This window comes from uncultured Microbulbifer sp., assembly GCF_947504145.1.
GTDB lineage: Bacteria > Pseudomonadota > Gammaproteobacteria > Pseudomonadales > Cellvibrionaceae > Microbulbifer.
The window spans coordinates 460,065-575,407 of sequence record NZ_CANNGQ010000002.1; the positions used below are offsets into that span (position 1 = coordinate 460,065).

Annotated in this window: 93 protein-coding genes (1 of these 93 only partly in view); 51 read left to right on the top strand and 42 right to left on the bottom strand. The window is 57.7% G+C overall.

Annotated features, from left to right (window positions below; translation table 11 throughout):
- Nucleotides 1–140: 140 nt before the first annotated feature.
- A complete protein-coding gene (gene acs, locus Q1A74_RS08525) occupies nt 141–2,078 on the top strand; it encodes an acetate--CoA ligase (protein WP_299594663.1) in 1,938 nt (645 codons plus the stop codon).
- Between the two features lie 79 nt (nt 2,079–2,157).
- Here acs and Q1A74_RS08530 read toward each other — a convergent pair whose 3' ends face one another.
- Nucleotides 2,158–4,707 carry a TonB-dependent receptor gene (locus tag Q1A74_RS08530; RefSeq protein ID WP_299594665.1) on the bottom strand — a complete coding sequence of 850 codons (2,550 nt, stop codon included), beginning with the start codon at nt 4,705–4,707 and terminating at the stop codon, nt 2,158–2,160.
- A 252-nt stretch (nt 4,708–4,959) separates the two neighbouring features.
- On the opposite strand from Q1A74_RS08530, the gene Q1A74_RS08535 reads away from it, so the two are divergent.
- The 6 genes from Q1A74_RS08535 to Q1A74_RS08560 all read left to right on the top strand — a co-directional run bounded on the left by Q1A74_RS08535 (nt 4,960) and on the right by Q1A74_RS08560 (nt 10,468).
- Nucleotides 4,960–5,811: a universal stress protein gene (locus Q1A74_RS08535; RefSeq protein ID WP_299594666.1), complete on the top strand. Its 852-nt coding sequence runs from the start codon at nt 4,960–4,962 to the stop codon at nt 5,809–5,811.
- Nucleotides 5,812–5,863: 52 nt separating this feature from the next.
- On the top strand, nt 5,864–6,331 hold the full coding sequence (locus Q1A74_RS08540; protein ID WP_299594668.1) for a YciI family protein: 468 nt from the start codon (nt 5,864–5,866) through the stop codon (nt 6,329–6,331).
- Between the two features lie 61 nt (nt 6,332–6,392).
- A complete protein-coding gene (locus tag Q1A74_RS08545; RefSeq protein ID WP_299594670.1) occupies nt 6,393–6,809 on the top strand; it encodes a hypothetical protein in 417 nt (138 codons plus the stop codon).
- 72 nt (nt 6,810–6,881) lie between these two features.
- Nucleotides 6,882–7,256 carry a VOC family protein gene (locus tag Q1A74_RS08550; protein WP_299594672.1) on the top strand — a complete coding sequence of 125 codons (375 nt, stop codon included), beginning with the start codon at nt 6,882–6,884 and terminating at the stop codon, nt 7,254–7,256.
- 161 nt (nt 7,257–7,417) lie between these two features.
- Nucleotides 7,418–9,466, top strand: a complete 2,049-nt coding sequence (locus tag Q1A74_RS08555; RefSeq protein ID WP_299594674.1) for a TonB-dependent receptor — start codon at nt 7,418–7,420, stop codon at nt 9,464–9,466.
- A gap of 15 nt (nt 9,467–9,481) precedes the next feature.
- Entirely contained in the window at nt 9,482–10,468 is a 987-nt protein-coding gene (locus tag Q1A74_RS08560; RefSeq protein ID WP_299594677.1) for a TIGR00341 family protein, read from the top strand.
- On the opposite strand, the gene Q1A74_RS08565 is transcribed toward Q1A74_RS08560, so the two are convergent.
- Nucleotides 10,462–11,004 carry a PadR family transcriptional regulator gene (locus Q1A74_RS08565; protein ID WP_299594679.1) on the bottom strand — a complete coding sequence of 181 codons (543 nt, stop codon included), beginning with the start codon at nt 11,002–11,004 and terminating at the stop codon, nt 10,462–10,464. The genes Q1A74_RS08560 and Q1A74_RS08565 overlap by 7 nt on opposite strands.
- 452 nt (nt 11,005–11,456) lie before the next feature.
- Here Q1A74_RS08565 and alaE point away from each other — a divergent pair, with 452 nt between their 5' ends.
- The 4 genes from alaE to Q1A74_RS08585 all read left to right on the top strand — a co-directional run bounded on the left by alaE (nt 11,457) and on the right by Q1A74_RS08585 (nt 14,912).
- Nucleotides 11,457–12,029: an L-alanine exporter AlaE gene (gene alaE, locus Q1A74_RS08570; RefSeq protein WP_299594681.1), complete on the top strand. Its 573-nt coding sequence runs from the start codon at nt 11,457–11,459 to the stop codon at nt 12,027–12,029.
- Between the two features lie 53 nt (nt 12,030–12,082).
- Nucleotides 12,083–12,790 carry an aspartate/glutamate racemase family protein gene (locus Q1A74_RS08575; RefSeq protein WP_299594683.1) on the top strand — a complete coding sequence of 236 codons (708 nt, stop codon included), beginning with the start codon at nt 12,083–12,085 and terminating at the stop codon, nt 12,788–12,790.
- 248 nt (nt 12,791–13,038) lie between these two features.
- Nucleotides 13,039–14,445, top strand: coding sequence for a response regulator (locus Q1A74_RS08580; protein WP_299594685.1), 1,407 nt, complete (start codon nt 13,039–13,041; stop codon nt 14,443–14,445).
- A 113-nt stretch (nt 14,446–14,558) separates the two neighbouring features.
- Nucleotides 14,559–14,912 carry a hypothetical protein gene (locus Q1A74_RS08585; RefSeq protein WP_299594687.1) on the top strand — a complete coding sequence of 118 codons (354 nt, stop codon included), beginning with the start codon at nt 14,559–14,561 and terminating at the stop codon, nt 14,910–14,912.
- A gap of 124 nt (nt 14,913–15,036) precedes the next feature.
- Here the strand turns inward: Q1A74_RS08585 and Q1A74_RS08590 are convergent, their stop codons facing one another.
- The 8 genes from Q1A74_RS08590 to Q1A74_RS08625 all read right to left on the bottom strand — a co-directional run bounded on the left by Q1A74_RS08590 (nt 15,037) and on the right by Q1A74_RS08625 (nt 26,259).
- A complete protein-coding gene (locus Q1A74_RS08590; protein ID WP_299594689.1) occupies nt 15,037–16,296 on the bottom strand; it encodes a DUF945 family protein in 1,260 nt (419 codons plus the stop codon).
- A gap of 77 nt (nt 16,297–16,373) precedes the next feature.
- Nucleotides 16,374–17,294, bottom strand: coding sequence for a hydroxymethylglutaryl-CoA lyase (locus tag Q1A74_RS08595; protein ID WP_299594691.1), 921 nt, complete (start codon nt 17,292–17,294; stop codon nt 16,374–16,376).
- Nucleotides 17,295–17,311: 17 nt separating this feature from the next.
- The gene (locus tag Q1A74_RS08600; protein WP_299594693.1) at nt 17,312–19,315 is read right to left on the bottom strand and encodes an acetyl/propionyl/methylcrotonyl-CoA carboxylase subunit alpha; all 2,004 of its coding nucleotides are present in this window, start codon (nt 19,313–19,315) and stop codon (nt 17,312–17,314) included.
- A gap of 290 nt (nt 19,316–19,605) precedes the next feature.
- A complete protein-coding gene (locus tag Q1A74_RS08605) occupies nt 19,606–20,403 on the bottom strand; it encodes an enoyl-CoA hydratase/isomerase family protein (protein ID WP_299594695.1) in 798 nt (265 codons plus the stop codon).
- 179 nt (nt 20,404–20,582) lie between these two features.
- Entirely contained in the window at nt 20,583–22,190 is a 1,608-nt protein-coding gene (locus Q1A74_RS08610; RefSeq protein WP_299594697.1) for a carboxyl transferase domain-containing protein, read from the bottom strand.
- Between the two features lie 198 nt (nt 22,191–22,388).
- Nucleotides 22,389–23,558 carry an isovaleryl-CoA dehydrogenase gene (locus tag Q1A74_RS08615; RefSeq protein ID WP_299594699.1) on the bottom strand — a complete coding sequence of 390 codons (1,170 nt, stop codon included), beginning with the start codon at nt 23,556–23,558 and terminating at the stop codon, nt 22,389–22,391.
- Nucleotides 23,559–23,611: 53 nt separating this feature from the next.
- The gene (locus Q1A74_RS08620; RefSeq protein ID WP_299594701.1) at nt 23,612–24,004 is read right to left on the bottom strand and encodes a MerR family DNA-binding transcriptional regulator; all 393 of its coding nucleotides are present in this window, start codon (nt 24,002–24,004) and stop codon (nt 23,612–23,614) included.
- A gap of 170 nt (nt 24,005–24,174) precedes the next feature.
- Nucleotides 24,175–26,259 carry a S9 family peptidase gene (locus tag Q1A74_RS08625; RefSeq protein WP_299594703.1) on the bottom strand — a complete coding sequence of 695 codons (2,085 nt, stop codon included), beginning with the start codon at nt 26,257–26,259 and terminating at the stop codon, nt 24,175–24,177.
- Between the two features lie 220 nt (nt 26,260–26,479).
- Here Q1A74_RS08625 and Q1A74_RS08630 point away from each other — a divergent pair, with 220 nt between their 5' ends.
- From Q1A74_RS08630 to Q1A74_RS08640, 3 genes are all read left to right on the top strand, one after another.
- Complete coding sequence (locus Q1A74_RS08630; RefSeq protein WP_299594705.1) at nt 26,480–26,977, top strand: RNA polymerase sigma factor; 498 nt, start codon at nt 26,480–26,482, stop codon at nt 26,975–26,977.
- A gap of 8 nt (nt 26,978–26,985) precedes the next feature.
- On the top strand, nt 26,986–27,618 hold the full coding sequence (locus Q1A74_RS08635) for a hypothetical protein (RefSeq protein WP_299594707.1): 633 nt from the start codon (nt 26,986–26,988) through the stop codon (nt 27,616–27,618).
- Between the two features lie 88 nt (nt 27,619–27,706).
- Nucleotides 27,707–27,994 (top strand): superinfection immunity protein, encoded by a 288-nt coding sequence (locus Q1A74_RS08640; protein WP_299594709.1) that lies wholly within the window; start codon nt 27,707–27,709, stop codon nt 27,992–27,994.
- A 126-nt stretch (nt 27,995–28,120) separates the two neighbouring features.
- Here the strand turns inward: Q1A74_RS08640 and hutH are convergent, their stop codons facing one another.
- The 3 genes from hutH to hutC form a co-directional block, all read right to left on the bottom strand.
- Nucleotides 28,121–29,671, bottom strand: coding sequence for a histidine ammonia-lyase (gene hutH, locus Q1A74_RS08645; RefSeq protein ID WP_299594711.1), 1,551 nt, complete (start codon nt 29,669–29,671; stop codon nt 28,121–28,123).
- An 88-nt stretch (nt 29,672–29,759) separates the two neighbouring features.
- A complete protein-coding gene (gene hutU, locus Q1A74_RS08650; protein ID WP_299594713.1) occupies nt 29,760–31,433 on the bottom strand; it encodes a urocanate hydratase in 1,674 nt (557 codons plus the stop codon).
- Nucleotides 31,434–31,684: 251 nt separating this feature from the next.
- Nucleotides 31,685–32,422 carry a histidine utilization repressor gene (gene hutC / locus Q1A74_RS08655; RefSeq protein WP_299594715.1) on the bottom strand — a complete coding sequence of 246 codons (738 nt, stop codon included), beginning with the start codon at nt 32,420–32,422 and terminating at the stop codon, nt 31,685–31,687.
- A gap of 241 nt (nt 32,423–32,663) precedes the next feature.
- Between hutC and hutI the strand changes: the two genes are divergently transcribed.
- From hutI to Q1A74_RS08670, 3 genes are all read left to right on the top strand, one after another.
- Complete coding sequence (gene hutI / locus Q1A74_RS08660; RefSeq protein ID WP_299594717.1) at nt 32,664–33,893, top strand: imidazolonepropionase; 1,230 nt, start codon at nt 32,664–32,666, stop codon at nt 33,891–33,893.
- Nucleotides 33,877–34,830: a formimidoylglutamase gene (gene hutG, locus Q1A74_RS08665; RefSeq protein ID WP_299594719.1), complete on the top strand. Its 954-nt coding sequence runs from the start codon at nt 33,877–33,879 to the stop codon at nt 34,828–34,830. Before hutI ends, hutG begins: the two co-directional genes overlap by 17 nt.
- Before the next feature lie 318 nt (nt 34,831–35,148).
- Entirely contained in the window at nt 35,149–37,596 is a 2,448-nt protein-coding gene (locus Q1A74_RS08670) for a TonB-dependent receptor (RefSeq protein WP_299594721.1), read from the top strand.
- A 96-nt stretch (nt 37,597–37,692) separates the two neighbouring features.
- Here the strand turns inward: Q1A74_RS08670 and Q1A74_RS08675 are convergent, their stop codons facing one another.
- Nucleotides 37,693–38,277, bottom strand: coding sequence for an NUDIX domain-containing protein (locus tag Q1A74_RS08675; RefSeq protein WP_299594723.1), 585 nt, complete (start codon nt 38,275–38,277; stop codon nt 37,693–37,695).
- A 186-nt stretch (nt 38,278–38,463) separates the two neighbouring features.
- Between Q1A74_RS08675 and ampC the strand changes: the two genes are divergently transcribed.
- From ampC to Q1A74_RS08700, 5 genes are all read left to right on the top strand, one after another.
- Nucleotides 38,464–39,702 carry a class C beta-lactamase gene (gene ampC, locus Q1A74_RS08680; RefSeq protein WP_299594725.1) on the top strand — a complete coding sequence of 413 codons (1,239 nt, stop codon included), beginning with the start codon at nt 38,464–38,466 and terminating at the stop codon, nt 39,700–39,702.
- Nucleotides 39,692–40,423: a 4'-phosphopantetheinyl transferase gene (locus Q1A74_RS08685; RefSeq protein WP_299594727.1), complete on the top strand. Its 732-nt coding sequence runs from the start codon at nt 39,692–39,694 to the stop codon at nt 40,421–40,423. Before ampC ends, Q1A74_RS08685 begins: the two co-directional genes overlap by 11 nt.
- Before the next feature lie 343 nt (nt 40,424–40,766).
- Nucleotides 40,767–41,456: a TetR/AcrR family transcriptional regulator gene (locus Q1A74_RS08690; protein WP_299594729.1), complete on the top strand. Its 690-nt coding sequence runs from the start codon at nt 40,767–40,769 to the stop codon at nt 41,454–41,456.
- An 89-nt stretch (nt 41,457–41,545) separates the two neighbouring features.
- Nucleotides 41,546–42,709, top strand: a complete 1,164-nt coding sequence (locus Q1A74_RS08695; protein ID WP_299594731.1) for an iron-containing alcohol dehydrogenase — start codon at nt 41,546–41,548, stop codon at nt 42,707–42,709.
- 47 nt (nt 42,710–42,756) lie between these two features.
- The gene (locus Q1A74_RS08700) at nt 42,757–43,188 is read left to right on the top strand and encodes a thioesterase family protein (protein WP_299594733.1); all 432 of its coding nucleotides are present in this window, start codon (nt 42,757–42,759) and stop codon (nt 43,186–43,188) included.
- A 77-nt stretch (nt 43,189–43,265) separates the two neighbouring features.
- Here Q1A74_RS08700 and Q1A74_RS08705 read toward each other — a convergent pair whose 3' ends face one another.
- Genes Q1A74_RS08705 through Q1A74_RS08715 form a run of 3 tightly spaced genes read right to left on the bottom strand, consistent with a single transcriptional unit; the run spans nt 43,266 to nt 44,510 of the window.
- Nucleotides 43,266–43,520 carry a DUF2164 domain-containing protein gene (locus Q1A74_RS08705; RefSeq protein WP_299594735.1) on the bottom strand — a complete coding sequence of 85 codons (255 nt, stop codon included), beginning with the start codon at nt 43,518–43,520 and terminating at the stop codon, nt 43,266–43,268.
- Entirely contained in the window at nt 43,517–44,311 is a 795-nt protein-coding gene (gene map, locus Q1A74_RS08710) for a type I methionyl aminopeptidase (RefSeq protein ID WP_299594737.1), read from the bottom strand. Before map ends, Q1A74_RS08705 begins: the two co-directional genes overlap by 4 nt.
- On the bottom strand, nt 44,304–44,510 hold the full coding sequence (locus Q1A74_RS08715; RefSeq protein WP_299594739.1) for a ParD-like family protein: 207 nt from the start codon (nt 44,508–44,510) through the stop codon (nt 44,304–44,306). The genes map and Q1A74_RS08715 overlap by 8 nt, the downstream gene beginning before the upstream one ends.
- Nucleotides 44,511–44,673: 163 nt before the next feature.
- On the opposite strand from Q1A74_RS08715, the gene Q1A74_RS08720 reads away from it, so the two are divergent.
- Nucleotides 44,674–45,348 carry a pseudouridine synthase gene (locus Q1A74_RS08720; protein WP_367275372.1) on the top strand — a complete coding sequence of 225 codons (675 nt, stop codon included), beginning with the start codon at nt 44,674–44,676 and terminating at the stop codon, nt 45,346–45,348.
- Between the two features lie 73 nt (nt 45,349–45,421).
- Here Q1A74_RS08720 and Q1A74_RS08725 read toward each other — a convergent pair whose 3' ends face one another.
- From Q1A74_RS08725 to Q1A74_RS08745, 5 genes are read right to left on the bottom strand one after another with little or no spacing between them, the layout of a single operon-like run.
- Nucleotides 45,422–47,494 carry a TonB-dependent siderophore receptor gene (locus Q1A74_RS08725; RefSeq protein ID WP_299594741.1) on the bottom strand — a complete coding sequence of 691 codons (2,073 nt, stop codon included), beginning with the start codon at nt 47,492–47,494 and terminating at the stop codon, nt 45,422–45,424.
- 30 nt (nt 47,495–47,524) lie between these two features.
- Nucleotides 47,525–49,795 (bottom strand): TonB-dependent siderophore receptor, encoded by a 2,271-nt coding sequence (locus tag Q1A74_RS08730; protein ID WP_299594743.1) that lies wholly within the window; start codon nt 49,793–49,795, stop codon nt 47,525–47,527.
- Nucleotides 49,796–49,832: 37 nt separating this feature from the next.
- Nucleotides 49,833–51,068 (bottom strand): MFS transporter, encoded by a 1,236-nt coding sequence (locus Q1A74_RS08735; RefSeq protein WP_299594745.1) that lies wholly within the window; start codon nt 51,066–51,068, stop codon nt 49,833–49,835.
- 2 nt (nt 51,069–51,070) lie between these two features.
- A complete protein-coding gene (locus Q1A74_RS08740; protein WP_299594747.1) occupies nt 51,071–51,892 on the bottom strand; it encodes a DUF364 domain-containing protein in 822 nt (273 codons plus the stop codon).
- A 3-nt stretch (nt 51,893–51,895) separates the two neighbouring features.
- Nucleotides 51,896–53,164, bottom strand: a complete 1,269-nt coding sequence (locus Q1A74_RS08745; protein WP_299594749.1) for an ATP-grasp domain-containing protein — start codon at nt 53,162–53,164, stop codon at nt 51,896–51,898.
- Between the two features lie 128 nt (nt 53,165–53,292).
- On the opposite strand from Q1A74_RS08745, the gene Q1A74_RS08750 reads away from it, so the two are divergent.
- The 3 genes from Q1A74_RS08750 to Q1A74_RS08760 are packed head-to-tail and all read left to right on the top strand — an operon-like array spanning nt 53,293 to nt 56,527.
- Complete coding sequence (locus tag Q1A74_RS08750) at nt 53,293–54,237, top strand: hypothetical protein (protein WP_299594751.1); 945 nt, start codon at nt 53,293–53,295, stop codon at nt 54,235–54,237.
- On the top strand, nt 54,234–55,298 hold the full coding sequence (locus Q1A74_RS08755; protein ID WP_299594753.1) for a pyridoxal-phosphate dependent enzyme: 1,065 nt from the start codon (nt 54,234–54,236) through the stop codon (nt 55,296–55,298). The genes Q1A74_RS08750 and Q1A74_RS08755 overlap by 4 nt, the downstream gene beginning before the upstream one ends.
- A 2-nt stretch (nt 55,299–55,300) precedes the next feature.
- Nucleotides 55,301–56,527 (top strand): DUF418 domain-containing protein, encoded by a 1,227-nt coding sequence (locus tag Q1A74_RS08760; protein WP_299594755.1) that lies wholly within the window; start codon nt 55,301–55,303, stop codon nt 56,525–56,527.
- A gap of 110 nt (nt 56,528–56,637) precedes the next feature.
- On the opposite strand, the gene Q1A74_RS08765 is transcribed toward Q1A74_RS08760, so the two are convergent.
- Entirely contained in the window at nt 56,638–58,992 is a 2,355-nt protein-coding gene (locus Q1A74_RS08765) for a Tex family protein (protein WP_299594757.1), read from the bottom strand.
- 279 nt (nt 58,993–59,271) lie between these two features.
- Here Q1A74_RS08765 and Q1A74_RS08770 point away from each other — a divergent pair, with 279 nt between their 5' ends.
- The 5 genes from Q1A74_RS08770 to Q1A74_RS08790 all read left to right on the top strand — a co-directional run bounded on the left by Q1A74_RS08770 (nt 59,272) and on the right by Q1A74_RS08790 (nt 65,920).
- Complete coding sequence (locus tag Q1A74_RS08770; RefSeq protein WP_299594758.1) at nt 59,272–60,534, top strand: efflux RND transporter periplasmic adaptor subunit; 1,263 nt, start codon at nt 59,272–59,274, stop codon at nt 60,532–60,534.
- Between the two features lie 2 nt (nt 60,535–60,536).
- Entirely contained in the window at nt 60,537–63,701 is a 3,165-nt protein-coding gene (locus Q1A74_RS08775) for an efflux RND transporter permease subunit (protein WP_299594760.1), read from the top strand.
- Nucleotides 63,702–64,085: 384 nt separating this feature from the next.
- Nucleotides 64,086–64,838, top strand: a complete 753-nt coding sequence (locus Q1A74_RS08780; RefSeq protein ID WP_299594762.1) for a 16S rRNA (uracil(1498)-N(3))-methyltransferase — start codon at nt 64,086–64,088, stop codon at nt 64,836–64,838.
- A 23-nt stretch (nt 64,839–64,861) separates the two neighbouring features.
- Entirely contained in the window at nt 64,862–65,224 is a 363-nt protein-coding gene (locus Q1A74_RS08785; RefSeq protein ID WP_299594765.1) for a hypothetical protein, read from the top strand.
- Nucleotides 65,225–65,260: 36 nt separating this feature from the next.
- Complete coding sequence (locus tag Q1A74_RS08790) at nt 65,261–65,920, top strand: HAD family phosphatase (RefSeq protein WP_299594767.1); 660 nt, start codon at nt 65,261–65,263, stop codon at nt 65,918–65,920.
- A gap of 17 nt (nt 65,921–65,937) precedes the next feature.
- Here the strand turns inward: Q1A74_RS08790 and Q1A74_RS08795 are convergent, their stop codons facing one another.
- Nucleotides 65,938–66,690: a hypothetical protein gene (locus tag Q1A74_RS08795; protein WP_299594769.1), complete on the bottom strand. Its 753-nt coding sequence runs from the start codon at nt 66,688–66,690 to the stop codon at nt 65,938–65,940.
- A gap of 215 nt (nt 66,691–66,905) precedes the next feature.
- Between Q1A74_RS08795 and Q1A74_RS08800 the strand changes: the two genes are divergently transcribed.
- A complete protein-coding gene (locus Q1A74_RS08800) occupies nt 66,906–67,553 on the top strand; it encodes an OmpA family protein (protein ID WP_299594771.1) in 648 nt (215 codons plus the stop codon).
- Nucleotides 67,554–67,612: 59 nt separating this feature from the next.
- On the opposite strand, the gene metF is transcribed toward Q1A74_RS08800, so the two are convergent.
- The 4 genes from metF to Q1A74_RS08820 form a co-directional block, all read right to left on the bottom strand.
- Entirely contained in the window at nt 67,613–68,446 is an 834-nt protein-coding gene (gene metF, locus Q1A74_RS08805; RefSeq protein WP_299594773.1) for a methylenetetrahydrofolate reductase [NAD(P)H], read from the bottom strand.
- 100 nt (nt 68,447–68,546) lie between these two features.
- Complete coding sequence (gene ahcY / locus Q1A74_RS08810; protein ID WP_299594775.1) at nt 68,547–69,923, bottom strand: adenosylhomocysteinase; 1,377 nt, start codon at nt 69,921–69,923, stop codon at nt 68,547–68,549.
- Nucleotides 69,924–70,051: 128 nt separating this feature from the next.
- A complete protein-coding gene (gene metK / locus Q1A74_RS08815) occupies nt 70,052–71,272 on the bottom strand; it encodes a methionine adenosyltransferase (protein ID WP_299594777.1) in 1,221 nt (406 codons plus the stop codon).
- A 50-nt stretch (nt 71,273–71,322) separates the two neighbouring features.
- Complete coding sequence (locus tag Q1A74_RS08820; protein ID WP_299594781.1) at nt 71,323–72,288, bottom strand: metalloregulator ArsR/SmtB family transcription factor; 966 nt, start codon at nt 72,286–72,288, stop codon at nt 71,323–71,325.
- 322 nt (nt 72,289–72,610) lie between these two features.
- Here Q1A74_RS08820 and tkt point away from each other — a divergent pair, with 322 nt between their 5' ends.
- From tkt to Q1A74_RS08840, 4 genes are all read left to right on the top strand, one after another.
- A complete protein-coding gene (gene tkt / locus Q1A74_RS08825) occupies nt 72,611–74,611 on the top strand; it encodes a transketolase (protein WP_299594783.1) in 2,001 nt (666 codons plus the stop codon).
- 218 nt (nt 74,612–74,829) lie between these two features.
- Complete coding sequence (gene gap / locus Q1A74_RS08830) at nt 74,830–75,846, top strand: type I glyceraldehyde-3-phosphate dehydrogenase (protein WP_299594785.1); 1,017 nt, start codon at nt 74,830–74,832, stop codon at nt 75,844–75,846.
- A 165-nt stretch (nt 75,847–76,011) separates the two neighbouring features.
- Nucleotides 76,012–77,586 (top strand): hypothetical protein, encoded by a 1,575-nt coding sequence (locus Q1A74_RS08835; RefSeq protein ID WP_367275380.1) that lies wholly within the window; start codon nt 76,012–76,014, stop codon nt 77,584–77,586.
- 60 nt (nt 77,587–77,646) lie between these two features.
- Entirely contained in the window at nt 77,647–78,168 is a 522-nt protein-coding gene (locus Q1A74_RS08840) for a DTW domain-containing protein (protein WP_299594790.1), read from the top strand.
- Between the two features lie 29 nt (nt 78,169–78,197).
- Here the strand turns inward: Q1A74_RS08840 and Q1A74_RS08845 are convergent, their stop codons facing one another.
- Nucleotides 78,198–79,547 (bottom strand): hypothetical protein, encoded by a 1,350-nt coding sequence (locus Q1A74_RS08845; RefSeq protein ID WP_299594793.1) that lies wholly within the window; start codon nt 79,545–79,547, stop codon nt 78,198–78,200.
- Between the two features lie 221 nt (nt 79,548–79,768).
- On the opposite strand from Q1A74_RS08845, the gene Q1A74_RS08850 reads away from it, so the two are divergent.
- Complete coding sequence (locus tag Q1A74_RS08850) at nt 79,769–80,287, top strand: peroxiredoxin (RefSeq protein ID WP_299594796.1); 519 nt, start codon at nt 79,769–79,771, stop codon at nt 80,285–80,287.
- Nucleotides 80,288–80,411: 124 nt separating this feature from the next.
- Here the strand turns inward: Q1A74_RS08850 and Q1A74_RS08855 are convergent, their stop codons facing one another.
- The gene (locus tag Q1A74_RS08855) at nt 80,412–81,239 is read right to left on the bottom strand and encodes a DUF2884 family protein (protein ID WP_299594799.1); all 828 of its coding nucleotides are present in this window, start codon (nt 81,237–81,239) and stop codon (nt 80,412–80,414) included.
- A 285-nt stretch (nt 81,240–81,524) separates the two neighbouring features.
- Here Q1A74_RS08855 and Q1A74_RS08860 point away from each other — a divergent pair, with 285 nt between their 5' ends.
- Nucleotides 81,525–84,059, top strand: a complete 2,535-nt coding sequence (locus tag Q1A74_RS08860) for a TonB-dependent siderophore receptor (protein WP_299594801.1) — start codon at nt 81,525–81,527, stop codon at nt 84,057–84,059.
- A 137-nt stretch (nt 84,060–84,196) separates the two neighbouring features.
- On the opposite strand, the gene Q1A74_RS08865 is transcribed toward Q1A74_RS08860, so the two are convergent.
- Both Q1A74_RS08865 and Q1A74_RS08870 read right to left on the bottom strand, forming a co-directional pair.
- Complete coding sequence (locus Q1A74_RS08865) at nt 84,197–85,345, bottom strand: histidinol-phosphate transaminase (RefSeq protein WP_299594805.1); 1,149 nt, start codon at nt 85,343–85,345, stop codon at nt 84,197–84,199.
- A 99-nt stretch (nt 85,346–85,444) separates the two neighbouring features.
- Nucleotides 85,445–86,263, bottom strand: a complete 819-nt coding sequence (locus Q1A74_RS08870) for a sulfite exporter TauE/SafE family protein (protein WP_299594808.1) — start codon at nt 86,261–86,263, stop codon at nt 85,445–85,447.
- 281 nt (nt 86,264–86,544) lie between these two features.
- Here Q1A74_RS08870 and Q1A74_RS08875 point away from each other — a divergent pair, with 281 nt between their 5' ends.
- The gene (locus Q1A74_RS08875; protein WP_299594811.1) at nt 86,545–88,935 is read left to right on the top strand and encodes a zinc-dependent metalloprotease; all 2,391 of its coding nucleotides are present in this window, start codon (nt 86,545–86,547) and stop codon (nt 88,933–88,935) included.
- Nucleotides 88,936–89,003: 68 nt separating this feature from the next.
- Here Q1A74_RS08875 and Q1A74_RS08880 read toward each other — a convergent pair whose 3' ends face one another.
- The 4 genes from Q1A74_RS08880 to Q1A74_RS08895 form a co-directional block, all read right to left on the bottom strand.
- Nucleotides 89,004–91,115: a S8 family serine peptidase gene (locus Q1A74_RS08880; protein ID WP_299594813.1), complete on the bottom strand. Its 2,112-nt coding sequence runs from the start codon at nt 91,113–91,115 to the stop codon at nt 89,004–89,006.
- A gap of 211 nt (nt 91,116–91,326) precedes the next feature.
- The gene (locus tag Q1A74_RS08885) at nt 91,327–92,505 is read right to left on the bottom strand and encodes a GGDEF domain-containing protein (RefSeq protein WP_299594817.1); all 1,179 of its coding nucleotides are present in this window, start codon (nt 92,503–92,505) and stop codon (nt 91,327–91,329) included.
- A gap of 62 nt (nt 92,506–92,567) precedes the next feature.
- Nucleotides 92,568–93,383 (bottom strand): transglutaminase domain-containing protein, encoded by an 816-nt coding sequence (locus Q1A74_RS08890; protein WP_299594819.1) that lies wholly within the window; start codon nt 93,381–93,383, stop codon nt 92,568–92,570.
- A 10-nt stretch (nt 93,384–93,393) separates the two neighbouring features.
- A complete protein-coding gene (locus Q1A74_RS08895; RefSeq protein ID WP_299594821.1) occupies nt 93,394–93,624 on the bottom strand; it encodes a DUF350 domain-containing protein in 231 nt (76 codons plus the stop codon).
- Nucleotides 93,625–94,086: 462 nt separating this feature from the next.
- Here Q1A74_RS08895 and Q1A74_RS08900 point away from each other — a divergent pair, with 462 nt between their 5' ends.
- Complete coding sequence (locus tag Q1A74_RS08900; RefSeq protein WP_299594823.1) at nt 94,087–94,473, top strand: hypothetical protein; 387 nt, start codon at nt 94,087–94,089, stop codon at nt 94,471–94,473.
- 331 nt (nt 94,474–94,804) lie between these two features.
- Here the strand turns inward: Q1A74_RS08900 and Q1A74_RS08905 are convergent, their stop codons facing one another.
- Nucleotides 94,805–95,002: a CPXCG motif-containing cysteine-rich protein gene (locus Q1A74_RS08905; RefSeq protein WP_299594825.1), complete on the bottom strand. Its 198-nt coding sequence runs from the start codon at nt 95,000–95,002 to the stop codon at nt 94,805–94,807.
- A 415-nt stretch (nt 95,003–95,417) separates the two neighbouring features.
- Between Q1A74_RS08905 and Q1A74_RS08910 the strand changes: the two genes are divergently transcribed.
- The 3 genes from Q1A74_RS08910 to Q1A74_RS08920 all read left to right on the top strand — a co-directional run bounded on the left by Q1A74_RS08910 (nt 95,418) and on the right by Q1A74_RS08920 (nt 98,903).
- A complete protein-coding gene (locus Q1A74_RS08910) occupies nt 95,418–96,581 on the top strand; it encodes a phosphoglycerate kinase (RefSeq protein ID WP_299594827.1) in 1,164 nt (387 codons plus the stop codon).
- 192 nt (nt 96,582–96,773) lie between these two features.
- Nucleotides 96,774–97,838 (top strand): class II fructose-bisphosphate aldolase, encoded by a 1,065-nt coding sequence (gene fba, locus Q1A74_RS08915; protein WP_299594829.1) that lies wholly within the window; start codon nt 96,774–96,776, stop codon nt 97,836–97,838.
- A gap of 84 nt (nt 97,839–97,922) precedes the next feature.
- Nucleotides 97,923–98,903: an alpha/beta hydrolase gene (locus tag Q1A74_RS08920; RefSeq protein ID WP_299594831.1), complete on the top strand. Its 981-nt coding sequence runs from the start codon at nt 97,923–97,925 to the stop codon at nt 98,901–98,903.
- A gap of 35 nt (nt 98,904–98,938) precedes the next feature.
- Here the strand turns inward: Q1A74_RS08920 and rarD are convergent, their stop codons facing one another.
- Entirely contained in the window at nt 98,939–99,865 is a 927-nt protein-coding gene (rarD, locus tag Q1A74_RS08925; RefSeq protein ID WP_299594833.1) for an EamA family transporter RarD, read from the bottom strand.
- A gap of 137 nt (nt 99,866–100,002) precedes the next feature.
- Nucleotides 100,003–101,235 carry a phosphoglycerate dehydrogenase gene (gene serA / locus Q1A74_RS08930; protein WP_299594835.1) on the bottom strand — a complete coding sequence of 411 codons (1,233 nt, stop codon included), beginning with the start codon at nt 101,233–101,235 and terminating at the stop codon, nt 100,003–100,005.
- A 155-nt stretch (nt 101,236–101,390) separates the two neighbouring features.
- Here serA and Q1A74_RS08935 point away from each other — a divergent pair, with 155 nt between their 5' ends.
- The 6 genes from Q1A74_RS08935 to Q1A74_RS08960 all read left to right on the top strand — a co-directional run bounded on the left by Q1A74_RS08935 (nt 101,391) and on the right by Q1A74_RS08960 (nt 106,243).
- On the top strand, nt 101,391–102,053 hold the full coding sequence (locus tag Q1A74_RS08935; protein WP_299594837.1) for a fumarylacetoacetate hydrolase family protein: 663 nt from the start codon (nt 101,391–101,393) through the stop codon (nt 102,051–102,053).
- 112 nt (nt 102,054–102,165) lie between these two features.
- On the top strand, nt 102,166–102,690 hold the full coding sequence (locus tag Q1A74_RS08940; protein ID WP_299594839.1) for an asparaginase: 525 nt from the start codon (nt 102,166–102,168) through the stop codon (nt 102,688–102,690).
- 125 nt (nt 102,691–102,815) lie between these two features.
- Nucleotides 102,816–104,333, top strand: a complete 1,518-nt coding sequence (locus tag Q1A74_RS08945; protein ID WP_299594841.1) for an aldehyde dehydrogenase — start codon at nt 102,816–102,818, stop codon at nt 104,331–104,333.
- 196 nt (nt 104,334–104,529) lie between these two features.
- On the top strand, nt 104,530–104,838 hold the full coding sequence (locus tag Q1A74_RS08950) for a hypothetical protein (protein ID WP_299594843.1): 309 nt from the start codon (nt 104,530–104,532) through the stop codon (nt 104,836–104,838).
- Between the two features lie 172 nt (nt 104,839–105,010).
- Entirely contained in the window at nt 105,011–105,400 is a 390-nt protein-coding gene (locus Q1A74_RS08955; protein ID WP_299594845.1) for an STAS/SEC14 domain-containing protein, read from the top strand.
- Between the two features lie 99 nt (nt 105,401–105,499).
- Nucleotides 105,500–106,243 carry a TerC family protein gene (locus Q1A74_RS08960; protein ID WP_299594847.1) on the top strand — a complete coding sequence of 248 codons (744 nt, stop codon included), beginning with the start codon at nt 105,500–105,502 and terminating at the stop codon, nt 106,241–106,243.
- 72 nt (nt 106,244–106,315) lie between these two features.
- On the opposite strand, the gene Q1A74_RS08965 is transcribed toward Q1A74_RS08960, so the two are convergent.
- Together Q1A74_RS08965 and Q1A74_RS08970 are read right to left on the bottom strand one after the other, a co-directional pair.
- Nucleotides 106,316–108,829, bottom strand: a complete 2,514-nt coding sequence (locus Q1A74_RS08965) for a choice-of-anchor D domain-containing protein (protein WP_299594849.1) — start codon at nt 108,827–108,829, stop codon at nt 106,316–106,318.
- A gap of 242 nt (nt 108,830–109,071) precedes the next feature.
- Nucleotides 109,072–111,321, bottom strand: a complete 2,250-nt coding sequence (locus Q1A74_RS08970) for a hypothetical protein (protein ID WP_299594851.1) — start codon at nt 111,319–111,321, stop codon at nt 109,072–109,074.
- Between the two features lie 262 nt (nt 111,322–111,583).
- Here Q1A74_RS08970 and Q1A74_RS08975 point away from each other — a divergent pair, with 262 nt between their 5' ends.
- Complete coding sequence (locus tag Q1A74_RS08975; protein ID WP_299594853.1) at nt 111,584–113,833, top strand: transporter substrate-binding domain-containing protein; 2,250 nt, start codon at nt 111,584–111,586, stop codon at nt 113,831–113,833.
- A gap of 52 nt (nt 113,834–113,885) precedes the next feature.
- Here the strand turns inward: Q1A74_RS08975 and Q1A74_RS08980 are convergent, their stop codons facing one another.
- Nucleotides 113,886–114,263, bottom strand: coding sequence for a RidA family protein (locus Q1A74_RS08980; RefSeq protein WP_299594855.1), 378 nt, complete (start codon nt 114,261–114,263; stop codon nt 113,886–113,888).
- 436 nt (nt 114,264–114,699) lie between these two features.
- Between Q1A74_RS08980 and Q1A74_RS08985 the strand changes: the two genes are divergently transcribed.
- Nucleotides 114,700–115,343: the 5' portion of a hypothetical protein gene (locus tag Q1A74_RS08985; RefSeq protein ID WP_299594857.1), read on the top strand. Its footprint extends 2,221 nt past the window's final position; 644 of the gene's 2,865 nt are visible here — the first part of the coding sequence; the start codon lies at nt 114,700–114,702; its stop codon lies beyond the right edge, outside the window.

The following is a 115,343-nucleotide window of genomic DNA, read 5'->3' on the forward strand; positions in this document are numbered from 1 at the left end:
CCGGGATCGCTCTCCAGAGCACTTTCCGGTAAGCCCGGCCCGGGGCGTAATAGCGATGACCGCGTCAAAGTGACTGCCCACTAACCGCAGCACTCAAAGGAAGACGCAGCAGCCCGATAATACTAATAAGGGAGAAAACGATGTCTGAAGTGCACACCTACCCGGTGCCCGAAGCCTTTGCCGCTAACACCCTCGTCACGAGTGACGACTACCAGCGCATGTACCAGCAGTCCGTGGAAGACCCACAGGCCTTCTGGTCGCAACAAGCCAACGATTTCCTGCAGTGGAGCAAGCCTTTCACCAAAGTGGTGGAAGAGGATCTGACCAAAGGCCACGCGGCCTGGTTTGCCGACGGCGAGCTGAATGTTTCCGTCAACTGTATCGATCGCCATCTTCCCGCGCGCGCCGACCAGACTGCATTTATCTGGGAAGGGGACGACCCCGCCGACAGCAAAAAAATCACCTACAGCGAACTGCACGAACAGGTCTGCCGGCTGGCCAACCTGCTTAAGGCGCGCGGTGTGAACAAGGGCGATCGCGTTTGTATCTACATGCCGATGATCCCCGAAGCCGCCTATGCCATGCTCGCCTGTGCCCGTATCGGCGCTGTGCACTCCGTGGTCTTCGGCGGCTTTTCGCCAGACTCTCTGAAAGACCGCATTCTCAATTCCGATTGCCGTCTTGTAATCACCGCCGACGAAGGCGTGCGCGGCGGTCGCAAGGTGCCGCTGAAAGCCAATGTCGATAAGGCTCTGGCCAGCTGCCCTGATGTACACACCGCCATCGTGGTCAAGCGCACCGGCGCCAATGTGGACTGGGACAGCAAGCGCGACATCTGGTACGAAGAGTCTGTCGCCGAGCAAAGCACCGAGTGCGAACCCGAAGCGATGAACGCGGAAGACCCGCTGTTTATCCTCTATACCTCCGGCTCCACCGGCAAACCCAAAGGGGTGCTGCACACCACCGCCGGCTATCTGCTGATGTCCACCATGACCTTCAAATATGCCTTCGATTACAAGGAAGGCGATGTGTTCTGGTGCACCGCGGATGTGGGCTGGATTACCGGCCACAGCTATATCGTTTATGGCCCGCTGGCGGCCGGTGCCATCTCGCTGATGTTTGAAGGCGTGCCGACCTATCCCGATGCCTCGCGCTGCTGGCAGGTGGTCGAAAAGCACAAGGTAAACACTTTTTACACCGCGCCTACTGCCATTCGTGCACTGATGGGCGCGGGCGATGATTTCGTCACCAAGTGCGACCGCAGCTCCCTGAAACTGCTCGGCACCGTCGGCGAGCCGATCAACCCGGAAGCCTGGGAGTGGTATAACGATGTGGTGGGCGAGAAGCGCTGCCCGATCGTGGATACCTGGTGGCAGACCGAAACCGGTGCCCACCTGATCACCCCGCTGCCCGGCGCCACTGCGCTCAAGCCCGGCTCCGCCACCAAGCCCTTTTTCGGTGTGCAACCGGCACTACTGGATGAAAAAGGCCAGGAGATCGAAGGCGAGGGCGAGGGTGCGCTGGTGATGAAGGCCAGCTGGCCGAGCATGATCCGCAGTGTGTATGGCGATCACCAGCGCATGATCGACACCTACTTCTCCACCTTCCCCGGTACTTACTTTACCGGCGACGGCGCGCGCCGCGACGCGGACGGTTACTACTGGATTACCGGGCGCATCGACGATGTGCTGAACGTCTCCGGCCACCGTCTGGGTACCGCGGAAATCGAAAGTGCCATCGTGCTGCACGAGGACACCGCCGAGGCTGCGGTGGTGGGCTACCCCCACGACATCAAGGGGCAGGGCATTTATTGCTACGTCACCCTGAAAAACGGTCGCGAGCCATCCGAGGAGTTGCGTAAGGAGCTGATCAACCTGTGCGTGCAGGAAATCGGCCCCATTGCCAAACCCGACATCATCCAGTGGGCCCCGGGGCTGCCGAAAACCCGTTCCGGCAAAATCATGCGGCGTATCCTGCGCAAGATCGCCAGTAACGAGCTGGATTCCCTGGGGGATACCTCGACCCTGGCCGATCCTTCCGTAGTGGATGAGCTGGTGGACCACCGGGCTAACCGTTAATAGCCAAGTGCACGTTCACTGAGCGCTGAAACGAAAAACGCCGGGCATTGCCCGGCGTTTTTGTTCCACCTGCTTTTTATCAGTAGGTGTAGCTGAAGCCCAGTTCGTAAGTGGATCCGTACTCATCGTACTGGGACAGACGGCTCTCATTGCCGAAGTAGTAGAACTCCGGGCGGTCGTTGAGGTTCATGGCGGCCGCATTGATGGTCAGGTTGTCATTGACTTCGTACTTGGCGGTCAGGTCAACCTGCATGAAGTCACTGGTGTAGCGATCGGTCAGTGCGCTGTCGCCGAGCTCATCCAGGTACTTGTCGCGGTAGTTGGCCGCCAGGCGGACATCCCAGGCACCCTTGTCGTAGCCGACCGCCAGGTTGGCGGTATTGCGCGCCTGCTTCACGTAGGGTGTGCTGCGGTCGCCGTAGGCGGAATCCGCGGGAAGGTCGGTCTCACCATCGGCAAAGGTGTAGTTGATCATCGCCAGCATGCCGTTGTCCCAGGCGTGCTGCAGAGCCAGTTCCGCACCCCAGATGCGGCTGTCGTCGGCATTGATGGTGGTTTCCATGCGGTCCCACACCTGGCCGCGCAGTTCGGCGTCGCTTGCGCTGACTTCGACGATCGCGTCCTGGATGTCCTTGTAGAACAGGCCGGCGCCGATAAAGGTGCCTTCGCCTACGTAGTACTCGTAGCTGACGTCCAGGTTCCACGCGGTGGTCGGATCCAGGTAGGGGTTGCCGCCCTCGATCTCGTTGTCTTCCAGATCGATTTTCGCTCCGGCGCTGGCCTCACCAAAGCCCGGGCGCACCAGGGAGCGGAATGCGCCGAGGCGCAGAATCTGGTCGTCGGCAAGTTGCAGTTGCACGTTCAGCGAGGGCGCGAGGAAGCCGTAGTCGTTGTCGTAAGCAACGTCGCCGGCGTAGGCATCGCCATCGAACTGCTTGCCGCGATAGGTTGCGCGGGTGTCTTCGTAGCGCAGGCCGTAGACGTAGGTGGCGAAGTCGGTGGTGGTGGTGGCCATCAGGTAGCCGGCGAAAATATTTTCTTCGGCATACCAGTCGGCGGCGATGGACTCCTCCTCCTCGTCACCGCTCATTTCGTACAGATCGCCGGGCGCCCGGCAGCTAGTGCCGTCGGACAGGGCAAAGCTGCCATTGCCCAGGGTCGGAATCAGGTCGCGCACGCCGTCATAGGTAGGCGAGGGGCCGTGGTTGTTGCCGAAGTAATCGCCGATCACACGGTTGTCGTGTTCCGCCAGGGTGACATCGTCAATGGGCTCGTAGCCGCAGAAGTCGAATTCGTTGTCCTTATCCCGCTGGCGATACTTGATGCCGTATTGCAGTTCGGTGACGTCGTTCAGTTCCAGGTTCATATCCACCCGCAGGCCGAAGTCCTGGTCGGTAGACAGGGCCGTTTCACTTTCCAGCGCCTTGAGGAAATAGTTCTGCGGATCGTACAGCTCCGGCGCGTAGTTCAGCACCGGCTTTTTCGGATCGCTGTTGTCGTAGGTCATCGGCGTGTCGAGCTCGATGCTGCGGTAGATGGCGTTCCACTTGTTGGTGTCGTCCTGCTCCGCTTGCGAGCCGAAAATTTCTGCCTTCAGGCTGCTGCGCTCGCTCAGCTGGAACTCACCGCCGAACTGGGCAGAGCTGATGCTGCGCACTTCGACCCGCGGGCGGGATTCGGTATCCATACGCTGGGTGGGGTAGGTGGCGATGTCGCCTTCGATAATGGCGTCATCCTCCAGTGAGCGGGTTTCCCACTTGGCGCGATCTTCGGTATCGGTGTATTCGTTGTGGAAGAAACGCGCGAAGTAGCTGTTGCCGCTGTCGGCCTGGTAATCGAAATTCAGTACAACACCCTGGCGCTCGCGCTCCAGGTCGTAGTGGCGCATTTCAAAATCGGAATCGATGGCCTCGTCGGACCAGCCGCCGGTTTCATTGTTGCGCGCGACGATGCGACGGCTCTGGTCGCTCACCACCATGGCCACACCGAGCTCGCCGTCCTGCATGCGGAAGCGGTTGGTGGCAGTCACCGCCAGTTTGGGGTTGTTCGCGTCTTTGGTCAGCTCGTTGTAGGACGTCTGGGCTTTTACCTTGCTGTGGAAGCCGTCGTATTTGAAGGCGCTGATGGTTTCCAGATCAATGGCGCCGCCGATGGTGTCTGCGTCGAGGTTCGGGGTCAGGGTCTTGTACACGGTCATGGAGTCGAGCATGTCCGAGGGAACACCGTCCAGCATCACGCCGCGGCGATTCTCCGGCGAGGCGGTGCTCACACCGTTGATGGTCATGGCGTTCAGGTCGGTGTTCATACCGCGCACCGAGACGTAGCGGCCTTCACCCTGGTCGTTTTCCACCATGATGCCGGGAAGGCGGCGCAGGGACTCGGAGACGTTGGTGTCGGCGAAGTTGCCCATGGCGTCAGAATCGACAACGCTGGATACTTTGTCGGATGCGCGCTGTTTTTCCAGTGCGTTGGCCAGTGCTGCACGGGAGCCGCCGTACACTTCGACCTCCTCCATGCTTTCGCCACTCTCTTGGGCCATGGTGGCGCCGGAGACGGCAACCCCAATCACCAGTGCGAGCAGTTTTTGCTCGCCGAAAAATTTCCGATTATTGTGTGTGTTCTGGCGCATGGGGGCTCCTTAGTCTGTTTCCCTGAGCAGTCGATACTGGTGTACAACGTTGATTTACAGGCCGGGGAGACTAGGGCGTTTTTGTTGCAGTGCGGTGAACGTACTGTGACATTGGCGTGCTGATTGTGAATTGAGGCTCGCGTTGGTTGGTGGTGCGGCTGAGTATTGAGGGAAGAAATCGGGTTGCTCTCTGCACTAAACTGGGTTTTGTCGGACGACAGAAATTCAGGAATCCCTCGAACTGGAGACGTTATGTACAAGATTCTCGTTATTCTCGATAAACCAAAGCACGAGCAGGTCGCTTTGCAGCGGGCGCTGGACCTGGCGAAAAATGCGGGAGCAATGTTGCATCTGGTGAGCTTTGTGTACGAGCCGGTGGTCTCCATTCCCCTGTTGTCCGGTTCCATTCTCAATATCAGCGACCAGATCCAGCAGGAGCGCGCCACGTGGTTGCAAACCCTGCAAAGCGAGCAGTCCCTGCCCGAAGGTTCCACCGCTGAAGTCATCTGGCACCACGACATCCCCAACTGGACGCTGGAATACCTCAGCCAGAACCGCGTCGACCTGGTGGTGAAAACCGCGCAGAAACAATTTGGCCGCGGTGGCTTTGGCTCCATCGACTGGCGTCTGATCGAACACCTGACCAAACCGCTGTGGCTTGCGGTCGAGACCCACTGGATAAAGCACGACCGTGTTGTTGCCGCGCTGGATCCGGCCGTCGAAAATACCCTGCACGTGCAGCTCAACCAGCGTGTGCTCGCTTTGGGCGCGGAAATGAGTGAACATCTGGGCGTGGACCTGGAAGCCGTGGCCTGTGTGCCGGCCTCGCAAGAAGTCGCCGATCTGGACGAATTCCGCGAACACACCGGTGCCCTGCTGGATGCCGTGGATCAAGTCATTGCCGATAGCGGCGTGACCTGCAATAAAACCCATTTCGTCACCGGTAAACCCGCCGCAGAAGTTAATCGTGTGGTGGACAGAAACAAGGCGCGAGCCATTCTGGTAGGGCGCGGTGTGCGCAAGGGGCCGAAGGGCTTCCTGCTGGGGAATACCGCCGAACGTATTCTCGGCCGTGCCAATACTGATGTGGTGGTTGTGCCCTAAGCGTGAAGCGAACATTCAAACCCGCAGGCAAATAACAATAAGCGAGAACCTCATGACACTGCGTCTCTGGACAACTTTCACATACATTGCACTGCTGGCTTTTTCCGCTCAGGCGGATACCCAGCAGGAGCAGCCTGGTTACGATGGGCAGTTGGCCGCGGAGCTTGGCGCGGACAACTACGGTATGCACCGCTACGTGATGGCGCTGCTTAAAGCCGGCCCCAATCGGGACCTGGACAAGAAAGCCGCCGCAGAATTACAGCGTGCGCATATGGCGAATATCCAGCGCCTTGCGGAAGAGGGCGTTCTGGTGCTGGCCGGGCCGTTTCTGGACGGCGGTGCGCTGCGCGGAATCTATGTGTTTGATGTGGACACCGTGGAGGAAGCAAAAAAACTCACCGAAACCGACCCCGCAGTAAAAGCCGGCAGCCTGGTGATGGAACTGCATCCCTGGTACGGTTCCGCCGCCATAAAATCCATCAACGACCTGCACAAACGCATCGCCAAACAGGCGCCGTAACTTCGCAGTACGCTAAAAAAACATTGCCGGAACTGTATTGCCGGAGGAAAAGGAATTACCTGTGAACGAGCAGCAGTACCTCTGTGACCACTACCGTTTTAATGCCGAACAGCGCCTCAAAGCATTTAATTTCTTCGTGGTGCTTTCCATGTTTGCCGACGGTGGTGTTTTTACCGCGGTAGAGAAGAGTTTTGACCCTCTGATTCTGGTGCTGTTGGGTGGGTTTGTGGTGATTGTCTCCGGTGTGTTCTGGGTGATGGACCTGCGCAGCCGCGAGCTGCTGAATCTGGCCATACCGGGATTGCGCGCCATCGAACAGGAGCTTCCGGAAGCGGCGCGGGTATTCAGCCGAGATCTGGATACCCAGCATCGGTTTATCCGCTACACCTTCGCGATTCGCGCGCTGATCCTGGGGCAGTTCCTGTTTGGTGCCGCGGTGGTTGTGTACGGCACCCTCGCTTTTTTCGGACTGATCTGATCTCCAGCGGGCCTTCTATACTGATTTTCCGGATACGGGAATCAGGACTCACTTTGGAAGGGAGAACGAAACATGCTGGACCATATCGGTCTGATCGTGCACGACTACCAGCGCAGCAAAGGGTTTTATCAACTGGCACTCTCCCCCCTCGGCTATGAGCTGGTCTCGGAAATGGCCGGTTGGGCGGGCTTTGGCTGGGGCGGTAAACCGCAACTGTTGATCAAGGGCGGCTCCAGTACCACACCCGCCGTGCATATCGCGTTCAGTGCCGAAGACCGCGAAACGGTGCAGGCATTTTACGACAGAGCGCTGGAAGCCGGTGGCAAAGACAATGGCGCCCCGGGGTTGCGCCCGGAATATCACGAGCACTACTTCGGTGCCTACGTGCTGGATCCGGATGGCAACAATATCGAAGTGGTCTGTCACATTCCCGCCGATGCATTTTAGGGCATTAACTTTATCTCGCTGCCTGCGTCATTTGACGCAGGATTGATCCCGCCTGTTCTGGCAGTGTAACCAACCTCGACTATCTTGAAGCTTGACCGGGCAATCCTGTCGTGGAGCCATCTGCCCTGTGCGCAATAATTGATAAAGAAAATGAGGTCTCAATGTCTGTTGCCCTGCTTGTGGTACTGGCTGCCAATGGTGCGATTGAATCTTCCGCGGTGAACCGCGTTGCAGCAAACAGTGAAGCGGTGGAGGAAGTCTCCGTCCTCGGCCGCCAACTGAACCTGAACGGCGAGGCCATCTCTGCCTCCCAGGGAGAAGTGGGGCCGACGGAAATTGGCGCCTGGCCGTTGATCCGCACCGGTGACCTGATGGAGTTTGTTCCCGGCATGGTGGCCACCCAGCACTCCGGCAGCGGCAAAGCCAACCAGTATTTTCTGCGTGGTTTCAATCTCGACCACGGCACCGACTTCGCCACCTTCGTGGACGGTATGCCGGTCAACCTGCGCACCCACGGCCATGGGCAAGGCTATACAGATCTCAATTTCGTCATTCCGGAAACCGTTGAGCGCCTGCGCTATCGCAAAGGGCCCTACCACGCGGATGTCGGGGACTTTTCCTCGGCGGGTTCTGCCCGATTCGTAATCGCGGAAACGCTCAATCGCGGCATTGCCGAACTGGCGTTCGGTGAGCATGGCTATCGCCGCGGCGTGGTGGCGGACTCGGTGCAGACCGGCAGCAGCGACCTGTTATTCGCTGCCGAGTGGCAGACCTACGATGGCCCCTGGAGCGATATCAGTGAAGACGTCAACAAAGTAAACCTGCTCGGCAAGGTCGCCAGCGACCTGGCCGGTGGCCGTGCGCACCTCACGTTGATGGGGTATGACAACCAGTGGAATTCCCCGGACCAGATTCCCGCGCGTGCGGTGGCGCAGGGCATCATTGACCCATACGGATCTCTGGACCCGAGCCTCGGCGGCGACACCCGTCGCTACAGTCTGTCCGGGGGCTGGACCGGCGCCTTCGTCGGCGGCGAACTCTCTGTCAGTGCCCATGCCATCGATTACGACTTCAACCTCTGGTCCAACTTCACCTACCAGCTGGAGCACCCGGATAGCGGCGATCAGTTCCAGCAGCGGGATGACCGTCGCATCTACGGTTTTGCAGTGGCACAGCAGTGGCAGCGCGAAGCCGCCAGCTGGCAACTGGGCGTGCAGGGGCGTCGGGATGATATCGATCAGGTGGGGCTGTACCACACTGCCGGGCGCGAGGTGCTGGGCACGGTGCGCGAGGATCGGGTGATGGAAGACAGCCTGGCGCTGTTCGCCATAAACCAGTACCAGTGGAGCGACACTCTGCGCTCCTATGTAGGGTTGCGTTACGACCACTACGAGTTCGATGTAAACGCGGGACTGGCGCAAAACAGCGGTCAGCGCAGCGACGCTAAATCCTCGCTCAAGGCGAGCCTCGCCTGGCAACCCTGGCCAGTATCCGAGTTTTACCTTAGCTACGGCCAGGGGCTCCATTCCAACGACGCCCGTGGCACCGTTATTCAGGTGGACCCGGTGTCTGGCGAGCCGGTTGCAGCGGTCGATCCACTGGTGGAGTCCCGCGGCTACGAGCTGGGATCACGACTATTTGTTACCGATCAGCTGCACGCCACCCTGGCCCTGTGGGAACTGGATCTGGATTCCGAGCTGCTGTTTGTGGGAGACGCGGGCAATACCGAGGCCAGCCGTCCCAGCGAGCGCCGTGGCGCAGAGTTGGGGGTCTACTGGTTTGCCTCCGAGCGCATCAGCGCGGAGCTGGAAGTGTCTTATACCGATGCACAGTTTGCCGACCGCGATGCCGCGGGCAACGAGGTCCCCGGCTCGATTCCGCTGGTGGCCAGTGCCGCGCTCAATTACCAGGGCGATCGTGGCTGGTTCGCCTCCGTGCACCTGCGTCACTTCGGCGCTTATCCCCTGATTGAGGATCGTAGTGTGCAGTCTGAGGGTTCCTCTCTGGTGAATGTGCGAATGGGACGGGACTTCGACAACAGCTGGCGCCTGCAACTGGACCTGTTGAATGCCCTGGATTCCGGTGACCACGATGTGGACTACTTCTACGCCTCGCGTCTGCCGGGTGAGGGGGCCGAGGGCGTGGAGGATATCCACTATCACATTTTCGAGCCGCGCACCCTGCGTGCGTCGCTCCGCTACAGCTTCTGAGTTGCCGGGCGCCCCATGAAACTGTTGTCGATCCTCGCCGATGCCCGGGATGCCGAGCGCATAGCCGGTATTGCCGAAACCTGTGCAGCCGAGGAATTCCGTCTGGATGCGCATGTACCCAGTGGGCACCAGAGCATGCGTATGCTGGTGAGCGACGACAAGGTGCAGTCGGTGCTGGACCTGCTGGCGCCCCTGGTAGAGCGCGTGGCCGGTGCGCGTGTGCTGGTGATTCCGGTGGAGGTGTCGCTTCCCCAGCAGAGTGAAGAAGAGCGGAAGAAAGAAGACACCGCATTGGCGGCGCGCGAGGCGCTTTATGCCAGTGCGGAAAAAAGCGCACGCCTGGACCGGGATTACCTGATCCTGGTCGTACTCTCCACCATTGTGGCCGCGATCGGCCTGCTGGAAGACAACGTAGCGGTGATCATCGGCGCCATGGTGATCGCACCACTACTGGGGCCGAACATGGCATTTGGCCTGGGAACGGCCCTCGGGGACACCGGGCTGATGCGCAGCGCCCTGGCGTCTCTGTCGGTGGGCGTTCTGGTTGCGGCGGGGATTTCCGTGGTGATCGGGCTGGTATGGCCCTGGAATGAATACAGTGTGGAAGTGCTGGCGCGCACCAATGTGGGTTGGGACTCGGTGGCGCTGGCGTTGGCTTCCGGTGCCGCGGCGGCTCTTTCGATGACCACGGGATTGTCCAGTGTGCTGGTAGGCGTGATGGTGGCGGTGGCACTGCTGCCACCGGCGGCTACCTTCGGCATGATGATCGGCGCGGGCAGGTGGCAGCTGGCGGCGGGTGCGGGTCTGTTACTGGCGGTCAATATCGTGTGCGTGAACCTCGCCTGCAAGCTGGTATTTCTGGCCAAGGGCATAGAGCCGCGCACCTGGTGGCAGAAAAAATCCGCGCACCGCTCTATGATCATCTACATCAGTGTGTGGGTGGTGACCCTGCTGCTGCTCTCCCTGGCCATTCATCTGCGCAACCAGTTCAATCTTCAGTGATTGGACGCATCCAGTTTTTCCAGTAATTCTTCTGCCCAACGTATCCAGGTTTTCTCGGTCTCGATGCCCAGCAGCAACGGCTGGTGGGCGAGCCACAGGCGCTGTTGCTGCTCTTGCGGGCGGCGGTAAAACCGCTGGTTTTGGGCTTCGTAGGTAGCGAGCATCGCCCGGTGCTCGTGTAAGTGCCGCTCCAGCTCCGCGCGCAACTGCGCGCTGCTCAGATGGTGGCCGGCAAACAACTGGATCAGGAAGGGCTCGCGGATTTTCTGTGCCGCGGCAGGCCTGGCTGCCCATTCCGCCAGCGCCATGCGCCCGGCCCCGGTAAGCGAATAGATTTTCTTGTCTGGCCTCCCTTCCTGGGGCTGCTCTGTGCAGTCCAGTAATCCCTCTCCGTGCAACTTGTGCAGCTCGCGGTACATCTGTTGGTGGCTTGCGCTCCAGAAGTAACTGACGCTGCGCTCAAAGCGGCGTTTCAGGTCGTAACCGCTGCCGGGCTCGATATCCAGCAGGGTCAGTACGGCAAATCTCAGTGACATATCAGTGACATCGTTGGCGTGCTTGGTGTTGGTGTACTTGGTGTTGGGGTGCGTGGGGTGGCAGTGTTTGGGCCGTGTGGCCCGGATACCGGTACTTCATTACGCTTTGTCGCTATGCAAGTAGTTGCATAATCCTCTGTCGAATAGGGCAGTGTAATCGCTGGTGGCCACCCGGGCACGGACTGAATCCTCGAAGCCGGGGTAGTGAGGGTGTGCAACCGTCCGTCCCGGTGGACAAATCTCTACCTGAATAAATGGTCATAGTTGTTGCATTTCGGAAAACCGGAATATTTAGGATGCACATGTAGGGAATGGTGGAAAGTTAACTTGCGGGGCCTAGTAATTAGATTTTCTGTAGATATAATCGCCGGCGCCACCAAAAGTGGCTGAATAATGTCCAATCGCAATTCCGGCGGGTTACCCCCTGCCGTATATCGGATCCGTTTGTCGCCATGTCACCGCAATCCCTGTCTCAGGCCACTGAAGCCATCCCCGTCTCCCCACCGGTCATGGTGCTGGAAGACGAGCAGCCGGTAGAGACCAGCCAGTCCACCAATACTGAACACAATGCGCGACAGAATCGCCGGACTCGCCGGGACGAATGGTTGCTGGATGTGTTCGCCATGAACAGTTTTTCCTGGGCGATTGCCATCCCTATCGAGCTGGTACTGGCGGGCATGAGTTGGCGGGAACATCTGCAGGTACGCCTGCTGGCGGTAGTGTTCAACACGGTGATTGCGCGCCCGTTCAGTCTCTATCGCAACTGGGTAGTGGCACGTTTTGGTCGCGGCAGTGGCCTGCACAACTACGCGGTGGACACCTTCGTCTTTCTCAGTTTCCAGCTGCCTCTGTACACCCTCAACATGATACTTGGCGGTGCCTCCGTGGCGGAAATCGCCACGGCATGTATCACCTTCGTATTGATTGCCGGCGCACTGGGGCGTCCCTATGGAATGTATCTCGACTGCCTGCGACGGCTGTGGCTGAATAGGCGGCCGGGAGCGAATAGCGTCTCTGCCGGCTGACACTTTTTCATCAGATATCTCCCGTAAACAGTACGGGGCGGAGTATTCCGGGTATGCAGAATAAACATATAGAAAACAATGGCATACAGAGTGATATGGCGACCATCGGGGTGATTGCCGGTACCGCCACCGATACTCGCTTCGGGCTCGAATTTCTGGCCGCCCGGCAGGTGCCGGGAATGGGCCTCGCGATTTCCTCGTCGCCACAGGCCCAGACTCAGCTGCAGGCGCTCGGCCGCAGCGATCTGACCCGCCAGTTGATCGATGCTATTGCACGGCTGGACGCTGCGGGTGCTGGCGCGGCAATGATCTACTGTAACTCCCTGTCCGGTGCCGTGGATATGGCCGCGGTGCGCTCCGCCGCGGCGATCCCGGTGATTTCGCCGCTGGATGTCTATGCCGAGCTGACTCAGCGCTACCGCAATTTCGGATTGCTGGCGGCCAATTGCCAGAGTTGTGCCAATATCGAGCGCGAAATTCTCTCCGGCAATCCCTCTGCCAAGGTGATTGGTATCGGCAACCTGCAGATCGTGGAAGATATCGAGGACGGTATGCCCGCCGGGGTGATTGTGCGGCAGCACGCGCTGGACGACCTGGCCGCAGCCCTGGTGAAGAGCGGCGTGCAAATTCTTATCCTCGGTTGTACGCATTTCGACTACTTTTATGAAGAACTGCTGTCGTTCTGTGATGGAATCCGCCTGTTTCTGCCTTCTGAGCGAATGCTGGCGATTCTGCAGGAGCGGACGGTTCAGGCAGCTTAATAATTGAGCGAATTAGTTGGTACGGGTGTTTATTTGCGCCTTATGCCACATTTTCACACTGTATTTTCTGCCAAATGGCGTAAAATGATCTTGTTCGTGCCCTGAGTTTGGGGTATCAAACGCGCGAGCAAGCGCACACTAATAAATCGGAATGGCTTCCCGGCGTTACCTGCCGGGGCCTGCAGTCAGCAAGGCAAGCCGTCCGACCGGGTCGCAGGAATGACCCGGCACATAATTGGTTTTCAAGGATGAATACAGCCATGCCCTTCCACGGCTCCGTCAGTCGTTCCCTGTCCAGTATCCCTGCCATCGGTGTATCCGCATACCAGCGGACATTGCCTGTGCTTCTCGTGCCACTGGCCGGTTTCTCTAGCCCCGTATCCGCATTTCCTGGAGAGACGCTGCTCCTGGATACCGAGGTGCCTTTCATCTGGGTGCTTGTCCTGGCGCTTTCAACGGCGGTTTTCGCGTTTGCCTGGATCGTTGCCCGGTCCAAGATCCGCACGGCGCTGGATGCGGGCGCGGCTCAGGCCACGGATTTGCAGGCGGAAAACGCCAAACTGTTTCGGCAAGTACAGTCCCGGGTGCACGAATTGATGACCCGCGACAAGCTGCTCGAGGAAGCAAAGCTCGAAGCGGAACAGATGCGCGAAGAGCACTGCGACTTCCTCTCCATCACCGGCCACCGCATGCGCAAGCCCCTGGAAACCCTGGTGAGCACCATGAACCTGCTCTCCCGCGGTACCGATGGTGAAGTGCGCCAGCTGGCCGAGGCAGCGCTGGGGCAGTGCCGGCAATTGCGCAGTAATATCGAGGACATACAGCGCACCGGGCAAATGTCCGGACAGGTGGTTCCCGCGGCGGCGACCCGGGACAGCGCCCAGCGCGAGCTGGAAGTCCTGCTGATTGAAAACGATACCCACCCTTCGCTGCGCACGCGTCTTGAGGCCCACGGCCACCGTGTGCGCCGGGAGACCAATGGTGTGGATGGCGCGGACGCCGCTCTGCGCGGCAAGTTTGACCTGGTACTGATCGACGTCCGGCTGCCACTGATCGACGGTGTGGAAACGGCGCGTAAAATCCGCGGCGACTTTGGCAACAAAGACCTGCTGATCTTCGGCATGCTGCCGGATCTGCGTAAAGGCGACAAAGAGCGCTACATGGAGCGCGGCCTGAGCGGCATCCTTCCGCTGCCCGCCAGTGACCCGCAATTGCTGCAGCTACTGAGTTGGGTGGAACAGAAAACCCGTGAGACTGCCCCCGCGGCCAAGCCCGCGCGCGCGGCGAAAATGCTGAACCCGACCACGCTCGAGCGCCAGCGCGACACCCTGGGGCACCTGGCCTTTGCCGAGTTGCTGGGTGAGCGTCTCGCCAATATGCCGAAGAAGATCACCTCCTTTACCAGCTCGCTCACCGGCCGCCACTGGCTGGATGCCCAGCACCAGGCCCAGGCCATTGCCGCAGAGGCGGAGAGCGTAGGCCTGGAAGTGGTGGCAAGTCGCCTCAAGGCGCTGTCGGCGCGTCTTTCAATCGACAGCGAGCGGGACTATTGCCGCCATCAGCGCACCGAGATTCTGGGTTTGATGCGCACGTCGATCCAGCAACTGAAGTCCTGGCGGGAGAAAAACGTACATACCGAGTGGGCTCTGAGATAAACACCGTGCTTGCCGCGACAGTGTGTAGCAGAACAGCGTTATCTTCTGCGGGATTTGCCCTTACACTTACGGCTGCATTTTTTAACGGTATTTCCTGAAGGAGCCCAGAGCCTATGTCCGAGCAGTACCCAGCCCCACAGCAGGCCGAGCGCGAGCGCTCGGGCCGCGATATCGCCACGTTGGTGTATCTGATTCAGGCCATCAGTCTGTTTACGGCGGTACCTTTTTTCGTCGGTGTGCTGATCAACTATGTAAAGCGCGGCGACGTGCGCGGGACCCTCGCCGAGTCCCACTTCCGCTGGCAGATCCGCACCTTCTGGTACAGCCTGCTGTGGTTTGTGGTGGGTTGGGCCACGGTATGGATTCTGGTGGGCTTTGTGGTGTGGGGAATCAGCTGGGTGTGGATGGTCTACCGCGTGATTCGCGGCTGGTTGACCCTGTCGGACAACCGCCCCGCCTATGCCTGAGCGCGAAGCGCAGGGTTTAAGGAATTGATGTAATACCAGTAAACGGTGAGAGAAACCGTTGAGCGGCCCAGGTGGCCGCTCTTTTTTTGCCAGTGAAAATGGGCTCGGGTTTTAGGCTCGCGCTCTAGAAGCCGCCCATCAATGCCAGGACAAACAGGTCGGCGGGCAGTTGCTGTCCGTTGACCTCGAGCTTGCCGCGCTCCAGTTGCAGGTGCATCGACAGCTGGCCATTGTTTTCTTTGAGGAATCCGTACTGCTTGAGGGCGCTGGCCTGCATGATCAGCGGAGATTGCATCAGCGCTTGCTCGGCAGCGGAGATATTCGCGGTGCCGTTCAGGCTGTCCAGCCAGAACAGCTTGTCGTTGCCCACTTGCCGGTTTCTCGGCATCCCCTTCCAATCCACATCCATCTGCAGCTGCATGGGGCCATTGGCGCTTTCGATGTCCAGTTGCTGCTGCATCTTCAGCGGTCGGTCGAACACCTGCGGCCAGCTGCGCTGGGCGGATGGAGTCAGCAGGGCGGTGTACAGATAGTGGTGCAGGTCGTCGTAACCGATCGCCGGCAGGTTGATCTGCTGGGTGAGGGCGCGGGCCGGGGTGGAAGACTGGATTTGCGGCAGCTTGATGGCGGTCTGCACATTCAGGGTGCGGGCGGCGACCAGTTTGCCAGTGTAATCGAATTCCACGTCGCGCAGTTCCAGGGGGCCCGAGTCGTTGTTGGTGCGCACCAGGGGCAGCTTGGCGTGCAGGGACCCTGCACCGCCGGGAGAAAGCTCGAAGTTGCCCTTGGCCGACTGCAGGTAGAGGGATTCCCGGTGGCCATCCATGCGTACGAACTCGCCGAGTTCGAAGTGACTGGCCTGCTGTTGCCCCTGGTAGTCTGTCACCATCTGGATACGGGCACCGGCAAACTGGATCTGCTGGTCCGCGACATTGCGGTCGATGGGCAGCAGGTGCAGGGTGTTGGTGACACGGTTGTTAGCGCCGACCAGGGTTTCCACCACGATGGGGCTGTCTGCGAGTGTATCGCCGATAGGCCCGTAGTAGGCCTCCAGCTGGTAGCGCAGAGTCGGCTCCAGCTGTTTGCCGGTCAGCCGGGTCTCCGCATACAGGGCGCCGATACGCGGGCCGCTGCGGGTGAACAGAACCGGGCCGTGCTGGATCTCGGTAAGGGTTTCGGAGACGCCGTCTTTGCCCTTCATTAAGGTCAGAGCTTCGGCGCCAAACCAGCCGCCCCGATAGCCGGTCAGCTCGATATTCGGCTGCTGGGCGAGCTGCTGCTTCAACACCGCTTCCACTTTCGGGCCGATCAGGCCGGGAGCAATCAGGGCCGCCAGCAGGAGAAGAGCGGAGAAGGCAATCAGGATAAAACGTAAAGCTTTCATGTGGTCAAATATCAGGCGTTTGTATCGAAGCGCCCGATGGTAGCAGATCGCGATGAATCCCGTGACCGCAATTCGCCTCAATCCCCCTTGATTACCCCACATTCCCCGGCAATGGCGCGGGCCACTTTGGAGCCGCTTTCCCGGCCCAGGGCGCGGGAAATAAAGTTGCCGGCCTTGGCCAGGCGGCCCAGGTCGATGCCTGTGTGGATTCCGAGCCCGTCCAGCATATACAGCACATCTTCACTGGCCACATTGCCGGAGGCGCCGCGGGCGTAGGGGCAGCCCCCGAGGCCGGCCACTGCCGAATCCACCACCGCGACACCGGTCTGCAGGGCGGCATAGATATTTGCCAGTGCCTGACCGTAGGTATCGTGAAAGTGCACCGCCAGTTTTTCCAGCGGCACCTGCTGTGCCACGGCTTCAATCATGTGCCGGGCCCGGTCCGGGGTTCCGACGCCGATGGTGTCGCCCAGGCTGATCTCGTAGCAGCCCATGTCCAGCAGGGCCCGGCTTACTTCTGCGACCTTTTGCGGATGGATGTCTCCCTCGTAGGGGCACCCGAGTACGCAGGACACGTAGCCGCGCACGGGAATACCGTCGGCGCGCGCCTGCTCGGCCAGCGGGCGGAAGCGTTCCAGGCTCTCCTCGATGGAGCAGTTGATGTTCTTGCGGGTAAAACTCTCGGACGCTGCACCGAATACCGCCACTTCGTCAGCGTTGGCATCCCGCGCGCGCTCGTAGCCCACCATGTTGGGGGTGAGGGCGCTGTAGATGACGCCGGGTTTGCGCGCAATGCCTGCGAGCACCTCTTCACTGGCGGCCATCTGCGGCACCCACTTGGGACTGACGAAGCTGCCGGCTTCGATCGCCTGCAGGCCGCTGTCGCTCAGCAGGTCGATCAGTTGCACGCGCGTCTGCACCGAGATGGGTTCTTTTTCATTCTGCAGGCCGTCGCGTGGGCCCACTTCGACGATTTTTACGCGATCCGGAAGCGTCATCTGTTGTGGCCTCATTTTTAAGCGTCTGCAGTTTCAGCGTTGAAGTCGATCAACAGGCTGCCGCCGTCCACCAGTTCGCCCGCGGCGCAGAAGAACTGATTGACGGTACCGTCCGCCGGCGCGCGCAGGGTGTGCTCCATCTTCATTGCTTCCATCACCAGCAGCGGCTGGTCTTTGCTGACTCTGGCGCCGGGCTCCGCCAGCAGGGTGACGATGGTGCCGTTCATCGGCGCTTCGAGGCCGTGTGCGGCGTCGGTATTTTCACCGGTGTCCGGCGGCAGGATTTTGAAGTCCACCTGTTCGCCGCTGACAAACACCGTGCCTTCGCCGTCGTGGGCGACGCTGGAGTAATTCACCCGGCGTCCGTCCAGTACCGCCACATTCTGGCCGTGGTGCGAGGAGATGGTCCCGCTCTGTGCGTCCACGGCAGAATCGCAACGCCACAGCAGGGCCTCGTCGTTGCCGGAAAAGTGGATTTCGATTTCGCGCCCGTGCACTTCCACTTTTTGGCTGCGCCACACGGTCAGTCCGTTGCGCCAGTTGCTGCCGCTGTGCCAGGGTGAGAACGGATCGGCTTTGGGCGCGCTGCGGTGTTGCGCGCGGGTTTCACTGTGATGCAGGAAGGCGGCGATGGCTGCACACTGCTGCGCACGCAGTTGTTGTTCCTGTTGCAGGATTTCCTGCTCGTGGTCTTCGATAAAGTGTGTGGTGACACGACCGTTTACAAACGCGGTGTGGTTGATCACCCGGCGCAGGAATTCAATATTGTGGCGCAGACCGGCGATCTGATACTGCTGCAGGGCGCGGTCGAGTTTGGCCAGGGCCTCGCGGCGGTTGCGGCCGTGCACGATCAGTTTTGAGATCATCGGGTCGTAGTGCACGCTGATTTCATCGCCGGTCTGCACGCCGGTATCCACGCGCACTGCCTGGTCCTGACGCGGGGGCTGGTGACGCAACAGCTTGCCGGTTGCGGGCAGGAAGTCGTTATCCGGATCTTCAGCGTAGATGCGCACTTCAAAGGCGTGGCCGACGATGTGCAGGTCGTCCTGTTCCAGCGGCAGGGCTTCGCCCGCGCCCACTGCCAGCTGCCAGGCCACCAGGTCCTGGCCGGTGATCATCTCGGTGACGGGGTGCTCTACCTGCAGGCGGGTATTCATTTCCATAAAGTAGAAAGCACCGCTGCCGTCCAGCAGGAATTCCACGGTGCCGGCGCCCACATAGCCGATGGCGTGGGCGGCGCGCAGGGCGGCTTCGCCCATCTTTTTGCGGGTTTCTTCCGGCAGGCCAGGGGCCGGCGCTTCTTCGACCACTTTCTGGTGGCGGCGCTGTACGGAACAGTCGCGCTCGAACAGGTAAACGCCGTTGCCCTGTTTGTCGCAGAACACCTGGATTTCCACGTGGCGCGGGTTCACTACGTAGCGCTCGATCAGCATGATGTCGTCGCTGAAGGCGTTCTGCGATTCTCGCTTGGCGGCATCGAGGGCTGCGTGAAAATCGTCGGCCTTGTCTACCCGACGCATACCTTTACCGCCACCACCGGCGGCGGCTTTGAGCAGCACGGGGTAGCCAATCCGGTTGGCGTGGCCTTCGAGAATCCCTGGGTCTTGATTGGTGCCGTGGTACCCGGGTACCAGCGGCACATTGGCTTCTTCCATGATCCGCTTGGCGGCAGATTTGGAGCCCATGGCTTCGATGGCGCCGGCGGGAGGGCCGACAAAGATGATGCCGGCTTCGTCGCAGGCGCGGCAGAAGCGGGCGTTTTCTGAGAGGAAGCCGTACCCGGGGTGGATGGCGTCTGCGCCGGTGCGTTTGGCGGCGGCGAGGACTTTGTCGACGTCCAGGTAGGATTCTCTGGCCGGTGCGGGGCCGAGGTGCACGGCTTCATCGGCCTGCTGGACGTGCAGGGCGTTGGCATCTGCGTCGGAATACACCGCAACGGTGGCGACGCCGAGGCGGCGCGCGGTGCGGATAATACGACAGGCGATTTCGCCGCGGTTGGCGATCAGCAGTTTGCGAATCATAGCTGGCTCTGTTTGGTCTTTCCCGGGTTCTTGGGGGCTCTGTTCTTCGACGGTGGCGGCCGGTCGTCGGGGGCAGGTTTTCAGGACCGCTGTGAACCCATCCCTGGGCGCTTCGGCGCAAACATCCTGTTTGCGACGATCCTGAAAACCTGCCCCCGACGCCCGCCCTTCAATTTAAACTTCAGTGCTTCGTAAGCTCTGGATTCCGGGGCGAGCCCGGAATGACGAATCCAAAAAATAGTTTGGGGTAATGTCATCCCGGACTTGACCCGGGATCCAGCCAGCGGGGCTCAATCCTCGCTCGAATTCATCCAGCTCGGCGCACGCTTCTCCAGAAACGCACTCAATCCTTCCTGCCCTTCCGGAGATACGCGAACGGCAGCAATTAGAGCACTGGTCTGCCCCTGCAGCTCGTCGTTGACGACGCGGTTGGACATAGACATGGCCAGCTGTTTGGCCATGGTCACCGCATTGGGGCCATTGTCGGTAATGCTGTTCACCAGCTTCTGTACCGTCAGGTCCAGCTCTGCTTCCTGCACTACTTCGGAAACCAGCCCGATTTCTTTTGCGCGTTCCGCGGAGAAGCGCTCGGCGGTGACAAAGTAACGGCGCGCCTGGCGGGTGCCGATGGCGTTGATGACATACGGGCTGATGGTGGCGGGCAGCAGGCCGATTTTGACTTCGCTCAGGCAGAAGCTGGCGCGCTCGGCGGCGACGGCGATGTCGCAGCAGCTGACCAGACCCACCGCGCCGCCAAACGCAGCACCCTGTACGCGGGCGATGGTGGGGGCGGGGAAGTTGTCCAGTTTGTGCAGCATGGCGGCGAGGGTGGCGGCGTCGGTGCGGTTTTGTTCTTCACTGTAATCCGCCATGCGCTTCATCCAGTTGAGGTCGGCGCCGGCGGAGAAGTTTTTGCCGTTGGAGGCGAGAATCAGTGCGCGAACACCGCCGCTGCGAGCGAGGTTATCGAAGGTTTCGCCCAGCTGGCGAATCAGGTCGTCGTCGAAGGCGTTGTGGATTTCCGGACGGTTTAGGGTAACCGTGGCAACGCCTTCGTTGTCGATTTCGCACAGCATTTTTTCGGTCATGGTGATTCCTTGAAATTGGCTATAGCTACGGAGTCGGTAAGGTTCTGATGCCGGTATTGGTTTGCTGGACCTTCAAAAACATGGATGTTTTTGCAGAGCCCCCAGGGATGGGTTTACGGCGTGTCCAGCAAACCAATACCGGCAGCAGGACCCGCACCATACTATCCCCGTGCTCAGAACTACATTCGAAAGACCCCGAACTTGGTCTCTTCAGGTTCCTTGTGAGTGGCCGCAGCCAGACACAGTCCCAACACGGTGCGGGTGTCTTTCGGGTCGATCACCCCGTCATCCCACAGTCGCGCGGAGGCGTAATATGGATGCCCCTGGTGTTCGTAGTCATCGATGATCGGCTGCTTGAACTTGGCGATCTCTTCCTCGCTCCAGTCCTCACCTTTCGCCGCCATTTGATCTTTCTTGACCTGCGCCAGTACACCGGCGGCCTGTTCGCCACCCATCACCGAGATGCGTGCATTTGGCCACATAAACAGGAAGTTGGGATCGTAAGCGCGGCCACACATGCCGTAATTACCCGCACCGAAAGAACCACCGATCAGGATGGTGATTTTGGGCACTTTGGCAGTGGCAACCGCGGTCACCATCTTGGCGCCGTGCTTCGCAATACCGCCAGCCTCGTACTGCTTGCCCACCATAAAACCGGTGATGTTCTGCAGGAATACCAGCGGAATATTGCGCTGGGCACACAGCTCAATAAAGTGCGCGCCTTTTTGGGCGCTCTCGGCAAACAGGATGCCGTTGTTGGCAACAATGCCCACCGGGTAACCGTGAATCCGTGCAAAACCGGTCACCAGCGTAGTGCCGTACATCGCCTTAAATTCATCAAATTCAGAACCGTCCACAACCCGAGCGATAATCTCGCGCACATCAAACGGTTGGCGGGAATCCTTCGGCACAATGCCGTAGATCTCCTCCGGCGGATAAATCGGCTCGATCGGCTTTTGCACATCAAGCCCGGGATTCTTCACCCGGTTCAATCGCGATACGGAATTGCGCGCAATCTGCAGCGCGTGGGTATCGTTATTGGCAAAATGGTCGGAAACCCCGGAAGTCTTACAGTGCACCTCCGCACCACCTAGCTCCTCCGCCGAAACCTCTTCCCCGGTTGCGGCCTTCACCAGCGGCGGTCCCGCCAGGAAAATCGTGGCCTGCTCCTTCACCATAATGGACTCATCCGCCATCGCCGGCACATAAGCACCACCCGCGGTACAGCTGCCCATCACCACAGCAATCTGTGGAATATTCTGCGCAGACAGATTCGCCTGGTTGAAGAAGATACGCCCGAAGTGCTCGCGATCCGGGAATACATCGTCCTGGCGCGGCAGGTTGGCACCGCCGGAATCCACCAGATAAATGCAGGGGAGATTGTTCTGTTCGGCAACGGCCTGCGCGCGCAGGTGCTTCTTCACCGTGAGCGGATAATAGGTGCCGCCTTTTACGGTTGCATCGTTGGCAACAATCACACAGGGCTGGCCCGCAACGGTACCAATGCCGGTAAGAATGCCTGCAGCCGGCACGTCTTCACCGTAAACGTCATAGGCGGCCAGCTGGGAAAACTCCAGAAACGGGCTGCCCGGATCCAGCAGCGTGTCGATACGATCGCGAGGTAGTAGTTTTCCTCGGGAGACATGCTTCTCCCGCGCCCGCTCGCTGCCGCCTTTGGCGATGGTTTCCAGCTTCTCCCGCAGGTCATCGACGATGCTCTGCATCTGTTCACGGTTTTCCGCAAACGCCGGGTCTCGGGAATTAATCTTGCTCTGAATCTGATTCATAAAATCTTACGAAGTTGATTCGTGCTCAGTGCCAAAAGCGAAGGCGCTGATGCCGGTATTGGTTTGCAGGACCTTCTGCGACAGGGATGTCGCGGAAGAGCCCCCATGGATGGGTTCACGGCGTGTCCTGCAAACCAATACCGGCAGCAGGGCCGCCACGGAGCTTGCAACGAAGCTCACGCGAACCTAATTAAGAACTTAGCGAGTCTCGTTAAACAACTCGCGCCCGATCAACATGCGACGGATCTCGGAAGTGCCCGCGCCAATCTCATACAGCTTGGCGTCGCGCAGCAGACGGCCGGTAGCGTACTCATTGATATAACCGTTACCGCCCAGCGTCTGAATAGCCTGCAGGGCCATCTGCGTCGCACGCTCCGCAGTAAACAGGATTACCGCCGCAGAATCCTTGCGCGAATCCTCACCGCGGTCACAGGCCCGCGCCACCGCATACAAATACGCACGGCTCGCATTCAGATCCGCATACATATCCGCAACCTTGCCCTGCATCAGCTGGAACTCACCAATCGCCTTGCCGAACTGCTTGCGCTCGTGCAGGTAGGGCACCACGATATCCAGGCACGCCTGCATAATCCCCACCGGGCCACCGGACAGAATCGTCCGCTCGTAATCCAGACCGCTCATCAGCACCCGAACGCCACCGTTCAGCTGCCCCAGAATATTTTCTTCCGGCACCTCACAGTCCTCAAACACCAGCTCACAAGTGTTGGAACCGCGCATCCCCAGCTTGTCCAGCTTCTGCGCCTGCGAGAAGCCCTTGAAACCGCGCTCAACAATAAACGCCGTAATACCACCAGAGCTGATGCCCGGCTCCGTGCGCGCATAGATCACATACGTGTGTGCATCGGGACCATTGGTGATCCACATCTTGTTGCCGTTCAGGATAAAACGGTCGCCTTTCTTTTCCGCCTTCAACTGCAGGCTCACCACATCGGAGCCGGAGTTCGGCTCACTCATCGCCAGCGCACCAATGTGCTCACCGGAACACAGCTTAGGCAGATACTTCGCCTTCTGCTCCGCAGTGCCGTTCTTGCGAATCTGGTTCAAACACAGGTTCGAGTGGGCACCGTAAGACAGACCGACCGATGCGGACGCGCGGGAAATCTCCTCCATCGCCACCGCATGGGCCAGATAGCCCATATTCGAGCCGCCGTATTCCTCTTCCACGGTCATGCCCAACAGGCCCAGCTCGCCGAACTTCTTCCACATGTCGGCGGGGAAAAGATTGTCTTCATCGATCTGCGCCGCGCGCGGGGCCAGTTCTGCCTGACAGAACTTGTAGACCATATCCCGCAGCATTTCGATGTCTTCACCGAGGCCGAAGTTGAGGGTTGGGTAAGGCGTGTTCATGGGCTGCTCCGCAATGAATCAGTCAGAGTGTGTTTGAAATAAGGTTTTCAGGGTTATTTGCTTTGTTCTTTCAGCGCCGCCCGGGTGCGGGCGCTGGCATCGTCCAGCTGTGCGAGCATCTTTTCGATGTCCCGCTGCTGCTCGCGCAACTGCTGGCGCTTGCTGTCGATGCGGTCGAGGAGACGGTTGAGCTGCTCCACATTGCCGTGGGCCGGGTCGTACATATCGATGATTTCCCGGCTCTCATCCAGCGAGAAGCCCAGACGCTTGCCACGCAGGATCAGCTTCAGGCGCACCCGGTCTTCCGGTGTGTACACACGCGTCTGCCCGCGCCGCTGAGGGGTCAGAAGCCCCTTGTCTTCATAGAAGCGGATCGTGCGGGTGGTGATCCCGAACTCCTGGGCCAGCTCGGAGATGCTGTAGCTGTGGGCGGTGGTAGTGCTCATTCGGCCAGGGTGCTCATGGATAGTCCTCAGATCTGCCGGAAGTCTAGTTGACGTTTACGTTAACGTAAACCTCGATCTTCGCCAATGCATGACTGTTGTTGGATGGTTGGTCAAGGCTGGGTGGGCGTGGAAAGCGGAAAATGGCGCCCATGAAAGGGCGCCAGAAATGATCAGTCTTCTTCTGTCGTGTTGGTAGCAAGGAGCGATTTTTTCGCGACAGCTTCTTTCAGACCAGGTACAAATTCGGCGCCTTGCACCACTTGGATGCTGGAGTCCGAGAGGTCATCACCAATAGGCTGGAAGCGCCCGCCTAAACAATCCGCGAGGAAAGACTCGGCCGCAGCAAAGAACGAAAGGTTGTTTTCTGGCTTCTGGAAGCCGTGGCCTTCGTCCGGATACAGGATATACGTCACCGGTAATTGCTTGGCCTGCATGGCACTCACAATCTGGTCCGACTCGGCTTGTTTAACCCGTGGATCGTTGGCGCCCTGCCCAATCAATAGCGGCTTCTTGATATTGTCGACGAAGTTGAGCGGAGAGCGTTCCTCCAGAAGTTTTCTGCCCACTTCAGTTTCCGGATTGCCGACTGCACTGTGCAGTACTTTCTTGAAGCCTTCCCAATAGGGCGGCACGGACTCAAGCAGGGTATTCAGATTGGATGGGCCGACGATATCCACACCGCAAGCAAAGGTTTCGGGTGTGAAGGTGAGGCCGACCAGCGTTGCGTAGCCACCGTAGCTGCCGCCCATAATGGCCACGGTCTCTTTGGTAGTGACTTTCTTGTCGATAGCCCAATCCACCGCGTCCAGCAGGTCATGGTGCATGGCGGCGGCCCACTCACCGTTTCCCGCATTGACAAAATTTTTGCCGAAGCCGGTGGAAGCGCGAAAGTTGACCTGCAGCACCGCATATCCACGATTGGCGAGCCAGCTGGCGGCGGCGTCGTCGGCAAAGTTGTCGCGGCTCCAGGGGCCTCCGTGCACCAGCAATACCATGGGAACTGGCGAATCGACTTTGCCACCTTTGTCCGCTTCAACCGGCAGTGTCAGATAAGACACCAGATCTAGGCCATCCCGTGATTGGATGGTCTGTGGATAAGTGCGAGGAAGCGCAAACGCATTGAGCTCCGGTTTTCCCGCGAACAGCGGGGTTAGGGTTTGCGTGCTGCGGTCGAAAACTTCGTAGACATCAGATTCGGTATCACGGGAAGAAACGGTCAGCCACTGCATGCCATCGAGTGTGGTACCGAGTATGGTGATATCGCCATTGGCCTGTTTGTTCAGTGCGGCCACATCGTCCTTGACCTTTTCATCCAGCCCTATCCATTCGTGCTTGTGGAAATTGACTGCGTAGGCCATCGGCGTGTGGTTGGTGGGATTCATTACCACGCTGGAAATATCCGCCCTGTTCGACTCGGCCAGCACGGTAAGCTTGCCGGAGGCCAGTGTCAGGTGTGTCAGTGCAGCCTTGTCCCGGCCACGGCTGTCCTGCAAATAGATGCCGCTGTTGTCTTTGTCGAAGCCGAGAATATAAGTGGTGAGCGCATCCTCCCGCGGAATATCGAACAGCTCTACCCAGTCCTGCTCAATTTTTTGTGACACGGTAAATCCACCGTTGGCGGATGGGGTCAGTCCGAGTCTTACCTGCAGGTCGTGGTCGACAATCAGTTCGGCAAAACCGGCATTTTCCACCAGCAATGTACGCTCCGCGGTCTGCAGATCAATCAGGTAGGGGTCATGCCAGCGTGGATCCCGGTCATTGATACCGACGACAACTTGCCCGGGGTGGTCCTCGCTTTGCGCGATCATCGTGGCGGAGATATCTTCGTATGGGGTCAGGTCGGTAATTTCGTCGGTGTGTAGATCAACACTGAACAGGTGCCAGTTTTCATCGCCGTTGTTGTCGCGAATAAACAGCAGGTTTTCGCTGTCTAGCGACCAGAAATGTTGCCGGATACCTCGACCGGTATCTTCGGTGACGGCCCTGGCGGCGTCGAAATTACCCGCAGGTGCCACCCAGACGTTCATCACGCCGTCCAACGGAGCGAGGAAGCTCATCATTTCGCCGTCCGGGCTCAGGCGCCCCTGCCAGCGAGTGGGATTGCCGAATAATAAATCCCGGTCAATCAGCGGAGTGGTTTGTGCTGTTTCAGAGACGATATCGGTTTCTGTGGAAGCATCTTCTTGTTTTGGGGCGCATGCCGCGATCAAACCTACGATGGCGAATACACCAATAACTCTCCTGTATCTGTTCATTGCCAGATTCCTTCGGTGTGAGGGGTTATAGGGGTACATCAATGCAATATCCTGCTCAGAATTACACAGGATGAGACGAGATGATACGGGACCTACTCGAGGTCTTGAGCTCGCCGGCTGCACAATTGGAAAATTTATGTAAGGTTTTGGCGCCTCTGGGTACAGTAGTTGGCTATACCCGCATCAGGCGGCCTCAACCGATGGACAGAAGAAGCATAAATTGGACGCGCGCGAACAACTATTTCAGCAGCTGATCGAGGACTGCGGTGGCGGTATTGCCCGCCTGGCGGGCAGCTATGTGCGCAACCGGGCCGAGCGGGAAGACCTGGTGCAGGAGATCTGGCTGGCCATCTGGCGCGCCCTGCCTGGCTTCCGCGGGGATTCAAGCCTGCGCACCTTCGCCTACCGTATTGCCCACAATCGCAGCGTTACCCAGTTGGCCCGTCGCCGTGATAGTGAAGACAGCGAGGTGCTGGATACGGTCGCCGACGAGCGGCCGGGCCCGGAGGCGCAACTGGTGCAGAGCCGTGACGCCGAGCGGCTGATGCGTGCGGTGTCCCGGTTGCCCCTGGGGATGCGGCAGGTGCTGACCCTGCGCTTCGAAGGTCTGAGTTACAGCGAAATATCCGAGGTGCTGGGGATCAGCGAGTCCAATGTGGCGGTGCGCCTCAATCGCGCGCGCGAACGCCTGAATACAAAACTGAATGAAACGGTGTGAATCAGCACATGAGTAAAAGAGAAAGCGGCCAGCCCGCCGCTGATCAAAACGCAGATGATGGCCTGCAGGAATTCGCGAACCTGTGGCAACAGGCTCCGGTAACCCCGCCGGTAGCCGAGGCCATTCGCGCACAGGTAGGCCGGCAGGAGCGTCGCATGCGCTGGTATGCGTGGTTTGAGTGGCTCGCGTCGCTGGTGGTCGGTGTGGGCGGTATCTATCTGATGCTCAATAGTGAGGCTGGCGATGCGCTCTGGCGCGCGCTGCTGGTGATCGTGCTTTTGGCCTGTGCCATGGCCTTTTCTGTTTCAAACCGCCGTGGCGTGTGGGAGCCACTGGAGGAGTCGGTGCGCGGTTATCTGGATCTGGCGCGACTGCGACTGGTGCGCAAGCGCCGCATGTTGCGTTTTGCCTGGCTATTTTTTATTGCGGAGCTGGGGATTTTTGCAGTGTGGCAGTGGCTGTCGGGCTATGGCTGGCTGGAGCCCATTTTCGCAGGTGACGGTCGCTTTGCTGCTACCTGGATATTGGTGTTTGCACTGGCGATGGGTGGCTGGAGTATCTGGTACTGGCATCGGATTAAAAGTGGTGAGCAGCAGATTGCAAAATGGCAGCGGGAAAATATCGAGGCGACTGAAAAATAAAGTGTAAGAAAACGGATGGCGCTGATACTACACAAGGTGTCGATCGATTCGCTATTAATTCACGCAAATAATCTGAGAGAGTTTCATCATGTTGTCGAACCTTGAACAAAAATTTTCCGGCTTCCTTGATCTGCTTGCACAAATGGGCCCGCTGCAGACTATGGCCTTCGTCATTTTCTTTTTTGCGATCTGGTTTTTACCGAGCCTTCTCGCAATCTTTTTCAACCGTGGGCATCTTGGGAAGATTTTCCTCGCCAATATTCCTGCAGGATTGTCGTGGATCGCCTGGGTGGCACTGTTGGTATGGGCTACAACCGGCAAGATGAGCGGAAAGCTGGCGAAAAATACGGGTCTGACGGTTCGCCGGTGGCGATGAAGGCGGAGAGCTAATCCCGACACATAGGCCCGGTCGCAGTGTTCGAATAGCGCATTGCAGAGCCTTCGCTTGTACCCGTGAAGGGGAGCAAGCGAAGGCGCTTAGTGCCTGGGTTCGGTGCAAGTGTTACTGGTTGCTCGGCAGCATCTCACTTGCCAGGTATTCGCGGTAATACGCACTCGCCAGCAGCTGCTTGGCGTCCTCGATATCCGGCGCGAAGTAGCGGTCCTTATCATAGAAGGGCACACGCTCGCGCAGAGCGGCCTTGGCGCTTTCCAGTTTCCCGGTAGTCTTCAGCGGCGCGCGGAAGTCGAGGCCCTGACAGGCGGCCAGCAGTTCGACGGCGAGGATGCCGCAGGTATTGTCGGCCATATCCCGCAGGCGGCGACCGGCGAAGGTGGCCATGGAGACGTGGTCTTCCTGGTTGGCAGAAGTGGGCAGGGAGTCGACGCAGGCCGGGTGGGCAAAGGTCTTGTTCTCGCTGGCGAGCGCCGCGGAGGTCACCTGGGCGATCATAAAGCCGGAGTTTACTCCGCCGTTGTCTACCAGGAAGGGCGGCAGGCCGGACAGGTTGGAGTCGATCAGCAGCGCCATGCGGCGCTCGGACAGGGAGCCGATTTCGGCGATTGCCAGGGCCAGGTTGTCCGCCACCATCGCCACCGGTTCCGCGTGGAAGTTACCACCGGAAATGATGTCGGAGTTTTCCGGATTTTCCTCATCGGTAAAGACCAGCGGGTTATCCGACACCCCATTGGCTTCCGCCAGTAACACTTCAGATGCAAAACGGATCTGCTGCAGACACGCACCCATCACCTGGGGCTGACAGCGCAGTGAATACGGATCCTGCACTTTCTCGCAGTCTTCATGGGATTCGCCAATCTCACTTTTTTCACCCAACAGATCGCGGTAGCTCGCGGCCACATCGCGCTGGGCGATTTGGCCGCGGGCGGCGTGGATACGATCGTCGAAAGGGCGGCGGGAGCCCTTGGCGGCTTCCAGGGTCAGCGCTCCGGTCACCACCGCGCCGGCGAACAGGTCTTCCGCGCTGAACATTCCCTGCAGGGCAAAGGCGGTGGATGCCTGGGTGCCGTTCAGCAGTGCCAGACCTTCCTTCGGTGCCAGCACCAGCGGGCGCATTTCCGCAAAGCGCAGGCCCTCGGCAGCCGCTTTGCGCTCGCCATTGATAAAGCACTCGCCTTCGCCCAGTAGCACCACGCTCATATGGGCCAGTGGCGCCAGGTCACCGGAGGCGCCTACGGAACCTTTTTCCGGAATGGCCGGATACACGCCGGCGTTGACCAGTTTGATCAGCGCCTGAATCACTTCCAGGCGAATGCCGGAAAAGCCGCGGGCCAGGGAGTTGATCTTCAGCACCATCAGCAGGCGCACGGTGTCTTCACTCATAAAGTTGCCGGTGCCGGCGGCGTGAGAGAGGACGATGGCGCGCTGCAGGGTTTCCAGGTCTTTCTTTTCGATGCGGGTATTCGCCAGCAGACCGAAGCCGGTGTTGATGCCGTACACGGTGCGGCCCTGTTCCAGCACGTCGGCCACGGTTTTGGCGGAGGCTTCGATGGCGGCGTGGGCGGATTTATCCAGGGTCAGCTTGACCGGCTCGCGGGATACGCGGCGTAGTTGCTCCAGGCTCAGTTGGCCGGGGGTGATTTGCAGTTGGTACATAAGTTTTTTACCGAAATCCGAATTTGGGTCTTGCCTGTAGGAGCCTGGAAGCAGGCTCCTGCGGGGTGAAAATGCTCAGGCTGTGGCGTTAATCCTTGAGCATCGGCAGGTCCAGGCCCTGCTCTTTCGCGCACTCTTTGGCGATGTCATAGCCTGCATCCGCGTGGCGCATCACACCGGTGGCCGGGTCGTTCCACAGTACGCGCGCGACACGTTTTTTCGCCGCCTCGGTACCGTCACACACGATCACCACACCACTGTGCTGGGAGAAGCCCATGCCCACGCCGCCGCCGTGGTGCAGGCTCACCCAGGTGGCACCACTTGCGGTATTCAGCAGCGCATTCAGCAGCGGCCAGTCGGAGACGGCGTCACTGCCGTCCTGCATGGATTCGGTTTCGCGGTTGGGGCTGGCGACGGAGCCGGAGTCGAGGTGGTCGCGGCCAATCACAACCGGTGCTTCCAGTTCGCCGTTGGCGACCATTTCGTTAAACGCCAGCGCGAGGCGCGCGCGGTCTTTCAGGCCGACCCAGCAGATACGCGCGGGCAGGCCCTGGAACTGGATGCGCTCGCGGGCCATGTCCAGCCAGTTGTGCAACTGGGGATTATCCGGGATCAGTTCTTTTACCTTGGCATCGGTTTTGTAGATGTCTTCCGGGTTGCCACTGAGTGCCGCCCAGCGGAAGGGGCCTATGCCCTCGCAGAACAGCGGGCGGATATACGCGGGTACGAAGCCGGGGAAGTCGAAGGCGTTTTCCACACCTACTTCAAATGCCATCTGGCGGATGTTGTTGCCGTAGTCGAGGGTGGCGGCGCCGCGCTCCTGCAGGGTGAGCATGGCCTGCACCTGCACACCCATGGATTTTTTCGCTTCTTTGACTACCAGCGCTTCGTCGCGCTTACGCATTTCGGCCGCCTGGTCCATGGTCCAGCCTTGCGGCAGGTAGCCGTTTAGCGGGTCGTGGGCGGAGGTCTGGTCGGTGACGCAGTCGGGGAGAATGTTGCGCTCGACAATTTCCGGGAATACATCGGCGGCGTTGCCGAGCAGGCCTACGGAAATGGCTTCACCTTTTTCCATGGCGTCGTTGATCATCGCCAGAGCTTCGTCGAGGCTGGTGGCTTTTTTGTCGACGTAGCCGGTGCGAAGGCGGAAGTCGATGCGGGTTTCATCGCACTCGACGGCGATCATGCAGAAGCCGGCCATGGTGGCAGCCAGCGGCTGAGCGCCGCCCATGCCGCCGAGGCCGCCGGTGAGTACCCATTTGCCTTTGGCTTCACCGTCGAAGTGTTTGCGGGCCACTGCGGCAAAGGTTTCGTAGGTGCCCTGGACGATGCCCTGGGAGCCGATGTAGATCCAGGAGCCGGCGGTCATCTGGCCGTACATGGCCAGGCCTTTTTTATCCAGCTCGTTGAAGTGTTCCCAGTTGGCCCAGTGGGGGACGAGGTTGGAGTTGGCGATCAATACGCGGGGGGCGTCGGCGTGGGTTCTGAACACGCCGACGGGTTTGCCGGATTGGACCAGTAGTGTTTCGTCGTCCTCTAAACGCTTGAGCACTTCAACGATTTTGTCGTAGCACTCCCAGTCCCGCGCAGCGCGGCCGATGCCACCGTAAACAACGAGATCTTCCGGGCGTTCGGCCACGTCCGGGTGCAGGTTGTTCATCAGCATGCGCAGGGGGGCTTCGGTGAGCCAGCTTTTGGCATTCAGCTTGGTGCCGGTAGGTGCGGCGATTTTGCGGCTGGGGTCGTGGCGTTTATCGGTCATGGTTGCCTCGTTTATTTCCAAATTCTGTGGGTAATTTTGAATCGGATTTTTGGTTGGGCTTTTAGCCCGGTGGTATTGGGTGCTCCGGATTTAAGTCCGGTGGCGGCGGGGTACCGGGTAAGAGTTTTCAGGACCGCTGTGAACCCATCCATGGGCGCTGCGGCGGCGACGTCCCTGTCGCCGACGCTCCTGAAAACTCTTACCCGGCACCCCACCTTAAATTCGAGTTTCTGTGCTTCGTTTCTGACTAGTTAAAACCTTAGTTGTGCGCCCAGTCGGTATCGGTTTCCCGGATGTACCAACCGCGCAAAACTCACCGTGCCCGCACTACTTTTAGTCCGTCGCCAGATCTGCAGGCAGGCGGTGCCCGGCTGGATCTCCAGCGCGCTTCCGACGGTGTCGTCTGCGCCAATGGCCTCAACCGTGGTATCCACCTCCGTCAGCGGCGCCACGCGGGTCAGGTATTCATTGGGTGTAGCCGTGCTGAAGTCCTGTTGCAGGTATTCCGGCACCAGTGTGGGGTTGGTATAGCGTTCTTCGAACTGGATCGGCAGGCCGTTGTCCAGGTGCACGATGATGGAGTGGAAGACAGCGCTGCCTTCGGTCAGGCCGAGGGCGACGGCGACTTCGGTGCTGGCGGTGGTTTGTTCGAGCTTGAGGATGCGGTTGCTATAACTGTGACCGCGGGCGGCGACTTCGTCGGCGATATTGCGGACTTCCAGCAGGGAGCCTGCGGGCACCGGTTCGGCGACGAAGGTGCCGAGGCCCTGGGAGCGGATCAGCACGCCCTCGTCGGTGAGCTCGCTGAGGGCGCGGCGCGCGGTCATGCGGCTGACGTTGAAGTCCTGGGCGAGCTGATTTTCCGAGGGCACGCGGAAGTGGGCGGGCCATTCACCGGATTCGATCTGGGCGCGGATATGCGCCTTGATGGCGGCGTAGCGGGGCTGGCTGCCGTTCTCTGCGCCGGTTGTGGAAAACTGACTGCTCATACTTGTGTGGTCTTTGCTTGCTCGGGTAGAGTGTGTTCCGAGTTGTACATTCTTGTATATACAAGTTTGTTGATGGGGCAACTATGGATTTGATCGGGGTTGCTGTCAATACGTGGGGCGGTTGGTTGCGTTCGCGCAGGTACCCGGCCGCCACGGAACTAGAAAGACCCCAAGTGAGAATCCGCGCCAAACTCCTCCAACAGGGCTATCGTTACAAATAACGCCAATTCAGTGAGTGACTATGACTGAACGCTGTGATCTGCTGATTACCAATGTCCACGCGGCCACCATGGACCCGTCCCTGCCCGGCGCTTATGGCGCGGTGGAGGATGCCGCGGTGGCGGTGACGGGTAACAAAATTGTCTGGATCGGTCCGCGCCGGGAGCTGCCGGAATGCACTGCCGATCTGGTGATCGACGGCGAGGGCCAGTGGCTGACGCCGGGGTTGATCGACTGCCACACCCACCTGGTCTACGGTGGCCATCGCGCCGGCGAGTTTGCCCGGCGCCTCGGTGGCGAGAGTTACGAAGAAGTCGCCCGCGCGGGCGGCGGTATTCTCTCCACCGTGCGTGCCACCCGCGCCGCCAGCGCCGACGATCTCTACCACAAGGCCGAGCCGCGCCTCAAAGCATTGCTGCGCGAAGGCGTTACCACCATTGAAATCAAATCCGGCTATGGTCTGGATCTGGACACCGAGCTTAAACAGCTGCGCGTCGCCCGCCGCCTCGCCCAGCACTACCCGGTGACCATTCTCACTACCTGCCTGGCCGCCCACGCTTTGCCGCCGGAATACGACGGTCGTGCCGACGAATATATCGACCTGGTGTGCAACGAAATCCTGCCCGCCGTGGCCAAAGAGCAGCTCGCCGATGCGGTGGACATGTTTTGCGAAACCATCGCCTTCTCCGTCGAGCAGTGCGAAAGAGTCATCAAGGCCGCGCAACAGCTCGACCTGCCGGTAAAAGTCCACGCCGAACAGCTCGCCGCCACCGGGGCCACCCGCATGGCCGCCCGCGCTGGTGCGCTGTCGGTGGAACATATTGAATACATTACCGATGAAGATGTCGCGGCCATGGCCGACAGCGGCACGGTTGCGGTATTGCTCCCCGGCGCCTTCTATACCCTGAAAGAAACCCGTATACCGCCGGTGGACAAGCTGCGTGCCGCCGGCGTGCCTATGGCGATTTCTACCGACCTGAACCCCGGCAGCTGCCCCATCGCATCATTGCGACTGATGATGAACATGGGCTGCAACCTGTTCGGCCTGACTCCGGCGGAAGCCCTCGCTGGCGTCACCCGTTCCGCGGCCCGCGCCCTCGGCGTGTGCTGCTCTCGTGGCGTGCTGCACGCCGGGCTGCGTGCGGATATGGCCCTGTGGCCGATGGAAACACCGGATCAGCTTGCCTATGAAGTGGGCGCGCTGAAGCCTTCAGAAATTTTTGTTGGGGGGCGCCATGTTACAGCTGGCTGATATGCGTCTGTGGAGCGGGCGGGTGGATGGCGAAGACGGCAAGGCCGGCAAGCGCTGGCATCAGGATATCGTCCCGCTGCACCTCGACAGTCCGCCCGGGCTTGCCATTCTCGGTTTTGCGTCCGATGAAGGGGTGCGCCGCAACAAGGGGCGCGTTGGCGCTGCCAAAGGGCCTCGCATTCTGCGTCTGGCGCTGGCAAACCTGCCTAAAACCTTTAGTGCACCGCTGTATGACGCGGGCAATGTGCGTGTGGAAAAAGACGACCTGGAATCCGGCCAGGCGATGCTCGGCGCGCGGGTTACTGATCTGATGGGTGCCGGTCACTTTCCACTGGTACTCGGCGGTGGCCATGAAATTGCGTACGGCAGTTATCAGGGGATCGCTCGCTGGATGCGTGAGCAGCAGCGCGACAAGACGCTCGGCATCATCAACTTTGATGCCCACCTCGACTTGCGCCTCCCTACGCCGAAAGGTTCTTCCGGCACCCCGTTTTTCCAGATTGCCGAGCAGTGCGACGTCAACGGCCGGCCATTCAATTACCTGTGTGTCGGCGCCGCTGCCACCGCCAATACTCCGGCGCTGTATCACCGCGCAGAAGAATTGGGTGCGCAGGTCATTTCCGATCGGGAGATAGTGCCCTGGCGGATCGACCTGGTGCAGAAGCAGATCGCGGACTTTATCGACCGTGTGGACTTTGTCTATCTCACCATCGACCTGGATGTGTTTCCCGCCGCCATCATGCCGGCTGTGAGTGCTCCGGCCGGGCGCGGGGTGGCGTTTGAACTGTTCGAGCCGCTGCTGGATACGGTGCTGGAGTCGAAGAAGGTGTGCCTGGCGGATATCGCCGAGTTCAATCCGTATTTCGATATCGAAGATCATGCCGCGCGCACTGCGGCACGGGTTATCTTCCAGATTGCCAATGGTATCAAGGGGTAGGTTTTAGCCGCCGTCGCGGCAATCGGGACATGGCGGGAGAGTCGTAATGCCGCAACAGTGAAGCGTGATGGGTGTCGCAATTTTGTTGCGATATTGCTTTCTGTTTTGGGTAATAAATCTGATTTTTGGAAAAAAGCGGTATCAAACTGTCGCAATAAATAGTGACGTGTGAGTCATTGTGGTAGCGTCCCTAATTGGAACTCGTCGAAACGCTGGTTGGCTGTTAATTGGTACGGGGGTACCAATTAGCGGTTGGATTTAACCGCTGAATTCCCGGCGAGTCTGCCTCTATCAAACTAACAATCGTTGGGGATCATCATGACTAAGCGCCAGTTTAGCGGACGGCGGCCAATTGCCTTGGCCATTGCCGTTGCCGCAGGTTCGGTAGTGCCATCCTTGGCCAATGCCGTCATCATCGAAGAAATCATCGTTACTGCGCAGAAGCGCGAACAGAACGCGCTGGAAGTGCCGGTAACGGTGGATACGTTCTCTACCGCCGATATGGATAACACCAATGCGCTGAAGCTCAGTGACATGGATGATTTCATTCCCGGTTTTAACGTCAGCTCCAGTATCACCCAGTCCACCATCGGCATTCGCGGTGTGAGCAGCTCCAACATCAGTGCCGGTGGCGACCCCTCCGTTGCGGTGTTCTACGATGATGCCTACGTACCGGGCGCGGCGACGTCTATGTCTTTCGCCGATATGCAGCGCGTGGAGATCCTGAAAGGCCCGCAGGGCACCCTGTTTGGCCGCAACGCAGCCGCGGGTACCGTGAATCTGGTGCCGAACCCGCCGCAGGCGGATTTCGATGCGTTCGTGTATACCCGCCTGGGTAACTACGGCCTGACTCAGGTCGAGGGTATGGTCAATGCCCCGCTCTCTGACAACTTCTTCGTGCGCGGTAATCTGATGAGCTATCAGCGCGATGGCTTTGTGGAAAATGTCACTCCCGGCGGCGAAGATGCGGGTGCGGAAGATGTGGTTACCGGTCGCCTGTCCGCCCTGTGGCAGATCACTGACAACACCGCAGCCCAACTTTCCTACGACTGGGATGAAGTGGACAACGCTGCGCGTCAGTCCATCGGCGTGAGCGAGTACGCCTACAGCGCGAATCCGTTCGACCACAAGGTGGAAAACGATGTGTTAGACGGTGGCGAATCCCGCTCCATGTCTTCCATCAATGCCAAACTGACCCACACCTTCAGCGATGCTTGGCGCATGAAGTGGGTATCCAACTACCGCGAGTGGGAAACCCACAACCGCGAGGAAGAAGACGGCACCGCGGATATCACCCGCTACCTGGATACCAACAACACCTTCGATTCCGACATCGGCTACCACGAAGTGCAGTTCAACTTTACCGGCGACCGCCTGAGCGCGGTGATGGGTGCCAACTACTCCCGTGAAGACATCTACCAGCGCACGGATGTGACCGCTTCTGCCGAGTCTGTTTCCCGTCTGGTGACGTCTCAGATCGTGAACGACCCGATGTTGCGCGGAATGATCGAAGGCTCGGCAGGTGAGATGGGACTGGCGATGCTGGACAGCGTCGACCACCTGTGGGAAGCCGACGACTGGGCGACCTTCACGACGCTGGTAGCACCGGCGGTGGGTGCGCAGGGTCCCTTCCCTCAGGACGGTCTCTACTATGACCTGGTGGGCCAGGGCCTGGGTATTGGCGGCATGCTGTTTGGCCCCGAATACGCCGGTCAATGGTGGACCGAGTCGGTGGAAAACACCGGTGACTTCACCAACTACGGTATCTACGCTGACTTCGATTACACCGTGACTGACCGCCTGAGCGTGCTCGCCGGTCTGCGTTACAGTAGCGACGAAAAGACCTTCACCTGGCTGACGCCGGGCACCAGCTTCGAGCGCGACGGTGTGGAAGAAGTGATCTTTGCCGCCGGTGACAGCTATAACGTGGGTGAGGGTGTGCGCCGCGCGTCCGATGAGTGGAGCGCGACTACCGGCCGTATTGTCGGTCAGTACGACCTCACCAACGACATCATGACCTACCTATCCTACTCCACCGGCTACAAGTCTGGCGGCTTTGACTCCCTCAATCTGCTTACCGCCGACAATCCGATCGAGCCGGAAGAAGTGGACAACATCGAACTCGGTATCAAGGGTGACCTGCTGGAAAACCTGCGGGTTCAGCTGAGCTATTTCGACATGACCGTCGACAACCGCCAGCGCGGTGTCGAGAGCCTGCGTGAAGGTTCTGACGTCGCTCTGCCCACGGTGATCAATGGTGACCAGCAGATCGACGGCGTGGAAATTACCCTTGATTGGGCGATGACCGAGTCCACCCGCCTGGGCCTCGTGACCACCCTGCGTGATGTGGAATCCCAGTGGCAGCCGTACTTCGATGCCGAGGGTGTGGAGCAGGTTGACGGCGACAAGTCTTCTACTGACACCGCCTACACCGTCACCTTTGACTGGGCGCCGGAAATTTCCGTAGGCGATCTGAACCTGCACCTGAACTACATCTTTGCCGAGAACAGCGACGGAAGTCAGCCGGGCTTTGTGGCTAGCTTCGCCGACATCCCGGGTGTGGGTGCAGACGACGAGCGCCTGAACGGACGTATGGCGTGGATCAGTGACAGTGGCCAGTACGAACTGGCGTTGTGGGGACGCAACCTGCTGGACAACGAGCGCACCTCTGTTCCCAGCGGTCGTTCCATGGCCTACTTCGGCACCCCCTACACTTCCGTATCCGAACCGCGCACCTACGGTGCCGAGGTCCGCTACAACTTCTAAGGGCTTCGGCCCCAATGGTTGCGGGCTCAGCCCGCGACCTGGAAGTGACAGAAGTGAAAAAACGCCGTCCGTTTCGCGGGCGGCGTTTTTTTGTATTCAGCGCTCAGGCACCGAAGGCTCGGTTTTTACCGGGTCCGGTGGCGTCTGTCGCGGCGGCCGCCGCGCTGCCAGATAGCGCTTGATATAGGGTTTATGGGTGTAGATTACGTCGTCTGGCAGGTTGTGCAGTTCGAAGAATCGGTAGCCGTAAATTTCCCCGTCGCGGATTGCCACCTGCTTGTCCTTGAGGCGCCCGCGGATGGCGATATTGATGATTCCGGAGCGCGGCACCTTGTTGACCTCCAGCACCTCAAAATCATCAATCTTGATATCCAGCTCCTCGCGCAGTTCTCGCCGTGCGGATTCTTCAAAAGACTCATTGCGCTCCACCCAGCCCCCGGGTAGCGCCCACTTGTCCTGGTACGAGTGACGCACCAGCAGCAGCTGATTATCCCGCTCCACGAAATACACCATCCCCGCGACGAACTTGTCGGTGAGTGCATAGGAGATGTTCCAGCGGATTTTCGGTGGCAGCTTGCGGTAGAGTTCATACTTGAGCCCGGGGAAGGCCACAAACGCCAGCGCCACCGGCACTGCAAGCGCCAGTAACAGGAAGATGGCTTTTTTCAGAAATGATCGCATGGGCCCGGAACTGCTTTCACTGCAAACGAGGGATTCCTTAAAGTGTATCCGAGGCACGGCGCGGCTTTCGAGTACTCTTTTACTGTGGTGAAGTGAACCGGTACTGATATTGCACTAATCAACCCGCTCACAGTCATACCCAACGTAAGACACAGACAATAATCAACAGTTTCACAGGGACGCCCAATGCTGCCATCTTCTGTCGTACATCGCCCAAAGAACAAGTCGTTACTGGGGATGATTCTGCTGTCCTGTACCTGGTTGTGGATAACCGCGCCGGTGGTGGCGCGCGCGAACACACTCACTTCGGAGCAGCTGGAAGCGGCAGTGATTGACGCCATCCAGCCAGTCGTTGAAAAACACCGGATACCGGGGATGGCCCTGGCGCTTACCATCGGCGGCGAGCCCTACTTCTTCAACCTGGGGGAGACCGCACTGGACGGTGGCGAGCCGGTGACGGAGCACACCCTGTTCGAGATCGGCTCGGTCAGTAAAACGTTTACCGCCACCCTGGCCGCTTATGCAGAGGCGAAGGGCGCGCTGGATTTCACCAAGCCAGTTAGTGCTTACTTGCCGCCACTGCGGGGCAGCGCCATGGATTCGGTTTCGATACTGAACCTCGCCACCCACACGGCCGGGCATTTTCCGTTGCAGGTGCCTGAGGAGATACGCGACGAAAAAGCATTGCTGACCTATTTCCGCAACTGGGATCCCCAGTACGCGCCGGGCAGCAAACGCACTTATGCCAATCCCGGCAGCGGCCTGCTTGGCGTAGTGGCCGCGCGCAGCCTGAACCAACCATTCGCGAAGGCCATGCAGGAATTCGTATTTCGCGGTCTCGGTCTGTCGGATACCTTCGTCGAGGTGCCGCCAGAGAAAATGGCCAGCTATGCGGAAGGACACAACAGCAAGCACCAGCCGGTGAGAGTGAATATCGGCCTGCTGGGGGCGGAAGCTTACGGAGTCCGCTCCAGTGCAGCGGACCTGACCCGGTTTCTGGCCGCGCAGATGGCGTTGGTCAAGGTGACCCCGGAAATGCAGCAGGCGCTACAGACCACCCGTCAGGGTTATTTCCGCACGGATTACTATGTGCAGGATATGGTGTGGGAGCAGTACACATTGCCGGTGAGTAAGGCCCGTGTGCTTGCGGGCAATTCGCGAAAAATGATCAGCGGTGATCATCCGGTCACGGCAATCTCACCAGCGCTGCCACCACAGCGCAATGTGCTGATCAATAAAACCGGATCGACCGATGGATTCTCCACCTATGTGGCATTTATCCCCGAGAAAAAGTTTGGCTTTGTGCTGCTGGCAAACAAGTATTTTCCCAACGACGAACGGGTAGTGATGTTGTACCGAATCCTTGAGCAGATTCTTCCTGAGGCAGTTTCTACCGCGGAGCCGGTGCAGAAACATGCCGATTGAGAATGCGTTCATCGGCAGGGTGCACTCCGAGGCACACGAGAAAACCGGTGCGCGTCTGGTCAGTTGCGAGTTCGATTCGGCCAACTATCAACCGGCGCTGTATCGGGAGTTGGGGGTGTCCATGCCCGACTCCATCGCCCGCTCGGTGCCCAGGCGCCAGGCAGAATTTCTTGCCGGCCGCTACGTAGCAGCGCAGGCTCTGCGCGATCTGATGCCGGCCGCGTATCACCCTGAACAGGTCGGTATCGGACCTGATCGCAACCCGATCTGGCCCGATGGTGTGATCGGTTCCATATCCCATGAGGATGGGGTTGCAGTGTGCGCGCTCAGCGGTAACCGGGAATTGGATTACCTGGGTATTGATGTGGCCGCGCCGATGTCAGCGACGGTCTGCAGAGAGGTGGGTGCAGTGGTGGCCAGTCCCCGGGAGCGGGCCTTGCTCGATTCTGCCGGCCTGCCGGAGCAGATAGCCCTCACCTTGACCTTCTCGGCCAAAGAAAGCCTGTTCAAGGCGCTGTACCCTTGGGTGCATGAATATTTCGGGTTTGAGGTCGCCGAGGCCACGGCGCTGCATCTCGATGCGGGGACCTTGTCGCTGCGTCTGACCGAGCACTTTGCCGCGAAGCACAAGTTGCCGCGGGACTACGAATGCCAGTTCACCCAGGGCGAACACTGGATACAGTCGGTCACCAGCGGGAAGTTTCCAGCGGCGCGAACTTGAAAGATCGACTGAGCCGATGGCGGTTATTCTGTGATTTGGGGGCGCAAATTCCGCAGGAAATAGCGGGAGCAATTCGGCGCTATCGCTGTCTCAGGATACCGGTGATCGTCGTGGGCCCCTTTAGCGAGGGCCGCATGACGCACGCAGGCCAAATTGCTCGTCGGCTTCGCGCAGAAGCTGTGGAATGGGAAATGTGAACAGGGAGCCACAAACAAGGATTTGTACGACAAAACGGCCGGTGTGTGTGCACAACTTGTACGATTGACCAATAATTGACCGTTGTATAGGGTGCGCCATTCGTTTCCCTGTGCTCTGTACCTAATACTTGTCTGAGGCAATCAACATGGTAACCAGCATCGGCGCTGGCAAAAACGCTCCCGGGAGTGCATCCCGTGAACCCGCTGCGGTCAACAAGAAGGCCGAAAAGCGCGAGATTGCCAAGGCCAAGATCCTCAATGCCACCCTGAATATCATCGCGGACAAGGGGCTTGCCGCTTTGTCCCACCGCTCTATTGCCAGCACCGCCGGCGTGCAGCTGGCGATGACGACCTATTATTTCGGCACTATCGACAACATCCTGGTGGCCGCTTTCCGCGAATTCAGTAAATCCATGGAGCCGGTCAATGCGGATCTGGAGAGCAAAGGCAAAGCGCTGTTGGCCCGGTCACAGGGCGCCGACGGTGAGTTGAGGAGCTGCGAGCAATACATAGAAGGTGTGGCCGAGATTTTCGCGGGGATGATCGATGCTGGGCCAAGCGCCCGTTTGCGTCAGCTGAGGATCGAGAGCCAGTACCTGTTTGAGCAGCACACGTCGGAGGCCCTGGCGGAGGAAATTCAGTCCTATAGCGACTGGCTCGCGAGTATCGCGCTGAAGTTTATCCAACCGATCGGAAGTGATAATCCAGATCTGGATGCGCAGCTATTCCTGTGGACGGTACAGTGTCTGGAGTTTTCACACGTCAGTAGCTTCACGGTGAAGGGGGCATCCAGCCGGGAAGTATTATTGCGCCTGTTGCGCGGATTCTGCCGCTGAGCATAAGCCATTACTTGGGCCAGAAGTCCGAGGTAATGGCCAACCCACTGCTCCGGGCCGTTCAATGGTTTCTCTGAAAAGGGGGCCATATGCGAGATTTCACTTTTTCCACTACCAGAACCGTCGTTTGTGAAGCCGGTGCGGCGTCCCGCCTGGCCGGCCACTGCCGTACTGCCGGTGCCAGCCGGGTCATGCTGGTGACTGACAATGGCATTCTCAATGCCGGCCTGCTGGATGCGGTACTGCCGGGGTTTGACTGCACCGACCTGCGCCTGGGTATCTTCGACCGGGTCGAAGCCGATCCCAAAACGGCAACCGTGGAGGCCGCAGTACACGCTGCACGGGCTCTGGATGCGGAGATGGTTGTGGGGTTCGGCGGCGGCAGCTCCATGGATGTGGCCAAAGTGGTTGCGGTGCTGGCGCACCCGGATTGCCGTCAGTCACTCGGCGAGCTGTACGGTGTCGGCAACGTGCTCGGCCCACGCCTGCCCCTGTTACAGGTGCCCACCACCGCCGGTACCGGTTCTGAAGTAACCCCCATCGCCATCGTCACCACCGGCAAAACTACCAAGGTCGGTATCGTCTCCCCGCATCTGCAGCCGGATACCGCACTGCTGGATGCGAAGCTTACCCTCGGCCTGCCCACACAGGTCACCGCGGCTACGGGAATCGACGCTATGGTGCACGCCATCGAGGCTTACACCTCGGCGCACAAAAAGAACCCGGTCTCCGACATGCTGGCCCGCGAGGCCCTGCGTCTGCTCGCCAGCAATATTGCCACCGCCACTCACACCGGCAGCGATCTCACGGCGCGGAGCAATATGCTGCTGGGTGCACTGTACGCGGGGCAGGCCTTTGCCAATGCGCCGGTGGCCGCGGTGCATGCGCTCGCGTATCCACTGGGTGGCCATTTCCACATTCCTCACGGTCTCAGCAATTCCCTGGTGTTGCCCCAGGTACTGCGCTTCAACGCACCCGCCGCCGCCCCTCTGTACGCAGAGCTGGCTCCGCATATCATGGGCAACGATTACCGCGGCGGCAGTCTGCAACAGGTGACCGAACAACTGACCTGTTGGCTGGAAAATCTGATTGGAGAGCTCGGCCTGGCCACTCGCCTGCGGGACTGCGGCGTGACGGCAGAAAGTCTGCCGCGACTAGCGGCGGACGCGATGGAGCAGCAGCGCCTGCTGGTGAATAACCCCCGGGAAGTCGCCGAAGCCGATGCCCTCGCCATTTACCGCGCGATTTTTTGATTGGCCGCCAGAGCGAGAAAGAAAAGAGAAAAAAATAGAGAGGCAGTATGCAGTCAGATGACGTTTTTCACCGGACGCACTATCGGGCTTTCTACCCGATCACCACCCGCTGGCACGACAACGATATCTACGGCCACGTCAACAACGTGACGTATTACAGCTACTTTGACAGTGCGGTAAATCGCTACCTGATCGAAGAGGGCGGCCTGGATATCCACAACAGCAAAACCGTCGCCTTCGTGGTCAATTCCAGCTGCGATTACCGCGCCCCACTGGCGTATCCCCAGCAACTGGAGGCGGGCATCCGGGTGGAAAAACTGGGCAATAGCTCCGTGGTGTATCGCGTTGGCATCTTCGCCGCCGGAGAAGTGCAGGCCTCGGCCAGTGGCCGCTTTACCCACGTGTTTGTGGCCCGCGCGGAAAACCGTTCGGTACCCGTTCCACAGACCATTCGCAGCGCGTTGACTCGGATTGGCTAAGCCGGTGTCGTGACCGCGGTAAAGACCGAATTGTGAGGCTACTCTCTGCCGAAAGACGGGTCAAAGGAGGGAGAAAGCTAGTAACCTTCAGGTTGCTCCAACTCTTGAATGATATATCCCACTTCTTCGGCCTTTTCGTTAAACACCTGCTGCGCGTCGAACAGTCCGCGATTGTAGAAAGCCGGCCCCAGTTCCCGGGCGAAAAAGTCGATCAGAAACTCCGCCTCGAATCCGCCGATATCCTGATTCAGCTCATCACTAAAGTAAGACTTGATCTTGCCGACCATCCGCTCTTTCTGATCTTTTGAAAACTCGATTTCTTTCACAGTCATCCCGCTAGATGTTTGCCATTTTCTTGTTCTTCAGCGCGCAGTGTCAGAACCTCGTAACCATCTGCCGTCACCAGCACCGTATGTTCCCACTGTGCGGACAATTTTTTATCCCGAGTCACCACCGTCCACCCGTCCTTCAACGTTCTGGTTTTGTGAGTCCCCTGATTGATCATCGGCTCTATGGTGAAGGTCATTCCTTCCCGCAATATCTCACCGGTGTTGGGGCGCCCGAAGTGGAGGACCTGTGGGGCTTCGTGCATTTCCCGGCCTATACCGTGGCCGCAGTATTCCCGCACCACGCTGTAGCCATATTGTTCTGCGTGTTGCTGGATGGCGTGCCCGATGTCGCCGAGCCGGGCCCCGGGGGCTACCTTCTGGATTCCTTTCCACATGGCGTCATAGGTGGTCTGAACCAGTTTGCGGGCAGCGGGCGTGACATCGCCCACCAGGTACATTTTGCTGGAGTCAGAGACAAAGCCATTTTTCTCCAGGGTGATATCCAGATTGACGATATCGCCGCTTTTCAGCTTGCGCGATGCGCTGGGCATACCGTGGCAAACCACTTCATTGATGGAGCAGTTCAGAGTGTATGGATAGTCGTACTGACCCTTGCTGGCGGGGCGTGCGTGTAGCGTATTGACGATAAAGTGTTCCACCTGGCGGTCGATTTCGATGGTGGTAACGCCGGGTGCAACAAAGTGATCCAGCATCTCGAATACCTGGCTGAGCAACCGGCCTGATTCCCGCATCAGTGCCTGTTCCTGGGGTGTTTTCAGTTGCACCTTATTCACGGGTCAGAGTCTCCAGGCTTGGAGCGGGGTCGCGCAGGAGCTTTTTGCACAACTGGTTGTAGGTCAGGCCGGGATTGAGCTCCGCGAGCATGCCGATACGAATCCAGAATTCTGCCTGGGCGTTGATGGAGCGGGACATGACGCTGCTCGCCTGACGGATCTCATCATGCAGTGCGTCGGATATTTTCACGATTCCCAAGGTGTGTTCCTGCGGTGGCGGTCGCTGATGGCAGCGGGCATGAATATATGGTTCGCATATATATCGTATATTAAGCCCGGATAGCAAGGGGTGGCTGAGGTGGCAGGGTGGGCAACCTTTTTGCTTGCGGGCCAAATTTGCGTAAGCTTGCAGGAATCTGACGTTGTGCCGAGTCCCCGTTTTGCGCCCCTACAATCCCCCGACTGTTCCTTTTCTGGATGTCGTCTTCAGTGACGCCCATCTGCTGGTGCTCGATAAGCCCAGCGGCCTGCTTACCGTGCCCGGTCGCGACCCCGCGCACAAAGACAGCCTGGCCAGCCGCGCGCAGGCGGAATACACGGATGCGCTGATCGTACACCGCCTGGATATGGATACTTCTGGGCTGGTGGTGATGGCGTTGGGGGCGGAGGTGCATCGTCAGTTGAGCAAGCTTTTTCAGGATCGCCAGGTGGATAAAAGCTATCTGGCGCGGGTGTGGGGCGAGCCCGAAGCCGATGAGGGTGAGGTGGATTTGCCACTGATCTGTGACTGGCCGAACCGGCCCAGGCAGAAGGTGTGTTTCGAGTCTGGCAAGCCGTCGCTGACCCGCTGGCAGAAGCTCGACAGTGACGGCAAAACCAGTCTGTTGCAGCTGACCCCGGTTACTGGCCGCTCGCACCAGTTGCGGGTGCATATGCAGGCCATGGGGTACCCGATTCTCGGTGACCCTTTTTATGCCCACCCCGATGCGCAGGCCGCGGCGCCGCGGCTTCTGTTGCATGCGCAGGAGTTGGCGTTTGAGCACCCTGTTACCGGCAGGGCGTTGAACTTTCTGTGTAATCCGGGGCTCGACTGGTAAGTGGCTGGAACAGCCGTCACAAAAAAACAGTCCCACTGCGCTGGCGGTATCGCAGCCCATGGCTGGAAGCCAATCAGAAGGCCCGGTCTACGGTTAGCATGATCCTGGCACCTCGCTGCCGTTCGGTGAGCTCAATGGTATCGGCGATACCACTGCGGTCGTTCTCGTAGAGCCAGCGCTCCCACCTCTGCTTCTCTCCTCCCAGTTGGTCCGCTTCCAGGCGTAGTTTAAGCGCATCGAAAATGGCCGTTTCTACAAACGCTGCCCAGTAGCCGCGGGTATGTAAATAGCTGTATTCATTCACGAAGAATTCTTCGCTCTCCTCACGACTTTGATAGCCGACACCCCATGAGAGACTGTGGCGGGATATGTCTTGACGAAAGTTGGCGCTATACGAAGGGCCGCTGATGTCTGTCAGTTGGCGAACTTTTCCGGTCACCGGGTCTTCAAACTCGGTGTCGATATAGTTTGCGTTCAACGCTAGCTCTGCATTCGGAATCAGTGCGGATAGTGGCAGGTTCAGCGTTGTATTCAGGCCGTGGCTGATGGCATCACCGGCATTTCCCAGCGCGGATGCGCCGGAAGGTAGGATGATGCGTTCCAGGACATCGTGATGCCATTCACGATAGAGCGTTACCGCGAGTGCCCCCTTATCTGAGAACCGATAATCCACACTGGTGGCGGCACGGTATTTTGAATCTGGTCGCAGGCGAGGGTTTCCGGAAAACTGACGGTCGTTGACCAGATCGGCGCTTGCCGCAAAGTCGCTGAAGTCCAGCTGACCTACAGATCTACGTAGATCGACTCTGAACTGTGTTGATTCACCGGCTTCATAAGCCATGGCGAGTGACGGCTTTAGAAAAAATAGTGACTGTTGATCTTCGCTGTCTCCGGTAACCGCCAGCTGTGAATATTCTGCCGCTAGCCCGGAATCTAGCGTAACCCCGGACAGCTGAAAGGTCGCGCTTGAGAAGACCTCGCCACGTTGTTCCTTGGCTTGAGAATATGTGCCGCCAGCAGTTGCCGGTGTGTTCAGAGCGAGATCTCGACTCGACAAGTCGAGCCAGCTTCGCAGGTGGCTATACGCGGCCTCTACCCCAAACTCGTAGCGGCTAAGTCGCCCGGGGGAGTCTGGTGTGAAGCTCAACAGCGTGCGCAACACATGCTCACCCTTGCGCTCTTCGAAGGCTAGATTAGATATGCTTGCGGGGCTGCCTAACGGAATTTGCGTAAGCGAATCTGAGTCTACGGTCCAGTTTTGCGCATTATTGATGGAAAGAATGCGCAACTGGAGCTGATCGCTCAGGGGCTGTTGCCATTCGAGCCCCACTTCCCCGGTATAGTAGCGGCTGTCTCGGTCATTGCCGAAATACCGTTGTGAAGCGGTGCTTAACTGTGGATCCTGGGCTTCTTGTCTGGTGGTTTCCGTAAGGTACTGGCTCCAGCCGATACGCCCGTTAACCAGTAGCTGGTTACCATTGGAAAACTGTCGTTTTGTGTCTCCGGAAAGAAATATCTCATTGAGTGTACTGGGGCGCTCTTCTTTCTGAAGACCTGTCAGTTCTCGACTGTTTGAATAGGTGCGTATCTCTGCCGCACGAGGTTGTCGTTCCTGTGTGGCATTCAGCTTGATTGCACTCTCCCAGTCGCCGAATGTATCTGAAATTCCGAACTCCGCATCCGAAGACAGATCCTCGCCCTCGGTGCCACCAATAGACAACGTAAGCCGTTTTGCAGAAGTGGAATCTTTTCGTATGACATTGGCGAGGACCGCTTGTCCGGAAGCGTCAGACAAACCAGACGCGCCTCGAATGATCTCGATTTTTTCCACCAGCCGCGCAGGAATACGTGATAGCGCCTCCTCGATACCACCGGATTTTGTGGTCGGGCGCCGGCCATCAATCAGTACGTTGCCGGCACCCGCCACAAACCCTCGGACATCATCGTCGGTTTCTTTCAGGGAGAATCCGGGTAGACGTGAAACCATATCCAGCGCTGTCTGCGGTGTGTAGCTGGCAAAATACGCCGGTGAGTAAACCTCGCTTTGCGCATCCGATTGTGTATTCGGCTGGGCCTGAGACGGCGAATGGAGTAACAGCGCAATGCTCGCGCCAGCGATCCACAAAGGTAAACATTTCGGTTTCATGTCCGTTTCCCGGTTGCTTAGCGAGTCAGCTTAAAATTGATAGTCCAGAACTATCCTGGCGCTGCGAGGTGCGCCGAGCATTAGCTGGTTGGCATAAATGAAACCGGGGTTGTCCTGGTGCAGGTAGAACAGGTCGGACCAGGACACATAATCTTCGTCGAAAAGGTTATCGATTCGCGCCGTGATCCGGTAGTTTTCCGCACGATAGGCCGCAAACAGGTTGGTGAAGGTATAGCCTTTCAGCAATACCGTATTGGGGTTGTCGCCATAGCGGTCGTCGATATAGTGCACCGAGCCGCCGACCTCTAATGGCAGGTCCGCGACGTTATCAACACTGGTGAACAGGCTTGCAGTCAGCTCGGGGACGTTGGGTGGTGTATTGCCAGCGAAGGTATCGATGTTGGCAGAGCGCTGGAAGGAAGCATTGGTATAGGCCGCATTGGCACCTACACGCCAGTCATCACTGAGGGTGAAAGAGGTGGAGACCTCGAGGCCTTCGGATTTTCTTCCGCCCACGTTGGTGACACTATCCAGAGAGAAACGCTCATAGATATCGTCTCTCTCAATACGGTAAAGCGCGATGGTTGACTCTGCATTTCCCTCAAGCCAATTGGCTTTCAGACCGATTTCTGCTTGAGCGGCATCGGTAAGGTCAAAGTCTTGATTGTTATTTACCAGAAATATATTTGAACTAACCGGATCTTTGGCATTGCTGTACTGGGCGTAGGCCATCACATCTTCGGAAAAACTATAGACCCCGCCGAGGCGCCAGCTCAACCAATCATAATCCCGTGCGAAGCCATTACTTTCCGGTTCTCCTTCCGCATTGAAGTTCTCCCGGTTGAGGTCCAGAGCCTCGTGACGGATGCCGGTGACAACACTGAGTTTGTCGGTGAGTTGTAGTGCATTGCCAAAAAATACGGCGTAAGTATCGATATCCGTTGGGCTGACACCGCGGAGCTCCCGTGGGCCGTAGCTACCTGGCTCTGGGTTCCATGGGTCGATTCCGTCGCCCGTTTCCTGGGCGACGCTTCGACGGAATCCTCGGGAGCGAACAAAATCCAGCCTGGTATTTTCAACGCCAAATACAGACCGACTTTCGATACCAGTGAATTCCGAATCGATGTTCAGGGTCAGCCGGCTTCCCAGAACCTCCTGTTCATGGTCTAGGATAAAATAGCCGTAATAACGTTGCACTTCACCCTGCTGGGTACAGGTGCCCACAACATCGGTGCAGTAGACATAGCCCTCGGCATTCTGCCATGCGCGGTCAGCATCAAACTTAAACAGAGTGTGCTGCAGGCGTGTGCTGTCGTTAATTTTCCACTCGCTGTCCAATCGCAAGAAAAGCTGGTCTGACTTCGCATAGGCATCGGAAACATTGTAATTATTTGTGCGCATCGCACCGTCAATTACTTCATCGCGGTCTGTACGGATCACACCGAGAGGGTCGCGCGCGTCTGCACTAGGAACCAGTGGGGTGCCGTAATAACTGCCGGCATCGTCTTTCAAGTAGTCCGCACTCAGTTTGAAGTTGAGGTTGTCGCTGGCTTTCCAGAATACGCTGCCGGTCAGGTTGTTTGATTCAGCATTGGTACGATCAATAAAGCCTTCTCTGTCGTAGTGGCTCAAATCCAGGGTGTACCAGAGATCCTCTTTAATCTCCCCCTGGCTACCAACTCCGATGTGCTGGCTATCAAAGCTCCCGTAGCCTAGCTGCAGGTTAGCGCCCTGATCCATATCGGCGGATGCCGATTTGGTGATCGCGTTTACCGTGCCGGCCACGGAGCCGATGCCATTCAATACGGATGCCGGGCCCCGCAGAATTTCTACTCGTTGCAAGTTGAATGTGTTTTGCGGGCGCATCACCATGGTGCTGGGCCCTATCCACAAGCCGTCGCGCAATACCGTAATCTGGCCGCGGGTAAAGCCGCGCATGGAGAACGTGGAGGGGGCGGAAGGCTGTTCACCGGTTACAACACCCGGCAGGTTTGCCAGCGAATCCGAAAGTTTGGTGTATCCGCGCGCGCGCATCACTTCCGCATCAATAACCTCAATGGTAGCGGGCGTCTCCATTGCGGTAAGGCCAAGGCGGTTTGATGTGGTGGAAGTTTCATTCAGGCCGAGGTTTCCTACCGGGCTTCCGAAAACAACCATGTGCTCGACGGGTTTGCTCTCTGTTTGATCTGATGTTTCGACATTTTCTGTCTTCGCTTCGTCCGCTGCCTGAGCATAACCGGCAAAGACGATGGATGAGATCAGGACACAATAATGCAGGCGTATTCCAGTATTGATATTCATGATGGTGAACCAGTTTGTAGTGAGGGTAGAAATTGCGCTAAGCGCTTGCAGTATTTCCGGGAGGGGGATTTACGGTTAGGTTTTTGCCGACCAGCTTAAACAGCAGGAAGGTGCTAATAAGTCCGATAAAGCAGTAGGTTACCCAGGGCAGTGCGGAAAGCTGATACACACGGGCGGTGTCAATCAGCATCCCGCCGAGCCAGCTTCCCAGCCCACCACCAACAGCCAGACCCAAAGAGCTGAAACCCATATAGCTGCCCAGCGCCTTGTCGTTTGCGAGGTTGGCCGTGATGGTTTGCTGCGTGGGGCGCGTCATCAGAACGCCGAAAGTATAAATAGCCACCAAGCCCAAAAATAATGGAAAGCTGGTCGTAAACCCGATAGCACCACAGGTCAGAGACATGATGAGAAGGCCTGTAAGAAAGATCTGTAAGGTGCTGAACTTCCGCTCTAGTTTCTTTACCAGGTGGTATTGGGCAACCACCGTTATCGCTGCGCTCATGGTATACATGAACCCAACGCTTTCCTGGTGTGTACTCAATTTTTCCGCCCAAAGCGGAAAGCTGAGATTAAACTGCACGGATGTAAACCAGTAGCCCATCATGAACGTGGTAAAAAAGACAAACCGCTTGTCGCTGAATACCAATGCCAAGTTGCTGGCGCTTGAATTTCTATTCGCTTCTGGACGACAAGTAGGGATAAATGCGGCGGCAATCAGGCTGTTGGCCAGAAAACATAGTGCGGCAACGTAGCAAACGATCTCGAAATTAAATTGCAGGAGCGCTATGCCTAAAAGTGGTCCGAGCGCAGTCGCGATACCGCTGACCCAATTGCTCAGCAAATAATAGTGGGCTCGGTCTTTTTCTGTCGTGAGTGCCACAATGCTCGCTTGGTAGGGTGCTTCGAACAGGGCGCCACCTAGAGCCGAGAGTATCATTGCCAGTATTAGCCCGGCAGGATCCGTAGCTGTGGCCAGGACTGCAAAGCCGGAGGCTCGCACCAATACGCCAACGCAAATCATTGGTTTGATGCCGAACTTATCACTCAGCAAGCCTCCGACAATGGTCAACCCCTGTTGAACGACTTGTCTGACCGCCAGTGCGATGCCAACGATCGCCGTCGCCATACCCAAGTTACTGACGAAGTGCACCGCCACTAGCGGGATGACCATGCTGAAACCGATCACCATGAAAAAAGTGTACACCAGTAACCAGCGTAAGCTGGATCTGTGCAGGCCCGGTAAATCGTTGTGGAGCTGGTGGTGTTGTGACATGTCTAATCTGCGCGATACAGATAAATAGAACTCGGCTCCGCACTGAACTGTGAATACGGAAATGGCTCAGCGCAAACAGCGCTTACGCCCTTGCCCAAAAACTGCGGCACAATGGCACTGCCTGTCTGTGCATAGACTAATAGTGGAATATTTCGTTTTTTAGCAGCTTGTAGGATTGTGTCAAAAGAGCCATTGGAAAGGGTCATACCTGTCACGATCAGCCGATCGGCGCGGCGTAGGACTGAGTCCATATTCCGTGTGACGTTTAACCCTGTGCTGGTGCGTTTCATGTTGAAATCGCAAGGTAGACAGTATGCGCCGCGCTTTTCAATCTCTTCCACAATGGGATTGACGACGCCGATAAGCCCGACATTCTCACCTGCTTTCACAGTTTGCAGGCTGACTATGGCCTGATCCCGGGCGATTGCCCGCTCGTAGGGTGTGCCTTGCGGCAGTTCTACTCTGGTTGCCTGTGACTGGTTTCGGTGTGGCTGCAGTAGCGCAAAATAGGCATCGAGCGCGGCGATACGCACCGGCAGTATCGGGCACTCCAGGAGGTTGGCCAGATTGACTCCGGCAAGCGACTCTGCATTGATGATATCGAGTTGGTCAGGTTCAACGCAGCACCCTCCAAAGACAGATTCCACTCGCAATAGTAGGTAGAAGTTTCGATACGTATTGTTTGCGCCGGGAAATTTGGTGAACTGCCGAATGGCAAAGGCACCGGCTACGGAGCACTGATGTGCATCTAGTGCAAATTGCCCTTGTAGAACCTGGGTGATCAGGCTGTCGACGGGTAGCGCTTCCTGCGATTTGATTGTCATGGCTCAGGCTTCCGCTTCTTCCTGAATATCAGGAGTGAGTTGCATGATTGCCTGTTCTGCGTAGTCGCGGGCTTTCATACCGCTTTCATCATGTGTGATGACAAAACCGAGATAGCAGGCGTTGTCAATCGGTGGGTAGATGTCCTGTTGCTGGGCATTCTTTAGCGTCCATCGCTGAACGTTTGCACAAGACTTCAGTTGGTCCTCGCCATTGATCGCGATCAGTTTCCCGCGGGATTGCGGGATCAAAAATTTGATGGCCGCACTTCCCTGAATATTCTCCAGGCTGGAGAGATCTGGTTGTCTGTCGAGTGCCAGCTCAATGTGCACGTTGAGCAGGTCAATGCCGGTCACCCTTTGGATGAGTTCGACAATGTAGTTGCCCCCGGGGCGGGGGTTGATCTCCACCAGCCTCGGTCCTTTGGATGTCAGTTTTACTTCTGTATGACTGATTCCGTGATCATGGCCAACGGCTTCCAGCGCTGCACGCGCAAAATCCACAATCTCACGGAATTTTTCTTCCGGTAAATCTGCCGGAAACATATGCCCGTCTTCTATGAAATATGGCAGCCCGGTCAGCGATTTGTCCGTTATTCCCAAGACCGATGTCTTCCCTTGATGAGTAATGGCTTCCACGCTTACCTCCGCGCCATCCATGTACTCTTCAAGCAGGCAGATGGTATCTCTTGGTTGGTCGCGAAAGTTGTGGGTGAACCCCGTCAGCTTGTCATACGCAGCGCGCAATTCATCTTCATTGCGTACCAGCTGTACATAGGCGCTGGATGCCAGGTCGGAGGGTTTGGCGATCAAGGGATAGCCAATGTTGGCAGCCGCTTTCCGTGTGCTGGACCAGTCAGTGCCGGCAATGAACCTGGGATTGGGCAACCCCGCACGCTCAAGCGCTTCACGAACCAAGTGCTTGCGTCGGATGGTTTTGACATTGGAGGAAAATGACTGGGGTAATTTCAGAGCGCGGGCGACCTGACACACGGTGTCAACATAGTAGTCACAGATTGTTAATACACCGTCGAACTTCAGCGCCTGGTGCTGAATGGAGAGAAACTCCATTAGTGAGTCGATATCGTTGGTTTCGGCGGTAAGAATATTTTTCGCATAGAAAAATATTGGATGCATCTTCTCAGACGTTTCGTCCAGATAATGGCTGGGGTTGCGGGTGATAAATGTGAATGTGTGACCAAGATCACGAATGGCTTTTGGGAAAAGCCTACCAGTACCCTCAACCCAGTTCTCAATCAGTAGCAAGTGTGCCATGGAAATTCCCTTTGTGAGCTCCCAGAAAAATCCTGTTCTGGTTTTAATCGGCTGTTTAGTTGTGTTATACCGTAACATTGAGGGGGCGGAGAGGCAACCCGGAATCGACAAGAAGGAACTTGCGCCAAATGCTGAATGAATACCAGGCCAATTTTAATTCCCGGAATAAATATATTTCGGGCGAAGGAGCTCTTGAGGGTCGGAAACCATTTGTTGGAGTTTGCCGTGGGGCGCTCGGAGAATTGTTCCAGGGACCGTCGGTCGACGAATCCGATGAAATCGTGGTGGTTTCGTCACTGATACCAAAATACAGCTGGGCATATTTCACGCCATGTGACACAGGCTTTAGCAGTTTACAGGACCAGAAATTATCGGCGCCAGAGCGGGCAAATTCATTTCACGCGCTGGAGCTATTCTGTCGGGATCATGAGATTACCTGGCCGAGCGGTTACTGGTCCTTTAACAGTGATTTAGAAGTCGCAAGGGGGATGGCCAGTTCTACAGCAGATATTGTGGCTATCTTGCGTTGCGCTGCGAATTGTATCCAGCACCCACTGGCGGTGGATGAGGTGATACGGATTCTGGCAAAAATTGAGCGATCCGATGCCGTATTCTTGAATCAGTTGTCCCTTTTTTGTAGTTCAAATCACAAAATCATTCATCAATTCGATAAGGTTCCTTCCCTATACGCTCTTTACATGCACGAGGCAGCGACTGTAGACACCAAGGGTACCAAGTCACTTTTGGTCGATTTCTACAAAAGTAACTACTTCCATTATCGGGACCTTTTTCAAAATGCGGAACTTGCGCTCTCGTCGGCGGACGTTAAAGCCATGTGCGATGTGTCGACAAAAAGCGCTGAGCTCTCGAATGAAGTGATTCCGAAACCCCACTTCCAATCAATTTTTTGCGCACAGTCTAATTTTTCAGCGGATGGCGTCATAGTGGCGCATACCGGCTCTGTGGTCGGGCTTCTTTACTGCCAGCCACCTTGTGTTGATGTGTTTGAAAGAGTGGCAAAGTTTTACCGGGAACTCGGCGGTTACTGCCAGTTTGCAGAGATTCGCGCATGATCCACTCCCATATTTCTGAAGCGATAAAAGAGCCCGATCTGATACACCTGAACGGTAACCTCTACTTTGCCCGTTTTGAGTCCATGAAGGTGTATTCAACCCTTGCCGCGGTGGAGTACCTGCTTGAAAGCGGAGTTGTGAAGCGGGGGCAAACACTACTGGACAGCTCAAGTGGGATATACGCTTACGCGCTGGCCTTGGCCTGCCATAAATACGGATTGAATTGTCATATCGTTGCATCGAAAACTGTTGATCCAGCGCTCAAACTGCAGCTTGAGATTCTTGGCGCGACGGTCGAACCCGCTGCTTCCGCTCCCAATCTGAAGATGGATCAAAATAACCGCGTGCGGCGTATACAGGAAATTTTACAGCAGCGTGATGATGTACATTGGATGCAGCAGTACCACGACAGTATTCATTATCTGGGTTATCGGGAGTTTGCCTGTTTACTGGCGAACAAATTCTCCGAGGAAAAACTTACTCTGGTAGGCGGAGTGGGGTCGGGTTGCTCGACAGGTGCAACAGCAGGATATTTGCGAGAGATGGGGCGGAAGGTTTCCCTGCACGGCGTGCAGCCATTTGGTAGTGTGACATTCAACTCTCAGCATGTAGAAGATCCGGATATTATTATCGCAGGCATTGGTAGTTCAATACCATTCATGAATGTGCGTGCGAGCTCATACGATTATATTCACTGGATTTCTTTTGATTACAGCCGGCACGGGTCTATTGAGCTATTGAAAAAGTATGCGGCTTTCTCGGGGCTATCGACGGGCTCCTGTTACACCGTGGCGCAATGGTGCGCGAACATATTCCCGGATGATGGTCCGTGTATTTTTATTGGTGCTGACTTGGGCTATCGGTATCTGGAGCCGGTTTTTTCAACCTATAAAGGCGCCGAAGATGTGTCGAATTTTCAGCCAAGGGTAATCGAGTCGACAAATGATCTTTCTCTGGACTGGTGCATCATGGACTGGCGGCGTCACGGTGTTTATTGCGATCAGGACTCAGGCTCTGGTGCTATAAGAAGAGATCGAACAGCCGACTTGGCGGAGGTATAACAATGTCTGAACAGATACAATCTACAAAAGACCGGGTGATTTTGCTCGACGCAATGCGTGGCTTTGCATTGTGCGGGATCATTTTTGCTAACCTGGTGAGCTTCACAGGGTTTTATTCTTTGAGTCTGTCTCAGATTCAGGCGTTGCTCGGGATTGATCGAGCAATTCTATTCGCCATTGATTTTTTTGTGGAAGGGAAGTTTTACAGCATTTTTGCGATGTTACTTGGTGCCGGTTGCTGGTTGCAGTACTCAAGATTTCAGCAGCATCAGCGAGGGTTTTCTGTATTCTGGCTGCGACGCATGCTGATTCTGTTTGTACTCGGGATATCGCATATGTACCTGATATGGCATGGCGATATTCTGACGTTGTACAGTCTTCTTGGTGTCTGTCTTCTGCTGTTTCTCCGGGTTGAGAATCGCCTGCTCATGCCCTGCATTCTGGCGCTTCTCACTTTCCCTTTACTTATTCACGTTGTTTTGGCCGTTTCATATACGCATCCCTTTTGGGGCGCGCTGAACTCGGCGGCGGATTCCCTCAGGCAATGGTTGGGGTATCAGGGGGTAAGTCTATTGGTGCTGCGGGCAGGTGGTGGTGCCGAGGAGGTTTTTTGGGGGAACGTATTGAGTGCGATACCCCGCGCCATGTCGTATTTGAAGACCGGGCGCCCTTTTCAGGTGCTGGGGCAGTTTTTACTGGGTGTCTATCTGGTGCGTATTTACCTGCAAGGGAATGCATCCATTCCCAGTTGGCGCAGTGTCTTCAGCCTGCTGTGCCTGGGGGCGCTATTGAATCTGGGTTATGCGTATATCAAGTATGAAACAGGTAGCCCGTTTTCCGTGAGCGCTCTCGGGTTGGTTCAGGGTGTGATTTATCACTTGGGGTGCATCGTTCTGGCGTTGGGGTATATGGCGCTGTTCTACCGTTTATGGCACGCAGGCGCCGGATTCAGAAATTTGGCGAGAATGGGGCGGATGGCTTTGACGATGTATTTGATGCAAAGCATTTTATGTGTGCTGCTTTTTTATGCCTATGGATTGGGGTTGATGGGGCGGGTGCCCTTTTATTCGATCGTCGTATTTGGCTCCGGGATTTTACTGATCCAGTTTCTGTTCGCGCGATTCTGGCTGGGCAGGTTTCAGTTCGGGCCGGTTGAGTATTTGTGGCGTCGCTTGAGCTATTCTGGTGAGCCGAGACCAAGCACCAAGCCCCGATCCGGTATCGCATAAAAACGAGCCGTGAACGGAGCTCGCTTTGTTCATCGCTACTGCCGGGTGTACTCACCAAAAAAATGGGCGGCCATTGGCCGCCCATTTTTTGGTTTCTGAAGTGGCAAAAATTACTTCTTACCCTTCATCGCCGCAGCAAGAATGTCACCCATGCTGCCGCGGCCACCGCCGGCATTGCCGCCGCCCTGTTGCTGACGGCTGCGGTTGTTGTGGCGCTGGGCTTGTCTGCTCTCGCGGTGGTCGCCTTTCTTGACACCGCCGCTACCCTGTTCACCGGGCTCGTCGCTCATGCGCATGGACAGGCCGATACGCTTGCGCGGCACGTCGACTTCCATCACTTTTACCTTGACGATGTCGTTTGCCTTGACCACTTCGTGCGGGTCTTTAACAAACTTCTCGGATAGTGCAGAGATATGTACCAGGCCGTCCTGGTGTACACCGATATCCACAAACGCGCCGAAGTTGGTGACGTTGGTGACGGTGCCTTCCAGTACCATACCCGGGCGCAGGTCCTTGATTTCTTCCACGCCGTCTTCGAACTTGGCGGTGCGGAATTCCGGGCGCGGGTCGCGGCCGGGTTTTTCCAGTTCGGCGATGATGTCTTTGATGGTGGGCAGGCCGAATTTTTCATCGGTGTAATCCGCGGGATTCAGCTTGCGCAGAAAACCGGAGTCGCCGATCAGGCTGTTGATCTCGCGACCGTTTTTCTCGGCAATGCGCTTGACCACCACATAGGCTTCCGGGTGCACACCGGAACGATCCAGCGGATCTTCGCCGTTGTTGATACGCAGGAAACCGGCGGCCTGTTCGAATGCCTTGGGCCCAAGGCGCGGTACTTCTTTCAGTTCCTTGCGGCTTTTGAAGGCGCCGTTCTGGTCGCGGTAGGTCACGATATTGTTGGCGATGGACGCGCTCAGACCGGATACCCGGGACAGCAGCGGCGCAGAGGCGGAGTTCAGCTCGGCGCCAACGCCGTTTACACAGTCTTCCACTACCGCGTCCAGGGAGCGCGCCAGCTGGGATTGGGAAACGTCGTGCTGGTACTGGCCCACACCGATGGATTTGGGGTCGATCTTCACCAGCTCGGCCAGTGGGTCTTGTAAGCGGCGTGCAATGGAGATGGCGCCGCGTATGGTCACGTCCAGATCCGGGAATTCGCGCGCAGCGAATTCGGAAGCGGAGTACACGGAGGCGCCGGCCTCGTTCACCATCACTTTCTGCGCGGTGAGTTTGTACTGCTTGATGGTGTCGCCGACAAACTTGTCGGTCTCGCGGCTGGCGGTGCCGTTGCCGATGGCGATCAGGCCCACATCGTATTTGTTACAGAAGGCGGCGATGACCGCGGCGGATTCCTGAATGCGGTTTTGCGGCGGGGTGGGGTAGATGGCGGTGTGATCCAGGATCTTGCCGGTGGCGTCTACCACGGCAACTTTCACCCCGGTGCGAAGGCCCGGGTCCAGGCCGATGGTAGCCTTCTGGCCTGCCGGCGCCGCCAGCAGCAGATCTTTCAGGTTGCGCGAGAACACCTTGATGGCCTCCTCTTCCGCCATTTCCCGCAGCTGGCCCAGCAGGTCGGTTTCCAGGCTGGTGAGCAGCTTGATGCGCCAGGTCCAGCGCACCACTTCACTCAGCCACTTGTCCGCAGCGCGACCGTGGTCTTCGATTTCCACGTGGCGGGCGATCATGGCTTCGCAGGGGTGGGCCTGAAGCGCGGTGCGCTCTTCGTCACCTTCAAGACCTAGATTGATGGCGAGGATGCCTTCATTGCGGCCGCGGAAGATGGCCAGCGCGCGGTGGCTGGGTACTTTGGAGAAGGGTTCGGCGTACTCGAAGTAGTCGCGGAACTTGGCGCCCTCCTGTTCCTTGCCGTCCAGCAGCTTGGACTTCACCTGACCCTCGCGCTGTAAATAGTCGCGAAGCTTACCCAGCAGTTCGGCGTCTTCGGCGAAGCGCTCCATCAGGATGAACTTGGCTCCGTCCAGAGCCCCCTTGGTGTCTTTGACATGCAGGGCGGCGTCTTCGTTGTCGCTGTTGAGGTACTGCTGTGCCTCTTCCTCCGGATTCAGGGTCGGGTCGGCAAAGAGGGCGTCGGCCAGTGGCTGCAGGCCCGCTTCGATGGCGATCTGGCCCTTGGTGCGGCGCTTGGGTTTGTAGGGGAGGTAGAGGTCTTCGAGGCGGTTCTTGGTGTCGGCGGCGTTGATCTGGGTGGCGAGCTCCGGGGTCAGTTTGCCCTGCTCGTCGATGCTCTTGAGGATGGCGGCGCGGCGCTCTTCCATCTCGCGCAGGTAGCGCAGGCGATCTTCCAGGGTCCGCAGCTGGGTGTCGTCCAGCTCGCCGGTCACCTCTTTCCGGTAGCGGGAGATGAACGGCACGGTGGCGCCCTCGTCCAGCAGGCCTACGGCGGCGGCCACCTGTTGGGGGCGCACGTTCAGTTCTTCGGCAATACGGGCGTTGATATCCAGCATCTTGTTATCTACTTCCTCACAGATTCATATCGAGCGTTTCGTTATTCGACGACAGCGCCGGGCGCTTGAAAACGGCGGCCATTATGGGCCATGGAGCGCCGGTGACCAAGATTGAAGCGGCGGCTTATTGTACTTGAGGAGCTGGCGCGAACTTGCTCACAGCGGCGGTTTGCGGTCAAGCGCATATTGACGCGACGGTCTGCATCCAATGGCAGTTCCAAAGTTGTCCAAGCCCTGTAGAATGCGCAACTAGTTAAATTTTGATCAATGGAAGTATCTGTGAATCCTTCGAATAAAAGCACCAGTAAAAATAAAATCTTGGGAATCGTGGTTGTGGCCGGCATCGCTGCAGTAGCCGCAGTTACTCTTTTGGCACCAAAACCTGAGGAAAAGGTTGCAGAAGTAGCGCTGCCTCCAGTGGCGGATGTGGTTTATGCGGAGCCCGGCCGCCACACGCTGCTGGTCCCCAGCCAGGGTTCTGTTCACGCTCGCCACGAGATAGAAGTGGTCGCCCGCGTGGGCGGCGTAATCGAGAGTGTGAACGACGCTTTTGTTCCCGGTGGCTTCTTCCAGCAGAGCGACTCTCTGATCCAGATCGAGCCGGCGGATTACCGCCACGCCTTGACCCGCGCCGAGTCCCAGGTGGCTACGGCCGCCGCGACACTGGCGCAGGAGCAGGGTATGGCCAAGCAGGCCCAGCGCGAGTGGCGCGATCTCGGCACCAAAACGGCCAATAACCTGTTCCTGCGCAAACCGCAGCTGGCGGCGGCGGAAGCCGGGCTGGCGGCGGCGAAAGCCGATCGCGACCAGGCCAAACTGGACCTGGACCGCACCTCGGTCAAGGCGCCGTTTGCCGGTCGCGTGGTGGAAACCCTGGTGGATATCGGCCAGTACGTGACCCCGGGCACCAAGCTCGCGCGTATTCACAGCACCGGTGTTGCCGAGGTGCGTCTGCCTCTGACCGATCACCAGCTGTCCCTGCTGGAGCTGCCGCTGGGCACTGCCATCAGCAATGGCCCCGCGGTGCGTGTCACTGCGGACCTGGCCGGTAAAGAGCGCGAATGGCGCGGTCAGATCGTCCGCACTGAAGCGGCGATCGATCCCAACAGCCGTTTTGTCTACGCCGTCGCCCAGATCCAGAACCCCTACGCTGGCGAAGCGCCGTTGATCAACGGCCTGTTCGTGGAAGCCCAGATTGCCGGTAAGACCTACGACGACATCAGCGTGCTGCCGCGTCAGGCACTGCACGAAGGCGATCATATTCTGGTGTTGAATGACGAAAACCAGCTGGGCTTCCGCGATATGCAGCTGCTGCAGGCGGTGGGCGACCAGGTCTGGTTGCGGGGCGAGCTCGCTACCGGTGAGAAGGTGGTGATTTCCAGTCTCGGCTATTCCCGTGGGGGCATGGTGCTGACCCCGAACCCGCTGAATGAAAAGCCCTCCGGGCTGATGCTGGGAGAAAAGAACCAAAAGGAACCCGACACTGACGAATCGGCCTCCGGCGCCAACAGCGCCACCGTGTCCGCGCAGGGAGATTACTGATCATGCAGGGCATCATCGGATGGTTCGTCCGCAACGGTAAGGCCGCCAACCTGTTGATGATCATGATCATCATCGGCGGGATTTTCGGGATTTCCCATGTGGGGCGAGAGGTGTTCCCGGCCATCAACCCGGGCATCGTCAAGGTCGATATCAGCTATCCCGGCGCGGGTCCTGCAGAAGTAGAGCAGCAGGTCACCCTGCGGGTTGAGCAGGCCATCGCCGAAGTGAAGGGCATCAAGGAGATGAACTCCTGGTCCGCCCGTAGCCACAGCACCGTGCGCATCGAAGCGCAGGAAGGCTACGACGAACTGCGCCTGCTGAACGACATCAAAGTGCAGGTGGACTCCATCAGCACCTTCCCTGCAGACATCGAGCGTCCGGTGATCGCGCTGGAAGAGTGGGAACAGCAGATGATGATGATCGCCATCGGCGGTCCCGTGTCTGATCGCCAGCTCAAGCAGACCGCGTTGGACCTCCGTGACAAGCTGATGCTGCTGCCCGGTGTGCGCCGGGTAGACGTGTGGGGCGATCGCGCGGATGAAGTTTCCATTGAGGTTTCCGAAGTCAATCTGCGCCGCTACAACCTGACCTTTGACGACGTGGCCAGCGCGGTGCGCCGCTCCTCCCTGGATCTGCCGGCGGGCCGTGTGCGTTCCGACCGCGGTGATATTCAGGTGCAGACCCGCGGCCAGGCGTATACCCAGGCGGACTTTGAGCGTATTCCGCTTTTGAGCCGTGCCGACGGTACCCAGCTGTTGCTGGGCGATGTGGCTGCCGTCAATGACGGTTTCGAGGAAGAGGGGTCTATCATCCGCTTCAACGGCGAGTCGGCCATGAACCTGCGGGTGATGCAGGGTGAACCGCTGGACGTGGTGGCCACGGCCGAAGCGATCCGCGAGTTCATGAAAGAGGCCCGCGAGACTCTGCCCCCGGGCATGGAGTTCGAGACCTGGTTCGACTTCTCCGAAGCCTACGAAAGCCGCATGAGCATGCTGTTCTGGAACGCGGTGACCGGCCTTGCGCTGGTATTCGTGCTGTTGATGCTGTTCCTGCGTCCGGCGCTGGCGGTCTGGGTAACCATCGGTATTTTCACCGCGTTTATGGGCGCCTTCTGGTTGCTGCCGACCACCGGTGTGACCCTGAATATGCTGTCGTTGTTCGCCTTCCTGATGATCCTCGGGATCGTGGTGGATGACGCCATTATTGTGGGGGAGGCCGTGCATGCGGCCCACGACCGGGGCGAGACCGGGCTGGAAGCGGCGGAAACCGGCGTGAAGACGGTGTCCGCGCCGGTGATCTTCGCGGTGGTGTCTACCATGGTGTTCTTCGTGCCCATGCTGTTCCTGCCCGGGGTCACCTCGCAGATGATGCTGTCGCTGCCGGTCGTGGTACTGCTGTGTCTGGCGTTCTCGCTGGTGGAATCCCTGCTGATCCTGCCGGCGCACCTGGTGAACCTGAAACCCGAGAAAAAAGCCACCTCAGGGATTGGTGTGAAGCTGCAGGCCCTGCGCGGTAAGTTTGCCGGCGCCATGCAGCAGGCCGGTGACAAGTACTATATGCCGCTGCTGGAAAAGTCCCTCAGCAACAGCCGCGCTACCGTAATGATCTTCTTTGTCGCCCTGATCCTGTCGTTTGCGGTGTTCAAGGGCGGGTATATCGGCTCGGCATTCTCTCCGCAGGTACCGTCGGACATGCTGGAATTGCGCACCACCATGGCCCAGGGCGAATCGTTTGAAGAGTCCCGCCGGGTACTGCAGAAATTCGAGCGCGCCGGACAAAAGCTGGCAAAAGATCCCGAGATGCTGGCGCTGAATGGCGGTGAGCCGTTTGTGGAAAACACCATGGTGTTTCTGTGGCGGGGCAATGTGACCGTGCTGCTGCAGCTCACCGACGGCGAAATGCGCGATGTGACTTCCGAGCAACTGGCGTTGAAGTGGCGCGAGTATGTGGGCGAACTCCCCGCGAGCGTGGAAGAAATGAAGATCCACCACACCATCAACGATGGCGGTGCGGGGATGTCGTTGAACCTGAGCACGTCCTCCGGCGATATGGATGAGCTGCGTCGCGCCGCAGATGCGGTAAAAGAGGCGCTGAACAATTTTGCCGGTGTGTACGATGTGCGCGATAACCTGGTTGCGGCCCGTCAGGACATTGAAATACAGCTCAAGCCCCACGCCACCAATATGGGCATCGGCCTCGCGGATGTGGCCAAGCAGGTGCGCCAGGGCTTCTACGGTGAAGAAGTGCAGCGCATCCCCCGCGGTCGCGAGGATGTACGTGTAATGGTGCGCTACCCACAGGAGGAGCGTGCCAACGAGGATCAGATCGACCGTATCCGTGTGCGTACCAACGAGGGCGAGGTGCCGTTCAGTGCGGTGGCCGATGCGGTCTATGTGCCGGGCTACACCACGATCCGTCGCAACGATCGCGAGCGCACGGTGCAGGTCACTGCCGAGTTGATCCCGGGCTCTGCGCCGGCGTTTGAGATGCTGAAGCAGCTGCGCGACGAGAACCTGAAGCAGTGGGAAGCGAAATTCCCCGGTTTCAGCCTCAAAACGGCGGGTGAAATGCAGGAAGAGGCGGAGTTTGGTACCGCGATTCTGGCGTTTTTCATTCTGTCACTGTTCGGAATTTATGCGCTACTGGCCATCGCCTTCCGCTCCTATTCGCAGCCGCTGCTGATCCTCACGGCGGTGCCGTTTGGATTCTTTGGTGCGATCCTGGGGCATCTGTTGATGGGGTACAGCATTAGTATCATGTCGATGCTGGGTTTCCTCGCCGCAGCGGGCGTGGTGGTGAATGACAACCTGGTGTTGATGGACCGGATCAATCAGTTGCGGGCGCAGGGGCTGGCGGTGATGGATGCAGTGGTTCAGGCGGGCCGCGATCGTTTCCGTCCGATTATCCTGACTTCCATCACCACCTTTATTGGCCTGGTGCCGATCATGTTCGAGCGCTCGATTCAGGCGCAGTTCCTGATTCCGATGGTGGTGAGCCTGGCGTTTGGTGTGCTATGTGCGACCTTTGTGACGCTGATTCTGGTGCCGAACCTGTACAAGGTGATCGAGGTGCTGCGGGTCAAGTTGAAAGGCGACAAAGCTACTGCGGACAATTTTGTGAGTTTTGAGGCTGATCCGGCTTTGCCGGCGAGCTCTGCGGAAGATTGACTGAATGCGGCCGGACTTTGATTGGTCTGGTGGCGCCCCTGATCGGGATGGGGTAATCCAATACTCCATAACCTCATCGGCAATCGTTCCGTATCGGATCACTCCGCCCTGATCAGAGCCGTGTGGCGCTCCCTGATCGGGGCGGGGTAATCCGATACCCCACAACCTGACCGGCAATCGTTCCGTATCGGATCACTCCGTCCTGATCAGAGCCGTGTGGCGCTCCCTGATCGGGGCGGGGTAATCCGATACTCCACAACCTGGCCGGCAATCGTTCCGTATCGAATCACCCCGCCCCGATCAGGGGCTTCGCTTCGGCCCTACAACTTACTTCCCGCCTGTATTACCCTTCACGCAACTCCGTTCTCTTTTCAGGATCTATCGTTGCGTATTCCCCGTATTTTTTCCGCTGAGCCATTGGCGGGTAAATCTGATGTTCAGCTGGATGAGGCCGCCTCTCGCCATCTGGTCAAGGTGCTGCGCCTCGGCCCTGGCCGCCCGTTGATTCTGTTTGATGGCAAGGGCGGGGAGTACCGGGCGGAGCTGCTGGAGGCGGGTAAAAAGGCGCGGGTACGTATTGGTGACTTTTCTGAAGACGATCGTCAGTCGCCCTTGGCGATTACTCTGGCGATCGGTATTTCCCGTGGTGATCGCTTTGACTGGGTGATCCAGAAGGCCACCGAGCTGGGGGTGACAGACATCCAGCCGTTGTTTACCGAGCGCTGTGAAGTGAAACTTTCCGGCGACCGCCTGCAGAAGAAGCTCGGCCAGTGGCAGCAGATTGCCATCGGTGCCTGTGAACAGAGTGCGCGCAACCGTGTGCCGCAGATCCTGCCGCCGATGAAAATGCCGCAGTTTCTGCAGGAAAGCTTTGATAATGCAGAGAACAGCGGTTCACTGAACCTGGTGCTGCACCATCGTACCGAGGAAACTCTGGCGCAGTTGGAGCAGGCATTCGGGCGGCCGCAGTCGGCGCTATTATTGGTGGGGCCTGAAGGTGGCCTCTCAGAGGTAGAAATTGAATTGGCCCTGGCGCGTGGATTTCACGCGATGAGGCTCGGGCCGCGGGTACTACGTACGGAGACTGCGCCGGTCGCTGCACTTTCCGTGTTGCAGTTCCAGTGGGGTGATTTTTAAATTTTTTTTGCAAGGAGCAAAAAATGAAAGCAATAGTCTGGTTGATCGGTGCGGCCATCACCGCCATGTCGGTTCTGGTGATCCTGAAACCGCAAATCGCGCGGGACATGAGTGAGCGGATGAACCCGCAGATGTTCTATTTTGGCGCCTGGGCACGGATTGTGATCGGCATTGTGTTCCTGCTGATTTCCGATACCCGCAACTGGGGCACTCTGTTTAACGTGCTGGGTATCTTCCTGGTGGTGATTGGTGCTTACGCCCTGCAGACGGGTTTTGAGCGCACCCGGGAGTTTGTGCTCGGTATCGTGCACGGCAACGAAAACCTGGTGCGTGTTGCCGGGGGCGTGGGGGTGTTGATCGGGATATTGTTGATCTCCGCCACCTGATAGCTATTCCACAAACAGCGGTATTAAGGACGTTCGATGGATAACCCCTTCGCGGAAACGCGCCTGGTCATCTTTGATTGCGATGGCGTGCTGGTGGACAGCGAGACGATCGTGTGTCGTGTGCTGGCGGAAGAAATGACCAGACTGGGCATGCCGGCGACAGCGGAGGAGCTGGATGAGCAGTTCAGCGGTCGCCCGTCCAAAGACTGCATCCTGGATATCGAAACCCGTTACGGTGGCCCATTGCCGCAGTCCTATTTCAACGCCACCGAGAGTCGCATCCGTGAAGCCTTCCACACTGAGTTGGAAGCGGTGACGGGCATTCGCGAGGTGTTGGAAAAATTGCAAACTACGGGTCTGCAAACCTGCGTGGCTTCCTCCGGCCCCCATGCCAAGATGCAGATTACGCTGAACAAGACCGGTCTGTGGGATTATTTCCACGGGCGAATTTACAGTGCCGATGACGTGGGCCGTGGCAAACCCTGGCCGGATCTGTTCCTGCACAGTGCCGCGCAGTTTGATGTGGCGCCCGAGCACTGCCTGGTGGTGGAGGATTCCATTGCCGGGGTCAAGGCTGCGGTGGCAGCGGGGATGCCGGTGATCGGCTACAGCCACAACAGTGTGCGCGCCCGTCAGCTGGAGGCAGAGGGCGCGCGGGTGATCAATGATATGCAGTTATTGGTGGATTATTTATAAGCCGGCGGTAATCAACGCTACTGAGTCAGGCGAATATCCACCGAGGCGCTGCGGCGGGTGTCTTTATCGTCCACAAAGGTGCGGGTATAGCGCACCTGATAAATGCCGTTGCCCACCAGTTCATCGACCAGCCCCGGTGGCAGCATGACGGTTTCTTTCAATGTACTTTTCCCTTCTGCCACTAGCGGCTGGGCCACTTCGTACACCACCTTGTCCCCCACCAGAAACTGACCGCTCTCGGATACGGCACTGATGCTGCCGATATCGCCGTTGAGGTTCCACGACAACATCATCTGCCGGGATTTTCCACTCACTGTCTGTGACGGCGGGGAGGCCTCGACCTGCGCCAGACGCCCGCTTGCATCCAGGTCAAACAGGATGTGATTGGACAGGCTGCCCGCAGCGCCGGCAAATACCCGTCGATAACCCACACGGCGCACACCATTCGCATGCCAGCTGCGGGCCTGTTCAGGAGAGATCTGTACAGTCTCGGTGACTTCGCCGCGGTCGCCGCTGAATTCCAGAATCTGGTCCACAACCGCCAGTTCTTTATTGTTGTCCAGGTTGACGAAAACACCCCGCGGTGACGCAGCGCCCCCTTTACTGGCCACCCGCCAGGTGACGGTTTCCTTGTAGCCCTCGCTGGCACTCAACCATCCATCACCCGGATCCACGGTGACGATCTGTTGCGCATTCACCGACGAGCCCATTACCGCAGCAATCACGATTGCGGCAGCGCCGAGCAGGGTCAGAAGTAACTGTTTGTTCATTGCGGTCTCCCAGGGAGTGCGGGCATCTGTACAGGGTAGGGTCTGATGGATCATGTCAGAAACCGCGCGTCGCGCCTACTGCCTGCTAATCGCGTTCCGGAGAATCGGGTTACGGATTGCCGGCAGCGGATCCTAAGATTTCGCGAACGCCTGGATTCTGCGGACACCAGCCGTTTCATTTGAAATTCCGTTTGTAATAGAGAGGAGCCGGCCCTATGCCTGCACCCCTTCGTGTATTCCTTGGCGGCGCCGTTCGAAAATTGGCGATCGGGACACGCCTGCAGTCGGTGCCGCTGCTTGTGCTCGTTCCCACGCTACTTCTTACGGGCTGCCCGGACCCCACCAAAAAATACACCCTCGACCCGCGCGACTTGGTCAGTAATGGCCTGGGCGAACAGTCTGCCCGTATGGCTGCGCCATTCGGTGACGATATGGTGCGCTACCTTATGGGGCAGACCCGCGAAGAGGGCGATGCGTTTGTGCTGGATGTGGACTTCGAGCCCGGTGGCTTTGCTCCGCAGATGGATACCCTGGGCGATGTGGAAGCGCTGCTGATCATCATGCGCGATTTCCCGGCGCTGAAGATCGTTGTGGAGGGCCACACCGACAACGCGGGCGATCCGAAGAAAAACCGTAAGCTGTCCCAGTGGCGGGCCAACTGGGTTAAGCAGTTTTTACTGGAGCGCGGTATTGCTGCGGAACGGGTGGAAGCCGCCGGTCTCGGGGACTCGGATCCCATCGCGGATAACGATACCCAGCGGGGGCGCGAGAAAAACCGGCGGTTGGTCGTGCGGGTGGCTGATTATGATGGCAGACCGATCAAAGTGCAGATGGGCAAACCCGAAAAGCCAGGTGACGGATAGGCTGCCGTCAGATAAAACCAACACCCGGTGGCGCTTTCGCCACCGGAGTGGATAGTGAATCAGCCTTTCAGATCCAGCGCATTCAAAATGGCTGCAGTCGGATTCACCTGGTTCATGGTGTAAAAATGCAGGCCTGGTGCACCGCCTTCCAGCAGGGTTTCGCACAGGTCGGTGATGATCTCCAGCCCCAGCTTTTTCACATCTTCCGGATCTTTGAAGCTTTCCATACGGTACTTCAGCCAGCGCGGAATTTCTGCGCCGCAATTGCGGGAGAAGCGCGCCAGGTTGGTGAAGTTGGTGATCGGCATGATGCCCGGGTAGATGGGCTTGTCGATACCGGCCTTCTGGCACTGATCCATAAAATAGAAATAGGCATCCGGATTGAAGAAGTACTGGGTGAGGCCGCTGTCGGCACCCGCTTCAAACTTGCCTTTTAGGAAGCGAATGTCGTCGTCGTAGCTTTCCGCTTCCGGGTGGATCTCTGGATAAGCAGCCACTTCTAGATGAAAGTGATCTCCGTGGTGGCGACGAATAAAGGCCACCAGCTCATTGGCATACACCAGCTGCGCCACCGAGCCCATACCGGAAGGGATGTCGCCGCGCAGGGCGACGATACGATCGACACCCGCTTCCTTGTAGCGCTCCAGTAATCCCAGCACGGTTTCTTCATTGTCACCGCCAAAGGACAGATGCGGTGCAATGGAAATACCGTCTTTGCGCAGGCTGGTGACGATATTCGCGGTGGTGTCGCGGGTGGTGCCACCGGCACCATAGGTCAGCGAGAAAAATTCCGGGTTGAACGCCTGGAGTTGCTCGCGGGTGTTGTACAGTTTTTCCTGGCCCTGTTCGGTTTTGGGCGGAAAAAATTCGAAACTGATACGTAGCTTGCTCATTGTTCTGTTCCATTCCCTCGGTCTACTGGATCCCGGATCAAGTCCGGGATGACGCTGCGTCATACCGGTACAGGCCGGCATCCAGAACCCAAGAGCTCAATTAATACTTGTAACTTTCCGGCTTGTAGGGGCCATCCACGGACACGCCAATGTAGCTGGCCTGGTCTTCGGTCATGCGGGTAATCACGCCGCCAAAACCTTCCACCATATACTTGGCCACTTCTTCGTCCAGATGCTTCGGCAGCACTTTTACGTACAGCGCTGAAACCTTCTGGTCTGCCGGCAGGTCGGCAAATTTTTCTTTGAAAAGATGGATCTGTGCCAGCACCTGGTTGGCGAAAGAACCGTCCATGATGCGGCTCGGGTGGCCGGTGGCGTTGCCCAGGTTTACCAGGCGGCCTTCGGACAGCAGCAGCAGGTGGTCGTTGGTGGCCGCATCGCGCACGATCTTGTGTACCTGCGGTTTAACTTCGAGCCACTCCCAGTTCTCGCGCATAAACGCGGTGTCGATCTCGTTGTCGAAGTGACCAATATTGGAAACCACGGCGCCGGATTTCAGTGCCTTCAGCATGTTCGCATCGCACACGTTGACGTTACCGGTGGTGGTGACGATCAGGTCGGTCTTCGCCAACAGTTCCTTGTCGATGCAGGACTCGCTGCCGTCGTTGACGCCGTTGATGTACGGGGAAACCAGCTCGAAGCCGTCCATGCAGGCCTGCATGGCACAGATCGGATCCACTTCGGTGACCTTAACGATCATGCCTTCCTGGCGCAGGGAAGCGGCGGAGCCTTTGCCCACGTCACCGTAACCGATGACCAGTGCTTTCTTGCCAGACAGCAGGTGGTCGGTACCGCGCTTGATGGCATCGTTCAGGCTGTGACGACAGCCGTATTTGTTGTCGTTTTTGCTTTTGGTGACCGCGTCGTTCACGTTGATCGCCGGTACTTTCAGAGTGCCCGCTTTCAGCATGTCCTGCAGACGGTGTACGCCGGTGGTGGTTTCTTCACTGATGCCGTGTACCGCGTCGAGCAGCTCCGGGTATTTGCGGTGCAGTAGTTCGGTGAGGTCGCCGCCGTCGTCCAGAATCATATTCGGCTGCCAGCCGGCAACGTCTGCGCCGATGGTGCGCTCCAGGCACCACTCGTACTCTTCTTCGGTCTCGCCCTTCCACGCGAATACCGGAATACCGGAAGCGGCGATGGCGGCAGCGGCGTGATCCTGGGTAGAGAAAATATTGCAGGACGACCAGCGCACTTCCGCGCCCAGGGCCACCAGGGTCTCGATCAGTACCGCGGTCTGGATGGTCATGTGGATACAGCCCATGATGCGGGCGCCGGCGAGCGGCTGCTCTGCGCGGTATTTTTCTCGCAGTGTGATCAGCGCGGGCATCTCGCCTTCGGCAATTTCAATTTCCATACGGCCCCAGTCGGCCAGGGAAATGTCGGCGACTTTGAAGTCTTTGAATTCGGTGCTCATGTGTTAAATCCTGATTTTGGCGTATTTGTAGTGTCCGTAGGATGGGCAAAGCGCAGCGTGCCCATCGGTGGCGGTGTGTTGGGCACGCGTTGCTTTGCCCAACCTACGTCCTACTTGTGCATTTCGAATTAAATACCCGCTTGCGCGCGCAGGGTCTCGGCCTTGTCGGTTTTTTCCCACGGGAAGGCGGTAAAGGTTTCCACCTGTTCCTTGCCGTTGTTGTCCGTCCACTTGTAGCTGTGCTCGAACGGCTCGCGGCCGAAGTGACCGTAGGCGGCGGTGAGCTGATACATGGGGTGCAGCAGGTCCAGCGCTTTGGAGATCGCGTAGGGGCGCAGGTCGAAGTTTTCGCGCACCAGTTCGATCAGCTTTTCATCGCTGACCTTACCGGTGCCAAAGGTGTTGATGGAAACGGAAGTGGGCTCGGCTACACCGATGGCGTAGGAAACCTGAATCTCACAGCGGTTGGCGAGGCCCGCGGCAACAATGTTTTTCGCCACGTAACGACCGGCGTAGGCCGCAGAGCGATCCACCTTGGACGGGTCCTTACCGGAGAAGGCGCCGCCGCCGTGACGGGCAGAGCCGCCGTAGGTGTCCACAATGATCTTGCGCCCGGTCAGGCCGCAGTCGCCCACGGGGCCGCCGATCACAAACTTGCCGGTGGGGTTGATGTGATATTTGGTGCCTTCGTGCAGCAGTTCGGCGGGCAGCACGTGGTGCACGATCAGTTCCATCACCGCTTCGCGCAGGTCTTCCTGGGAAACTTCTTCGTTGTGCTGGGTGGACAGCACCACCGCGTCGATTGCGCAGGGCTTGCCGTTTTCGTCATAGCGGAAGGTCACCTGGCTTTTCGCATCCGGGCGCAGCCACGGCAGCAGGCCAGACTTGCGCGCTTCTGCCTGACGCTCCACCAGACGGTGGGCGTAATAAACAGGGGACGGCATAAAGGTGGCGGTTTCGTCGGTGGCGTAGCCAAACATCAGGCCCTGGTCGCCGGCACCCTGGTCTTCCGGTTTTACCCGGTCCACACCCTGGGCAATATCCACGGACTGTTTGCCGATGACGTTGATCACACCACAGGTTTCACCGTCGTAACCGACGGCGGAGGAGGTGTAGCCGATATCGGTAATCACCTTGCGCACCAGGTCTTCCAGGTCCACCCACGCGGAGGTGCTGATCTCACCGGCAATCACCGCGATACCGGTTTTCACCAGTGTCTCACAGGCAACCCGCGCATTCTTGTCACGCGCCAGCAGCGCGTCCAGAACCGCATCGGAAATCTGATCGGCAATTTTATCCGGATGGCCTTCGGAGACGGACTCCGAAGTAAAGATGCTGTATTCACTCATGTGATTTCTCCATTTGCGCCGCCGGCGCTCCTTGTTCCACTCTTGCGGAATTAAACTTTCAAAAATTCTTGAATCTGAATCTGAAACCCGTTGCGCAGGGCACTGTGTACACTGCGGCCTTTTGTCAGGCCCGCATCAGCGGCCCATTCCACCAACTGTTGTGGCGCAAACCCAAGCCACAAATCCCCGCAGGCATCCCGCGCCCAGTCCTGCCCGTGGTCGTGCAGCTCGGTAATCAACAACTGCCCACCGGACTTCAGGGATTTCTGCAAATCGTGAAAAATCTGCGCAGGCTCCGGGGTGTGGTGCAACACCATATTCACCACAATGCAGTCCGCGCTCTCCGGGCGCGACGCCGCCGCGCGGGTGTCGTCGCAGACAAATTCGATATTCTGCAGGCCCTTCTCATCGGCGAAGGTCTCCGCTCGCTCCAGCATCGTCTTCGACAGATCCAGCGCCGTTACCGTGCCAAAGCGGTTCGCCAGCTCCTGCAGAAACTCCCCCTCACCGGGACCCACTTCCAAAGCGTGACGCCCCGGTTTCAGCAGCTGTGCTACCTGCGGGCCGTAGACGCTATAACTGGCGATCAACTCCTGTTGCTCGCGGAAGCGGTTGCCGTAATCCGCGAAGAAACGGCGCGAGGCCTCGGCGCGCTCCAGCGCGATCTGGGCCACGGTGGCCGCGCGGGAATCCGTCAGCGGCAGTTGATCCAGGCCGCTGAACAGCTGTTGCAGCAGCTCGCTGCCGGCGGTGCGGCGGTAGAACAGGTTGTTGCCCTCGCGGCGCTTGCTCACCAGGCCCGCCTGGGCCAGCACCTTCAGGTGGTGCGACAGGGCCGGCTGGCGCAGTTCGAAGATGCGGCACAGCTCCAGCACGCTATAGGAGTCCTGGCTCAGCAGGCGCAGTATCTCCAGCCGCAGCGGGTCGCCGGCGGCCTTTAAGGTCGCCGCCAGTTGCGGGATCAGATCGCCGGCGTCGTTTTGACGGGCGGCAGACGATTGGCTGGAGTCAAGCATGGCGCGGAGTCTAGCAGCGCTGCGCACCTATATCAAAATATTTTGATTTAGGTGCATCGAAAAACTTTGATGCAGATGTAACTAGCGCCGGTTGGATGGGCTGGCAAGTGGCAGGATTGCGATTTGTTAGGAAAATGTTGCTGTCATCGGCAAAGAATTAAACCCGCGGCCTTTGCGCCCGGCGGGGGTTTACGGGAAAATACGCCCCCCGATTTGCCAGTCACAGACAACCGCTGGCAGCGCGGAATCGCGGCAAGCTGGCCGTCAGAGCCGGGCCCGCAGCGCATCTGATGAACCGTAGATCCCAAACCGAGAGATCCCTATGTCTTCTACTCCGTCTCGCACAGAAAAGGCTAACGCCATTCGCGCCCTCGCCATGGACGCGGTCCAGAAAGCCAAAAGCGGCCACCCGGGCGCCCCAATGGGTATGGCAGATATCGCCGAAGTGCTGTGGAACGACTATCTGAAACACAATCCGGCCAACCCCGAGTGGGCGGACCGCGACCGCTTCGTGCTGTCCAATGGCCACGGTTCCATGCTGCTGTATTCGCTGCTGCACCTCACAGGCTACGACCTGTCCATCCACGAGCTGCAGAACTTCCGCCAGTTGCACTCCAAGACCCCGGGCCACCCGGAATATGGCTACGCCCCGGGTGTTGAAACCACCACCGGCCCCCTTGGGCAGGGCATCACCAACGCCGTGGGCTTCGCCCTGGCCGAGAAAGTCCTCGCCGCCCAGTTCAACCGCGAAGGCTACGAGCTGGTTGACCACAACACCTACTGCTTCCTGGGTGACGGCTGCCTGATGGAAGGCATCTCCCACGAAGCCTGCTCCCTGGCCGGCACCCTGGGCCTCGGCAAGCTGATCGCCTTCTACGACGACAACGGCATCTCCATCGACGGTGAAGTGGAAGGCTGGTTCACCGACGACACGCCCAAGCGCTTCGAATCCTACGGCTGGCACGTGATTGCCAACGTCGACGGCCACGATCCGGCCGCGGTCAAAGCCGCCATCGAAGAAGCCCGTGCGGAAACCAGCAAGCCCACCATCATCTGTTGCAAAACCGTGATCGGTTTTGGCTCCCCCAACAAGCAGGGCCGCGAAGAGTGCCACGGCGCTCCGCTGGGTGACGAAGAGATCGCACTGGTACGCGAAACCCTCGGCTGGAAACACGAGCCGTTTGTCATTCCCGAAGACCTGTACCACGCCTGGGACGGTCGCGCCAAAGGCGCCGAGCAGGAAGACGAGTGGAACGACATCTTCGAAGACTACAAAGAAGCCCACCCGGAACTGGCGGAAGAATTTGTGCGCCGCATGAAGGGCGACCTGCCCGCGGACTTCCTCGCCAAAGCCGACGAATACATCAAACAGTGCCAGGCCGACGGCGAGAAAATTGCCTCCCGCAAAGCCAGCCAGAACAGCCTCAATGCCTACGGCCCGCTGCTGCCGGAATTCCTCGGTGGCTCTGCCGACCTCGCCGGCTCCAACCTCACCATCTGGTCCGGCTCCAAAGGTGTTTCCGCAGACGACGCATCCGGCAACTACCTCTACTACGGCGTGCGCGAATTCGGCATGAGCGCCATCATGAACGGCATCGCCCTGCACGGCGGCTTCGTGCCTTACGGCGCGACCTTCCTGATGTTCATGGAATACGCCCGCAACGCCGTGCGCATGGCCGCGTTGATGAAGCAGAAAGTCATCTTCGTCTATACCCACGACTCCATCGGCCTCGGCGAAGACGGCCCTACCCACCAGCCGGTCGAGCAGCTCACCGCCCTGCGTTCCACCCCGAATCTGCAGACCTGGCGCCCCTGTGACGCCACCGAATCCGCCGTGAGCTGGAAAATGGCCGTATCCCGTAGCGACGGCCCCAGCGCCCTCATCTTCAGCCGCCAGGGCCTCGCACCACAGGCGCGCACCGATGAGCAGCTGGCCAACGTCGAGAAGGGTGGATACATCCTGCGCGACTGCGATGGCGAACCCGAAGCCATCATCATCGCCACCGGCTCCGAAGTGGAACTCGCCACCGCCGCCGCCGAACAACTGTCCGGCCGCAAAGTGCGCGTGGTTTCCATGCCGTGCGCCGAAGCCTTCTCTGCACAGAATGCCGACTACCGCGAATCCGTGCTGCCTTCCAGCGTGCGCGCCCGCGTCGCCGTGGAAGCCTGCCACAAGGACTACTGGTACAAGTTCGTCGGCTTCGACGGCGCCATCATCGGCATGGACACCTTCGGTGAATCTGCGCCCGCGGGCGATTTGATGAAGCACTTCGGCATCACTGCTGAGAAGGTTGTGGAAGCGGTTGAAGGACTGCTGAAGTAAAAAAGCTCTGACTGCAAAAGCTCCTAGCGGAGCATTGCAGCCAGAATTGCAGGCCGGGTGCCGGGTACGGGTTTTCAGGAGCGTCGCAAACAGGATGTTTGCGCCGCAGCGCCCAGGGATGGGTTTACAGCGGTCCTGAAAACCCGTACCCGGCACCCGGCCGCCACCGCACTGGAAAAGAATCAAACCGAGGGTGGTGGATCAAGCCCGAGGTACGCATGTCCAACCCAATAAGACTCGCCATCAACGGCTACGGCCGCATCGGACGCTCTGTCTTGAGAGCCCTGTACGAATCCAACCTGCGCGACCAACTGCAGATCGTCGCCATCAACGAACTGGCCGACTGCGCCACCATCGCCCACCTCACCAAATACGACACCGTCCACGGCCGCTTTCACGGCAACGTCGAAGTGCACAACGAAATTCTGCACATCAACAATGACCAGATCGCCGTAACCCATCACCGTGAACTCGAAGACCTCGACTGGCACAAAACCCAGGTCGACATCGTTCTCGAATGCACCGGCAGCTTCACCGAACGCGAGCGCGCTGAACTGCATTTGAAGGCTGGAGCTAAAAAAGTTGTCTTCTCCCAGCCCGCCACCAGCGACGTCGACGCCACCATCGTCTACGGCGTCAACGACACCGCCCTGACCGGCAATGAAACCATCATCTCCGCCGCCTCCTGCACCACCAACTGCAGCATCCCCGTAATAGCGGCCCTAGAGAATGCCTTCGGCATCGAAGCCGGCGTCATCACCACCATCCACTCCGCAATGAACGACCAACCGGTAAACGACGCCTACCACCATACCGACCTGCGCAAAACCCGCTCCGCCATCTGCTCCATCATCCCGGTGGATACCGGGCTCGCCCGCGGTATCGAGCGTATACTCCCCGACATGGCCGGCAAATTTGAAGCCCAGGCCATGCGCGTACCCACCATCAACGTCTCCGCCATCGACCTCTCCGTGCAGCTGAAAAGGCCCGTCACCCAGGCAGAGGTCAACTCCGTTCTCAAAGCGGCTGCGGAAAGCCGGTTCTCCGGCGTACTCGGCTACAGCGAAGAACCCCTCGCCTCCTGCGACTACAACCACGACCCCCGCTCCGGCATCGTCGACGCCAGCCAGACTCGCGTCGCCGGTAACAAACTGGTCAAGGTATTGATCTGGTTCGACAACGAATGGGGTTTTGCCAACCGGATGCTCGACGTTACGCGTCAGTTGCATAACTAAATTAGCCCCAGTCTCAATCTGACCCTCCTTTGCACCATTATTGGTCTTACCAATACCCTAAATCTTGCGGGCAAAACCTGTACTCCCGAAAGGCTTCGGTATATAACTATTCGGCTATTTTTTACCCATAACAATAATTGTCTGTACGGGGATGATGTGAAAAAGATGACTGCAGTATTGAGGATGTCGGCGGTATGCCTGCTTGCCACTTTGTTGGCGGCTTGTGGTGGTGGCTCAAGTGGTGGACCGGGTGGGAACGACGGTCCAGTGACTCAAGAAAAGCTGGAACAGGCTGCTCTTGTGTTTGAGCATGCCGAAGTGGAGTACTACCTCTATGGTGAGATCGGTGAAAATACTCCGACTGGCGGCTCGGGGGAAGGGGCGTTGACTTTCGGGTCCACTGACGAGAATGTCGCTACGGTGGATACCGCTTCCGGCGAAGTCACCGTGATTGCTGCCGGAGTCACAACAATCGAAGTGACTAAAGCTGCGGACGATACCTATAAAGAGGCCGCGGCAGAATATCAACTTACGGTCGTAGGGCCGCCAAGTGAATTGGAGGTTGATATTGGCACGCTGGATTCGCAACTCTCAATCAGCGGGTATTTCACGCCCACCGATTTCTACCGGTATACCAACAGCGACTGCGATATCGAAAGCTACGCAGTATGTACCTTCGGCAACCTTACAGTGGTCGAGGCAGAAGGCCAGTTGCCCGTTGAAGACGACTATATCGCTATTGATACTCCGGCTTATATTCAACTGAGTAAGGAAGGATTGCGCAGTGAACCGGTAAGAGTCAGTGCTGAGCGCCCCCCATTTGTTCGCAGAAGGGGCGCAGCGATGATCAGTTTTAATGGCAAGCTGTTTGTTATTGGTGGCCAGGATAATAGTGCTGGCGAATCAGGTAACGACACCTATTCCTATAACGATATCTGGTCCTCTGTAGATGGCGTAAGCTGGGAACTTGAAGCAGAAAATGCAGGATTTTCTGCGAGAGCGTTTCACCAGATTGTTGAATTTCAAGGCTCTCTGTACCTGATTGGCGGTGAAGAGAGTCTTGGCACCGGTGGCGCAAGCTGGTGGCATCGGGATGTATGGAAATCGGATGACGGCATTGCCTGGACCAAGGTTGTCGAGGAAGGCCCATTCAATACAGAAGGGCAGAGTATTGTTTTTGACAATAAGATCTGGGTGATCGGCGATAGCGCTTTTTCTGGCGAGTCAAAAGTTTACTCTTCCACGGATGGGGTAGCCTGGGATTTGGAGCTGACCGAGTCTCCATTTGGCTCAAGAGAGCAGATGGCAGTGTTTGCGTGGCAAGGGAAGCTGTTTGTTACCGGAGGCATGGGGTCTACTGGATCTGACGATCTTCTCAACGATGTCTGGTCCAGCCCGGACGGCCGGGTCTGGACACAAGAAACCACTGATGCAGGCTATGAAGCCCGTGTCGGGATGAGTGTTGCTCCTGTTGGAGACAAGCTGGTGATGGTCGGGGGCCATTCGTTTTCTGATGGGCACAATTCTGTGTACGAATCATCAGACGGTGTAACCTGGACATTGCTGGTTGCAGAGCCCTTTAAAAGGATGAATCAGACTCACTCTCTCGCCGTCCATACTGAAAAACTTTGGGTTTATTCTGGTTTGGTTGATGATTATGTCTGGTTCTCGGAAGACGGTGAAAGCTGGAAAGCCCCAGCGCGTTTCCCGCTGCAATGGCAGGTGATTCCTCAGGATTAAATGCCATTTCTTTTCTAGGCTTCGATCAAAAAAGCACGGCCTCGCCGTGCTTTTTTGGTTATGCCATTACGCTCAGGAATCCGTAGTAGAACGCATGTGAAAATAGTCCTGCTTACTCACGAAAGGGAGGTAGAACGGCCGACGAATACCGGCGTCCTGGCGCTGGCCGGAGGGCGTGGCGGTTTGGTCGAGCGCCGGGTCTGGAGTCGTGTAGCCCCTGACCAATCTCTAGCTCAGATGCTGGAGGGTAATAACGTAGGCCTTCTCTACCCACTTTCTGAGTCAAGTGAGAGTGACGGTACTGAAGTCGTGCCTATAGAAACCTGTGAACAGTTTGTCTTGCTGGACGCGACCTGGCAGGAAGCGCGCAAGATGTATAACCGCACTGCCTATCTGCAAAAGGCTCCACGAATCGATCTGGCTCCGTCGCAGGCCTCCCGGTTTCGCCTGCGACGAAACCAGAAATCTACCGGGTTGTGCACGGTGGAATGTGTGATCGAAATACTGCGTTGCAAAGGTCGGGGAGAGCTTGCCAGCGATATGGAACGGGCGTTCCTCGCGTTCAATGAGCAGTCAAACTGAAGTGGCGCTCGTACCTGGCCACTACATCATTATCCGCGCTTTACTCCACAGGACCCCAGACGCATCTTGTAGGGTTGAAACTGATCCAGAAAAGTCGCGTACTCCGCGCGAAAACTGCTGCAGGATTGCGTTGCGTCATCCGATGTACCACAGCATCGGATAATCTCGCTCAGCGCTCTTTGTGATACTTCGTCAAAGGCGTCCGAATGCCCCGCGCCGTACATGATGCTGTCGGGCCAGGACTTTGCCGGTCGCCAGGAATTATTCCCGTAGGCGCCGCCGTAATAGCAGCCGGTACCTTCCAGGCAATCAAGACCGATATCCTCTGTGCCCCAGGCCGGTGTGCACTGAGAGCCAAAGTAATCATCCTCTTTTTCGTCTGACCAGCTGCAACAGGCCACAGTACCGCCATCGGCGGTTGTACATTCACCGGATTCAGTGCGGTTGTGGCTTATACAGGCATCCCTGCTTTCGAAAGTGTTGCAGGCAGCACTCGCGGAAAGCGTGTATTCGGAGGCGGGCTTGAAGCTGTTGCACCACTTGGCGCAACCGGGGCCATCGAGATTGTGCCATTCCCGCGAGAGATCGCTGGGCCAGCCGGTAACGGCAGAGCCATCGGCATTGGTGCCTCCGTCGTACAGGTCGGCGAGACCGAAATTGTGTCCGACCTCGTGCACAACCAGGTTACGCAGGTTGAACAATGCAGTGTCCGCATCGGGCCAGCGGCCATCGCTACCGAAATAAATCACTTCACCCCCGGAGGCGCCGTAGCCGGTATCCGCGATCACCACCTTGATAACACCGTGGATATCGTCCACCTCGCACTGTTGCAGAAAGGCCTCATTGACCTTGTTGTTGTCGCAGGCGAAGGAGGCACCGCTGTTGTTGCCGGTGGCTTCACATCCAAGTTCCTTCGCGTTGGACAGAGCGAGCCGAAAAAAAGCAAAGTTAGGCTCGTAATCCTTGAGTGGCGCGAGCTCTCGGAACTGGTTGTGAATCGCGTCTTCGACAATTTCATCGAAATAAGGCGCATCTTCCAGATTGGCGAACAGCAGTTTGAACTCGGCAGTTTCACTGCCGGCGATCAGGGGGCAATCGGGAGTGGCACTGACGCGTGCGTATTCACCTGGCTGGACAGAGACTAGTGATCCAGGCGGTGCCGTTGACGTATCAGATGAGGCATCTGAGCCATTCTTCGACCCCCCGGGAGCGCTGGCGGGTGGTGGGACCTGAGGGAGTTCGGCTTCCTCACTGGCATTACTGCCTCCGCCGCCACAGCCGACCGCGAAGGAGAGGATGAACCACAGGCTCGATAGCCAGAAAGTACGGAAGCGCATCTTTATAGGATTGAGGTTGTCTAATCGTGGACTCTTGGTCATAGTCCACTGGTTATTGATATAAGAGCTCAATCCTTCGCGCGTCTGTTTCCGGAGCCCCAGTGTCCCTTTCCGGTCAGATTTGTTTTGACGTAAAAGTGCGTGATTCTACGGTTAAGAATTGATCGTTTCCACCGATTAAGTCCGACCGCCTTGCGTGAATGATTAGTCAGTTTTTAGCCCGGTTCATACCCCAAAAAACCGGAAAAATATGGAGACATGTGATGAGAAAAGTATTCTTGATGTGCGCCCTATTGGCGATTGTATTGCCCGCATCTGCCCTGGAAGTGGGCGACAAGGCCCCGGAGTTCTCTCTGCAGGCCTCCGATGGCAAGACGTATACGCTGTCCGACTTCAAGGGTAAGCAGGCGGTGGCGATTGCGTGGTATCCAAAGGCCTTTACCAAGGGCTGCACCATCGAGTGCAAATCCCTGGCGGAAAATGGCCACCTGATCCGGGAATACGATGTAGCCTACTTTATGGCCAGTACTGATGAAGTGGAAGACAACAGCAAGTTTGCCGAGGAGATGAAGGCGGACTTCCCCTTGCTGAGTGACCCCACGGGTGAAGTTGCCGAAGCCTATGATGTGAAAATGCCCGTATTGAACATGGCCAAGCGAGTGACCATCTATATCGGTAAGGATGGTGACGTTCTGAAAATTGACCGCGATATCAAGCCGGCGACAAGTGCTGAGGATATGGCTGTGACGCTGGGCGAGCTCGGGGTTGCTAAAAACGACTGAGGGAGGCCGCCGCTATAAAAAAAGGCCGCGCTTGCGGCCTAACACTGGGGGGCTTTCCCGGACTGCCGGGAAACTCTAAATTCCGATTGGAGGCCTGGAAGTGCATTGCCTCCGAAAACATTTTTCAGTTAACGTCAATCAGTTCGAACGTCGCCATCGCCGGAATGGATTCCTGAAGCTCGGTTTCGATAGTGTCCATTACGGCCAGGTTATGGCAAAGATTTTCCGCGCGGGATTCCAATAGCAGTGCTCGTGCCTCGATAACTTCTTCGGCGGCTTCTGCTGCCGCCTCTGCATCGCGTTCAATGCTCATACCTCCTGTAAATACGGCTTTCAGCGCGTGCCAGGCCAGTTTGCCAGCGGATTCGCGCGCGATGTTTTCGATGCGCGGTTCCAGTTCTCGCTCAATGATTTCTTCGACAGTCTGCTCGATATTTTCTCCCGCTGCTTCGTCCCAGTTGTCGCCGAGCACGTAGATACCATCCTCGTTCAACAGTCGCTCCCGGGTCGCCTGACGCATTTCATCCGCCGCGAGCCGGAATTCCACGGCGTCCGGGTGATCGGCGCCAGCCAGAGTTGTCAGAGCGACACCAACACCTTCCATTGCGATATCGACGGCGTCGATGGTGATGTTCGTAACATCCCGGCCGGATTGTAGTAGGCCCGCGTGGTAGGCCTCCATTTGATTCTGTTGCGCCGCATCCAGTGTAAAGACTTGGTCGTTGATCTTAAGTTGCCGGGGATTCTTCGCTTCATACAGCAAGGTTTGCTTGTCGTCGTGAGTGACTTCAAAGAAGTCCGCGCTTACTCGCGTGTTGTGATGCAGGCTCATGGAGCAGCTCACTTCTGTGTGGTGGCTGGGTTTGATCTCCCCGGCTGCCGCTAACGTCGGTGCGACAAGAGTCGATGCGGACAGCGCTGCGACAGATAAGAAATTCAGGACTTTGTTCATGGTGATTTCTGCAAATTTCATGTTGATAGCGGTATGACGCACCTAGCTTTCTGGTTGGATGCATTGACGATGAAAAAAAGTTGTTCACCGCACCACAGGTCTAACTGGCACGCTTATTGCTCTTTCTGAGTTAACGGCAGTCGCGGTTTCTCTGCACCAAAAGTACCCGAAGTAAAAACGAAAAGTTTTATTGCGAATCCTCTGTGATACGCAATACGGGCAGTTTTTGCCTCAAAAAAATCTGGTTCTGGCAATTGTTCAAAAGACGAGTGGGGAAAAGAAAGTATGAAGCGTAAAGCTCTGAGTTGTGCTGTGATGGCGGTCGCCGCCGGGTTTGCTATGGCGCCGGTGACCCCGGTAGTGGCAGAGGAAATTGAAGAGGTAGCGGTTACCGGTATGCGGGGGAAGCCGCGTTCGGTGTCTGATTCCCCGGTGCCGGTGGACGTGTTTGGCAGCGAGGCGTTGCAGTCGGTGTCTTATACGGACACCAATGATGTGCTGAAAACCCTGGTCCCTTCCTACAACGTAAACCGGCAGCCGATCAGCGATGGCGGTACCTTTATCCGCCCGGCCCAGTTGCGCGGGATGCCTACCGACAAGACCCTAGTACTGGTGAATTCCAAGCGCCGGCACCGCGCTGCGCTGGTACAGATAGGTGGTTCTGGTACCCAGGGGCCCGATATTGCGACTATCCCAAGCTCTGCCCTCAAGTCCGTCGAAGTGTTGCGCGACGGTGCGGCGGCGCAGTATGGCTCTGATGCCATCGCCGGTGTGATCAACTTTATTCTGAAAGATAATCCTGATGGAGGTTCATTCAGTGTTCGGACCGGCGAATACAGTGAAGGCGATGGATTCCAGACCACCGCGACCGGCAACGTGGGCTTGCCTCTCGGGCAGGACGGTTTTCTGAGTATTTCAGGTGAGATGGCGCAGGCTGACTTTACCTCGCGCAGCGAGCAGTACTGCGAAAGCTGGTTCTGTCTGGATGACCAGGATCCGGAATTCATCGAGGCGGCGAAAAACGCCTCCCTGGAGGGAGATGTGGTCCAGCCATGGGGCCAGCCGAACTCTGAGGCAACAAGACTCTTCTTCAATGCAGGATACGATTTGGGCGGAAGCAAAGAGCTTTACGCGTTCGGTAACTACTCGGAAAGTGAGGCGGACGGTGGTTTCTACTATCGTTATCCGGGCAATGGCACCATTGAAGACCTGCGTGAAGAAGATGGCTCCATTTACAGTCCGCTGGAAAAATTTCCAGGCGGGTTCACTCCTCGTTTCGCAGGCGAAGTAACAGATTACTCGCTGGTCAGTGGACTAAAAGGGGAAATGGTTTCGGGGCTTCTGTACGACATCAGTGCACGCTACGGCCACAGTGAAGTCGCTTACACCCTGAAAAACACCATCAACCCGTCCATGGGGCCGGATAGCCCCACATCGTTCAAGCCGGGCACTCTCGCCAATGAAGAAGTCCAGCTGCAGGCTGACTTCTCTAAAGAGTTGAGTTTAGGGTTGAGCGCGCCGGTTGTGGCCGCCTTTGGCCTTAGCTATATGGACGAGTCCTACGACCTCAGCGGCGGTGATTTGGATTCGTACGCAGCCGGCCCCTATGCCACACAAGATCCATGGGGATTCTGCGATGGTGACATGCCCACGGCTGCAGGTCAGGTGGTGATTGCCGGCGGGTCGAGTCTGAACTGTGCCGACGAAAGTGATCCTGTCTATACCGTTGTAGGTGTGGGGTCCAATGGCTTCCCTGGCTATTCTCCAGAATACTCTGGCAGCTACACCCGCGATTCCTACGCGGTGTACGGTGACCTGAGCAGCGATGTGACTGATCGCCTGTTTATGCAGGTCGCCATGCGCTTTGAAGACTATTCCGATTTTGACTCCGAGCTGGTTGGCAAGCTGGCGATGCAGTATGACCTGACGGAAAATATCGGCCTGCGCTCTTCAATGGGCACCGGCTTCCGCGCACCAACACCGGGCCAGCAGGGAACCACTAACGTCTCAACACGTTTACCCGACGGCTTCCCGGTCGCGACTGGTCTGTTCCCCGCCAGCAGTTCCGTTGCCCAGGCATTGGGCGCCGAGGCGCTGAAACCGGAAACCTCCACCAACTTTACATTCGGCTTTACCGCGGATTTCGACAATCTGAGTATGACGGTGGATTTCTATCGTATTGATGTGGATGACCGCACCTACGCGATTTCCACTCTGCCGGTTTCACCGGCAAGCGGTAGCGACGGGTACGACAATTATCTTGCATTGGTCGACGCCGGGGTTGTGGGTGCCGAATCCATCGGTGGTGTTTTCTATTTCACCAATGCTTTCGATACCTCTACCCAGGGTGTCGATGTAGTGGCAACCTACCCGTTGTCCTGGTCTGATACTCAGGTAACCAACCTCACGGCATCCGTCAACTATAACAAGTCTGAATTCGCGTCTGATCCCAGTGCTTACCTGAATGAAGAAGACCAGTTCGACTTTGAAAATTTCCAACCAAAATTGCGTGGCGCGGTCACCGCTATGCACGATATCGGGCCGGTTTCTCTAATGGCGCGTGCCAACTGGTACGGCAGCTACGAGAACTTCAACGCGGATCAGGTGCAGGAGTTTGACCCGGTTGTACAGGTCGACCTTGAAGGTAAATACCACATTACTGACTCCACCAATGTCAGTCTCGGTGGACGGAATATCTTCGACGAGTACCCCGAGCTGGATCAGATCGGTGATTACTGTTGTGGCGCCCGTTACCCATCGGATACGGTTGTGGATTGGCAGGGTAGCTTTTATTACATGAGCCTGAATCACACTTTCTAAACTGCAGTTGTCTTCTGCAATTTTGAATCCCCGCCCCGGCGGGGATTTTTTGTGCCCGGTATTTCTCTGTGCAGTTTTCTCAGGGTATAAAAAAGGCCAGCAAAGCTGGCCAGTGGAGCATTTGAATATAGCGTGTATCAGCTCATCCGGTGCAATACCTTGGGCAGTGCGGATGTGTACTTCTGTACATCTTCCAGATAACCCATGCTGACGCGCGACCAATTGTCGTAGTCCCGATAAATGCCGCGGATCAATACGTTTTCTTTGGCCATTTCCGCACGGAAGGTGTCTGCATTCAGATCACCGAGATTGACGAACATAAAGTTGGTCACCGATGGCAGAGCGGTCAAGCCATTTTCCTTGACGGCGGCACTCACCATTTCCCGCGCTTCTTTCACCTTTACACGGCTGTAGTCCATGAACTTGTGGTCTTCATAGCTGGCAATGGCCGCAGCCAGTCCCGCCTGATTCAGGCCGTACCAGCCAATACCAAAGCGCTCCATCTCCTGGATCTTCTCCGGCTGTGCAATCAGATAGCCTACGCGCATGCCCGCCAGGCCGTAGATCTTGGAGAAGGTCCGCGCCACAATGATGTCGTGGCCTTGCTTGATCAATGGGACTACCGTATTGGCATCGCTGTTATCGGTGAGTTCGTTATAGGCTTCATCGGCAAGTACAGTGCACTTCTTTGATGCCTTGATACAGAAATTGCGCATGGCGACGGGGTCGATCAACATCCCGGTCGGGTTGTTGGGGTTGGTGACCTGTACCATGGAAACGGAATCATCGATTGCCGCATACATGGCATCGAGATCGATGGCGAGGGATTCCAGTTTCGGCAAGCGTTTTATTTCACCGATGTCCTGAATTTCTACTACGCGCGATGTGGTATCCCAAAATAGATCCGGCCCGAGGATGTTGCCTTTGTGTCCGGCGACGATCGCCGCAGCGACCAACCCAGCACTGGAGCCCGAGCCGAGGGCGACGTGCTCGGGTGTGAGGCCGTGGCGCTCGGCAATCATGGTTTTCAGGCGGGTAACACTGTCATAAACGTAGTAGGCCCCTTTCTGGCTCGCTTCCATCATGGCTTTGAGCGCTGCGGGGCTGGGTCCGTATGGATTTTCGTTGGCATTCAGCTTGGCAACTCCGGGCGGAGGCCCGTAAAGCGGCGTCGGCCGGGATATTTCTTTTGCTGAGGCGCTACTGGCGAGCCCGCCAATGGTTGCTGCGGAGAAGGCCGCGCCAGTGCCTTGTAAAAACATCCGCCTGCTTAATGATTTGTGCATTATTTTATTCTCCCCATTTGAGTGTCGTTTTTCAGTGCGTTGCACTTTTCGTTGAAAGAACCCTTGAAAGAACCGGAATAGGTTGTGAAATGAAAAGCATCAAGCCTTGGCAAACATCGCCATGGATACTGCAATCAGGTACACCCCAAACAATCGTTTCAGGTGCAGCTCGTTCATACTGTGTGCCCAGCGGGCCCCAATTGGGGCGGAAATAATCGAGAAAACAGAAATCGCAACCAGTGCGGGAATATTGATATAGCCGATGGATCCCATGGGCAAATCCGGTGCGTGGAGCCCCATAATGAGGAACCCGATGGCGCCAGGTAGGCCAATCAGGAATCCGATACCAGAAGCGGTAGCCACAGCCTGATGTGCGGGTCGATTGCACAGCACCATGGTCATCACAGTAATGGTGCCGCCGCCTATCCCCAGCAGCGAAGAGAAGCCTCCGAGGAAGCTCGCCAGCCCGGCGCGTGCAAAACCGGTTGGCATTTCCAGCTTGCCTTTAAGTCCGTCGAACAGATTGGGAAACAGAAAATAGATGGAATAGAGCAGTACGCCGGCGGCGAACACATATACCAGGCTTTTACTGTTGGTAAAGGAAGCGATATACAGGCCGGCGCCTACGCCCAGCACAATCCACACCGACCAGTCCCGCAATACCTTGAAATCCACTGCCCCCCGCTTGTTATGCGCCTGTACCGAACGCGCGGAAGACACCACGATGGACGCCAGCGAAGTGCCGACTGCTACACGCATCATTTCATCCGATGCGCTATGTAAAAAGGGGAAGACAGCGAGCAGTGCAGGCACCACCACAAAGCCCCCCCCATTGCCGAATAAGCCGGCAGTGATGCCGGCAATCAGGCCTGCAGCGCACAGCAGCAGGATAAAGAGTGAAACTTCTTCAACGCTCATGGCCTCTCCCGGTGTTCCTCATTGAACACCCTTACAAAAGCATTAACCGTGCCAATGGACGCCCGGAGAATGGTGCTGAGACAGATGGAAGGTAGGTGACGGTGAAGTGAATACCACGCTGTAATCCGGCGGTATCCTAAATGGTATGTGGCAGCTGCGACGCTGCTTGTTGGTGCGAGCAACAGGTGCATAGAGGTTTACGGATGAGTGATGGCTGGTTATCTTCGTCGTTATTGCATCAAAACAATTATTTGGCGCTTCGAAGGCGCACCGGGGGAGACATGCTAAAAAGAATCATGGTGATGGCGGCGCTGCTGTTCAGTATGAGTACGCAGGCCGAAACGATCAGCAAATTGACCGCGACCATGGACCGACAACAGGGGTTGTTCGATTTTTACTGGGATGCAACCAAAGGGCGTGTGCTGCTGGAGGTCGACCAGTTCGACCGGGAGCTGTTATTGCTTTCCGGCCTGGCCCAGGGGCTTGGCTCCAATCCAGTGGGCCTCGATCGCAACCAGGCTGGCGAAAGCCGCGTGGTGAAGTTTGAGCGCGTAGGGAACAAGGTCTTGATTCACCAGGTCAATCTGGATTACCGCGCGCAGTCAGATAACCCCGCGGAGCGGCGCGCGGTAGCAGAGGCATTTGCCACCTCCGTGCTGTGGGGGTTCGAGGTGATTGCGGAAGAAGGCCACGGGGTACTGATTGATTTCACCCCCTTCCTGCTGAGCGATCAGCACGGTATTGCAAAGCGGTTGGAAAATGCCAAGCAGGGCAGCTACTCGATTGATGCGAGCAAATCGGCAATCTATCTCCCGCGGACCAAAAGTTTTCCCCGCAACAGCGAGTTTGAGGCCCAGCTGACCTTTGCCGGTAGTAAACCCGGCGATTATATGAAGGAAGTAGTGCCTACCCCCGAACTCGTCACCCTGCGCCAGCATATTTCCCTGGTGGCCCTGCCAGACGAGGGCTACCAGCCGCGCCAGTTCCACAGCCGCAGCGGTTACTTCCCACTGAAGTACCGCGACTACGCAACGGCGATTGACCAGCCGATGGATCAGCGCCTGATCTTTCGGCACCGTCTGCAAAAGAAGCCGGACAGCAATGAAGTGGTGGAGCCCATCGTGTACTACGTGGACGCCGGTGTGCCAGAGCCCGTACGCAGTGCTTTGATCGATGGGGCCAGCTGGTGGAACCAGGCATTTGAAGCGGCCGGGTTTGAAAATGCGTTTCAGGTAAAGATATTGCCGGAAGACGCCGATCCGCTGGATGTTCGCTACAACGTGATTAACTGGGTGCATCGCTCCACCCGAGGCTGGTCCTATGGTTACTCTATTTACGATCCTCGCACCGGTGAAATCCTCAAAGGCAATGTCACTCTGGGTTCCCTGCGCGTGCGGCAGGACTTCCTGATCGCTCAGGGCCTGTTGCAGCCTTATGGAGAAAAAGAGGCGGATACAGAAAACCTCAAGGCGATGGCGCTCGCGCGTATTCGCCAGCTCTCTGCGCACGAGGTGGGGCATACCCTGGGGCTCGCGCACAACTTTATTGCCAGTACCGAAGATCGCGCGTCGGTGATGGATTACCCGGCTCCACTGGTATCCCTGAAAGGCCGCAACCTGGAGCTTAACGACGCGTATGCCACGGGTATGGGCGGCTGGGACAAGCTCGCTATTCGTTATGGGTACGGTATCGCTGAAGGGGACGAATCGGAATATCTTGCTGAAATCATTGAGCAGGCGGAAAAGCAGAAGCTGCGGTTTATTTCCGACCCGGATTCCCGCGTGATCAACAATGCCCATGCCGAATCGCACTTGTGGGACAACGGTGAAAATGTGCTGGAGGAGTTCCAGCGCATGACGGACTTGCGCCGCCACGCACTGGACAACTTTTCTGTGGCTGCAAATCGGCCGGACGTGGCCCGGTCGTCTCTGGATGAAACTCTGGTGCCGGTATATTACGGCCACCGCTACCAGGCGGAAGCGGTGGGCAAGCTGATTGGTGGCCTGGATTACAACTACCTTTACAACGATGCCGAGGGCGAGAGTTACACCATGGTGCCCGCCGAAAAGCAGCAGCAGGCCATTGATAGCCTGGCTGCTACCCTGAAGCCGGCGTTTCTCACCCTACCGGAAAATGTACTGCGGTTACTGCCGCCCAAGTCCTATGGCTATAGCCGCACCAATGAGAGCTTTCCGGCTTATACCGGTGTTGCCTTCGACAGCATTGCCATGGCAGAGGCCGCTGCAGGCCATACCTTCTCGATATTACTTAACCCCCAGCGCGCCGCGCGTTTGCAACAACAGCAGGCACGGCGCGGCGAGAGTCCAGGATTTAACACCCTGCTCGCCCAGTTGACCGAGCAGGCGCTGGATGGTGATCGCTATGAGGGATTGGAGGCGGCGATCCACCAGCGGGTCAATCATGTGTATATCCATCAATTGATGCTGCTGGCAGGCAACAACAAAGCACCGGAATCCGCCCGCGCCCGCGCGAATTTTGAGCTGGCGAAGTTTCAGCACGCGATCGGTGGAATGAAATTATTCGGCGATGATCCCCACGGGTACAACGCGCACTATTTCTATGAGGCCAACCGCATCGCGTCTTTTATGGCGGGTGATTTGGAAGTGGAAGCCGGTGACCTCAAATCCATGCCGCCGGGCTCGCCGATCTGACTGTTGCCCGCAGAAACGCAAAGGCCGTGCAAATTGCACGGCCTTTGCGTTTCTGCGGATTGAGAAGGTCAGAAGAAGCACTGCCCGCCCCAGCGGAACCGGCAGGTTGCTGTCACGGCCATCGACACAGAGTGGCTGGCGCCGTCGTTGTCGGTGACGGTCAGAGTGACGGTGTAGGTGCCGTCTTCCGTGTACGCATGGCTGGGGTTCTGTGCGCTGGAGCTGGTGCCGTCCCCGAAATCCCAGAGCCAACTCTGAATGTTGCCGTCGCTATCGCTGCTGGTATCGGTAAAACTGGCGGTTGAGCGGGAAACGGAGACTTCGAAGCTTGCTTCCGGGGGCGTATTGCCCGCCGCGTCGCTGACGGTGATTTGCTGGTTGGTGGCGTCGGTGGCACCTTCGTCATCGGTGACCGTCAGCACCACAGTATAGGTGCCAGCAGCGGCATAGCTGTGTGCGGGATTCTGGGCCGACGAAGTGTTGCCGTCGCCGAAGTCCCAGCTCCAGGAATCGACGCTGCCGTCACTGTCGCTACTACTATCGGTAAAATTCGCGTCCAGCCCGTCGGTGGTAAATGTGAAACGCGCTTCCGGCGCCGCGTTTTCTGACGTCCCTGACACGTTGAATGATTGCGTGCTGCTGTCGCTGGCGTTCTGGTCGTCGGTTACCGTCAAGGTTACCTGATAGGTGCCGTCGCTGGCGTAGGTGTGTTGGGGATTCTGCTGGCTGGATTCATTCCCGTCGCCAAAATCCCATGCCCACTGAGTGATATTGCCGTCGTTATCGCCGCTCTGATCGGTGCAGCTCAGGGTCAGTTCATTATCGGAGCAGGTGAACTGTGCGTTGGGCGGCTGGTTGCCGTCACTCACTGCATCCAGTGCCGCACGTGCATCGACAATACCTGCGCCGCAACCACCACTGCAGCTCCCGGGAACCGGCCGGGCAGTATCCTGCATCGCCTGCAGGACCTGGTCCGGTGTGAGGCCGGGGCTCGCCTGGTGCAGGAGTGCGGCAACTCCGGCCACATGCGGCGCGGCCATACTGGTGCCTTGATAGTGTCGATAGGTTTCCTGCGCCGGTCCCTGCGTGCCGCTATTCAATGTGGAGAGCACGCCGTTGGCCGTGGTGCCGGTTTCACCGCCCGGCGCGCTGACTTCCACGGTATTGCCGTAATTGGAGTAAGGCGCGCGATTGCCCTGGCGATCCGTTGCTGCCACCGTCACAACGCCATTGCAGTTTGCTGGTGAGAAGTCTGCGCTGTCTGCATTGCTGTTGCCGGCGGAAATGACCACCGTGGCGCCATTGGCGCGGGCGGTATCGATGGCGTTCTGCATGGCCGCACTGCAACTGCCCTGACCACCCAGGCTCAGGTTGATGACCTGTGCGGGGTTGGCATTGGCGGGTACCCCGGACACACTTCCGCCGGACGTCCAAACGATGGCATCGATAATATCCGAGGTGTAACCACCGCATTTACCGAGTACCCGAGCGACGAGCACTTTTGCGCCTGGCGCGACGCCGGCAACCCCCTGGCCGTTATCGGTCACCGCGGCGATGGTTCCGGCCACATGGGTGCCATGCCAGCTGCTGTTTCTCGGCTGGGAGGGGTTGAAAAAACCGCATTCCCAGGCGCGCAACCAGTCGCCAGGGTCACTGGGGTCCGCGTCGCGCCCGTCGCCATCGTTGGCAACGGCGGTATCGTCGATAAAGTCGTATCCGTGGATGATGTTGGCGCTCAGGTCCGAGTGGTCGGTAATTCCGGTGTCGATCACCGCTACCACTACGCCACTGCCATCGTGGGTGCTCCAGGCGGCCTCCAGGTTGATACCGCCGGTACCCTCGAAATAGTGCCACTGTTCGCTGTAGCGGCTGTCATTGGGTACGGCGGTGTGCTGCATCATGCGGTCAGTTTCTACTGACAGCACGCCGGGCTGGCGTTCCAGTACGCGGATCAGTTGTTGCAGGGCCGCGTCAGGCAGTTGATGTTGCAGCCGTACCAGATCGAAGCGCCCCCCGGCCAGGCTGCGACGGAAGTGCAGCTCGGTTCCGGTGAGCTGTGAAAGATTGGCGGCGAACTGGCGATGGTCACGCTTTGCCAGCGGCTCGGCCAGTCTCAGGATCAGTTGCTGTGGCAGCGGATTCGTGTCTTGTAGGGATTGCGCTACGCCGATTGTCGTCATGAGTGAGGCGAGCCAGAAAAATAGACCGACTGCCACGAAGCGGGTGTGTGTTGAGCTACGGAAGATCACGGATGCGTCCTTGCACTGCAGGCGCAGGGAAAGCGCCAGGGTTAGTCCTTTGCGCCGTCCTGGCGCCGCTAATTTAAGACTAGCAGCTGAGTTTTGAGTCTGGTTTTGAAGGGGGCTTTTTAATCGGCGAGTGGTGGCGGGCTCAGGCGGGAATGGGAGACGGGGAGGCCTCATGGTCACTGACGACACAATTGCGGCCATTGGCCTTGGCGCGATACAGCAGGCCGTCCGCGCGGATCAGTGCCTGGAAAATATTGTCTCTGCTCGGGCACATGGAGACGAGGCCAAAACTGGCGGTCATTGAAAATTGCCAGAATTTCCCGGTTATCGGCATTAATTCGATGGCGGATTTCAGGCGCACGAGTATTTGTTTTGCCTCTGATAAATTACTGGCGGTGAACAGAATCGCAAACTCTTCGCCGCCGACGCGCGCGCGGAGGTCATTGCGGCGCAACTCGTGATTGAGCAGTGCGGAAAAGCGCCGCAGCGCCATATCGCCTGCGGCATGGCCGTAGCGATCATTAATTTTTTTGAAATGATCAATATCGGTCAGCGCGAGAAAAGCCAACTCATCGTGTCGGCGACAGTTTTCCAGAAAACGGTCCGCGGCTTCAAAAAAACCACGCCGGTTGAGCAGTTCGGTGAGTTGATCGGTGGTGGCTAAATGCCGCATCCGCACTGAGAGATCGTCGGCAATGATCAACACGGTAAAAAGCCCGAGTCCGCTGAAGACCGCGGGCATGAGTAGCAGGTTCATCTGTTGATAGATACCGAGCCAGTAGGTATCCAGCTGCGGGCCCTGCATCAGCGCCACAGTGCCGTAGCCGATCTGGGCAATCGCATACAATGTGTAAATGACAACCACGCCCCATTCAGCAGCGCGCAACGTCTTACCTTTTTTAAACAGGGTGATGACACACAGTACACCCATGATGGCGCCGCAGTATGGGGTGAACATCATGCGCAACCCCATGTGGTAGTCCACCAGGGTAAACCAGGTAATCGCAATTTCTACGCACAGCAGAAAGCCGATAACCGGTAGGGGAAAGGGAGATAGCCCTGCACGCACGCGGTAGCCCGCCAGAGTAAGGGCAAGCATGATCAAGGTTGAGGCGTTGACGATGACCCAGTAGATGTTGCGATCGGGGAAGAGCTCGCGGGTGGCATTCATCAACATGTTGATCGCTGACACCCAGAATACGGCCGACCAGAAAAGCGCGTGCGGTTTTCGCTCGATGGTAAACCAGGTAATCAGGAATATGCTGCCCAGCATTGAGCTGGTCAACAGCATGGAGATGAAAATATAGTCCGTTGCCGCCATGGCCTTTTCCCTGGGTATTTATATGTTGATCCAATCAACTGGATCGGCACCCTGTATCGATATTACCCGCGAATAAACTGGGACTTCCTGATCCAGTGCTTTCCGCGGTAGTTGCGTGTGGGAGCCGAGGTGGTCTTGGCCCAGAAGTAGTTCCGGTTGAACTGAAACTCCACATCGTAACCCTCTGCCAGTGCGGCCAGGGGCATCGCCTGCCAGTTGGACTGGCGGCGTTTGCTGGTTGCTTCCAGCAGGTATTCAGTGTTGTTCACGATGGCCACCACCCAAGCGTGCCCTTCGCCCTTGTGGGTGCCGAGTGCAACCCGTGCATCCACACCCAGATTGATCAGCCAGTCCGCCAGCAGAATCGCGTGGTCCTCACAGTCTCCGCGCTTTTGATAATAGGCCTGACGAGAGGTCTGCCAGATATCCGCAAGCCCAGCGTATTGCAGGTGGTCGTACTGGTATTCCTTGCGGATGGCGAGGGTGTAGAGCGGTACCCAGAGATCCTTGGTTTCAAATGGCTGGAACCCCACCAGGTAGCTGTTGGCGAAGTGGTGCAGCTTATCCAGCCCGCGCGCGGTGGCGGTGACCGATTCCAGGCCTTGCCAGTTCCAGATGGAAATATAACTACTCTCGTGCTCGGAGCGCTTGCCCACGGCTCGGTGCACCATGGGCTCCGTCAGCGGTGACTGACTTCCTGTCACCACCACTGTGCCGCGCTGATTATCCTTTTGTTGAGCAGTGTCAGCGTTGCGGTCTGACGGCCGTTGCTGGGCTTGCAGGATGTATTTGTCCTGCTCCGACTGCTGCCGCTGTTGCAGCAGCTCTGGCAGCATCAATATGAATCCCAGGAGAATACCAGTCAGTAACAGGCGCACGCTGGTTGCCTCAGCCCTTGAGGCCGAAGGAAATAATCAGGGCCACAAATACCAGAATGGTGGAAGCAAATATGGCCACTGCGATGTTGCCGTTTTTCAGCTCCGCCTCAATATCCACGTGCTTGAGTAATTTCTTATCGATGATCAGCAGCGCCACCATGCCGATCAGCAGTGCCAGCAGGGTGTAAAGCAGGTTCAGCCCAAGATTGAACAGGGTCGCGGTGAAGAATTCAGATTGCACGATGATTGATCCGTTTAAGCCATATGCGCGCGCAATTAGATCATATCGTGTGTGAGTTTTCCGCCAGTTTGTCTCTGCTCCACGCCGGAGCGAACGGCAACCAGCGAAGCCCTTCTTATGGGAAGTATCGACTTCTTAAGGCAAAAAGGGGGGGGGATTCTGCCTAAGATGTCAGGGCTGACTTTTTGAGTGCTCGAAGTCGGTTGATTGCCGTGAAAAGCGCGCGAAAGAGGCTCTGGCGGGCTGGAAAATCTTGCCACAAAAAGGTCGGCGGCAGAGGAAACCAGTGCGCATCTGGATGCTTTACGGGAAGAGCAGCAGTCTGAAATCAAAGGAGAAAAAACGGCTGACCAATAACCCGTGGCGGGTTCTGGAAAGGTAGGATTTTAGCAGATTTTTCTGTGGGGAATGGCAACGGCGCTGAATAGACTTCCTGACACATTGGGAGATGAGGAGATCATCATGCGTTATCTGTTACCTGTAGTTCTGTTTTGTTCGCTCTCTGGTGTTGCCCTGGCGCAGCAACCGATGTCTCAGCTGCCTGCTGGTTCTTCGGAAGTACAGATCCTGGGTAAAACCTATTGGCACAGCGGCGATAACTTCTATCAATTCAATGAGGAAACCGGCATGTTCTATCAGGTTCCTCAGCCCACTGTACAAGCGCATAAAGACCGTGCATCGCAAGCGCACATGTCTCAGCGCAGTCAGACCCTGCCGGGTACTGGGCTGACCGGTGACCAGATCGAAGGTTGTCGTAGTGCGGCTGCGGATAAGTCCAACGAGGTACCTAACCGCGGTAGTGAAGTGTATATCAATGAGTACAACAGCTGCATTAAAGATCTGCAGTAAGTTGATCTGACCCTTGGCCCCGGCCTGTGGTCGGGACATTAAGTCGGAAAAAATGGTTTGTCAGCTAGCTGGCAAACCATTTTTTTGTCTGCGCGAAAAATGAGAAAAGACGTCTTTTCGGTTGGGCGCTAACAACTTGATTTCATATGCGATATATCGGGCTTGCGGGGGGCGTATTGCCCAGTTTCGCTCGACTCAGATAAAAAATCATGCGAGCCGCGCAGGCGTTCACCGATAAAACCGGTATTCCTGCCAGCGAAAGTCCCGATATCGTTACCCAGGATGCGCGCCCGCTACAGGAAGACAATATTCACGTCTGTGGCGAGCACTCTCAAGCGTCGTTTTCGTGCTTGAGCTGTACCTGCCAGTCCCCCGCCATATCCACGCTCACCAGTACCTGAATCGGGCGGCAGCACACGGTGCAGTCTTCGATATAGTGGCGGCTGCCGCCGGAGGTGTCGATCAGCATCAGAATACTCTCGCCGCAGTAGGGGCATTGGTCGGTAAATTCTTCCACACGTGCCTGCATCGGTCTCTCCACATCGGTTTATCCTCCGCGCATTACCCAATATAGACCTCGCCCCAGCCGGCCCGGAAGCGGGCAAATTCGCGCTGAAGCGATTTTCTTTGCGTTTTTGTAATAATGACAGCGGTGTCAGTGCGTTATCGGAAGTGTGCGGTAATTCATTTACAAAACGGATTGATATACTCGCGCCTGTTTCAGCCGGCCCAGGGTAGCCAAATTCCGGAGCCCCCGGGCGGTGACCGCCAGCGGCGCAAAAGCGTATAATCCGCGCCCGCTTTCCCCGCTCTAGCGCTGGGGGCAGCGGTGAGTAAGTATTCAGGGCACCTCTAGTAGAGATCGTAGCGAGCGGACGCCGTCAGGCGCCCGCGCAGTAGATTTTCCGAGATGCCCTTCAGTGACCAGCAAAAGAGGATTGAACATGGCGGTTAAATTGATGAAGGACCAGGATCTGGCGGGTAAGCGCGTATTGATCCGCGAAGATTTGAACGTACCGGTAAAAGACGGTGCGGTCACCTCCGACGCGCGTATTCGCGCGGCACTTCCCACCATCAAGGCCGCCTCGGACGCCGGTGCCAAAGTCCTGCTGATGTCTCATCTGGGTCGCCCCACTGAAGGCGAATACGCCGAAGAGTTTTCCCTGGCCCCGGTCGCCGCCCACTTGGGCAAGTTGCTGGGTAAAGACGTCCCGGTCATCAAGGACTGGCAGGGCGGCGTGGAACTTGCAGATGGAGATGTGGCACTGCTGGAAAACGTGCGCTTTAACAAAGGCGAAAAGAAAGACGATGAAGCGCTGGCCAAGCAGTATGCGGCGCTGTGCGACATCTTTGTGATGGATGCCTTCGGCACCGCACACCGGGCCCAGGCCTCCACCCACGGTGTGGCCAAGTTTGCCCCCGTTGCCTGTGCCGGCCCGCTGCTGGCCACGGAACTGGACGCGCTGGAGAAGGCCCTGGCGGAACCCGCGCGCCCCATGGTGGCCATCGTCGGTGGCTCCAAGGTTTCCACCAAGCTGACTGTGCTGGAGAGCCTGTCGGACAAAGTAGACCAGCTGATCGTCGGTGGCGGCATTGCCAACACCTTCCTCGCGGCAGCCGGCAAGCCGGTGGGCAAGTCTTTGTGCGAGCACGATCTGGTTGATACCGCCAAGAGCCTGATGGAAAAGTGCGATATCCCGCTGCCTACAGACGTGGTGACCGGCACGGCGTTCAGTGAGTCTGCCGTCGCTGAGACCAAAAACGCGGATTCCGTTACCGAGGACGATATGATTTTTGATATCGGCCCAGATTCCTCGGCGGTACTGGCGGAAATCCTCAAGGGCGCCAAGACCATCATCTGGAATGGCCCGGTGGGTGTGTTCGAGTTCGACCAGTTCGGTGGCGGTACCGAGCGTCTTTCCCGGGCGATTGCCGACAGCGACGCCTTCTCTATTGCCGGCGGCGGCGACACCCTGGCAGCGGTCGACAAATACGGCATTGCCGAGCAGGTTTCCTATATTTCTACTGGGGGTGGCGCTTTCCTCGAGTATGTGGAAGGCAAGGTGCTGCCGGCAGTCGCGATGCTGGAAAGCCGCGCCGGCGAGTAAGTCTTTGCGCGACGCGCCGGCGTTTGATGTCCGCGCGCGTCGCTTAGCTGTTTCAATGTTTTTCCGATGTAGATACAGATGTAGATACAGAAGTACCCAGATTAAAAAAATAGATGCGACCGGGCCCGGCTCAGGAATCGCACACAAGCAGTACCAAATACCAATTTAATTTCGACGAGAAAGGGTTTTTCCATGGCTTTAATCAGCTTGCGTCAGCTGCTGGACCACGCCGCCGAACACGGCTACGGCGTGCCGGCGTTCAACGTCAACAATCTGGAGCAGATGCGCGCGATCATGGAGGCGGCCGACGAGTCCGACTCTCCGGTGATCGTTCAGGCCTCTGCCGGTGCCCGCAAATACGCTGGCGCGCCTTTCCTGCGCCACCTGATCCTGGCGGCAGTGGAAGAGTTTCCGCACATCCCTGTGGTCATGCACCAGGATCACGGCACCAGCCCGGCGGTGTGTCAGCGCTCTCTGCAACTGGGCTTCAGCTCAGTAATGATGGACGGCTCACTGATGCAAGACGGCAAGACGCCGGCGTCTTACGAGTACAACGTAGACGTGACCAAGCGCGCGGTCGAAATGGCCCACGCCTGTGGCGCCTCGGTAGAAGGCGAGCTGGGCTGCCTGGGTTCTCTGGAAACCGGTATGGCCGGAGAGGAAGACGGCGTGGGTGCCGAGGGCAAGCTGTCTCACGACCAGCTGCTGACCGATCCGGAAGAGGCCGCTGACTTCGTTAAGCAGACTCAGGTCGACGCCCTGGCCATCGCCTGCGGCACCAGCCACGGCGCTTATAAGTTCACCCGTCCACCCACCGGTGACATCCTCGCCATCGACCGCATCAAGGAAATCCACGCGCGCATTCCGGATACACATCTGGTCATGCACGGTTCCTCCTCGGTACCCCAGGAGTGGCTAAAGGTCATCAACGAGTTTGGCGGTGAGATTCCCGAAACCTACGGTGTGCCGGTCGAGCAGATCTGCGAAGGCATCAAGCACGGTGTGCGCAAGGTGAATATCGATACCGACCTGCGCCTCGCCAGCACCGGTGCGGTGCGTCGCTTCCTGGCCCAGAACCCGGCCGAGTTTGACCCGCGTAAATTCCTCAAGGTCACTACCCAGGCCATGAAGGAAATCTGCCTGGCCCGCTATGAGGCCTTCGGTACCGCTGGCAATGCCAGCAAAATCAAGCCCATCAGCCTGGAGACTATGTACCAGCGCTATGAGAAGGGTGAACTGGTTCCCAAGATCAATTGATCGCTACTGGAATCAGAACGGGTGAGTAAAAAGGGCGAACTTCAGTTCGCCCTTTTTCGTTTTAAAATGCAGTACCATTAAGTCATGGATCTGCTGAAAGAATTCAACGCTGTCGACCCCAGCCCGGTGATCCGCCGGCCAGACTATTCCGCACTGCGCAAGGAATTGCCCGAGCTGGACTTCGCCTGCGATCAGCCCCTTCCCGAGTCGGTAGCGTCTTACCGCAACTACTATCGCCTCAATTTCGGCGAAGCATTCGGTACCGGCATCGGCACCTTCAGGGCCACGGGCTTTGAGCTTGTCGCCCAGTACTGGCAGGTTGCCCGGCCCAAGGGCACCCTGTTTATTTGTCACGGCTATTTCGATCACACCGGTATTTACGGCGCGGCCATCCGCTTTGGGTTGGAGCGCGGTTTCAATGTGGTCGCAGTGGATTTTCCCGGCCATGGACTCTCCAGCGGCGAGCCGGTGGCCATCGATACGTTTCTGCAATATCGGGAAGTGCTGGAAGCGCTGCTGCGGCGGGCGCGGGGCAAAGTGCCGGAGCCGTGGCATGGCCTGGGGCAGAGTACCGGCGGTGCTACTCTGTTGAGCTATCTGCAGTTCAGCCTGTGGCAGCCCTTCGACAAGGTGATGCTGCTGGCACCACTGGTACGTCCGGCCAACTGGCATCTGCGTAAGTGGATGTTCTACCTCGGGCGCTATCTGATGCCGCATCCCAGCCGCGGGTTCAATATCAACACCCACGATGCCGAGTTCGCGCGCCGCCAGGCACACCGGGATCCGCTGCAGTCTCCAGTGATGTCGATCCGCTGGCTGGGGGCAATGGTGGACTGGCTCAAGGTATTTCCCAAAACCAGCCGTAATCCCAAGCCGATCCTGGTGATTCAGGGGACTGACGACAAAACCGTGGACTGGCGTTACAACATGCGCGCCATTCACGGTCGCTTCCCCAACAGCAAGCGCGTGATTATCCGCGGCGCCCGCCACCAGATGATCAATGAGACCCAGCCCTACCGGCAGCAGATTATTGCCGCCCTGGACGAGTGGCTGGAACAGCCCTGAGCGTCCCTTCTAGATGGTAGCCCTGAGCGTCCCTTCTAGATAGCCTTGTTCCTCAGCACCCGCCGTTTGCGCCGCAGTATCAGCGCGTCCGCTGAATAAAAGCCCAGCGCTATCCACACAAAGATAAACGTCACCAGTTTGGTTTTATCGAACGGCTCGTTGTACAGCACCACCGCGAGGAAAAACATCAATGTCGGCCCAAGGTATTGCAGGAATCCCAGGGTGGACAGGTTCAGCCGGCGCGCGGCGATATTGAACAGGAGCAGTGGTGTCAGTGTCACCGGGCCAGCCAGCATCAGCAGGCTATTCAGTTGCCACGAATTATTCAGCAGGTCGCTGGTGGGGCTGCTGGTCCAGAACAGGAAACCCACCGCCAGCGGCAGCAGGAACAGGGTTTCCACGGTGAGCCCGGTGAGGCTGTCCACCGGTGTCTGCTTGCGCACCAGTCCGTAGAACCCGAACGTGATCGCGACGCCCAGGGCTACCAGCGGCAGACGGCCAAACTGCCACAGCTCGTAGGTGATACCCACCGTCGCCAGCGCCACTGCAATCCACTGCAGCGGGCGCAAGCGTTCCCCGAGCACCACCACACCCAGCAATACGCTGAGCAGGGGGTTGATGTAGTAACCCAGGCTCGCATCCAGCAGGTGCCCATTGGTCACCGCCCAGATGAAGATCAGCCAGTTGGTACTGATCAGGGCAGTGGAGACAAGGAGTGCGAGCATAGTTTTGCGGGAGGCAAATATCGAGCGCAGCCCGCGCAACTTGCCTAGCAGTGCCAGTAAAATCAGCGCCAGTAACAGCGACCAGATACTGCGGTGGGCGAGAATCTCGGGGGCAGAAAGGTCGCTCAGTAGCTTGAAATAGAGCGGCGCAAATCCCCAGATGAGGTAGGCGCCGAGGCCGGCCAGCAAACCGGTGGCGGCGTCGGAATTTTGGTTTTCTACAGCCTGGTTGTGCACGTGGGAAGCCGCTTAATCGCAAAGACAGGAAAAAAGAAACCCGGACAGCGCATTAGGCTGGTCCGGGTTTCGAAAAGTGTAACAGACCTGGGCGAGGTCCGTCAGAAGCCGGCGCCGGGTACCCGGCGCGGTTGGAGTCAGAACAATACGCGACAGCGCAGAGTGCCGGGGATATTTTTCAATTTTTCCAGCGCCAGATCGGAGTACTCGGCATCCACGTCGATCACCACATAACCCACGGTCTCGTTGGTCTGCAGGAACTGTGCGGAGATGTTGATACCGTTGTCGGAGAACACCTGGTTGATGGCGCCGAGTACGCCGGGCACATTCTTGTGGATGTGCAGCAGGCGGTGCGCGCCGGCGTGGCTCGGCAGGGCCACCTCCGGGAAGTTCACCGAGCTGGTGGTGGTGCCGTTGTCGGAGTAGAGCGCCAGCTTGTCGGATACTTCAACACCGATATTTTCCTGGGCTTCCACCGTAGAACCGCCCACGTGCGGGGTCAGCAGGGCGTTGTCGAGGCCGCGCAGGGGGGAGACGAACTCGTCGTCATTGCCGCGAGGCTCTACCGGAAATACATCGATGGCGGTGGCCGCCAGGTGGCCGCTCTTGAGGGCTTCCGCCAGCGGTTCGATTTCCACCACGGTACCGCGGGACGCGTTCAGCAGGATTGCGCCTTTCTTCATTTTGGCGATCTGCTCGGCACCGATCATCCACTTGGTGGACGGCAGTTCGGGGACGTGTAGGGATACCACGTCGGACTGCGCCAGCAGCTCGTCCAGGCTGTTCACCTGGGAAGCGTTGCCCAGGGGCAGCTTGGTGACCACGTCAAAGAAGATCACGCGCATACCGATGCCTTCGGCCAGCACGGAGGTCTGCGAGCCGATGGCGCCGTAGCCAATGATGCCCAGTGTCTTGCCGCGGGCTTCATAGGAGCCGACAGCAGACTTCTGCCAGCCGCCGCGGTGACAGACCATGTTCTTCTCGGGAATGCCACGCAGCAGCATGATCGCCTCGGCAATCACCAGTTCGGCTACGCTTCGGGTATTGGAATAGGGCGCGTTGAATACCGCGATGCCCAGGTCCGTAGCGGCCTGCAGGTCGACCTGGTTGGTGCCGATACAGAAACAGCCCACCGCGATCAGCTTGTTAGCATTCTCCAGTACCTTGCGGGTCAGCTGGGTGCGGGATCGGATCCCGACAAAATGCGCACTGGCAATCTTCTCGATCAGTTGGTCTTCTGGCAGGGCGGTCTTGATATATTCCACATTGGTGTAGCCGCGGGAAGACAGCAGGTCCACCGCGGACTGGTGAACGCCTTCTAATAGCAGAATACGGATTTTGTCTTTCTGAAGAGAAGTCTGAGGAGCCATAGCGGGTCTCTTGGCCGGGCGCGATCAAGATGTATCGCGGCGGGTTAAAGAAAATCGGTTTGGAAATCGCCGGGGGCCCGGCGAGGGCGGCATCATAACACAAGGGCTTTATAAAGCTTTATACGCAATATCTATCCTAGCTATCGAATATGGTTATGTATCAGCACACTTTTACCTGCAAAACTCCCGTCGACCTCCCTCTGGGCAAGATTGTATGCGTGGGGCGCAATTACGCGGCGCATGCGGCGGAGCTGAACAACCCGGTGCCCGATGAGCCGCTGTTGTTTATCAAGCCCGCTACCGCGGCCGCGCCCATGTCCGAGCCGGTGCATATTCCCCGGGGGCGCGGCAGCTGCCACTTCGAAGGGGAACTGGCGCTGTTGATCGGCGAGCGATTGACGGATGCCAATGCCGCGGATGTACCCGGGGCCATTGCCGGGCTGGGGCTGGCACTGGACCTGACTCTGCGGGATTTGCAGTCAGACCTGAAAACACTGGGACAGCCGTGGGAAAAGGCCAAGGGCTTCGACGGCGCCTGCCCGCTGTCGCCTTTTGTAAAACTGGACTGGCTGCCGGACTGGGACAACCTCACCTACACGCTCTGGCTGAACGGCGAGATTCGCCAGCGCGGCAAATCCAGTCATATGCTCACCCCGATTCTGGACCTGGTGGCCTATATCAGCAGCTATTTCACCCTGCTGCCGGGAGATGTGGTGTTGACTGGTACGCCAGCGGGTGTCGGTGAGCTGGCGGTCGGTGACCGGGTTGCGATGGGGTTGGAGGAGGACTGGTTACTGGTGGAGACTTCTGTCGCTTGATGTTTGCTCATGTGCGCCAGAAGTGGAGTGCAGCACAAGGCAAACTAAGATTGTCCCATTCCAAAACCACCACTAAGATGCGCATTTTTGTACTCATTCAGCGGGCAAAACGATGACAGAGATCAACCAGAAGACCACTATCCGCATTCTCACCACCGGTGGCACCATCGAAAAGAGTTATTGCGAGTCCGAGGGCACCCTCAAGAACCGCGCGTCCATTATCCGCGAGGGTCTGATCAGCAGCCTGCGCCTGCCCTATACCCATCTGGAACTGGAGAGCATCCTCAACAAAGACTCCCTGGAGATGGACAACAGCGACCGCGACCAGATTTGCGCAGCCATCGCGCGCACCGCCGATCAAGGCGACCCCATTGTCATCCTGCACGGCACCGATACCATGGCGGTCACTGCCGAATACTGCTTTGAAAAAATGGGCACACCCAAGGTGCCCGTGGTCTTTACTGGCGCCATGCGCCCGATGGGCTTCATCGATTCCGACGCACGCCAGAATGTAACCGAGGCTCTGCTCACTGCGCGGTTGGCGGAGCCCGGCTTCTATATTGCCTTCCACAATCGCGTGTTCCGCATTCCCGGTGCGCGCAAGAACCTGGAAACCGGCACCTTTGAGGCTACCTGAAGACATCTCAAGCCGCCTGATTCGGGATGACGGATAAAAGCCATCCTTTGATTTGTGATCACATTTTAGGTATAAACTGAATATTCCTTCAGTTTAATAGTTAATTCCCCAATACGAGGTGTGCCATGACCGACCAGGCCAGCAACAAGCCGACCCCGCAGACGCTTCAGGAGTGGCTCGCCATGGCCGATGCCCTCGCGATCGAGGGCCGGGCGTTTATTAACGGTGCGTACGTCGATGCCCTCTCCGGCAAAACCCGCCCCTCCACCAGCCCCGCCGATGGCCGCGAGCTGGCACAGGTGGCCAGCTGTGGCCCGGAGGATGCCGAGCGCGCGGTCAAGGTTGCGCGGGATACTTTCGAGTCCGGTGTCTGGTCCCATATGCCACCCATGGATCGCAAAAAAATCCTGGTGCGCTTCGCTGAACTGATCGAACAAAACCGCGATGAGATCGCCCTGCTGGAAAGCCTCGATGCCGGCAAGCCCATTAGCGATACCATGAATGTGGACGTGCCCGGTGCCGTTACCACTATTCGCTGGACCGCCGAAGCCGTTGACAAAATTTACGATGAAATCGCCCCGACCGGCCCCACCGAAATCGGGCTGATTACCCGTATGCCCCTGGGGGTGGTGGCGGCCATCGTGCCGTGGAATTTTCCGTTGTCCACTACTGCGTGGAAGCTGGGTCCGGCGCTCGCTACCGGCAACAGCGTGATCCTGAAGCCCGCGTCCAATACGCCGCTGACTGCGATTAAACTTGCGGGCCTCGCCAAAGAGGCGGGCCTGCCGGATGGCGTACTGAACGTGTTGCCCGGCCCCGGCAGTACTCTGGGGAAAACTCTGGGGCTGCATATGGATATCGACGGTCTGACCTTCACCGGGTCTACCGAGGTGGGCAAAACCCTTACCGAGTACTCCGGTCAGTCCAACCTGAAACGCACCTTCCTCGAACTGGGCGGCAAGAGCCCGAACATCGTATTCGCCGACGCGGACCTGGATAAAGCCGCGGAAGCCGCCGCACTCGCGGTGTTTTACAACCAGGGCGAAACCTGCACCGCCGGTACGCGCCTGCTGGTGGAAAAAGGCATCGCTGACACCTTTATCGAGAAGGTGAAAAAAGCCTCCGAGCGCTTCAAGCCCGGCCACCCGCAAGATCCGAATACCGTCATGGGTGCCCTGATCGACCAGAGCCAGTTCGACACCGTGGAGTTTTATGTGGCGAAAGGGTTGGAGCAGGGCGCACAGCTGGTCTGCGGCGGCAAGCCGGCGGATGCGGTGGAAGGCGGGCACTACTACGAGCCGACCATATTTAAAGGCGTAAGCGGCGATATGAAAATCGCCCGCGAAGAAATCTTCGGCCCGGTACTTTCGGTGATTGAATTCGAAACCGAAGAAGAAGCGCTCAACATCGCCAACGATTCCATTTACGGCCTTGCGTCCGGTGTGTGGACCAAAGACATCAGCCGTGCACACCGTATGGCCCGCGATATCCGCGCCGGCTCCGTGTGGATCAACAACTATTTTGGTGGCGACATCACCGTGCCTTTCGGCGGCTTCAAACAGTCTGGCAATGGCCGCGACAAGTCCCTGCATGCGCTGGATAAATACTGCGAGCTGAAATCCACCTGGATTGACATCAGCTGACCAGAGAGTTTCGCGAAGGCGTAAATCTGACTCCACTGGGCCGCAATCGCGGCCCATTTTTTATCGCGTTCAGCGTGCAGTCATCCGCGGCAATGAATAATGAAAGTGTGATGTGCAGCGGATGCGGAAACCGGGAACCGGTTTACCATGGCGCTATTCCATTGACCATTGATTTTGAATGCTAGGGAACCAGATGATGAAACGCCTGACCACTGCCCTGGTTGCAGTCGCTCTTGTCGCGCCGGTAGCCACCGCCTATGCCAAACCCGACAAACACGGCGACCTGCCTCCCGGCTTACAGAAAAAAGTCGAGCGCGGTGGCGAGCTACCCCCGGGCTGGAAGAAAAAACTCCAGCCGGGTTATATCCTTGAGGACGATATCTACCACCACGCCGTCGTCGTGCAGCCAGTGGATCGCCACGGGCTCGTTACTGTGCGCATTGAGGGCGAGCTGGTGCGGTTGATCCACGCTACCCACGAAATAGTGGATATTCTGTCCTACTGAATTCCGGCGATAATCTAAAGCTGAACTTTGTGGGCCGCACTTGCGGCCCTTTCTCGTTTATCCGTGGACGTTCCCTCTCCTGGTATGGCGCTGGGCATTGTTAACCGGCTACGTTATACCTGTGTGTAGACCTTTATGCGGAATCTGGCCCTCGCGTCAGGGGAGACAATGAATGGGCGAATACCACCACGGTTTTTCCGTAAGCATCGAGCGCACCGGCAACGAGCGTGTGTTACTGAGTATGCACGCACGGGGCAAGCTGGAGCACGCGGACTACGAAACCCTCGTGCCCATGCTGGAGTCCGCGATTGCCGGTATGGAGCACCCGACAATTGATGTGATGATGGACATGCGCGAGCTGCAGGGCTGGGAGATTCGCGCGGCGTGGGATGATCTGAAGCTCGGGGTAAAACACGGTCGTCAGTTCCACAAAGTGGCCATGGTGGGGAACAAGTCTTGGCAGGAGACCGCGGCCAAGATCGGCAGCTGGTTTATAGGCGGCGAAGCCCGTTTTTTCGAAGACAAGGCGCCTGCCTTGGCGTGGTTGCAGGAAACCTCGTAAACTCCCCCTCTATTGACGCTAATGCGGTTATCTTCCTAGCGCAGCACCTTCACGGGTGCTGTGTGATTCCTATGACAATAAATTGACAGGAACTGTTGCATGTTCGAATGGATTGCGAGCCCGGAGGCGTGGATCGCCCTGGCCACACTGGCTGCCCTGGAAATCGTTCTGGGGATCGACAATATTATCTTTATTTCCATCCTCGTCGCCCGGCTGCCGGAAAAACAGCGGGAGTCCGCACGTTTTATCGGCCTGGCGCTGGCGATGATTACCCGCCTGGGGCTGCTGTTTTCCATCGCCTGGATCATGGGCCTCACGGAACCCTGGTTTACCGTGTTCGGCGAAGAGATTTCCGGCCGGGATGTGATCTTGATCGGTGGTGGCCTGTTCCTGCTGTTCAAGGCGACCCATGAAATTCACAACAGCCTGGAGGGTGTTGATGGCGAGACCACCAGCACGGCGACGGCTACTTACGGCATGGTGCTGGCGCAGATCGCGGTTCTGGACATCGTCTTCTCACTGGATTCGGTGATTACCGCGGTGGGGCTGGTGGATCATATTTCCATTATGGCCATTGCGATCATTCTTGCCGTTGCCGTCATGTTGTTGGCCGCAAAGCCCATTGGCGATTTTGTCGATCGTCATCCCACCATCAAGATGCTGGCGCTGTCGTTCCTGATCCTGGTCGGGGTGACGCTGATTATCGAAGGCTTCGACGTGCATGTACCCAAAGGTTATATCTACTTCGCCATGGCATTCTCGATGGCAGTGGAGATGCTGAATATCCGAATGCGCGGTAAGAAAGCGAAAGCGGTTAAGTTGCACAAGCCTATTCGCGAATAGTAAGTGAATCGCTTAAATTGAGCACAAAAAAAGGGGCGATTTAATCGCCCCTTTTTTTGTTGCCTGAAAGCTTTACTGGCACAAACTGCGAATGCTGTGCGCCTCCTGTGCTGCATCCATCCACAGGTACTCGTCGTCATCGCCAAAGTAGTAGTACAGCGAGTTGTTGGGCAGGATGAGTACGGAAATGCCGCCGTAGCCGGACATGAACGGCAACCACAGTGGGTTGCTACAGCCACTGATACTGCCGCTGATTTCGTGGGCCCAGAAACCATTGTTGTACTTGTAGTCGTTCAATGGTTCCAGTCCGCGATCCGTGGCGTCACGCTGCATGGCGGCGTCCAGTTGTGCTTGATGGAGGGTGGACTGGCTGCTGCCGGTAAACAAACTGCCGATTTTTGCCACATCGTCCCGCAGCCAGATCAGTCCCCAGCCAGCGAATGCCTGTTGCACACCGTCGTAAGTGCGGCGGGTGAATTCAGCCGTGGGGCTCACATTGAGGGGCGCCAGCACTTCGTCCAGCAGGATGTCCTGGAAAATGTCGCTGCTGCTGCCCTCGATTCCCTGTAAATACGCATTCATCGCGGTGCCGAGAATGTAGGTATCCGAGGTGTGGTACACCCACTTGGTGCCGGGGCTGGCCTTACGCGAGTACTCGGTGCAGCTGTAATTGATTTTACTGGCGTGGTCCTCCGGCAGGAAGAGGTCATTGGTATGGCTGGCTCCCTCATCGCTCATATAGCCGGCGAGTTTGTAATTGCCGGTACCCATATCCAACGCATTGCCGAAGGTCACATCGTTCCAGTTGCCATTGCCGTTGCACTCGCCGATGTAGCTGCCGATAGACTGGTTAAATGTGCCCGGATATTTCTGTTCCAGGCGCATCATAGCGCCACCGGCAAATACAGACTTGGCACTGGAATACGACGGCACCACCAGAGATTCGCAGTAGGGATAGTCTCCTTCGCGTGTGCTGCAGCCGCCCACATAGTGGGTACCATCAATCACAAAGCCGACCAGAGAGATCGCTGCCGGATCTTTGCCATTGGGGGTGGCGAAGGCGGTGTAATCGGTACCCGGATAGTCCTGTGCGAGGACGCTCAGCGGTTTGCTTGGCATACGCGCGGCTACTTCTGCCTGGTAATCACTTACCAGCGCGGCCCCGTTGCTGACCGATTGTGGGTTATAGCTCGCAGAGAGCTGGCCCCACATATCGAATTGATAATATAGGCAGGTTTCGCTGGCGATCTGGTAAGCGACGTCCGATACGGAACCGTCATCCTTGAACAGGAATGTCATAACGCCGTTGTGCATACAGTTGGCATTTTTCTGCTGTAGCGCGAAGGGCAGTGCCACACGGCTGTAGCCCGCGTCTCCGTTCTCGTTCCACACACGCCCGGGTGTCAGTACATATTCCCACTCCGGGTGTGCGCTGGCGATGGAGCCGCGTTCGCTCGGAACAATATGGCTGCCGGTCTGCACAAATTCAAAATTGAATTCCGGCAGGTGCTTGCGCGTGGCATCCTGCGAACCGGTGTAGCGGAAGGTATCTTTGATTTCATCAAAAGCGCCACCGCTGGCTTCACCGAACAGTTCCAGTGCACCTTCGAATTGATTGGTGGGCATAGCGGCCTGCGCCGGTAGGGCGTAGTTGGAAAAGTCCACGAGGCTGCCCGGGTCGCTGCCATTGATCAGCGTGGTCATCGTCAGCGCGGAGCGGGATACATTGCCGTTGCCTGTGAGCGGGTCAAAGTCCTCGACACTGCCACCGCCTTCACTGGAAGAGCCGCTAAGCGCGATGGTCACACTGGGCTCGTCTGGATCGTTCGATGTTAGAGTGATACCACTGTTGAAACTGCCTTCCGCTGAAGGTGCAAACGTCACCGAGATAGCGCAGCTGCTGCCAGTGGAAACGGTCGAGCAGTTGTTACTGGAAATACTGAACGGCGCCGCTGGTGCACTGGTACTGCTGATCACCAGTGCTGCTGAGCCCTGGTTGGAAACCGTGATCGACTGTGCGCTGCTGCCACCGGGAGACAGGCTTCCAAAACTGACCGCGCCGGGTGCGTCGATATCGGGATCAGTCGGTGCGCCTCCTGTGCCGGTCATCAGCGCCTGGTGGCCGTAGCAGTAATCGCCAGTGGTCGAGCCTGTGCCGCGAAAACGCAATTGCACGCTGGTGTTGTTGTCGATGCCGGCAGGTGCGCTGTTGGCACTGAACTGGCTGCCGTTATCGTCGCCGTTGGCAACCGTTACCGCCGTCGTCCAGCTGCTGCCACCGTCGGTGGAGATTTCCGCGTAGCAGAACTCGTTGTTTTCCAGGGACCCGGCAGACATGGTCAGGGCGACGGACACAGAGGAATAACTTGCCGTAGAAAGGGTGTGGCTCGCGCTGGAGCCACCGCGCAAACGGATGGTTCCGTTGTGTGCGTCCACGTTGCCCGTCGTATTCCATCCGCTGATATCGCCGCTGCTGAAACTGTCAGCGTAGATGGTCTCTGCCTGGAGACTGGCGGAACCAGCTGCACTAAACAGTAAAAAGACAGCCGCAAGCCTGGCTCGAGGCAGTTGATATCTCGATTTCATATTCGCACCTTGATTATTGTTTTGAAGCGTCCGTGCAACTCCTCGACCTGGGAGCGCGAAGTTGCATGTTAGTAACATGAGGGGAGCGGCCCGTTTACTGTAGGACCAGCTATGGGTGCCGGGTAGGGCCAGAAAAGAACAGGCGCGAAAATTTCTATCTCGAATTTCGTGGATATAAAAAAGGCGGGCCCGGGTACGGGCCCGCCGAAGCGGGATCACATAGGAGACTCAGGAAATTATGCTTACTGACAGGCGCTCTGTATCTGGTGCGCCTCTTGTACCGCTTCGAGCCAGTAATAGGTGTCGTTGTCACTGAAGTAGTAGTAGACGCTATCGTTTGGCAGTAGCACCACGGTGATGCCACCAAAGCCGGACAGGAATGGAATCCACTGATTACCACTGCAGCCACTCAAGTTGCCGGCCACATTGTGCGCCCAGAAGCCGTTGTTGTAGCGATAGTCGGTCAGCGGCACGGTCCCGGTATCGGTGCTATTGCGCTGCAGCGCGGCATCGAGCTGGGTGCTGGACAACATTTCCTGGCCATTGATCTCGCCATCATCGATGCCTACAAAGCTTGCGATTTTTGCCAGATCATCCGGCAGCCACATCAGGCCCCATCCGGCAAACGGTTGCTCCACCGAATCGTAACTACGGCGTGTGTACTGGCCGGTAGGGCTGACATCGAGCGGCGCCCACAGGTCCGCAACAATGGTATCGGCAAAGATATCCGCGCTGCTGCCCTGCTGGTCCTGCAGATAGTCATTCATGTGGGTGCCGGCAATGTAGGTGTCAGAGGTGTGGTATACCCACTGGCTACCCGGCGTGGCCTTGCGCGTGTACTGGGAGCAGCTGTAACTGATCTTATTGCTGTGGCTATCGGCAAGGAAAAGGCCATCGGTATGGGCTGCACCCTCATCCGACATATAGGTAGTACTGCCGTAATTACCGGTGGCCATGTCCAACAGATTGTTCAGGGTGACGTCCGACCAGTTGCCATTACTGCTACAGGCGGGAACGTGACTTGCAACACTTGTGTTGCGCACGCCCGGGTAAAGTTTCTCCAGGCGCATCATGGCCACACCGGCAAAGAAGGACTTTGCGGTGGAGTAGGAAGGTACCACCATGGAGTCACAGTACGGGTAATTCCCATAGCGAGTTACGCAGTCGCCACGGTAGTGCACACCACCGTAAATAAAGCCGGCAGTGCTAACGTGGCTGGCATCTGTGCTGTTCGGTGCTGCAAACGCGGAAGGGTCGGTACCAGGATAGTCCGTGTTGAGATCAGACAGTGGCTTGGTCGGCATGCGCGCGGCAATTTCCGCCTGATAGTCCTGTATCAGCTGGCTCTGGTTGGCAATGGACTCGGGCGTGTAGGTGGCGCTGAGTAGTCCCCACCAGTCGGCCTTGAAGTAAAGGCACGTCTCGCTACTGATCTGGTAGGCGACTTTTGAGGTGGAGCCGTCTTCCTTGAACAGGAAAGTCATCACCCCGTTGTGCATGCAGTTGGCATTGCGCTGCTGCAGTGCGAAGGGGATGGCGGCGCGGCTGTAACCATTATCACTGGTTTCCTGCCACACTCGCCCTGGTGTCAGCACGTATTCCCAATCCGGATGGGCGCTGGCAATAGAGCCGCGCTCCAGCGGAAAAATATGGCTTCCGGTCTGAATAAACTGGAATTCAAATTCTGGTAGATGCTTGCGCGTGTTGTCACCACTGCCCGTGTAATTGTAGGTGTCCACGACTTCGGAAAAGCTACCACCGGTAGCTTCACCGCTCAGGCTCAGTGTGCCCGCCAGCGCGTGTTCCGGGTGCGCAGCATTCTGTGGCACGCCGTAAGCAGACAGATCTACGCGGCTTCCCGGGTCACTGCCGGTCATCAGCGTCGAGTAACTCAACGAGCTGCGGGAAACACTGCCGGAACCGGTCAGCTCATCGTAGTAGTCGTCATTGCTACCGCCGCTGCTACTACTGCTGCTGCTACTACTGCTCCCACCGCCGCTATCCAGGTCGCCGGTCACCAGAATATTGTCACCGTAGCAGTAATCGTTGTGGCGGTTTACTGCATTGCGATAGCGGATGACCAGTTGGCTTTTATTATCCGCATCGATTGCCACGCTGCTGGCGGTATACAGGGCGCTGTTGTCCTGGCCGTTCTCCAGCGTAATCGCATTTACCCAGGAGTTGCCTCCGTCGTTGGATACCTCTGCGATACAGCGGTCGCCATTTTCCAGCGAGTATGCGGATATATCCAGCGCGATGTTGACGTTCACGTAGCCTGTGGTCGACAGAGTGTAACTGGCGCTGGCATTGGCCCCGCGCAAACCCATGGAATAATTCCCGTAATAGGCGTTGGCGTACACGGTTCCAGTGGTACTCCAACCGGCAATATTGCCGTCCTGAAAGTCCTCGTCGAGGAGGGTGTCAGCATGGAGGCCTGGGGCTGCACAAGCACTCAGAAATGCCGCCATTGTGAGGTGTCGAATCATTTTCATTGTTTTGTTCACACAGATCGGGTGGATGAATGGCCTGATGTCGCGGGCACAATAGAAACAGCTCGTTCGCTCGCAACCTGAATCTTCCAGTTCAGGTTCTCGCAATCCGATCTTTCCAGTTAGCGCCACCTGCAGGGTCGCAATAGGTCCAGTGCCAGATTCACGGGGTTCCGTTTTGTGCGAAATTTAATCGAATTCGAAATGCATCACAGTTTGTGAGACATTAATCACTCAACCAATACCAATTAGAGGTGTCACCGAGATGGTTTCGATCGCAGGTGGAGCAACAAAACTGCTGACTGTCCGGGCAGTATTCCGGGCCTGCAGTATCGCGATACTCGTGCTTCTTGCTGCCTGTAGTGGTGAGGATGGCCATCAGAAAAGTGGTGAACACGCGGTTCAGGAATCGCCGCAAGACCCGGAAGCCGTGGCTGATCAGCGCGCTTCGGAGATAGAGGCGGATGAGGACCTTCTGCCCCAGTTTGAAAATTACATCGAGCAGGGCGACCTGGATGCCATCGCCGCGCGTGGAACTCTGCGCTTACTGGCGCCCCTCGGACTGGAAGAAGAATCCTTGCCCCGCGACGGTCTCCCCACTGGCGAATGGCGCGCACTGGCGGAAAAGTTTGCGTTGGACCGCGGTCTGGAGCCGCAATGGGTGTATGTGGATGATTTTGCTCAGCTTGTTCCCGCGTTGATCGAAGGCCACGGCGACCTGATTGCAGTAAATTTCTCCCGAACCCCCGAGCGGGCGATGCAGGTCGCATTTACCCGGCCGCTGGAATACGTGCAGGAACAATTGATTACCCGTGCTGATGCGCCAGCGAGCAAACCCACCCTGGACGTTGCTCTGAGAAAAGGCAGCGCCTTCGCGACAACACTGAAACAGCAGAGCACCGAATCCCGCGCACTGATAGCGAAATTTCTCGAGGGTCCGGTGACCCAGGACGAGCTGCTCGAGGGGGTTGCCAGCGGGGAATTTGACGCGACTGTGATCGACAGTAATCTCGCCGACGTTCTACTGACCGATTATCCCGCGTTACAGGCAGAAAACCTGCGAGATAGCCGTCGCGCGATCGCCTGGGCCGTGCGCAGAAATAGCGCGAAGCTCGAGCAGGCTCTGAATGAATACTTTACCGAAGAACATTTAATTGCCGCGCAACGTCGCGCCAGCGCACTGCGGGACTGGCAAGAGATACAGGAAACACGCACCCTGCGCGTGCTGACCCGCAATCACCCGGCATCGTATTTTATGTGGCGCGGGGAATTGATGGGCTTTGACTACGACCTGCTGCAACGATTTGCCCGGGACCACGGCTTGCGCTTGAGCATGGTCGTGCCTGGTCCCGATGTGGATCTGGCAGAGGCCCTGGCGGCGGGGCAGGGCGACCTGATCGCTGCTTCGCTCACCGTGACGGAATCGCGCAAAGCCCAGGGGCTGGTATTCACCCGCCCGTATATGCAGGTTACCGAGCAATTAATTACCGCTGTCGACAATGTGCCCAACGGTAGCGCTGCAGGTGATATAGCCGCGGTGCCAGTGATGCAACGCTTGCAAGGCAGTTCTGTCGCAGTAAACCCGCTCAGTAGTTACTACAGTAATCTGGCGATCCTGGCGGAAGCCAGTGACGCCGCTGTGGAGGCTCTCCCTGTTGCCGGTGCCACTACCGAGCAATTGATCGATGCGGTAGTCGAGGGCCGCTACGACTATACCGTGGCCGATTCCCACCTAGTTAACATCGAGCAGACCTACCGGGATGACTTCGCGGTGGTTGGCGATATCTCCGGCGAGCGGGATATCGCCTGGGCGGTGCGTGGCGATCAGACTGCTTTACTGGGACAGTTGAATGCATTTCTGAACAAGTATTATCGCGGACTGTTTTTCAACGTTACCTACAACAAATATTTCCGCGAGGAAAAGCGCCTGAAGCGAAAACAGCGCGAGCGCTTGCGGGATACCAGCAGTCTGTCCCCTTACGATCCCCTTGTGCGCGAACACGCGATCCCTGCCGATCGGGACTGGCGCATGGTGGTGTCGCAGATGTACCAGGAAAGCCGCTTTAACCCCAAAGCAAAGTCTTTTGCGGGCGCGCGCGGCCTGATGCAGGTAATGCCGCGCACCGCTCGCCAGATGGGAATCTCCGGGTTGTACGAGCCGGAAAACGGTATTCGAGCGGGCGTCGCGTACATGGGCTGGCTGGAAGAGCGCTTTCCAAGGAGCCTGCCGTTTGATCAGAAAATTTATTTTACGCTCGCTGCCTACAATGCCGGACACGGCCACGTGCGGGACGCACGGGTGTTGGCGGAACAGTTGGGGAAGGATCCAAACCGCTGGTTCAACAACGTGGAAGACGCAATGCTGTTGCTGTCCAAGCCGGAATATTACAAAAAGGCGCGTTTTGGTTATGTGCGGGGGCGTGAGCCGGTGAACTATGTGCGGCAAATTCGAGATCGCTATTTCGGCTACCTTTCCGTCGCCCGACAGGAACGGATATCCGAGCAGTCTCTGTAAAACAGTTTGAGGCGCGGTTACCGGCAGAGCGTCACCGCGCCTCAGTCAGGCCTCACTTCCGCGCAGTAACCTGAATTTCGATCTTCATGGCGTCGTCCAGCAGGCGCGCTTCAAACACCGTCGCCGCCGGGCGCACTTCTCCCAGCCACTTCTGAAAAACAGGCCAGCACGGCTTGAAATCATCGCGATTGGGCAGGATGTAAGTGACTCGCGCAATCTTGTCGACACTGCTGCCCGCTTCCTTCAATGCCTGCTCGATATTGGCAAAGCACTGGTCGGCTTGCTCGGTCACATCGTCACTGATGCTGTTGGTCGCGTAGTTGAAGCCGGTAGTCCCGGACACGAAAACATAGTCGCCGTCGACGACCGCTCGGGAATAACCGATCTTGCTTTCAAATTCCGATCCACTGGAAATCAGTTTTCTGCTCATCGAGTGTCTCCTTGAGAATAAAGTGCCGTGAGGTGGATTCCTGTGGTGGCTGGAATTCGGGCCTCAATAGGTTGGGCGCGGGATAATGCCACGCTCCTTGCCGATACCAAAGCGTCGGTCGGTAACAGGTGAAACCTGTTTTCTGAGTGCGGGAATCCTGCGAGTCGACGAGTTAATTCCCAATTCCGTTTAATTCCTGAGCAAACCGTCTGTTTGACACCCAAAGAGCTATCAAAATGCCGAAAAAGGGCCATTGTGGCGCTTAAACTATCCATTCATCATTCCGGCTGAGTCCGGTAGTGTGATGTGCGTCACGATCTTGGTGTCGACTATTCCCTGTCGGAGTCGCGAATATCTACGACTTCAATCGCTGCATTTTGGCATCTGGTGGTACGCGGTGCAGCAACATAACTTGTACTTGAAAGGGGAATCAGGAATGTACAAAAAGCTCGCACTGGCCCTCGCGGTCACTGCTCTCACTGCCTGTGGTGGCGGTGGTAGCAGCAGTGGTGGTGACAACGGTGGAAGCAGTTCAAGTTCGAGCAGCTCCAGTTCCAGCTCTAGCTCCAGTAGTTCTGGCGGCAGTAGTTCCAGCTCCAGTAGCTCCAGCAGCGGCAGTTCGAGCTCCAGTGGTAGCAGCTCCAGCAGTGGCGGCAACGGCTCCTCGATCCCTGTTGGCGGTACCGCCGCAAAAGGCATTATTTCCGGTGCCAAAGTAGAAGCCTTCAGCGCAGATGGTACTCTGCTGGGCGCCTCTGAAACCGCCACCGACGGCTCCTATTCCATCGCGCTTGAGAATTACAGCGGCCCGGTGAAACTGCTACTGAGCAGCCCGGATGAAGGCGTTGCACTGGTAACCTGCGATACCGCCCAGTGCCGTACCGCCGGTGACAACGACCAAGACACCGATAGCGACGGTGTGATCGAATTTGGCGAGCAGTACGCGCTGGACTACACCCTGAGCGCCGTGACGTTTGTCGACGAGACCGCGGACCATATTGACAGCAGTATTACTGCGCTCACGACATTGGTTGCTGAAAAGGCCGGCGCTGCGCTGACCCAGGCTTCCATCAGTGCCGC

Bases quoted from the DNA above. Each gene is read 5' to 3' on its own strand.
- Q1A74_RS08530 (WP_299594665.1), bottom strand. From the start codon at position 4,707: ATGCGCCAGAACACACACAATAATCGGAAATTTTTCGGCGAGCAAAAA.
- Q1A74_RS08865 (WP_299594805.1), bottom strand. From the start codon at position 85,345: ATGCACAAATCATTAAGCAGGCGGATGTTTTTACAAGGCACTGGCGCG.
- Q1A74_RS08555 (WP_299594674.1), top strand. From the start codon at position 7,418: ATGTCTGTTGCCCTGCTTGTGGTACTGGCTGCCAATGGTGCGATTGAA.
- Q1A74_RS08950 (WP_299594843.1), top strand. From the start codon at position 104,530: ATGAAACGCCTGACCACTGCCCTGGTTGCAGTCGCTCTTGTCGCGCCG.
- Q1A74_RS08740 (WP_299594747.1), bottom strand. From the start codon at position 51,892: ATGACAATCAAATCGCAGGAAGCGCTACCCGTCGACAGCCTGATCACC.
- hutU (WP_299594713.1), bottom strand. From the start codon at position 31,433: ATGACCGATAAACGCCACGACCCCAGCCGCAAAATCGCCGCACCTACC.
- Q1A74_RS08605 (WP_299594695.1), bottom strand. From the start codon at position 20,403: ATGACCGAAAAAATGCTGTGCGAAATCGACAACGAAGGCGTTGCCACG.
- Q1A74_RS08840 (WP_299594790.1), top strand. From the start codon at position 77,647: ATGCCATTACGCTCAGGAATCCGTAGTAGAACGCATGTGAAAATAGTC.
- Q1A74_RS08900 (WP_299594823.1), top strand. From the start codon at position 94,087: ATGCGTTATCTGTTACCTGTAGTTCTGTTTTGTTCGCTCTCTGGTGTT.
- Q1A74_RS08600 (WP_299594693.1), bottom strand. From the start codon at position 19,315: ATGATTCGCAAACTGCTGATCGCCAACCGCGGCGAAATCGCCTGTCGT.
- Q1A74_RS08550 (WP_299594672.1), top strand. From the start codon at position 6,882: ATGCTGGACCATATCGGTCTGATCGTGCACGACTACCAGCGCAGCAAA.
- alaE (WP_299594681.1), top strand. From the start codon at position 11,457: ATGTCACCGCAATCCCTGTCTCAGGCCACTGAAGCCATCCCCGTCTCC.
- Q1A74_RS08565 (WP_299594679.1), bottom strand. From the start codon at position 11,004: ATGTCACTGAGATTTGCCGTACTGACCCTGCTGGATATCGAGCCCGGC.
- Q1A74_RS08590 (WP_299594689.1), bottom strand. From the start codon at position 16,296: ATGAAAGCTTTACGTTTTATCCTGATTGCCTTCTCCGCTCTTCTCCTG.
- Q1A74_RS08640 (WP_299594709.1), top strand. From the start codon at position 27,707: ATGTTGTCGAACCTTGAACAAAAATTTTCCGGCTTCCTTGATCTGCTT.
- ampC (WP_299594725.1), top strand. From the start codon at position 38,464: ATGCTGCCATCTTCTGTCGTACATCGCCCAAAGAACAAGTCGTTACTG.
- Q1A74_RS08940 (WP_299594839.1), top strand. From the start codon at position 102,166: ATGACAGAGATCAACCAGAAGACCACTATCCGCATTCTCACCACCGGT.
- Q1A74_RS08920 (WP_299594831.1), top strand. From the start codon at position 97,923: ATGGATCTGCTGAAAGAATTCAACGCTGTCGACCCCAGCCCGGTGATC.
- Q1A74_RS08690 (WP_299594729.1), top strand. From the start codon at position 40,767: ATGGTAACCAGCATCGGCGCTGGCAAAAACGCTCCCGGGAGTGCATCC.
- Q1A74_RS08705 (WP_299594735.1), bottom strand. From the start codon at position 43,520: ATGACTGTGAAAGAAATCGAGTTTTCAAAAGATCAGAAAGAGCGGATG.
- hutH (WP_299594711.1), bottom strand. From the start codon at position 29,671: ATGTACCAACTGCAAATCACCCCCGGCCAACTGAGCCTGGAGCAACTA.
- Q1A74_RS08675 (WP_299594723.1), bottom strand. From the start codon at position 38,277: ATGCGATCATTTCTGAAAAAAGCCATCTTCCTGTTACTGGCGCTTGCA.
- Q1A74_RS08875 (WP_299594811.1), top strand. From the start codon at position 86,545: ATGCTAAAAAGAATCATGGTGATGGCGGCGCTGCTGTTCAGTATGAGT.
- Q1A74_RS08625 (WP_299594703.1), bottom strand. From the start codon at position 26,259: ATGAACAGATACAGGAGAGTTATTGGTGTATTCGCCATCGTAGGTTTG.
- acs (WP_299594663.1), top strand. From the start codon at position 141: ATGTCTGAAGTGCACACCTACCCGGTGCCCGAAGCCTTTGCCGCTAAC.
- Q1A74_RS08700 (WP_299594733.1), top strand. From the start codon at position 42,757: ATGCAGTCAGATGACGTTTTTCACCGGACGCACTATCGGGCTTTCTAC.
- Q1A74_RS08970 (WP_299594851.1), bottom strand. From the start codon at position 111,321: ATGAAAATGATTCGACACCTCACAATGGCGGCATTTCTGAGTGCTTGT.
- Q1A74_RS08860 (WP_299594801.1), top strand. From the start codon at position 81,525: ATGAAGCGTAAAGCTCTGAGTTGTGCTGTGATGGCGGTCGCCGCCGGG.
- Q1A74_RS08670 (WP_299594721.1), top strand. From the start codon at position 35,149: ATGACTAAGCGCCAGTTTAGCGGACGGCGGCCAATTGCCTTGGCCATT.
- Q1A74_RS08835 (WP_367275380.1), top strand. From the start codon at position 76,012: ATGACTGCAGTATTGAGGATGTCGGCGGTATGCCTGCTTGCCACTTTG.
- Q1A74_RS08820 (WP_299594781.1), bottom strand. From the start codon at position 72,288: ATGCTTGACTCCAGCCAATCGTCTGCCGCCCGTCAAAACGACGCCGGC.
- Q1A74_RS08750 (WP_299594751.1), top strand. From the start codon at position 53,293: ATGCTGAATGAATACCAGGCCAATTTTAATTCCCGGAATAAATATATT.
- Q1A74_RS08975 (WP_299594853.1), top strand. From the start codon at position 111,584: ATGGTTTCGATCGCAGGTGGAGCAACAAAACTGCTGACTGTCCGGGCA.
- Q1A74_RS08870 (WP_299594808.1), bottom strand. From the start codon at position 86,263: ATGAGCGTTGAAGAAGTTTCACTCTTTATCCTGCTGCTGTGCGCTGCA.
- Q1A74_RS08785 (WP_299594765.1), top strand. From the start codon at position 64,862: ATGAAAGCAATAGTCTGGTTGATCGGTGCGGCCATCACCGCCATGTCG.
- Q1A74_RS08585 (WP_299594687.1), top strand. From the start codon at position 14,559: ATGTCCGAGCAGTACCCAGCCCCACAGCAGGCCGAGCGCGAGCGCTCG.
- Q1A74_RS08735 (WP_299594745.1), bottom strand. From the start codon at position 51,068: ATGTCACAACACCACCAGCTCCACAACGATTTACCGGGCCTGCACAGA.
- Q1A74_RS08755 (WP_299594753.1), top strand. From the start codon at position 54,234: ATGATCCACTCCCATATTTCTGAAGCGATAAAAGAGCCCGATCTGATA.
- Q1A74_RS08845 (WP_299594793.1), bottom strand. From the start codon at position 79,547: ATGACCAAGAGTCCACGATTAGACAACCTCAATCCTATAAAGATGCGC.
- Q1A74_RS08610 (WP_299594697.1), bottom strand. From the start codon at position 22,190: ATGAATCAGATTCAGAGCAAGATTAATTCCCGAGACCCGGCGTTTGCG.
- Q1A74_RS08980 (WP_299594855.1), bottom strand. From the start codon at position 114,263: ATGAGCAGAAAACTGATTTCCAGTGGATCGGAATTTGAAAGCAAGATC.
- Q1A74_RS08800 (WP_299594771.1), top strand. From the start codon at position 66,906: ATGCCTGCACCCCTTCGTGTATTCCTTGGCGGCGCCGTTCGAAAATTG.
- metF (WP_299594773.1), bottom strand. From the start codon at position 68,446: ATGAGCAAGCTACGTATCAGTTTCGAATTTTTTCCGCCCAAAACCGAA.
- Q1A74_RS08790 (WP_299594767.1), top strand. From the start codon at position 65,261: ATGGATAACCCCTTCGCGGAAACGCGCCTGGTCATCTTTGATTGCGAT.
- Q1A74_RS08880 (WP_299594813.1), bottom strand. From the start codon at position 91,115: ATGACGACAATCGGCGTAGCGCAATCCCTACAAGACACGAATCCGCTG.
- metK (WP_299594777.1), bottom strand. From the start codon at position 71,272: ATGAGTGAATACAGCATCTTTACTTCGGAGTCCGTCTCCGAAGGCCAT.
- Q1A74_RS08635 (WP_299594707.1), top strand. From the start codon at position 26,986: ATGAGTAAAAGAGAAAGCGGCCAGCCCGCCGCTGATCAAAACGCAGAT.
- Q1A74_RS08615 (WP_299594699.1), bottom strand. From the start codon at position 23,558: ATGAACACGCCTTACCCAACCCTCAACTTCGGCCTCGGTGAAGACATC.
- serA (WP_299594835.1), bottom strand. From the start codon at position 101,235: ATGGCTCCTCAGACTTCTCTTCAGAAAGACAAAATCCGTATTCTGCTA.
- Q1A74_RS08730 (WP_299594743.1), bottom strand. From the start codon at position 49,795: ATGAATATCAATACTGGAATACGCCTGCATTATTGTGTCCTGATCTCA.
- gap (WP_299594785.1), top strand. From the start codon at position 74,830: ATGTCCAACCCAATAAGACTCGCCATCAACGGCTACGGCCGCATCGGA.
- Q1A74_RS08595 (WP_299594691.1), bottom strand. From the start codon at position 17,294: ATGACGCTTCCGGATCGCGTAAAAATCGTCGAAGTGGGCCCACGCGAC.
- Q1A74_RS08795 (WP_299594769.1), bottom strand. From the start codon at position 66,690: ATGAACAAACAGTTACTTCTGACCCTGCTCGGCGCTGCCGCAATCGTG.
- hutC (WP_299594715.1), bottom strand. From the start codon at position 32,422: ATGAGCAGTCAGTTTTCCACAACCGGCGCAGAGAACGGCAGCCAGCCC.
- Q1A74_RS08955 (WP_299594845.1), top strand. From the start codon at position 105,011: ATGGGCGAATACCACCACGGTTTTTCCGTAAGCATCGAGCGCACCGGC.
- Q1A74_RS08540 (WP_299594668.1), top strand. From the start codon at position 5,864: ATGACACTGCGTCTCTGGACAACTTTCACATACATTGCACTGCTGGCT.
- Q1A74_RS08560 (WP_299594677.1), top strand. From the start codon at position 9,482: ATGAAACTGTTGTCGATCCTCGCCGATGCCCGGGATGCCGAGCGCATA.
- Q1A74_RS08960 (WP_299594847.1), top strand. From the start codon at position 105,500: ATGTTCGAATGGATTGCGAGCCCGGAGGCGTGGATCGCCCTGGCCACA.
- Q1A74_RS08765 (WP_299594757.1), bottom strand. From the start codon at position 58,992: ATGCTGGATATCAACGCCCGTATTGCCGAAGAACTGAACGTGCGCCCC.
- Q1A74_RS08725 (WP_299594741.1), bottom strand. From the start codon at position 47,494: ATGAAACCGAAATGTTTACCTTTGTGGATCGCTGGCGCGAGCATTGCG.
- Q1A74_RS08760 (WP_299594755.1), top strand. From the start codon at position 55,301: ATGTCTGAACAGATACAATCTACAAAAGACCGGGTGATTTTGCTCGAC.
- Q1A74_RS08575 (WP_299594683.1), top strand. From the start codon at position 12,083: ATGCAGAATAAACATATAGAAAACAATGGCATACAGAGTGATATGGCG.
- ahcY (WP_299594775.1), bottom strand. From the start codon at position 69,923: ATGAGCACCGAATTCAAAGACTTCAAAGTCGCCGACATTTCCCTGGCC.
- Q1A74_RS08850 (WP_299594796.1), top strand. From the start codon at position 79,769: ATGAGAAAAGTATTCTTGATGTGCGCCCTATTGGCGATTGTATTGCCC.
- Q1A74_RS08905 (WP_299594825.1), bottom strand. From the start codon at position 95,002: ATGCAGGCACGTGTGGAAGAATTTACCGACCAATGCCCCTACTGCGGC.
- Q1A74_RS08685 (WP_299594727.1), top strand. From the start codon at position 39,692: ATGCCGATTGAGAATGCGTTCATCGGCAGGGTGCACTCCGAGGCACAC.
- Q1A74_RS08965 (WP_299594849.1), bottom strand. From the start codon at position 108,829: ATGAAATCGAGATATCAACTGCCTCGAGCCAGGCTTGCGGCTGTCTTT.
- Q1A74_RS08935 (WP_299594837.1), top strand. From the start codon at position 101,391: ATGTATCAGCACACTTTTACCTGCAAAACTCCCGTCGACCTCCCTCTG.
- Q1A74_RS08775 (WP_299594760.1), top strand. From the start codon at position 60,537: ATGCAGGGCATCATCGGATGGTTCGTCCGCAACGGTAAGGCCGCCAAC.
- Q1A74_RS08945 (WP_299594841.1), top strand. From the start codon at position 102,816: ATGACCGACCAGGCCAGCAACAAGCCGACCCCGCAGACGCTTCAGGAG.
- hutI (WP_299594717.1), top strand. From the start codon at position 32,664: ATGACTGAACGCTGTGATCTGCTGATTACCAATGTCCACGCGGCCACC.
- Q1A74_RS08885 (WP_299594817.1), bottom strand. From the start codon at position 92,505: ATGGCGGCAACGGACTATATTTTCATCTCCATGCTGTTGACCAGCTCA.
- Q1A74_RS08580 (WP_299594685.1), top strand. From the start codon at position 13,039: ATGAATACAGCCATGCCCTTCCACGGCTCCGTCAGTCGTTCCCTGTCC.
- Q1A74_RS08535 (WP_299594666.1), top strand. From the start codon at position 4,960: ATGTACAAGATTCTCGTTATTCTCGATAAACCAAAGCACGAGCAGGTC.
- tkt (WP_299594783.1), top strand. From the start codon at position 72,611: ATGTCTTCTACTCCGTCTCGCACAGAAAAGGCTAACGCCATTCGCGCC.
- Q1A74_RS08910 (WP_299594827.1), top strand. From the start codon at position 95,418: ATGGCGGTTAAATTGATGAAGGACCAGGATCTGGCGGGTAAGCGCGTA.
- Q1A74_RS08695 (WP_299594731.1), top strand. From the start codon at position 41,546: ATGCGAGATTTCACTTTTTCCACTACCAGAACCGTCGTTTGTGAAGCC.
- hutG (WP_299594719.1), top strand. From the start codon at position 33,877: ATGTTACAGCTGGCTGATATGCGTCTGTGGAGCGGGCGGGTGGATGGC.
- Q1A74_RS08855 (WP_299594799.1), bottom strand. From the start codon at position 81,239: ATGAACAAAGTCCTGAATTTCTTATCTGTCGCAGCGCTGTCCGCATCG.
- Q1A74_RS08745 (WP_299594749.1), bottom strand. From the start codon at position 53,164: ATGGCACACTTGCTACTGATTGAGAACTGGGTTGAGGGTACTGGTAGG.
- Q1A74_RS08620 (WP_299594701.1), bottom strand. From the start codon at position 24,004: ATGAGCACTACCACCGCCCACAGCTACAGCATCTCCGAGCTGGCCCAG.
- fba (WP_299594829.1), top strand. From the start codon at position 96,774: ATGGCTTTAATCAGCTTGCGTCAGCTGCTGGACCACGCCGCCGAACAC.